The 113,485-nt window shown below is 67.9% G+C and carries 113 protein-coding genes, 1 tRNA gene and 1 riboswitch (1 of these 115 cut by a window edge); of the genes, 61 read left to right on the forward strand and 53 right to left on the reverse strand.

The annotated features are described in order from the left end of the window. The first annotated feature begins 130 nt into the window (after window positions 1-130). A complete protein-coding gene (locus ABZV44_RS07565; protein WP_354833144.1) occupies window positions 131-739 on the forward strand; it encodes a TetR/AcrR family transcriptional regulator in 609 nt (202 codons plus the stop codon). 110 nt (window positions 740-849) lie between these two features. On the opposite strand, the gene ABZV44_RS07570 is transcribed toward ABZV44_RS07565, so the two are convergent. Next, window positions 850-1,677 carry a hypothetical protein gene (locus ABZV44_RS07570; protein ID WP_354833146.1) on the reverse strand — a complete coding sequence of 276 codons (828 nt, stop codon included), beginning with the start codon at window positions 1,675-1,677 and terminating at the stop codon, window positions 850-852. A gap of 144 nt (window positions 1,678-1,821) precedes the next feature. On the opposite strand from ABZV44_RS07570, the gene ABZV44_RS07575 reads away from it, so the two are divergent. Further along, a complete protein-coding gene (locus ABZV44_RS07575) occupies window positions 1,822-2,019 on the forward strand; it encodes a hypothetical protein (protein ID WP_354833148.1) in 198 nt (65 codons plus the stop codon). A 97-nt stretch (window positions 2,020-2,116) separates the two neighbouring features. Here the strand turns inward: ABZV44_RS07575 and ABZV44_RS07580 are convergent, their stop codons facing one another. Continuing rightward, complete coding sequence (locus ABZV44_RS07580; protein ID WP_354833150.1) at window positions 2,117-2,500, reverse strand: DUF1801 domain-containing protein; 384 nt, start codon at window positions 2,498-2,500, stop codon at window positions 2,117-2,119. Between the two features lie 126 nt (window positions 2,501-2,626). Here ABZV44_RS07580 and mfd point away from each other — a divergent pair, with 126 nt between their 5' ends. The 3 genes from mfd to ABZV44_RS07595 all read left to right on the forward strand — a co-directional run bounded on the left by mfd (window position 2,627) and on the right by ABZV44_RS07595 (window position 8,260). Then, on the forward strand, window positions 2,627-6,244 hold the full coding sequence (mfd, locus tag ABZV44_RS07585) for a transcription-repair coupling factor (RefSeq protein ID WP_354833152.1): 3,618 nt from the start codon (window positions 2,627-2,629) through the stop codon (window positions 6,242-6,244). A gap of 214 nt (window positions 6,245-6,458) precedes the next feature. Next, window positions 6,459-7,178 carry a MazG family protein gene (locus tag ABZV44_RS07590; RefSeq protein WP_354834046.1) on the forward strand — a complete coding sequence of 240 codons (720 nt, stop codon included), beginning with the start codon at window positions 6,459-6,461 and terminating at the stop codon, window positions 7,176-7,178. 98 nt (window positions 7,179-7,276) lie between these two features. Further along, the gene (locus tag ABZV44_RS07595) at window positions 7,277-8,260 is read left to right on the forward strand and encodes a hypothetical protein (protein WP_354833153.1); all 984 of its coding nucleotides are present in this window, start codon (window positions 7,277-7,279) and stop codon (window positions 8,258-8,260) included. Window positions 8,261-8,273: 13 nt separating this feature from the next. Here ABZV44_RS07595 and ABZV44_RS07600 read toward each other — a convergent pair whose 3' ends face one another. The 5 genes from ABZV44_RS07600 to ABZV44_RS07620 are packed head-to-tail and all read right to left on the reverse strand — an operon-like array spanning window position 8,274 to window position 10,313. Further along, the gene (locus ABZV44_RS07600; protein WP_354833155.1) at window positions 8,274-8,588 is read right to left on the reverse strand and encodes an antibiotic biosynthesis monooxygenase family protein; all 315 of its coding nucleotides are present in this window, start codon (window positions 8,586-8,588) and stop codon (window positions 8,274-8,276) included. Window positions 8,589-8,590: 2 nt separating this feature from the next. Next, window positions 8,591-8,941: a hypothetical protein gene (locus ABZV44_RS07605; protein WP_354833157.1), complete on the reverse strand. Its 351-nt coding sequence runs from the start codon at window positions 8,939-8,941 to the stop codon at window positions 8,591-8,593. 6 nt (window positions 8,942-8,947) lie between these two features. Then, the gene (locus ABZV44_RS07610; protein WP_354833159.1) at window positions 8,948-9,244 is read right to left on the reverse strand and encodes an MTH1187 family thiamine-binding protein; all 297 of its coding nucleotides are present in this window, start codon (window positions 9,242-9,244) and stop codon (window positions 8,948-8,950) included. Then, window positions 9,241-9,816 (reverse strand): TerD family protein, encoded by a 576-nt coding sequence (locus tag ABZV44_RS07615; protein WP_354833161.1) that lies wholly within the window; start codon window positions 9,814-9,816, stop codon window positions 9,241-9,243. Before ABZV44_RS07615 ends, ABZV44_RS07610 begins: the two co-directional genes overlap by 4 nt. A 17-nt stretch (window positions 9,817-9,833) precedes the next feature. After that, window positions 9,834-10,313 carry a hypothetical protein gene (locus tag ABZV44_RS07620; RefSeq protein ID WP_354833163.1) on the reverse strand — a complete coding sequence of 160 codons (480 nt, stop codon included), beginning with the start codon at window positions 10,311-10,313 and terminating at the stop codon, window positions 9,834-9,836. Between the two features lie 605 nt (window positions 10,314-10,918). On the opposite strand from ABZV44_RS07620, the gene ABZV44_RS07625 reads away from it, so the two are divergent. Next, on the forward strand, window positions 10,919-12,349 hold the full coding sequence (locus tag ABZV44_RS07625) for a stealth family protein (protein ID WP_354834048.1): 1,431 nt from the start codon (window positions 10,919-10,921) through the stop codon (window positions 12,347-12,349). Between the two features lie 90 nt (window positions 12,350-12,439). On the opposite strand, the gene ABZV44_RS07630 is transcribed toward ABZV44_RS07625, so the two are convergent. Continuing rightward, a complete protein-coding gene (locus ABZV44_RS07630) occupies window positions 12,440-13,531 on the reverse strand; it encodes an alpha/beta fold hydrolase (RefSeq protein WP_354833165.1) in 1,092 nt (363 codons plus the stop codon). A gap of 274 nt (window positions 13,532-13,805) precedes the next feature. On the opposite strand from ABZV44_RS07630, the gene ABZV44_RS07635 reads away from it, so the two are divergent. After that, window positions 13,806-14,186 (forward strand): hypothetical protein, encoded by a 381-nt coding sequence (locus tag ABZV44_RS07635; protein ID WP_354833167.1) that lies wholly within the window; start codon window positions 13,806-13,808, stop codon window positions 14,184-14,186. Between the two features lie 440 nt (window positions 14,187-14,626). Here the strand turns inward: ABZV44_RS07635 and ABZV44_RS07640 are convergent, their stop codons facing one another. Then, window positions 14,627-14,860 (reverse strand): hypothetical protein, encoded by a 234-nt coding sequence (locus ABZV44_RS07640; RefSeq protein WP_354833169.1) that lies wholly within the window; start codon window positions 14,858-14,860, stop codon window positions 14,627-14,629. 415 nt (window positions 14,861-15,275) lie between these two features. Here ABZV44_RS07640 and ABZV44_RS07645 point away from each other — a divergent pair, with 415 nt between their 5' ends. Then, on the forward strand, window positions 15,276-16,181 hold the full coding sequence (locus ABZV44_RS07645; protein ID WP_354833171.1) for a helix-turn-helix transcriptional regulator: 906 nt from the start codon (window positions 15,276-15,278) through the stop codon (window positions 16,179-16,181). After that, window positions 16,171-16,521, forward strand: coding sequence for a DUF397 domain-containing protein (locus ABZV44_RS07650; RefSeq protein WP_354833172.1), 351 nt, complete (start codon window positions 16,171-16,173; stop codon window positions 16,519-16,521). Before ABZV44_RS07645 ends, ABZV44_RS07650 begins: the two co-directional genes overlap by 11 nt. A gap of 193 nt (window positions 16,522-16,714) precedes the next feature. Here ABZV44_RS07650 and ABZV44_RS07655 read toward each other — a convergent pair whose 3' ends face one another. Next, the gene (locus ABZV44_RS07655; RefSeq protein ID WP_354833173.1) at window positions 16,715-17,476 is read right to left on the reverse strand and encodes a MerR family transcriptional regulator; all 762 of its coding nucleotides are present in this window, start codon (window positions 17,474-17,476) and stop codon (window positions 16,715-16,717) included. Window positions 17,477-17,539: 63 nt separating this feature from the next. On the opposite strand from ABZV44_RS07655, the gene ABZV44_RS07660 reads away from it, so the two are divergent. Then, window positions 17,540-18,001: a DUF6194 family protein gene (locus ABZV44_RS07660; protein ID WP_354833174.1), complete on the forward strand. Its 462-nt coding sequence runs from the start codon at window positions 17,540-17,542 to the stop codon at window positions 17,999-18,001. 129 nt (window positions 18,002-18,130) lie between these two features. On the opposite strand, the gene ABZV44_RS07665 is transcribed toward ABZV44_RS07660, so the two are convergent. Further along, window positions 18,131-18,778, reverse strand: coding sequence for a TetR/AcrR family transcriptional regulator (locus ABZV44_RS07665; RefSeq protein WP_354833176.1), 648 nt, complete (start codon window positions 18,776-18,778; stop codon window positions 18,131-18,133). An 89-nt stretch (window positions 18,779-18,867) separates the two neighbouring features. Here ABZV44_RS07665 and ABZV44_RS07670 point away from each other — a divergent pair, with 89 nt between their 5' ends. Continuing rightward, the gene (locus tag ABZV44_RS07670) at window positions 18,868-19,254 is read left to right on the forward strand and encodes a cupin domain-containing protein (protein ID WP_354833177.1); all 387 of its coding nucleotides are present in this window, start codon (window positions 18,868-18,870) and stop codon (window positions 19,252-19,254) included. A 47-nt stretch (window positions 19,255-19,301) separates the two neighbouring features. Next, a complete protein-coding gene (locus tag ABZV44_RS07675; RefSeq protein WP_354833178.1) occupies window positions 19,302-20,126 on the forward strand; it encodes an NAD(P)H-binding protein in 825 nt (274 codons plus the stop codon). 635 nt (window positions 20,127-20,761) lie between these two features. Here the strand turns inward: ABZV44_RS07675 and ABZV44_RS07680 are convergent. Next, window positions 20,762-21,148 (reverse strand): carboxymuconolactone decarboxylase family protein, encoded by a 387-nt coding sequence (locus ABZV44_RS07680; RefSeq protein WP_354833179.1) that lies wholly within the window; start codon window positions 21,146-21,148, stop codon window positions 20,762-20,764. Then, window positions 21,145-21,807: a class II aldolase/adducin family protein gene (locus ABZV44_RS07685; RefSeq protein ID WP_354833180.1), complete on the reverse strand. Its 663-nt coding sequence runs from the start codon at window positions 21,805-21,807 to the stop codon at window positions 21,145-21,147. The genes ABZV44_RS07680 and ABZV44_RS07685 overlap by 4 nt, the downstream gene beginning before the upstream one ends. Before the next feature lie 115 nt (window positions 21,808-21,922). Here ABZV44_RS07685 and ABZV44_RS07690 point away from each other — a divergent pair, with 115 nt between their 5' ends. The 3 genes from ABZV44_RS07690 (at window position 21,923) to ABZV44_RS07700 (ending at window position 24,214) form a co-directional block, all read left to right on the forward strand. Beyond that, window positions 21,923-22,312, forward strand: coding sequence for a MerR family transcriptional regulator (locus ABZV44_RS07690; RefSeq protein WP_354833182.1), 390 nt, complete (start codon window positions 21,923-21,925; stop codon window positions 22,310-22,312). Window positions 22,313-22,431: 119 nt separating this feature from the next. Next, the gene (locus ABZV44_RS07695) at window positions 22,432-23,439 is read left to right on the forward strand and encodes a pentapeptide repeat-containing protein (RefSeq protein ID WP_354833184.1); all 1,008 of its coding nucleotides are present in this window, start codon (window positions 22,432-22,434) and stop codon (window positions 23,437-23,439) included. Window positions 23,440-23,590: 151 nt separating this feature from the next. Beyond that, window positions 23,591-24,214, forward strand: a complete 624-nt coding sequence (locus ABZV44_RS07700) for a hypothetical protein (RefSeq protein WP_354833185.1) — start codon at window positions 23,591-23,593, stop codon at window positions 24,212-24,214. A gap of 395 nt (window positions 24,215-24,609) precedes the next feature. On the opposite strand, the gene ABZV44_RS07705 is transcribed toward ABZV44_RS07700, so the two are convergent. The 7 genes from ABZV44_RS07705 to ABZV44_RS07735 form a co-directional block, all read right to left on the reverse strand. Further along, the gene (locus ABZV44_RS07705; RefSeq protein ID WP_354833187.1) at window positions 24,610-26,169 is read right to left on the reverse strand and encodes an amidase; all 1,560 of its coding nucleotides are present in this window, start codon (window positions 26,167-26,169) and stop codon (window positions 24,610-24,612) included. Between the two features lie 434 nt (window positions 26,170-26,603). Further along, window positions 26,604-26,864, reverse strand: a complete 261-nt coding sequence (locus tag ABZV44_RS07710; protein ID WP_354833189.1) for a hypothetical protein — start codon at window positions 26,862-26,864, stop codon at window positions 26,604-26,606. Between the two features lie 361 nt (window positions 26,865-27,225). Continuing rightward, a complete protein-coding gene (locus tag ABZV44_RS07715) occupies window positions 27,226-27,624 on the reverse strand; it encodes a DUF4870 domain-containing protein (protein ID WP_354833190.1) in 399 nt (132 codons plus the stop codon). A 298-nt stretch (window positions 27,625-27,922) separates the two neighbouring features. Then, window positions 27,923-28,360: a VOC family protein gene (locus ABZV44_RS07720; protein ID WP_354833192.1), complete on the reverse strand. Its 438-nt coding sequence runs from the start codon at window positions 28,358-28,360 to the stop codon at window positions 27,923-27,925. A 463-nt stretch (window positions 28,361-28,823) separates the two neighbouring features. Further along, entirely contained in the window at window positions 28,824-29,381 is a 558-nt protein-coding gene (locus ABZV44_RS07725) for a dihydrofolate reductase family protein (protein WP_354833194.1), read from the reverse strand. Window positions 29,382-29,610: 229 nt separating this feature from the next. Continuing rightward, complete coding sequence (locus ABZV44_RS07730) at window positions 29,611-30,474, reverse strand: alpha/beta hydrolase (protein WP_354833196.1); 864 nt, start codon at window positions 30,472-30,474, stop codon at window positions 29,611-29,613. A gap of 183 nt (window positions 30,475-30,657) precedes the next feature. Beyond that, the gene (locus tag ABZV44_RS07735; protein WP_354833198.1) at window positions 30,658-31,404 is read right to left on the reverse strand and encodes a hypothetical protein; all 747 of its coding nucleotides are present in this window, start codon (window positions 31,402-31,404) and stop codon (window positions 30,658-30,660) included. Window positions 31,405-31,614: 210 nt separating this feature from the next. Between ABZV44_RS07735 and ABZV44_RS07740 the strand changes: the two genes are divergently transcribed. Continuing rightward, complete coding sequence (locus ABZV44_RS07740; RefSeq protein WP_354833200.1) at window positions 31,615-31,998, forward strand: VOC family protein; 384 nt, start codon at window positions 31,615-31,617, stop codon at window positions 31,996-31,998. Window positions 31,999-32,070: 72 nt separating this feature from the next. On the opposite strand, the gene ABZV44_RS07745 is transcribed toward ABZV44_RS07740, so the two are convergent. From ABZV44_RS07745 to ABZV44_RS07770, 6 genes are all read right to left on the reverse strand, one after another. Continuing rightward, a complete protein-coding gene (locus tag ABZV44_RS07745; protein ID WP_354833201.1) occupies window positions 32,071-33,036 on the reverse strand; it encodes a phosphodiesterase in 966 nt (321 codons plus the stop codon). A gap of 158 nt (window positions 33,037-33,194) precedes the next feature. Beyond that, window positions 33,195-34,592 (reverse strand): MATE family efflux transporter, encoded by a 1,398-nt coding sequence (locus tag ABZV44_RS07750; RefSeq protein ID WP_354833202.1) that lies wholly within the window; start codon window positions 34,590-34,592, stop codon window positions 33,195-33,197. Next, window positions 34,589-35,971, reverse strand: coding sequence for a pyridoxal-phosphate dependent enzyme (locus ABZV44_RS07755; RefSeq protein WP_354833203.1), 1,383 nt, complete (start codon window positions 35,969-35,971; stop codon window positions 34,589-34,591). Before ABZV44_RS07755 ends, ABZV44_RS07750 begins: the two co-directional genes overlap by 4 nt. 81 nt (window positions 35,972-36,052) lie before the next feature. Next, a complete protein-coding gene (locus ABZV44_RS07760) occupies window positions 36,053-37,411 on the reverse strand; it encodes an alanine racemase (protein WP_354833204.1) in 1,359 nt (452 codons plus the stop codon). A gap of 147 nt (window positions 37,412-37,558) precedes the next feature. Further along, window positions 37,559-38,548 (reverse strand): ornithine cyclodeaminase family protein, encoded by a 990-nt coding sequence (locus ABZV44_RS07765; protein ID WP_354833205.1) that lies wholly within the window; start codon window positions 38,546-38,548, stop codon window positions 37,559-37,561. Beyond that, window positions 38,545-39,621: a TauD/TfdA family dioxygenase gene (locus ABZV44_RS07770; RefSeq protein WP_354833207.1), complete on the reverse strand. Its 1,077-nt coding sequence runs from the start codon at window positions 39,619-39,621 to the stop codon at window positions 38,545-38,547. The genes ABZV44_RS07765 and ABZV44_RS07770 overlap by 4 nt, the downstream gene beginning before the upstream one ends. Before the next feature lie 223 nt (window positions 39,622-39,844). On the opposite strand from ABZV44_RS07770, the gene ABZV44_RS07775 reads away from it, so the two are divergent. From ABZV44_RS07775 to ABZV44_RS07800, 6 genes are all read left to right on the forward strand, one after another. Continuing rightward, entirely contained in the window at window positions 39,845-40,597 is a 753-nt protein-coding gene (locus ABZV44_RS07775) for a lytic murein transglycosylase (protein ID WP_354833208.1), read from the forward strand. Window positions 40,598-40,852: 255 nt separating this feature from the next. Beyond that, complete coding sequence (eno, locus tag ABZV44_RS07780) at window positions 40,853-42,139, forward strand: phosphopyruvate hydratase (RefSeq protein WP_354833209.1); 1,287 nt, start codon at window positions 40,853-40,855, stop codon at window positions 42,137-42,139. 69 nt (window positions 42,140-42,208) lie between these two features. After that, window positions 42,209-42,898 (forward strand): septum formation initiator family protein, encoded by a 690-nt coding sequence (locus tag ABZV44_RS07785; RefSeq protein ID WP_354833211.1) that lies wholly within the window; start codon window positions 42,209-42,211, stop codon window positions 42,896-42,898. Next, window positions 42,895-43,443, forward strand: a complete 549-nt coding sequence (locus ABZV44_RS07790) for a DUF501 domain-containing protein (RefSeq protein ID WP_354833213.1) — start codon at window positions 42,895-42,897, stop codon at window positions 43,441-43,443. Before ABZV44_RS07785 ends, ABZV44_RS07790 begins: the two co-directional genes overlap by 4 nt. Window positions 43,444-43,688: 245 nt before the next feature. Then, entirely contained in the window at window positions 43,689-44,693 is a 1,005-nt protein-coding gene (locus ABZV44_RS07795) for a Ppx/GppA phosphatase family protein (RefSeq protein WP_354833215.1), read from the forward strand. A 134-nt stretch (window positions 44,694-44,827) separates the two neighbouring features. Continuing rightward, on the forward strand, window positions 44,828-46,294 hold the full coding sequence (locus tag ABZV44_RS07800; RefSeq protein ID WP_354833217.1) for a peptide MFS transporter: 1,467 nt from the start codon (window positions 44,828-44,830) through the stop codon (window positions 46,292-46,294). A gap of 9 nt (window positions 46,295-46,303) precedes the next feature. Here ABZV44_RS07800 and ABZV44_RS07805 read toward each other — a convergent pair whose 3' ends face one another. After that, window positions 46,304-46,615, reverse strand: coding sequence for a hypothetical protein (locus ABZV44_RS07805; RefSeq protein WP_354833219.1), 312 nt, complete (start codon window positions 46,613-46,615; stop codon window positions 46,304-46,306). 189 nt (window positions 46,616-46,804) lie between these two features. On the opposite strand from ABZV44_RS07805, the gene ABZV44_RS07810 reads away from it, so the two are divergent. Beyond that, window positions 46,805-47,671: an alpha/beta hydrolase gene (locus ABZV44_RS07810; RefSeq protein ID WP_354833221.1), complete on the forward strand. Its 867-nt coding sequence runs from the start codon at window positions 46,805-46,807 to the stop codon at window positions 47,669-47,671. Window positions 47,672-47,688: 17 nt separating this feature from the next. Here ABZV44_RS07810 and ABZV44_RS07815 read toward each other — a convergent pair whose 3' ends face one another. Beyond that, complete coding sequence (locus ABZV44_RS07815; protein ID WP_354833223.1) at window positions 47,689-50,433, reverse strand: AAA family ATPase; 2,745 nt, start codon at window positions 50,431-50,433, stop codon at window positions 47,689-47,691. 343 nt (window positions 50,434-50,776) lie between these two features. Between ABZV44_RS07815 and ABZV44_RS07820 the strand changes: the two genes are divergently transcribed. The 3 genes from ABZV44_RS07820 (at window position 50,777) to ABZV44_RS07830 (ending at window position 53,792) form a co-directional block, all read left to right on the forward strand. Then, window positions 50,777-52,249 carry an MDR family MFS transporter gene (locus ABZV44_RS07820; RefSeq protein ID WP_354833225.1) on the forward strand — a complete coding sequence of 491 codons (1,473 nt, stop codon included), beginning with the start codon at window positions 50,777-50,779 and terminating at the stop codon, window positions 52,247-52,249. Window positions 52,250-52,398: 149 nt separating this feature from the next. After that, complete coding sequence (locus tag ABZV44_RS07825; RefSeq protein ID WP_354833227.1) at window positions 52,399-52,815, forward strand: nuclear transport factor 2 family protein; 417 nt, start codon at window positions 52,399-52,401, stop codon at window positions 52,813-52,815. Between the two features lie 110 nt (window positions 52,816-52,925). After that, window positions 52,926-53,792 (forward strand): NAD-dependent epimerase/dehydratase family protein, encoded by an 867-nt coding sequence (locus tag ABZV44_RS07830; protein WP_354833229.1) that lies wholly within the window; start codon window positions 52,926-52,928, stop codon window positions 53,790-53,792. Between the two features lie 105 nt (window positions 53,793-53,897). Here the strand turns inward: ABZV44_RS07830 and ABZV44_RS07835 are convergent, their stop codons facing one another. Further along, window positions 53,898-54,266, reverse strand: coding sequence for a nuclear transport factor 2 family protein (locus tag ABZV44_RS07835; RefSeq protein ID WP_354833231.1), 369 nt, complete (start codon window positions 54,264-54,266; stop codon window positions 53,898-53,900). Window positions 54,267-54,505: 239 nt separating this feature from the next. After that, window positions 54,506-54,577: riboswitch (cobalamin riboswitch) on the forward strand. 59 nt (window positions 54,578-54,636) lie between these two features. Between ABZV44_RS07835 and ABZV44_RS07840 the strand changes: the two genes are divergently transcribed. The 3 genes from ABZV44_RS07840 (at window position 54,637) to ABZV44_RS07850 (ending at window position 57,289) form a co-directional block, all read left to right on the forward strand. Next, on the forward strand, window positions 54,637-55,758 hold the full coding sequence (locus ABZV44_RS07840) for a HoxN/HupN/NixA family nickel/cobalt transporter (protein ID WP_354833233.1): 1,122 nt from the start codon (window positions 54,637-54,639) through the stop codon (window positions 55,756-55,758). Between the two features lie 184 nt (window positions 55,759-55,942). Continuing rightward, a complete protein-coding gene (locus ABZV44_RS07845) occupies window positions 55,943-56,515 on the forward strand; it encodes a hypothetical protein (protein WP_354833235.1) in 573 nt (190 codons plus the stop codon). Window positions 56,516-56,743: 228 nt separating this feature from the next. Next, window positions 56,744-57,289 (forward strand): sigma-70 family RNA polymerase sigma factor, encoded by a 546-nt coding sequence (locus tag ABZV44_RS07850; protein ID WP_354833237.1) that lies wholly within the window; start codon window positions 56,744-56,746, stop codon window positions 57,287-57,289. Here the strand turns inward: ABZV44_RS07850 and ABZV44_RS07855 are convergent. Beyond that, a complete protein-coding gene (locus ABZV44_RS07855) occupies window positions 57,273-57,512 on the reverse strand; it encodes a zf-HC2 domain-containing protein (protein ID WP_354833239.1) in 240 nt (79 codons plus the stop codon). The two genes, ABZV44_RS07850 and ABZV44_RS07855, sit on opposite strands and share 17 nt — an antisense overlap. A 117-nt stretch (window positions 57,513-57,629) precedes the next feature. On the opposite strand from ABZV44_RS07855, the gene ABZV44_RS07860 reads away from it, so the two are divergent. After that, entirely contained in the window at window positions 57,630-58,820 is a 1,191-nt protein-coding gene (locus ABZV44_RS07860) for an MFS transporter (protein WP_354833241.1), read from the forward strand. A gap of 38 nt (window positions 58,821-58,858) precedes the next feature. After that, the gene (locus ABZV44_RS07865; protein WP_354833243.1) at window positions 58,859-59,869 is read left to right on the forward strand and encodes a hypothetical protein; all 1,011 of its coding nucleotides are present in this window, start codon (window positions 58,859-58,861) and stop codon (window positions 59,867-59,869) included. Window positions 59,870-59,903: 34 nt separating this feature from the next. On the opposite strand, the gene ABZV44_RS07870 is transcribed toward ABZV44_RS07865, so the two are convergent. The 4 genes from ABZV44_RS07870 to ABZV44_RS07885 all read right to left on the reverse strand — a co-directional run bounded on the left by ABZV44_RS07870 (window position 59,904) and on the right by ABZV44_RS07885 (window position 63,718). Further along, window positions 59,904-60,695 carry an ABC transporter substrate-binding protein gene (locus ABZV44_RS07870; RefSeq protein ID WP_354833245.1) on the reverse strand — a complete coding sequence of 264 codons (792 nt, stop codon included), beginning with the start codon at window positions 60,693-60,695 and terminating at the stop codon, window positions 59,904-59,906. Then, window positions 60,638-61,516 (reverse strand): metal ABC transporter permease, encoded by an 879-nt coding sequence (locus ABZV44_RS07875; RefSeq protein ID WP_354833247.1) that lies wholly within the window; start codon window positions 61,514-61,516, stop codon window positions 60,638-60,640. Before ABZV44_RS07875 ends, ABZV44_RS07870 begins: the two co-directional genes overlap by 58 nt. Then, window positions 61,513-62,172, reverse strand: coding sequence for an ATP-binding cassette domain-containing protein (locus tag ABZV44_RS07880; protein ID WP_354833249.1), 660 nt, complete (start codon window positions 62,170-62,172; stop codon window positions 61,513-61,515). The genes ABZV44_RS07875 and ABZV44_RS07880 overlap by 4 nt, the downstream gene beginning before the upstream one ends. Window positions 62,173-62,503: 331 nt before the next feature. Further along, window positions 62,504-63,718, reverse strand: a complete 1,215-nt coding sequence (locus tag ABZV44_RS07885; RefSeq protein ID WP_354833251.1) for an acyl-CoA dehydrogenase family protein — start codon at window positions 63,716-63,718, stop codon at window positions 62,504-62,506. Between the two features lie 55 nt (window positions 63,719-63,773). Between ABZV44_RS07885 and ABZV44_RS07890 the strand changes: the two genes are divergently transcribed. The 5 genes from ABZV44_RS07890 to ABZV44_RS07910 all read left to right on the forward strand — a co-directional run bounded on the left by ABZV44_RS07890 (window position 63,774) and on the right by ABZV44_RS07910 (window position 68,802). Continuing rightward, complete coding sequence (locus ABZV44_RS07890; protein ID WP_354833253.1) at window positions 63,774-65,441, forward strand: CoA transferase; 1,668 nt, start codon at window positions 63,774-63,776, stop codon at window positions 65,439-65,441. Next, window positions 65,438-67,084, forward strand: a complete 1,647-nt coding sequence (locus ABZV44_RS07895; RefSeq protein ID WP_354833255.1) for a class I adenylate-forming enzyme family protein — start codon at window positions 65,438-65,440, stop codon at window positions 67,082-67,084. The genes ABZV44_RS07890 and ABZV44_RS07895 overlap by 4 nt, the downstream gene beginning before the upstream one ends. 102 nt (window positions 67,085-67,186) lie before the next feature. Beyond that, window positions 67,187-67,861 (forward strand): MspA family porin, encoded by a 675-nt coding sequence (locus ABZV44_RS07900; protein WP_354833256.1) that lies wholly within the window; start codon window positions 67,187-67,189, stop codon window positions 67,859-67,861. A gap of 66 nt (window positions 67,862-67,927) precedes the next feature. Next, window positions 67,928-68,605, forward strand: a complete 678-nt coding sequence (locus ABZV44_RS07905) for an MspA family porin (RefSeq protein WP_354833258.1) — start codon at window positions 67,928-67,930, stop codon at window positions 68,603-68,605. 38 nt (window positions 68,606-68,643) lie between these two features. Continuing rightward, a complete protein-coding gene (locus ABZV44_RS07910; protein ID WP_354833259.1) occupies window positions 68,644-68,802 on the forward strand; it encodes a hypothetical protein in 159 nt (52 codons plus the stop codon). 74 nt (window positions 68,803-68,876) lie between these two features. On the opposite strand, the gene ABZV44_RS07915 is transcribed toward ABZV44_RS07910, so the two are convergent. After that, a complete protein-coding gene (locus tag ABZV44_RS07915; RefSeq protein ID WP_354833261.1) occupies window positions 68,877-69,533 on the reverse strand; it encodes a YcnI family protein in 657 nt (218 codons plus the stop codon). 414 nt (window positions 69,534-69,947) lie between these two features. Between ABZV44_RS07915 and ABZV44_RS07920 the strand changes: the two genes are divergently transcribed. From ABZV44_RS07920 to ABZV44_RS07935, 4 genes are all read left to right on the forward strand, one after another. Continuing rightward, window positions 69,948-70,367 carry a hypothetical protein gene (locus tag ABZV44_RS07920; protein WP_354833263.1) on the forward strand — a complete coding sequence of 140 codons (420 nt, stop codon included), beginning with the start codon at window positions 69,948-69,950 and terminating at the stop codon, window positions 70,365-70,367. A 288-nt stretch (window positions 70,368-70,655) separates the two neighbouring features. Further along, a complete protein-coding gene (locus tag ABZV44_RS07925) occupies window positions 70,656-71,087 on the forward strand; it encodes a copper resistance CopC family protein (RefSeq protein ID WP_354833265.1) in 432 nt (143 codons plus the stop codon). Window positions 71,088-71,150: 63 nt separating this feature from the next. Further along, window positions 71,151-71,858: a hypothetical protein gene (locus ABZV44_RS07930; protein WP_354833267.1), complete on the forward strand. Its 708-nt coding sequence runs from the start codon at window positions 71,151-71,153 to the stop codon at window positions 71,856-71,858. A 77-nt stretch (window positions 71,859-71,935) separates the two neighbouring features. Continuing rightward, window positions 71,936-72,568: a YcnI family protein gene (locus ABZV44_RS07935; RefSeq protein WP_354833269.1), complete on the forward strand. Its 633-nt coding sequence runs from the start codon at window positions 71,936-71,938 to the stop codon at window positions 72,566-72,568. 88 nt (window positions 72,569-72,656) lie between these two features. Here ABZV44_RS07935 and ABZV44_RS07940 read toward each other — a convergent pair whose 3' ends face one another. Both ABZV44_RS07940 and ABZV44_RS07945 read right to left on the reverse strand, forming a co-directional pair. Continuing rightward, window positions 72,657-73,070: a hypothetical protein gene (locus ABZV44_RS07940; RefSeq protein WP_354833271.1), complete on the reverse strand. Its 414-nt coding sequence runs from the start codon at window positions 73,068-73,070 to the stop codon at window positions 72,657-72,659. Window positions 73,071-73,533: 463 nt separating this feature from the next. Beyond that, window positions 73,534-74,535, reverse strand: coding sequence for an AraC family transcriptional regulator (locus ABZV44_RS07945; RefSeq protein WP_354833273.1), 1,002 nt, complete (start codon window positions 74,533-74,535; stop codon window positions 73,534-73,536). A 390-nt stretch (window positions 74,536-74,925) separates the two neighbouring features. Here ABZV44_RS07945 and ABZV44_RS07950 point away from each other — a divergent pair, with 390 nt between their 5' ends. The 8 genes from ABZV44_RS07950 to ABZV44_RS07985 all read left to right on the forward strand — a co-directional run bounded on the left by ABZV44_RS07950 (window position 74,926) and on the right by ABZV44_RS07985 (window position 82,487). Next, window positions 74,926-75,435 carry a hypothetical protein gene (locus ABZV44_RS07950; protein WP_354833275.1) on the forward strand — a complete coding sequence of 170 codons (510 nt, stop codon included), beginning with the start codon at window positions 74,926-74,928 and terminating at the stop codon, window positions 75,433-75,435. Between the two features lie 735 nt (window positions 75,436-76,170). Continuing rightward, window positions 76,171-77,082, forward strand: a complete 912-nt coding sequence (locus ABZV44_RS07955; protein WP_354833277.1) for an NAD-dependent epimerase/dehydratase family protein — start codon at window positions 76,171-76,173, stop codon at window positions 77,080-77,082. A 133-nt stretch (window positions 77,083-77,215) separates the two neighbouring features. Next, window positions 77,216-77,629 (forward strand): secondary thiamine-phosphate synthase enzyme YjbQ, encoded by a 414-nt coding sequence (locus tag ABZV44_RS07960; protein ID WP_354833279.1) that lies wholly within the window; start codon window positions 77,216-77,218, stop codon window positions 77,627-77,629. A 216-nt stretch (window positions 77,630-77,845) separates the two neighbouring features. Continuing rightward, on the forward strand, window positions 77,846-78,676 hold the full coding sequence (locus ABZV44_RS07965) for an SDR family NAD(P)-dependent oxidoreductase (RefSeq protein WP_354834050.1): 831 nt from the start codon (window positions 77,846-77,848) through the stop codon (window positions 78,674-78,676). 168 nt (window positions 78,677-78,844) lie between these two features. After that, on the forward strand, window positions 78,845-80,032 hold the full coding sequence (locus ABZV44_RS07970; protein WP_354833281.1) for an FAD-dependent oxidoreductase: 1,188 nt from the start codon (window positions 78,845-78,847) through the stop codon (window positions 80,030-80,032). Continuing rightward, window positions 80,029-80,937 (forward strand): RNA polymerase sigma factor SigJ, encoded by a 909-nt coding sequence (gene sigJ, locus ABZV44_RS07975; protein ID WP_354833283.1) that lies wholly within the window; start codon window positions 80,029-80,031, stop codon window positions 80,935-80,937. Before ABZV44_RS07970 ends, sigJ begins: the two co-directional genes overlap by 4 nt. 43 nt (window positions 80,938-80,980) lie before the next feature. Beyond that, window positions 80,981-81,520, forward strand: coding sequence for a YceI family protein (locus ABZV44_RS07980; RefSeq protein ID WP_354833285.1), 540 nt, complete (start codon window positions 80,981-80,983; stop codon window positions 81,518-81,520). 16 nt (window positions 81,521-81,536) lie between these two features. Beyond that, a complete protein-coding gene (locus tag ABZV44_RS07985) occupies window positions 81,537-82,487 on the forward strand; it encodes an alpha/beta hydrolase (protein ID WP_354833287.1) in 951 nt (316 codons plus the stop codon). Window positions 82,488-82,903: 416 nt separating this feature from the next. Here the strand turns inward: ABZV44_RS07985 and ABZV44_RS07990 are convergent, their stop codons facing one another. Further along, entirely contained in the window at window positions 82,904-83,374 is a 471-nt protein-coding gene (locus tag ABZV44_RS07990) for a cupin domain-containing protein (protein ID WP_354833289.1), read from the reverse strand. A 76-nt stretch (window positions 83,375-83,450) separates the two neighbouring features. Here ABZV44_RS07990 and ABZV44_RS07995 point away from each other — a divergent pair, with 76 nt between their 5' ends. Beyond that, window positions 83,451-84,032 (forward strand): helix-turn-helix domain-containing protein, encoded by a 582-nt coding sequence (locus ABZV44_RS07995; protein ID WP_354833290.1) that lies wholly within the window; start codon window positions 83,451-83,453, stop codon window positions 84,030-84,032. Window positions 84,033-84,076: 44 nt separating this feature from the next. On the opposite strand, the gene ABZV44_RS08000 is transcribed toward ABZV44_RS07995, so the two are convergent. From ABZV44_RS08000 to ABZV44_RS08015, 4 genes are all read right to left on the reverse strand, one after another. Beyond that, window positions 84,077-84,658 (reverse strand): hypothetical protein, encoded by a 582-nt coding sequence (locus tag ABZV44_RS08000; protein ID WP_354833292.1) that lies wholly within the window; start codon window positions 84,656-84,658, stop codon window positions 84,077-84,079. Then, window positions 84,631-84,843, reverse strand: a complete 213-nt coding sequence (locus ABZV44_RS08005; RefSeq protein ID WP_354833294.1) for a methyltransferase domain-containing protein — start codon at window positions 84,841-84,843, stop codon at window positions 84,631-84,633. Before ABZV44_RS08005 ends, ABZV44_RS08000 begins: the two co-directional genes overlap by 28 nt. Window positions 84,844-84,896: 53 nt before the next feature. Continuing rightward, window positions 84,897-85,337 (reverse strand): hypothetical protein, encoded by a 441-nt coding sequence (locus ABZV44_RS08010; RefSeq protein ID WP_354833296.1) that lies wholly within the window; start codon window positions 85,335-85,337, stop codon window positions 84,897-84,899. 187 nt (window positions 85,338-85,524) lie between these two features. Continuing rightward, window positions 85,525-86,148 carry a DapH/DapD/GlmU-related protein gene (locus ABZV44_RS08015; protein WP_354833298.1) on the reverse strand — a complete coding sequence of 208 codons (624 nt, stop codon included), beginning with the start codon at window positions 86,146-86,148 and terminating at the stop codon, window positions 85,525-85,527. 698 nt (window positions 86,149-86,846) lie between these two features. Between ABZV44_RS08015 and ABZV44_RS08020 the strand changes: the two genes are divergently transcribed. Next, a complete protein-coding gene (locus ABZV44_RS08020; RefSeq protein ID WP_354834052.1) occupies window positions 86,847-87,356 on the forward strand; it encodes a barstar family protein in 510 nt (169 codons plus the stop codon). Window positions 87,357-87,478: 122 nt separating this feature from the next. Further along, entirely contained in the window at window positions 87,479-88,417 is a 939-nt protein-coding gene (locus ABZV44_RS08025) for a hypothetical protein (RefSeq protein WP_354833300.1), read from the forward strand. 111 nt (window positions 88,418-88,528) lie between these two features. Here the strand turns inward: ABZV44_RS08025 and ABZV44_RS08030 are convergent, their stop codons facing one another. The 5 genes from ABZV44_RS08030 to ABZV44_RS08050 all read right to left on the reverse strand — a co-directional run bounded on the left by ABZV44_RS08030 (window position 88,529) and on the right by ABZV44_RS08050 (window position 91,655). Further along, window positions 88,529-88,768: a hypothetical protein gene (locus tag ABZV44_RS08030; RefSeq protein ID WP_354833302.1), complete on the reverse strand. Its 240-nt coding sequence runs from the start codon at window positions 88,766-88,768 to the stop codon at window positions 88,529-88,531. A gap of 164 nt (window positions 88,769-88,932) precedes the next feature. Beyond that, window positions 88,933-89,006: transfer RNA gene (locus tag ABZV44_RS08035), tRNA-Leu, on the reverse strand. Between the two features lie 59 nt (window positions 89,007-89,065). Beyond that, window positions 89,066-89,911 carry a universal stress protein gene (locus ABZV44_RS08040; protein ID WP_354833304.1) on the reverse strand — a complete coding sequence of 282 codons (846 nt, stop codon included), beginning with the start codon at window positions 89,909-89,911 and terminating at the stop codon, window positions 89,066-89,068. 242 nt (window positions 89,912-90,153) lie between these two features. Continuing rightward, window positions 90,154-91,053, reverse strand: coding sequence for an SDR family oxidoreductase (locus tag ABZV44_RS08045; RefSeq protein WP_354833306.1), 900 nt, complete (start codon window positions 91,051-91,053; stop codon window positions 90,154-90,156). Further along, the gene (locus ABZV44_RS08050; RefSeq protein ID WP_354833308.1) at window positions 91,050-91,655 is read right to left on the reverse strand and encodes a TetR/AcrR family transcriptional regulator; all 606 of its coding nucleotides are present in this window, start codon (window positions 91,653-91,655) and stop codon (window positions 91,050-91,052) included. The genes ABZV44_RS08045 and ABZV44_RS08050 overlap by 4 nt, the downstream gene beginning before the upstream one ends. A gap of 94 nt (window positions 91,656-91,749) precedes the next feature. On the opposite strand from ABZV44_RS08050, the gene ABZV44_RS08055 reads away from it, so the two are divergent. Beyond that, on the forward strand, window positions 91,750-92,802 hold the full coding sequence (locus tag ABZV44_RS08055; protein ID WP_354833310.1) for an alpha/beta fold hydrolase: 1,053 nt from the start codon (window positions 91,750-91,752) through the stop codon (window positions 92,800-92,802). 213 nt (window positions 92,803-93,015) lie between these two features. Here ABZV44_RS08055 and ABZV44_RS08060 read toward each other — a convergent pair whose 3' ends face one another. The 3 genes from ABZV44_RS08060 to ABZV44_RS08070 form a co-directional block, all read right to left on the reverse strand. Continuing rightward, entirely contained in the window at window positions 93,016-94,794 is a 1,779-nt protein-coding gene (locus ABZV44_RS08060) for an APC family permease (protein ID WP_354834054.1), read from the reverse strand. A 140-nt stretch (window positions 94,795-94,934) separates the two neighbouring features. Then, window positions 94,935-96,296, reverse strand: a complete 1,362-nt coding sequence (locus ABZV44_RS08065) for an NtaA/DmoA family FMN-dependent monooxygenase (RefSeq protein ID WP_354833312.1) — start codon at window positions 96,294-96,296, stop codon at window positions 94,935-94,937. Continuing rightward, entirely contained in the window at window positions 96,293-97,390 is a 1,098-nt protein-coding gene (locus tag ABZV44_RS08070; RefSeq protein ID WP_354833313.1) for an LLM class flavin-dependent oxidoreductase, read from the reverse strand. Before ABZV44_RS08070 ends, ABZV44_RS08065 begins: the two co-directional genes overlap by 4 nt. Window positions 97,391-97,562: 172 nt before the next feature. On the opposite strand from ABZV44_RS08070, the gene ABZV44_RS08075 reads away from it, so the two are divergent. The 7 genes from ABZV44_RS08075 to ABZV44_RS08105 all read left to right on the forward strand — a co-directional run bounded on the left by ABZV44_RS08075 (window position 97,563) and on the right by ABZV44_RS08105 (window position 107,386). After that, window positions 97,563-98,474, forward strand: coding sequence for a hypothetical protein (locus tag ABZV44_RS08075; protein ID WP_354833315.1), 912 nt, complete (start codon window positions 97,563-97,565; stop codon window positions 98,472-98,474). A 256-nt stretch (window positions 98,475-98,730) separates the two neighbouring features. Then, window positions 98,731-100,791 carry a glycosyltransferase family 39 protein gene (locus ABZV44_RS08080; protein ID WP_354833317.1) on the forward strand — a complete coding sequence of 687 codons (2,061 nt, stop codon included), beginning with the start codon at window positions 98,731-98,733 and terminating at the stop codon, window positions 100,789-100,791. 136 nt (window positions 100,792-100,927) lie between these two features. Next, entirely contained in the window at window positions 100,928-102,115 is a 1,188-nt protein-coding gene (locus tag ABZV44_RS08085; protein ID WP_354833319.1) for a BTAD domain-containing putative transcriptional regulator, read from the forward strand. 148 nt (window positions 102,116-102,263) lie between these two features. After that, a complete protein-coding gene (locus ABZV44_RS08090) occupies window positions 102,264-104,945 on the forward strand; it encodes an alkaline phosphatase family protein (RefSeq protein ID WP_354833321.1) in 2,682 nt (893 codons plus the stop codon). Between the two features lie 77 nt (window positions 104,946-105,022). Continuing rightward, window positions 105,023-106,258 carry a cytochrome P450 gene (locus ABZV44_RS08095; protein ID WP_354833323.1) on the forward strand — a complete coding sequence of 412 codons (1,236 nt, stop codon included), beginning with the start codon at window positions 105,023-105,025 and terminating at the stop codon, window positions 106,256-106,258. 132 nt (window positions 106,259-106,390) lie between these two features. After that, a complete protein-coding gene (locus ABZV44_RS08100) occupies window positions 106,391-106,960 on the forward strand; it encodes a helix-turn-helix domain-containing protein (RefSeq protein ID WP_354833325.1) in 570 nt (189 codons plus the stop codon). A 138-nt stretch (window positions 106,961-107,098) separates the two neighbouring features. Next, window positions 107,099-107,386, forward strand: a complete 288-nt coding sequence (locus ABZV44_RS08105) for a chorismate mutase (protein WP_354833327.1) — start codon at window positions 107,099-107,101, stop codon at window positions 107,384-107,386. A 121-nt stretch (window positions 107,387-107,507) separates the two neighbouring features. Here ABZV44_RS08105 and ABZV44_RS08110 read toward each other — a convergent pair whose 3' ends face one another. Then, window positions 107,508-108,425 carry an alpha/beta hydrolase gene (locus tag ABZV44_RS08110; protein WP_354833329.1) on the reverse strand — a complete coding sequence of 306 codons (918 nt, stop codon included), beginning with the start codon at window positions 108,423-108,425 and terminating at the stop codon, window positions 107,508-107,510. Between the two features lie 4 nt (window positions 108,426-108,429). Then, a complete protein-coding gene (locus tag ABZV44_RS08115) occupies window positions 108,430-109,893 on the reverse strand; it encodes an NAD(P)/FAD-dependent oxidoreductase (RefSeq protein ID WP_354833331.1) in 1,464 nt (487 codons plus the stop codon). A 140-nt stretch (window positions 109,894-110,033) separates the two neighbouring features. Here ABZV44_RS08115 and ABZV44_RS08120 point away from each other — a divergent pair, with 140 nt between their 5' ends. After that, a complete protein-coding gene (locus tag ABZV44_RS08120; protein ID WP_354833333.1) occupies window positions 110,034-111,074 on the forward strand; it encodes an NAD(P)-dependent alcohol dehydrogenase in 1,041 nt (346 codons plus the stop codon). 176 nt (window positions 111,075-111,250) lie between these two features. On the opposite strand, the gene ABZV44_RS08125 is transcribed toward ABZV44_RS08120, so the two are convergent. After that, window positions 111,251-112,123, reverse strand: a complete 873-nt coding sequence (locus tag ABZV44_RS08125) for a hypothetical protein (RefSeq protein ID WP_354833335.1) — start codon at window positions 112,121-112,123, stop codon at window positions 111,251-111,253. A 203-nt stretch (window positions 112,124-112,326) separates the two neighbouring features. Between ABZV44_RS08125 and ABZV44_RS08130 the strand changes: the two genes are divergently transcribed. Further along, window positions 112,327-113,485, forward strand: partial view of an amino acid permease gene (locus ABZV44_RS08130; RefSeq protein ID WP_354834056.1) — the 5' portion only. Its footprint extends 359 nt past the window's final position; 1,159 of the gene's 1,518 nt are visible here — the first part of the coding sequence; the start codon lies at window positions 112,327-112,329; the stop codon falls past the right edge of the window.

Genomic DNA, 113,485 nt, shown 5'->3' on the forward strand with positions numbered 1-113,485 from the left:
GCCCGCGCAACCAACACCTTCGGCAGAACCCACCTCGACCACACCCGAACCACCAAGACCAGCAACAAGATACACGATCATTGAGGAACGCAGCACTAGGCAGGCGCGTGCGGAGATCACTCGCGATTCCGTGCTCGCGGGCGCGGCCGATGTCTTTCTGCGACTGGGCTACGCGAACGCGTCCCTGTCCGAGATCATCGCGCAGTCGAATGTGACCAAGGGCGCGTTGTACTTTCACTTCGGATCCAAGGAAGAACTGGCGCGCGCGGTCGTCGATCAGGGCAACGAGCGACTGGTCAGCGCATGCCAGGGATTCTTCGATCCGCGGGTGCCGGCGCTGGAGGCGTGCATCGGGATCACCTATGTGGTCGCCGACCTCACCATGAACGATCCGATGGTGGGCGCGATGCTCAAACTGACCCACCAGATCGGCGACTATCGCGGCGCGAGCGGCGACAATATCGCCAAGACCTGGGGTGAGACGCACCGTTTGCTCGCCGAACGCGCGATCACCCAGGGGGATCTCAAACCCGACCTGGATCCCGACACCATCGGCATGCTGCTGCAGGAGATGACCAGCGGCGTCCATATCGTCGCGGTCAGCACCGAGTCCATCGATCAGATGGCGACCCGCATGGAGCGGGCCTGGTACTTCCTGCTGCCGAGCATCGTGCCCGAGGAGAAGGTCGCCTACTTCCGCGAATTCGCGGCTCGGCGCCTGCGTCGCTACGTGCAGTGAGACTGAGCGCGGTGCAGTGAGGCTGTGCACTGTGCAGTGCGGTGAGCACCGTGCGGTGCGTGTGAGCACGTAGCGAGCAGTGCTGCGGCGCAGCGGGTTTCGCGAATCGGCTACTTGAGCCCCGCCTGCCACTTGGTGAGCGCCTTGCTGAACAGGCGGTTGGCCTCGTCGGCGTGGTAGTCGTTGACGTTGGCGTTGTAGTCGAAGTACCAGATCTTGCCGCCCGACCGGCAGACATAGTGCAGGCCGCGGGCCTGGCCGCCGCCGGCCGCCGTGGCGTCCATCTGGTAGCCGATGATCTCGTCGCCCACCGCCGGAATGTTCGAGATCTTCGTGTACACGATCTGCATGCCGTCGTAGATCACCGTCGGGCAGTTGTCGGAGGCGTCCTTCTCCTCGTCGAATTCGTTCTTGATCTCGGTGGGGGTGCGGAATGCGACCGTCGTCGTCACCGCGGCCCCGCCGTAGCCGCCCTTCTGGCCGAAGGCGGAGGTGGCCTTCGCCGCCGGTTTGGTCGCGGGCGGGGCGGCCTCCTTCTTCAGCTTCGCGGTGCAGTCCGGAGTCTCACCCGAGACCCGCGCCTCATCGGTGCCGTCGTTGGTCTGCTGCTCCTTCTTGGTGTCCTCGGTCCACCCGATCGGCAGGTCGTCGACCGCCAGCACCATCGCCGCCGGATCGCTCGTGCCCGCTCCGGTTTTGGTGGTGGCGGCCGCGCTCGACGTCTCCGGGGACTGGGCCTGCGTGCCGCCCGAATCATCCGACCGCGTCGTCACCACGGCGATCACCGCACCCACGACCAGCACCGCGACTCCGGCCAGCGCCAGCAGGATCATCCGATTCCTGTTGCGCCCCACCGGTTGTGTGACCACCGGCGATTGTGCGCCGAACTGACCGGGTGCGGCGAAGGGCTGCTGCTGCGCGAATTGTCCTTGCGGCATACCGAACTGGCTCTGCGGCGCGCTGAACCGGCCCTGCGGAGAACCGAACCGTGCCTGCGGGGAACCGAACTGCGCGTGTGGATCGAAGCCCGGTCCCTGCGGCGAACCGAACCCTGGTGGCGGGAACCCCGGCTGCGGAACATCGTGACCCGGTCCCGGGGCGAAGTGCTGGGGCTGCCCGAACTGCCGCTGCGGTTGCCCGAATTGCTGCTGCGACGGGAACTGGCCCTGTGGCGGAAACTGCGTCCGAGCCGGTTGCCCGTGCCACTGCTGGGTGGCTGCCCACTGGCTGTCCGGCTGCGGTGGGTCGCTGTGATGATCCGGTTGCCCGCCGGCGGGTGACGCGGGTGGCGGTGTGGTCATGCTGTCCCCCTGGACCCGGGCGTTCTGGTCACAGCGGGTCGAGCCCCGGACCTCCTCCCCGCGGGGACCATTGTTATCACAGGGCCCCGACACCGCCCGCCCGATTGTTGGCGATGATCTGCCGGAACATGGCGAGAAGGGCTGGAGCATCGAGGGTTTCGCCCTCCGCCACGGCGATCATGCGGGCGGTCTTGTTGTCGTGACCACCGGTGATGATGCCCTCGGGATCGGGCACGATGGCACCGTCGCAGAGGAGGATGTCGACGGCCTTCTTGGTGGCGAGCAGCGCGCAGATATTGCCGTCGAGCACGAAGTAGGGGCGGACCGTGCGTTCGATGGTCTCCTCGACCGCCGGGTCGGCCGCGTGCACCAGGTCGCGGACCTGGCCGCGGATGGCCTGTTGCCGGCCGGGCAGAGCGTCGATGTAGGCGTCCACCCGCGGATCACTCGCACGGGACATTCCGCCATCCGAGCACGGCCGGGGCGCCCGGGTGCCAAGAAGCGTCTGCGTGCTGAAGCTGTCACAGCGGGTGACTAGACTCAGTTGGCTGTCTGAAACGCTGATCTGCGCCGAGGAGTCTGCCCCATGACCACCCAACGTCCACCTCTGGCGGGATTGGCTGCGGTGGCCGGTGCCGATGCCGCGCTGGAGCAGGTCGCGAGCCTGATCGGCCGGGAGTCGGCGATGCTGGTCGCGCCGTCGGCGGTACGGCCGTTCGTGGCGTCGACCATTGCCGGGCACCGCCCGCTGCTGGTGGTGACGGCCACCGGGCGGGAGGCCGACGATCTGGCCGTCGAGCTGACGGAGATGCTGGGCGACACGGTCGCGTTGTTCCCGTCCTGGGAGACGCTGCCGCACGAGCGGCTCTCGCCGGGCGCGGACACCGTGGGCCGGCGGCTGCAGGTGCTGCGCCGGCTGGCGCATCCGGAGGACCCGGGGTTCGCGGGTCCGCTGCGGGTGGTGGTCACCACGGTGCGCTCGCTCATGCAGCCGATGGCGGCGGGGCTCGGGGAGATCGAACCCATCGTGCTGCGCCGCGGCGCCGAGTTCGATTTCGACCAATTGCTCACGCGGCTGGTGGAATTCGCCTACGAGCGGGTCGACATGGTCGGCAAGCGCGGCGAGTTCGCGGTGCGCGGCGGCATTCTGGACGTCTTCCCGCCGACCGCGGATCATCCGGTGCGCGTGGAGTTCTGGGGCGACGAGGTCTCCGAGGTGCGCGCCTTCTCGGTGCAGGACCAGCGCTCGATTCACGAGGTGCCGATCGACCTGGTGGTCGCGCCGCCGTGCCGGGAACTGCTGCTCACCGACGCCCTGCGGGAACGCGCCGCGCAGGTGGCCGCCGAGAATCCGGCCGATGCCGCGCTGGTGGAGATGCTGGAGAAGATCTCCCAGGGCGTCCCGGTGGAGGGCATGGAGGCACTGCTGCCGGTGCTGCAGCCCGGTGAGCTGCAACTGCTGGTGGATGTGCTGCCCGCGGAAACCCATGTGCTGCTGTGCGATCCGGAGAAGGTCCGCACCCGCGCCGCCGACCTGGTGCGCACCGGGCAGGAGTTCCTGGAGGCGTCGTGGACGGCGGCATCCTTCGGCGGGGCCGCCCCGCTGGGCGCGCACGGCCTGGATCTGGCCGCCTCGGGTTACCGGGGTCTGGATGTGGTGCACGCCGATGCCGAGCGGCGCGGCCTGCCCTGGTGGACGCTGAGCCCGCTGGCCGCCGACGATCCGCGGGAGATCGCGCTGCCGGTGCTGGCCGCCGCCTCGGCGCGCGGTTCGGAGGAGCTGGTCGCCACCATCTTCGCCTCGCTGCGCGCGCATGTCGCGACCGGTGGCCGCGCGGTCATCGTGGTGGCCGGACACGGTACGGCGCAACGCATTCTGGAACGGCTCGCCGATGCCGAGGTGCCCGCGGCGGCGTTGGAGGCCGGTGCCGAGCCGGTGCGCGGACTGGTCGGCGTGTTGTGCGGGTCGCTGCACGACGGCGTCGTGTTCGACGACGCCAAGCTGGTGGTGATCGCGGAGTCCGATCTCACCGGCAACCGGGTCACCGCGCCCGGCGAGGGCAAGAAGCTGCCCGCGCGGCGGCGCAACCAGGTCGATCCGCTGGCGCTGACCGCCGGCGACATGGTGGTGCACGACCAGCACGGCATCGGCCGCTTCGTGGAGATGATCGAGCGGACCGTCGGCGGCGCGCGCCGCGAGTACCTGGTCATCGAGTACGCGCCCAGTAAGCGCGGCCAGCCGGGGGACCGGTTGTTCGTGCCGATGGACTCGCTGGATCAGCTGTCGCGCTATGTCGGCGGCGAGATGCCGTCGCTGTCCAAACTGGGCGGTTCCGACTGGGCCAATACGAAGCGCAAGGCGCGCAAGGCGGTTCGTGAGATCGCCACCGAGCTGGTGCAGCTCTATGCCGCCCGGCAGGCCGCGCCCGGCCACGCCTTCGGCGTGGACACGCCGTGGCAGCAGGAGATGGAGGACGCCTTCGCGTTCACCGAGACCGTCGATCAGCTCTCGGCCATCGCCGAGGTGAAGTCCGATATGGAGAAGGCGGTCCCGATGGACCGCGTCATCTGCGGTGACGTCGGCTACGGCAAGACCGAGATCGCGGTGCGCGCTGCCTTCAAGGCGGTGCAGGACGGCAAGCAGGTGGCCGTGCTGGTACCGACCACGCTGCTGGCGCAACAGCATCTGCAGACCTTCACCGAGCGGATGGCCGGTTTCCCGGTGGTGGTGAAGGGCCTGTCCCGCTTCACCGATGCGGCCGAATCGCGGGAAATCCTGGAGGGCATGACCACCAAGGATGTCGACATCGTGGTGGGCACCCATCGTCTGCTGCAGACCGGAGTGCGCTGGAAGGACCTGGGCCTGGTCGTCATCGACGAGGAGCAGCGGTTCGGCGTCGAGCACAAGGAGCACATCAAGGCGCTGCGCACCCACGTGGACGTCCTGACCATGTCCGCCACGCCGATTCCGCGCACGCTGGAGATGTCCCTCGCCGGTATTCGCGAGATGTCGACCATCCTCACTCCGCCGGAGGAGCGGCATCCGGTGCTCACCTACGTGGGCGCCTACAACGACAAGCAGGTGGCCGCGGCCATCCGCCGTGAGCTGCTGCGCGACGGCCAGGTGTTCTACGTGCACAACCGGGTCTCGTCGATCGACAAGGCGGCCAAGCGGATTCGCGACCTGGTGCCGGAGGCGCGAGTGGTGGTCGCGCACGGGCAGATGAACGAGGACATGCTCGAGAAGACCGTGCAGGGCTTCTGGGAGCGGGAATTCGATGTGCTGGTGTGCACCACCATCATCGAGACCGGTCTGGACATCTCCAATGCCAATACCCTGATCGTGGAACGCGCCGACGCCCTGGGTCTTTCGCAGCTGCACCAGCTGCGCGGGCGGGTCGGCCGCTCGCGGGAACGCGGCTACGCCTACTTCCTGTACCCGCCGGAGAAGCCGCTCACCGAGACCGCCTACGACCGGCTCGCGACCATCTCGCAGAACTCGGATCTGGGCGCGGGCATGGCGGTGGCCATGAAGGACCTCGAGATTCGCGGCGCGGGCAATGTGCTGGGCGCCGAGCAGTCCGGGCATGTCGCGGGCGTCGGCTTCGACCTGTACGTCCGCCTGGTCGGCGAGGCGGTGGAGGCCTACCGGGCCGCCGCCGACGGCCGCCCGATCTCGGTGGACGAGGAGGTCAAGGAGGTCCGCATCGACCTGCCGGTGGACGCCCACATTCCGCCCGACTACATCGCCTCCGACCGCCTGCGCCTGGAGGCGTACCGCAAACTCGCCGCCGCCCAGGACGATTCGGCGCTCTCGGCCGTGGTCGAGGAACTGGTGGACCGCTACGGCCCGCTCCCCGTGGAGGTCGGCCGTCTGGTCTCGGTCGCCAAGCTGCGACTGCTGGCCCGCGAGTACGCCATCGCCGAGATCGGTGTCACCGGAACCACTCTGAAGGTGTCGCCGCTGCAGCTCCCGGATTCCAAGCAGCTGCGGCTGAAGCGGCTGTACCCCAACGCCACCTACCGCCCGGCGACCGGCATCGTCCAGCTGCCGCTGCCGCGCGTCGAGGACAGCGTCGGTGCCGCCCGCGTCCGTGACGTGCAGGTGCTCCAGTTCGTCGCCGACCTGCTGCTCGCCCTGGACGGAAAGGCCCCGGGCGCAGTGGATGTCAAGGTCGCAACCGAGGTGCTGGCTCCCCGATGAGTTGTCCGACGAACGCAATCCCGCCACGGGCGGCCGTAGGGCGGGCCGTCTCGCCGACGGCTTCGTGCGTCCGGTTCGCGGCTGCGGTGGCGTGATGAGTACCGGGAACGGCGCGGGAGCGGAGTCGGCCCGGCGGGGCGAGTCTGTCCAGCGGAGCTCGGAACAGCCCAGCGCGGGAGGCGGTTTCGTGCGTGGCGAGGCGGCGCGCGAGGCGATGGTGGCCGAATCCGCGGCGGATACCGCGCGCATGATCGCGGCGCTGGGCGAGGCGGTCGAGGTGATGGACCGGCTGTGGAACTTCGGCGGGTGGGAGGTGACGCAGACGCACGATTCGCTGCGGCCGTACCTGCTGGAGGAGACATACGAACTCCTGGACGCCATTCAGGCCGAAGACGCGGAGACCATCAAGGAGGAGCTGGGGGATCTGCTGCTGCAGGTGCTGTTCCACTCCCGGATCGCCGAGGCCGCTGGGGAATTCACCGTCGCCGACGTGGCCGCGGCGCTGGTGTCCAAGCTGGTGCACCGCAGTCCGCATCTGATCGGTGAATACGGTTCCGGGGAATACGGCATCGATCCGGCCGCGGCGGTCGCCGACAAGATCGCGGCGCAGGAAAAGGCTTGGGAGGAGCGCAAATCCGCCGAGAAGGCGCGGCGCTCCTGCCTGGACGGCATTGCCATGGCGCAGCCCGCGCTGGCGCTGGCGGAGAAGGTTCGCTCGCGAGGTATCAAGGCGGGTTTACCCGAGGAGCTGATTCCCGGCGCTCTGCGTGTCGTGGAGCTCGGCGGGCCGGACAGTGCCGAAGAGCGGTTGCGCAAGGCCACTCTCGCGTTCGCCACCGACATCCGCGCCGCCGAGGATGCTGCCGAAATCGATCGGGGCGAGCGACGCGCGCTGGCCGCCGCGGACTGGCATCGGTACTGGCCGCGCGGCTGAACGGGATCCGACGTCGCGGACGGATCGGGCGTCGCGGTCGCGATGCCGGGCGATAACGGCGGTGTTGCCTTCGGCTCGTTTCGGCTAGCGTCAGAGGGGTGCATGCTTCGGGGCGCGAATCGATAACCGAGTACTACCCGCCACGAACGGGTGCGATCATCGCGCTGGTCTTCTTCCTATTGATGACCGCGCTACCCGGTTTCGTGGTGTTCGACGGCAATCAGCAGCTGGTCATGCGTGTGCTCGGCGGATTGGCCATGGCGTTGTTCGGTTTCGGGGTGTACGCCATGCTCGAGGATCTGCTTCGCCCGCAGCCGACCCTGCTGATCACCGACCAGGGCTTCACCTATCGCGGGTTTCCGCATGTGGCGTGGGCGGAGGTGGAGCGGGTGCGGCTGGGCATCGGGCGGCTGCGCAAGGGCGGTCGCGCGGAGATGTTCGCCGAGGTGGTGCTGCGCGATCCGGCCGAATTCCGTGACCGCGTACAGGCACTCGGCGATGTGACCATGCGCCGCCATCCGGACCGCCGGCTGTTCATCGTGGCCGAGCGGCTGCCGGTGCCGGTGCCGATGGTGGTGGACGTGATGCGGGAGCATCAGCCCGGTCTGTCGGTACGTGCCGTCGAGGACGCGCCGGCCGACGCGCCGCCGGTCGCGCCCCGCTCACCCGATCGCGACATGGTGGAGAGCGCGCTCGTGAGTGCCCTCACCGAAGCGCTCCCCGTCGACTGGAATCTCGCGGTCCTGTGGTTCTCCCGGGTCGGCGACGACGGCCACGCCGGTATCCAGCTGGAACTGACCGACCCCGACGCCGATCACACCGACGAGCTCCGGCCCTCCGAGGAGATCCTCACTCTTCTCAACCGGCTCAAGGAAGTCTGCTACGACCAGATGACCGGCACCTGGCTCAGCGGCCAGGTCGTCCTCCGCGCCGCCTCCACCAAGGCCGAATTCACCCTGTCCTTCAAGGAAATCCCCGACTGGCTCCCCATCCCCGAACCCGACGAATGCCGCCGCGAACTCGCCACCTACCCCCGCGCCGGCGACGAAATCCCCACCTGGCTCCGCCAACGCATCTCCTGACCGCGCGGACCGCTCAGGGCCGGACGTTCTCGACTACGTCGGTGATCACCGAATAGGTGCTCAATACATTGCTCTCGATCGGCGCGTGGTCGGGCCAGTCGTGTGCCGCCCGAAACGCATCCGACTGCAGATACCCGATATACGCGGCCTCATCGGCGAATTCGAGCATCGACACATAGCCGCGCCCGACCTCCCGGGCGCGCATCAGCCGCGCCCCCACCAGCCCCGGCACCGCCGACAGCGTCCCCCGCATGCTCGCCCCGAAGTTCCGTTCGAACACCTCCCGATCCGCGTCCGCCACGAACAACTCATTGACGACGACAAACATGACTACTCCTCGAGATTCAGCGCGCGACCGATGAATCGCACGGTGGTGGACAGCACCCGATCGAAACCATCCCCCGCGTCGATCCGATCGATGGCCCGTCCCAACGCCCCATCGACCAGCTCCGCGATCAACTCCGGTTCCGGATCTCCTCGCTCAGCGAGCGCCTGCCGCAGCGGTTCGGCGATCTCATGATGCGTACGCGAAATCCGCTCCCGTGCACTCTCATCCGTGAGCCCGGCCCCGCCGAGGACCGCGATTCGATGCGCCCCCGCCCCCGCCAACTCCACCGTGGCCCGCACATAGGCGATGACGCGCGCATCCGCCCCTTCAGCGGCCGCGACGGCCTCGCCCACGATCCTCTATTCCTCGGCGAGGTACCGCTCGACGGTTTCGACCTTGGCTTTCATGGCGTCGGTGACGCCCGGGCGGATGTCGGCTTTGAGGACGAGGCTGCAGCGTGGGGCGACTGCCATGACGGCGTCGGTGGCCTGTTTGACGACGGCCATGACCTCGTCCCATTCACCCTCGATGGTGGTGAACATGGCATTGGTCTCGTTGGGGAGGCCGCTGGCGCGGACGATCCGGACCGCTTCGGCGACGGCGCGGCCGACGTTCTCGCCGACGCCGAGCGGGGTCACGGAGAAGGCGATGATCAAACGTTCACGCCGTAGTCGCGGGCGATGCCGGCCAGGCCGGAGGCGTAGCCCTGGCCGATGGCGCGGAACTTCCACTCGGGGCCGTGGCGGTAGAGCTCGCCGAAGACCATGGCGGTTTCGGTGGACGCGTCCTCGGTGAGGTCGAAGCGCGCCAGTTCGGAACTGGTCACGGCGTCGATCACGCGGATGTAGGCGTTGCGGACCTGGCCGAAGGACTGGCGGCGGACGTCGGCCTCGTGGATGGAGACCGGGAAGAAGATATTGGTGATGGTCGGCGGCATGGCGGCCAGATCGACATTGATCACCTCGTCGTCACCGTCGCCCGCGCCGGTGAGGTTGTCGCCGGTGTGCTCGATGGTGCCCTCGGGGGAGCGCAGGTTGTTGTAGAAGATGAAGTGCGCGTCGGAGAGCACGCGCTGGTTGGATCCGCAGGCCAGTGCGCTGGCGTCCAGGTCGTAATCGGCGCCGGTGGTGGTGCGCACGTCCCAGCCCAGCGCCACCGCGACCTTGGTCAGGTTGGGAGCCTGTTTGGACAGCGAAACGTTTCCGCCCTTGGCCAAGCTGACAGACACACGGACTCCTTCGATACTCAGTTGCGGTCGGCCGCCATCGCTTTGAGCGTCGCGACTCGTTTCTCCAGATAGCGTAGTTCGCTGTCGTCGAGGACGGTGCGCTGAATTCCCGTGGCGACCGCAAATGCTGATTGCCGATGGTCGTCGATCACCTCGACTGTCAATTCCACCGCCACATAGTCGTCCGCGTCCGGCATGGGATCGGCGATCACCTTGGCGGTGCCGCGGGCGCACAGCGCCACATCGCCGCCGCCCAGAATCAGCAGCGCGATATCGGGGCGTTCCCGCAGCCGCGCGAGCGAGCCCCGATCGAACTTGAGGCTGAGCAGGATTCGGCGGTCACCGGCGCGCACCGGCCAGGAGACCGGGATGGCGTGCGGTGCCGGATCGGTGGTGACGAGGACCGCGATGGTGTCCTGCGGCCATTCGGGGAGGGCGTCCAGTTCGGGGTGGTCGGTCGGATGTGCTGTCGTCTCGGTGTCGTCCGGTTCCGTCACTGTCGAGGGCTCCTGACGTTCCCGCGCTTCGGCTACCATCCGCGTCACCTCACCATCGGCTCCGCACAGCGGGCTGGACTGTGCTGCCGCAAGTGTATGCCGTTGCCGCGCTGGCCCGCTGGCGTCCGATCGGGGCCCGCGGCATGCCGGTTCCGCGAGGTTCGTCCGTTACGACTGTGAAAACACCGCCGGACCTGCGTGGAAACAGATTGACGAGAAGCGGTAACGGTTGCATCATTCGTAACAGTCCCTCGACTGAACGAGGTCATGCGAGTAACCGGCCGATGACCGCCCGGTGAATATCGTCCGCCCATCCGGGTGTCGACGAACGCAGCAGCTTTTCCCAACCGGCGCGGCAGACGCCATGTGAACGAGTGAGGTGAGTGCGAATGGGATTCCGGCCGTATCAGCGACGACCGTGGAATACACCTCGCACCGCCCTGTCCGCTCCGTTCTTCTGACTGCCCAACAGGTTTGACGACGCTGCCGGTACCGGGCCCGCCCGGCGTCCGGTCGCGCCGGTCCGGGGCTGCAGATGTGAGGTGAACAGCGCGAAGAGAGCGGAGATGGTGATGGCGGATCTGGGTTCGGGGCAGCAGCCGGAAATGGTGGAGATGGTGGGGCGCGCGACCGCGACGAATCTGGTGGTATCGGATGCGGTCATCGGCGATCTGCGTTACCTGCGTGGCGAACTGGCCGCCGCGGACGTGCCGTTCGTGCTGGTGCGCGATGCCGACCATCGGCTGGTACTGGCCGTGGACAGCGGTCACCGGTCGGCTCTGAGACGGGTGCTGGGTGCCGCGATGGTCGCGGGCTTCTCCTGCAACGAGAAGCCGCACAATGTCTTCCGTCTCGGCCGCGACCTGGACCCGGCCCATCATGTGGAGCTGGAGCTGTGGGAGTACCACGGCGACACCGTCGAGTGCCCGCGCCCGAATGCGCTGACCCGCATGGTCTTCGACGTCGCCGACGTGGAACCCGCCACCGTGCTGCTCTATGACGCCAGTTGGCCCACCCTGGCGGGGATGTTCACCCCCATCCCGACCGATGTCGGCTTCGATATCGACCTGGTCTTCTCGTGGGTGGACGGCACCGACCCCGAATTCCGCGCCCGCCGTGCCGGAATGATGGCGCAGGTGGTGGTCGGCGAGGGCGACGAGGCGGACGCCCGCATCCGCCAGATCGACGAGCTGCGCTACGCCCTGCGCTCGGTGCACAAGAACGCGCCGTGGATCCGCCGCATCTTCATCGCCACCGATTCCCGGATTCCGGACTGGCTGGCCGACGACCCGAAGGTTACCATTGTCCGTGCGGTGGACCACTTCTCGGACCTCAGCGGCCTGCCGGTGTTCAATTCCCATGCGATCGAATGCCAACTGCAGCACATCGAGGGCTTGTCGGAGCACTTCCTCTACTCCAACGACGACATGTTCTTCGCCCGGCCCGTGCGCCCGTCCATGTTCTTCACTCCCGCGGGCATCAGCCGCTATATCGAAGCGGGCACCCGAATCGGCCCGGGCGCCAATAACGAACGCCGCAGCGGTTTCGAGAACGCGGCCCGCGTCAACCGCGCCCTGCTGACCGAGCGTTTCGGCCACGTCATCACCCGCCACCTCGAGCACACGCCGGTGCCCTTGCGCCGCAGTGTGCTCCTGGAAATGGAGGAGGTGTTCGCCGAGGATTTCGCGCGTACCCGAGCCAGCCGCTTCCGCGCCGCCACCGATATCTCGGTGACGAATTCCCTGTACCACTACTACGCCCTGCTCACGGGCCGCGCGGTCCCGCAGGAGGCCGCCAAGATGCGCTATGTGGACACCACCTTGTACACGGGCCTGGCGCTGCTCGATGGCCTGGCCAAACGCCGCAACGTAGATTTCTTCTGCCTCAATGACGGCAGTTTCCCGGAGGTCCCGGAGGCCGAACGGGTCCGCGCCGTCTCGGAATTCCTGGAAACGTACTTCCCGGATCCGGCCCCCTGGGAAAAGCCGGATGCCACCGTCGGCACCATGACGGCCTTCGAGTCCGGCGCGGCCTGACCTTTCCGGGCAACTGTCAACTGTCCGGTGGGCGCTGCTGGTCCGGGCCCGGGTTCGGCGCGCACCCACGCGGCGAACCCGGGCGGTCGCTCAGAGTGCGTACGGATTGAAGGTGCAGACCAGGTTCGGATGGCCGGCCGGGTCCAGGGCGTGTAGGGCGATGGACGCGGCCCGTGGGGAGTACATCATCGACAGGTGGTCGGACAGGTCGATACCGCAGTTGTCCTGCAGGGTCACGTTGTTCACCGTCGCGCCGGGTCCGGCGGTCAGGAACGTGGCGTTGTACGGCGTCGAGATCTCGTCGTGGGTGGTGGCGACGCTGGTGTAGTGCACGCCGGGGACGGTGTCGCCGGTGGCGTCGAGGGTCGAGTAGAAGCTGGATCCGGCGACCTGCTCGATCAGGCCCTGACCGACCAGCAGCTGGCTGAATCCCAGTGCGTTGAAACCCATGTCCGTCAGATGGCGGCCCAGAGTGGCGATGCCGTCGAGGGTGGTGCCGTGGTAGGTGGCCCCGAAGGTGATCAACTGGTCGACCTTCCCGGCGCCGCCGTCGAACTTCAGATATTGGTCGGCGACCGTGCCGCCCTGGGAGTGCCCGATGATGTCGACCTGGTGTGCGCCGGTCGACGTGAGCACCTTGTCGATGAAGGTGGCGACCTCCTTGGCCGAATCCTCCATGGGCGCAATGCCATTGACGCCCGGCACCAGCGCGCCGAGACCACCCTGCTGCAGCAGACCCTCCTGGCCGAAGTTCAGCGCGTACACGCAGAATCCGGCCGCTTTGATCTTGGGCGACAGGTAGGCGAAGCCGTCATAGGCGTTCATCCAGGATCCGTGCAGCAGCACCACCGGCTCGGGGTGTGCCGCACTGGGTTTGCAGTTCCAGTCGTTGGCGCCGCCGGGCGCCATGTTCTCGTTGGCGAGTGAGAAGGTGAACGCGGCCACCGCGTCGGTCATTTCGGGACCGTTGCCGGTCGGAATGGTGGAGTGCGGCGCACTGGAGATGCCGGTGTCCGCGAGTGCCTTGCCGGCGGTGGTCACGCCGGTGTTGATGGCGTCGACGAGATCCTGGATCGTGGGCTGGGTAGCGGCCTGGGCGTTCACGCTGTGCGTACCGGCCATCACGGCCGCGCCCATGATCGCGGCGGCGATGCGCACGCGCATCCGCTTGCTCGTGGTCATCTGGATGTCCTTCCTGCAGGTGCCGGGCTTCACTGCCCGAACCTGGATGCCGAAGGTAGAGCCGCGGCCGCGTCCGTTCGTCCCGGTTGCAGGGGGATTCCACGTTCCAACAACGGCGCGAGTAGGTCGGTGTGAGGACCTCCAACCCCGAGAGGGGTGTGTCCTCGCTCCATACGAGCCCGCTACCGCGAGGGCGCCGCTGAGCGATGGCGCTGATATGCGCCAATAGTGTTCGGTTGGAATCTGATTGGTGCCGCCGCCCACTCTCGGCAGCATGAGAAAGAAATTCCTCGCCGCCACCGTCCTCGCCGCCGCCTCGACCGCAACCATCCTCGGCGCCGGCCCCGCCTCCGCGGACGACGTGCACCAGGTCTACTTCGCCTACGGCACCGACAACGGCTACGTCAGCGGCCACCTGACCGGCTTCAGCCACGACACCTACGAGGTCGACGCCCGCGGCGGCCAGGTCATGGTGGTCGACGCCACCCCCTACTGGTCGGACGCCACGGTCACCATCACCGGCCCCACCGGAACCCTGTCCTACCAGCGCCAGTGGACCTCGGTCACCCTGCCGGTCAACGGTTCCTACCGGCTCACGGTGTCCTCGCCCAGCCACAGCACCGTCGACTACGGCCTCAGCGTCAAGATCGACTGAATACCCACACCATGATCCTGTGGAGCGCGCTGTCAGCGCGCTCCACATTGGCGTGTGATCACCTCGGAACGAAGCGCGCATCCGGGGAGCGGGGGAGCCATGGTCGACGACCTTCTCCCGGTCGGACTCGCGGCCTCGGGGCAGCGCACGGCGAGTGGGCTGCGGGTACCGGATGGCCTTCGAGCCCAGTGCGGCCGCCGGCACCCCGAGTCAGGCTGTGCGCACCGATTTCGTCACTCGCGACAAGCGGTTGAGCTTCTCGAAATATCGTGCGGCATCATCACTTCCGGACGTCAGGTGGGTCGGGTCGAAGCGCTCGCCATTGCAGAGAGTGACTCGCCCGGCCGATGTGATCGTGGTGATGATGCAGTCCGCGTCGTCCCTTCCGGTCATCCGGAACCGCACGGGCGCACCTACTTTCACCCAATCGGGCAGTCTGATCATGGTCGCCGCCCCTCCTGCGCACGCTCGTCGCGCAGCCGCACGAGGTGTCGGCGCAGCGCACAGCCGGCCTTCTCGCACGCCTCACTATGGGCGCGCAACAGGGCTTCGATCTCGCGATCGGAGAACACCGTGCCGCGCGAGGGCTCGGCGTGCCATGCGGGGTGGTCGCGCAGAGCGGCCGCCCGGTCGGACGAGGGTGGATCAGCGGGCGCGATATAGGGATTGGTCATCATCGACTCCGAGTCGTCTGACGGGAAGAGGGCACGTCGTCACCACGCGCGGTGTCTGCCACGCACGCGGTGGCGGTTATGTAGCGGCACGCGGGCGAATCTGCCCGCAACCAGCGCCGCGTGACCTGGTGCAGCCGCACGGGCATCGCCGAATCCCCACCGTGCGACAGCCAGAAGTGCGGTTCCCGTAGCAGTAATCAGAAGTAAAAACCAAATGTCCCAAACCATTACGGCAGCCCCTCACTGAGTCGGACGGTCGTAGCCATGAGCTGACGATGCTCCCGGTGGCGACACAGGGCCCGACTCGCCGCCGTATTTCCGAAATCAACGCGAAGCCGCAGCTCACTTCTCATGAGAGGCATAGTCTTCCTCTCAAAACGAGAGGAACGCGTCGGCCGGATGAGAGGACGGACGGATGGCGGACCACGAGCCCGAGGACACCGGCACCACATTGCCGCGTCGGCAGCTCGGTCGGCTATTGCGAGATGCGCGCACAGCGACGGGCATGAACCTGGACGAGGCCGCGGCGCTGGTGCAATGGAGTCGGCCCACACTGAGCCGCCTCGAGCGAGGTGAGACCGGAAGAGTGCGGGTCAACGATGTCCTGGCCCTCTGCGAAGCCTACGGATTGAGCGAGGCGAATACCGCTGTCGCACAGGGCCTCGCCGAGCAGGTACCGGCGAAATCGTGGTGGTACGCCTATGGCGACCTCATCCCGGCATGGGCCAACCTCTACGTCGGATTAGAGTCCGGCGCAACGGCTTTGACGATCTTCCAACCACTGATCATGCATGGCTTGCTACAGACCGCGGATTACGCCCGGGCCGTCGACCGGGCCTTCTTCCTCGACGACACCGACGACGAACTGGAACGCAGGGTGCAGATCCGCGTGCAGCGGCAGCACCTCCTCACTCGTTCGCGACGCCCGACCGAGGTATCAGTAGTCCTGCACGAGAACGTATTACGCACCGTGGTCGGGGACAATCGTGTAATGGCGGCACAGTGCCGACACGTGGCTGACATGAGTACGCATGACAACATCGATATCCGAGTGATGCCGTTCCGAGCGGGACTGCCCCTCGGGGCTGCGCTGCCACCGTTCACGATCATGGATTTCGGTGGATCCGTACGCGGCAACAACGTCACGGAACCTCCGCAGGTCTACTGCGAGGGCTACGCCGGTAGCGCCTATCTCGAGAAGCGCACCGATGTGCTGAGGTTCCGCCAGGCATTCGACAAGCTTCAGCAGGCGAGCCTGGACACCCGCCCGAGCCGCGACTTTCTGCGAGAGATAGCAAGGAGACACGAGAGTGAACGCTGACTCGACCGTCGTTCAATGGTTCAAATCCAGCTACAGCCAGGGCGGCTCGGACTGCGTAGAGGTCGCACATCGCACAGAACACGTTCTCCTCCGAGACAGCAAGTACGCAGGCCCGTCGCACGATCAACCAGTGCTCGCGATTGCTCCCGAACTCTGGCCCGCCTTGCTGGATCTCGTGCTGAGTGGCAACTCCGGCCGAATCGGCGACCAACTCTCTGTCACCGTCTCCGCCGCGGGCGGTGCCACGCTCACCAACCCCCACGGCACCGCCCTCGACTACACCCCCGCCGAATGGTCCGCCTTCACCAAGGGCGTGGCCAACGCCGAATTCAATCGCTGACAATACTTTTCGTTGATATGCCCGCCGTCGGATGCGCTCTGATCACCGGACCGCTCGTCGGTTCGTATCGCGGCGGCAGCCGAAGTGGTCCATTTTAGGTGCGGCGAAATCCTTGCTGCACAGCGTAACCAGGAGTTGCTTGGCCGTACCGAACAGTGCGGTATACGGCAGAGCGCGAAAATACCTTCTTCCGTCAGTCCGGAATCGGCATTCCTTCAGGAGAAGTCGATCTTCCCTCATCGGCCGCCGCCGAAATGGCCGTACTGAGTGCCGCCGTGCCCTCGAACAGCGCCCGGGATCGGTTCTCGATGCTCTTGTCCCGCGCGGCCAGCCCGGCCATCACCGCGTCCCACCGCCGCGCACCCCGGAACTGCGGCATCAACTCCTGCAACTGCGGAATCCGGTACCCCGCGGCCCGTAACTGATGCACGATCCGCGCATCCCGCACCTCGGCCGGCGCATATCTGCGTGCACCCCGGCTGTCGCCACGTCCGGGCACAACCAGCCCCATCGCGTCCCAGTGCCGCAGCGTGGAGGCCCGCACTCCCAGTGCCTCCGCCAACTCGGTCACGCCCATCTCGTCCGAGGGACGCGTATCCGTGATGGGTTCTTCGGCGATCAACCTGGCTGCGGCCCCAGCGATTTCGAGTTCCCGCCGCTCGCCGTCGAGCCGCCCGTGCACCGCATCCAGTAACGCGAGCATCTCGGTGCCGGCTCCGGCCTGCGCGGCCCGCAGGATCTGCTTGGCCGCCCCCGGCCCCGCGCCCGCCGCGAGACTCCGGTACGCCCGTACCGACCACAGATGGGCTTCGCCATACATCCGGTAGCCAGCGTCCGTGCGGATCGCCGGCGGCAGCACACCCTCGTTCTCCAGGTTGCGAACCTGCTGCACCGAGCACCCCGCAAGCCGCGCCACATCCACCGTCCGCAATCGGCCCGAGTTGCGACTTGGCAACTCCCCACCTCCCTATATCCAGGGAAAAGTCCACACAAGCACTTCAATGTAACGCTGTAACTCATGACCATCGACGACCTGGCCGCATACATCGAATCCTTCGGCGGCGTCCTCACCCTCCACCCGGCCCCCGGTGACGGCACCCCCGAAATCGCCTGGGGCGACTACTTCTTCTACTACGCCCCCGACGGCATCACCCCCACCACAGTCCAGCCCTTCGCCACCCTCATCACGAAGGACTACCCCGACGACACCACCTCCCAGCTCGACCGCCCCGACACGTTCCGCCTGAACATCAACACATCGCGGGACGAGTTCATCGAGTGGACAGGTCACACTCCCCGCGAATCAGGCTCCCTCGACCCGAGCGCCACCGACACCCTGATCCCCCACCCGATCTACGCCTCAGCCGCCTGGCTAGCCGTCGTCAACCCCGGCCCCCGAACCGAGGCCCCCATCCGGAACCTGCTCCGAAACGCCCACGCTCGAGCCCGCGCTCGCTACGAACGCCGCACCGAATCCTGACAAATGCATGGCACACTCCTGCGGCGGCGGACGAGCCACCTCGGCAGCCACTCCGGGGCCATCGCGTGCGACTGGAAGTAATCCATCGGCGTTGTAGGGGCTGACCGACCAGAACCCCTCCACCTGAGTTCAGGGCCTGGTGAGCAGACCGTCGACGAGAGCGCGCAGGCCATGTTCGTAGGTGTCCATTTCGGTGAGCTTCGCCCAGCGGTCGGCGACCGCGGCCAGCCTTGGCAGTTCGGCGGAATCGATGTTGGCGAAGGTCTGTTCGCGGAATGTCGCTCGGGTGTCGGTGGCGCGGCGTCGTGTTGCCGAGGCCCGCGCGAGGATCTCGCCGATTGTGTAGTACCAGATCGTGCGGTACGCGTGTACCGCGTTGTCGGCGGTGAGGCCGCTGGTCATCGCGGCGTCGATGATGGTTTCCGGATACCACAGGGCTGCCGGTGAGAACAGGTCGTCTGCGGTCAGCACCTCGACGATCCACGGCACCCGCGCGAGGGTGTCGTGCATGGCGAGCGCGGCGACGATCAGCTGTTCTCGCGGGTTGTCGGGGAGGTCGGGTCGTTGCATGCCCGTGGCGGCTTCGTCCAGGAGCAGCAGCAACAACTCATCCTTGTCGCGCACGTGGTGGTAGACCGCCATCGGCGTGACGCTCAGTTCGGTCGCGAGTCGCCGCATCGTCAGTGCTTCCACGCCGTGAGTCTCGATGAGTTCGCGTGCGATGGCCACAATCTGTGCTCGCGACAGGCGCGGCGGACGTCCGGTACGGCTTCCCACCGAACCATCTTGGCATGAGCTCTCGACAGCGAGACCGATGTTGGTCTAGTTTTTATACACGTACAAAAACACTCTCCGGAGGAACCCTCATGCAACTGACCCCTATCGATCTGTTCGCCTGCGGCGTGCGCATGCTTCCCGACGGGCAGGTGTTCGGCGAACAGCGCCGGATGAGTGGCGATATCGACGGCTGGACGCTGGCCACCTTCCACCTCGAGTCCGACGCCGACGCACATGGTGATCACTGGGAGATCCACCCGGCTGGAGCTGAACTCGTCGCAGTGCTCTCCGGTGGGATTCGCATGTATTTGCGGCCGGAAAGGCCTGGAGACGAAGAGGATTCGTTGTCTGTGGGGCCGGGGCAGGCGTACGTCGTGCCGCAAAACCGGTGGCACCGCATTGAACTGGAAGGACCTACCGACCTGATGTCCGTGACGCTGCGCCGCGGTACACGTCTGGAACGACGCGACCTGTGACAACCCCTGCAGTACAACAGATTCCGAAATAGACGGGAGCGAAACAGATGTACCTCGTCACCGGCGCCACCGGCAATGTCGGCAGGCAGGTTGTCGAGCGACTGCTCACTGCCGGCGTCACAGTTCGCGCTACCAGCCGCAACCCCGTTGCCGCCGCACTGCCCGCCGGAGTGGAAGTCATTGCCTCGCAAACGGACTCGCATGCCCTGGCGGGAGTGACCGCGATATTCCTCAACCCGGCCGCGGTGCACGACACCGTGGATGCACTGCTTCGGCAGGCCACGGCGGCCGGGGTGCGCCGAATCGTCTTGCTGTCCTCGTCGTCGGTGCTCGACGAGCATCCCGGCAACCACACCGGCATCGCCCACCGTGACCTCGAACAACGCATCGAACGCACCGGACTGGAATGGACCTTCTTGCGGGCCGGGATGTTCGCGGCCAACACCCGGCAGTGGGCCGGGCAAATCCGTGCCGGCGAGGTGGTTCGCGCCGCCTACGCCGATGCCCTGATCGCCCCGATCCACGAACGCGACCTCGCCGCCGCCATCGTGCGGGCACTGCTGTCCGACGACCTGCTCTCCACCGCGCCGGTCCTGACCGGCCCGGAACTGGTGACGCAGGCAGAGCAGGCGAAACTGATCGGTGAGGCCATCGGCAAGCCCATCCGATTCGAACGGGTCGACCCGTCCGACGCGCGAGACCATATGGCTGCCCAAGGGATTCCCTCGAGCATCGCCGACTCCCTGCTGCGCTACTACGAACGGGCCATCTCGCACCCGATCGAACCCACACCGATCTCGACCGACCTCGTCGGCGAACCGCCTCGCAGCTACCGGCAATGGGTCCTCGACCACACCGCTGACTTCCGCTGACCCGGGCCGGTAGCCGAAGAGCGAATCACCAACCACGCTGGGTCGCACCTCGAAACGTCAGCCACCGCTCACCGTTCATCGGCAGAGGCGGATGTTTCTGGGCCACAATCGGTCTCGCCGCTGACCGCCCCGCGCTGGCCGGTCCGCGAAACGAGGGGCCCCAACTTCCATGGGCTCACCCGATTCCGACCGATTCCCCGATCGAGTAGATCTCGGTCCATCGAGGTCTTCCCGCCAGCTCTGCGTGCGTCGTAGCAGACACGGCCGGTAGTGGGGTGGCGCAGTTGGATCACAGCCATGAGGGAGCCGCACCGGTCACGCTGGCGGGCAACCGAATTGGAGAGCATCCCACCAGCACCTGGACCAGACCCTGGCCAGGACCCAGCCCTACCATCATTCTCCAAGCAGCCGAGTTTCGGACGACCGGTGCAATCCCGCACAATCTGCTGTAGAACAGCTCGCGCCAATTCCTCAGCTGTAGTGCGCGTTTGGAACGGTTGGGTTGGCCGTTCATTCGCACATGGCAGCGTGCTCTTCTGCCGCATACCGCAGGAGCTGATGTGGGCGAAACCCCGGAGGGTCCGGGGCGAGGCCGGACCCTCCGTAGTGACCGGGTGGCTGAAGGGCTGCGTTTTTCAGTCAGGTGGTCCGATGAGTTCGGCGATGATTTCGATGCCGAGGGCGTAGGCGGGCACGCCGGCGGTCAGGACAGCGGTTTCGGCCACGCCGATCAGGTCGCCGGTGGTCGCGCCGGCGTGGAGTGCGCCGCGGGCGTGGATCCGGGCAGGGTCGGATCGGCCCAGGGCCAGCAGTTGACCGAAGTGGACGAGCTGCTGCACGCGTGGTCCCAGCGCATTATCGGTCAGCACGATGTGCCGCAGCGCCATGACCGCTTCTTCGGTGTCGAGCCGATCGTGTTGTTCTGCCAGGCGCAGGCGATCTTCGGCGCCGCGGGGGATGGTGCCGAGGGTCGAACGGTAGCGGTCGCGGATCGCTTCGGCGCGGGATGCGGTGTCGCTCATGACACCCGGGCCATCGACGCGCGGACGGCCTCGAGGGCGCCCGCGGGGAAGTCCACGGCCCCGCCGATCGCCTGCGCGGCGATTTCCGCTTCGGCACTTTCCTCGATCGCGTACACGAGCTCGGCGGCCGACGCGGGGTCCGTGCCGAAGACCATCAGGCCGTGGTTGGCCAGCAGCACGGCCCGCGTGGTCGGGCGTTCGTCGAGGACCTGCGCGATGCTGCGGACCGACACGTCCGACCCGCGCGGTCCCCATGCGACGATCGGCACGTCCTCGGCCTGGCCGAAACGCAGCATCGGCTCGGTGCGGCACGGCAGCGGCCGATTGGCCACGGCGAACGCGGTCGAGGCGGGGGAGTGCGTATGGATGACCGCCCCCACCTCGGGGCGCTTGCGATAGACGATGCCGTGCATGGTGATGATCTCGGCGCTGGCGGACCGCAGCTTCCCCTCGAGGACCCGACCGTCCTGGTGGACGATCGCCACCTGGTCGGGGCGCAGATCGCGGACGAAGCCCGGGGTCATGGCGAAGCGTTCGCTATCCACCCGCGCGCTGAGGTTGGCGTGCCCGGAGTGCGACATCACGCCGGCCACGAAGAGCTGCGCGGCGGTCTCGGCGATCTGTTGGGCTTGTGGTGTCGTCGCCGGTGTTCCCGTCATGATCTGACCTTTCGGATTCGGTTGTCGGCGGCCGGTTGCCGCCGGTGACGACTACCGTGCGCCTTAAACTTGGGTTTAAGTCAAGCGTCGAGTCAGACGAGGAGGAACGGCCGTGATGACCATCGGCCAGCTCGCCGCGAGCACCGGAGTCCCGGCCTCGGCGATCCGGTATTGGGAGCGGCACGGGCTCTTGCCGGAACCCGAACGGCGGGGTGGGCAGCGCCGCTATCCGGCCGACGCCGCGGACCGGATCGTGCTGTTGCGCAAATGCCAAACAGCCGGTCTCAGCCTGGACGAGATTCGCGAGTTCCAGCAGGACCGGCCGCAGCGCAAGGCGATGCTGACCGCCAAGCTCGTCGAGATCGAGCGCCGCATCATCGACCTTCAGCATGCCCACGAACTCCTGGCCCACGCCGTCCAATGCAGCAAGCCCGACATCGTGACATGCGCGACGTTCCGCGCGCAGATGGCGACCTGGCAGTCACCACCCAACGACCCGACCTAGCCCGACGTGCTACGCCACCGTGAGTCGAGTCAGTGTGCAAGTTGGGAGCCCTGCGTCGACGCTGGTCGCGTACGGCGTGGTGTCGTTCGCCATCTGCTGTCCGGCGTCATGATGCCGCGGTGACCTCGAGTAAGCCGACGCCGCCGGAGGCGCCGAAAGCATCGGGAGACCAGCGGCCGCATCGGACCGCAGCCGGTGCTGCGCGCGGCTGGGCCAACAAGGACTTGTGGACCGCGATGGCGGCCATCGCCACCGCGTTGGCGGCCGTTGGAGCGCTGGTGTTCACGGGTCTGAATCTGCGTGAGACACGGCACCAGTACGGTCTGTCCCAGCAAGTGGAAGTAACCGACCGTTTCGGTAAGTCCGTCGAGCATCTGGGATCCGACCAGCAGACCATACGAGTAGGCGGAGTCTACGCGCTGGAGCGCATTGCGCGAGATTCCGCGGCCGACTCGCAAACGGTGGTCGATGTACTCAGCGCGTTTCTGCGGGCGGGAGAATTAACCCATTGCCCGGACTTCAAGCCGCCGGCAGATACCGCTCCGATCGCGGAGCCGCCACCGGCCGACCTGTGGGCTGCCGCAGCGGCTATCAGTCACACGTACACGCTGTTCCAGGACCACCAGCTCGATCTCCGGAAGACCTGCCTGGTCATGGTCGATCTGTCCGGCAAGCGTTTCAGCCATACGGTCTTCATGAATGCGTGGTTGACATGGTCCAAGCTCTGCGCGGCCAAACTGGATGACACCGACTTGCAGGGCGCGCGAGTGGATTTTGCAAACCTGCAGGGTGCAGATCTTTCCGGCGCCAACCTTGGGTTTGCGAACCTGTCCCACTCGAGGTTGGACGGCGTGAACTTATCGACGCCGAACGGCAGAGGCGCGAACCTGTCGCATGCAACGCTGCACGACACGTCGTTACGGGGCGCGAACCTCTCGGGCGCCGACCTCTTTATGGCGGACCTCAGTTTCGCTCATCTGGAAGGAGCGAACCTTGCGAATGCCGATCTCCACCAACTCTCGAGCACCGACCATCTGACCTACGACGACAAGACGGTGTGGCCCAAGGGGTACACACCCCCACCCAGCGACTCCAGTCCCGTGATCCAGTCCAGCCAACAGTGCTGATTTCCTCGAGGGCTCGAGGAAGCGAGTCGTCAAGGTAGTTCCACACAGGCTCGGACGCCACATAATCGGCAGAGGAGTGCGTTTCTTGCTTCGGTCCGAGCGTTGCAACCCGACCTCGCGCGCTGATCAACTGCGCGACAGAATGTCGTCCATGTATTTCCGGGGCCGTCTTCCGTTCCGTGGCCGGATCATCTGGCTCACGCCCGAACAGGGCGGTCGCTCGTCGGGCCCACCAACCACACCGGTCGATCAGGACTATGCCTCAACGGCATTCGTGCCGCCGCGCACCGTGCGCAATGGGTTGGCATCGTTCGTCCTGCGGGTGGACGATCGTACGGCGTGGAACTCGCCCGCCAACGCAGGATGGTTGATAGTCGAGAACACGGGCGTGTACAGGATCCAGGTCGGCTCGGTCGTTGTCGTCACCGAAGGATCGCGTGCGGTCGGTCACTTTCACGTGGATGAAGTGCTCGACGCTGAAGTCGCAATGGCTGCAGCAGATGAGCTGATCCTGGAAGTGGAGCCGCTCACCTACTACTCCTACAACGACGAGGCGGCGTTCTTCGAATGGCTCGATAAGCTTCCCTGCGTCACCTCATATCGAGGTCGAGGCAGGGCGCTGTTGATCGCCGTCAACGTCGCCGCGGTCGACGATGAAGCCTTCCGCGACCTCCTCGCCCTGTACCAGCGCTACGGATTCAACCGCGACCCGTTGCGCGGACTAGCTCCCGAACGCTTCACGGCATTGTTCGAAAAGGCAGCTCCGACCGATTAGATGAATCCTGCTGCGACATACGGAATTCGGCAGGATAGTGCGTTCCGTCAGCCTCGAATCGGCACGGCCGGTCGATCTTCCGTCGCGGCGCGCCGGCCAGTTCGGCCAGCGTGGTCCGCGGCAACAGCGGATACTCCCACAGGCACGAACAACCACGATGACCCTGGTCTGTCTACCTTCGGACGCCTGTGCCCGCAGGATCATTCGCCAGGTGCTGCTTCGCCGCCGTCTGCCACCTCATCGGTTCGCTCAGCGTGCCTCGCGGCAATACCGTGTGTTGCCGCGAACGGCCGTGGCAATGGCGGAGGTTGACCTCTGCAACCGTTCCCGGGTCGTCGTGGTCGGTTGCGATTTTCTGCGGGCGCTTCGTCCTGGGTGGACACCCGGTAGTGCGCCTATTTCGGTGCGTGGAAGCCGCCGATCTTCTGCTCGAGCAGTTCGGCCAGTCGCAGCGGGGTGCGGTCCTCGAACATCGGACCGATGAGCTGCACTCCCACCGGCAGACCCTCGGGTGACCGGCCCGCTGGTATGGCGGTGGCGGGCAGTCCGGGCATGGTGGCCACACCGGCCCAGACGAGCTGGTCGAAGTACGGGTACTCGACGCCGTCGATGTCGATGTGCCGGTTCTCCAGACCTCCGTTGTGGTCGTGCGGGAAGGCGGGAGTGGGCGTGATGGGACATACGACGGCATCGAATTCGGCGAAGAGCTGCCGCCAGCCGTGGCGGTGGCGTTCGCGACGGTTGTTCGCCTCGACCCAGTCGCGATGGCTGAGCACCATGCCGCGCAGCCGCGCCGCATCGAGACTCCGGTCGTCCGCGCTCAGCGCGGCGGCGTGGGTCTGCACCTGTTCGTACACGTCGACGGAAAGACTTGCGGCGGCGTTCGACAGCATCAGCTGCATGTAGAGCGTCGCCGCTTCGGTCGGATCGGGCAGCAGCGGACTGTGCCGTTCGACGCGGGCGCCCTCGTCGACGAGCGCCTCGGCGACCCGGTTCACGCCCGTGCGCACCGCCGATCCGGTCGGAATGAGCGGATGGTCCTCGATGATCAGGACGCGGAAGTCCGCCAGTCGCTCGTGGCGCGCGGGCGGCAGCGCGACGTCGTAGGCGACGCCGTGGGTCAGCGGGTCCGGTCCGGCCATCACGTCGAGCAGCAGCGTGAGGTCGCGAGCGGTGCGCGCCATCGGACCGACGACGGCGAGATCGAGATCGACCGGCAAGGCCGGCGCGGGCGGCGCGACCATACCGCGGTTCGCTACCAGACCGAGTGTCGGCTTGTGTGCGTAGACGCCGCAGAAATGCGCGGGGGTGCGTAGCGAGCCGGCGAGGTCGGAGCCGATGGACAGCGCGCCGAATCCGGACGCCAGGGCCGCCGCCGATCCGCCGGAGGATCCACCCGACGTGCGGCCGTGATCCCACGGATTGTTGGTGGTGCCGTAGATCTCGTTGAAGCTCTGGATATCTCGCAGCATCAACGGCACATTGGTCTTACCGAGCAGCACCGCGCCGGCCGCCCTCAACCGCGACACCTGTACCGAGTCCTCGGCCGGTACGTAGTTCGCGTGCTGCGGCATGCCCCAAGTAGTGGGCAGCCCGGCGATGTCGTAGGACTCCTTGACCGTCACCGGAATACCCAGCAGCGGCCGGTCCTCGCCACGGGCGCGGGCCTGGTCGGCATCGCGCGCGGCGGCCCGCGCACGGTCGAAATCCGGCACACAGATCGCGTTGATCACCTTGTCGTCCCGCTCGATACGCGCGATCGCCTCATCGGTCAGTTCCACCGAGGTCACTTCACCAGCATGCAAGGCAGCCGCGAGTTCTTCCGCCGACTGAAAACTCCAATCCATGAATCCGACGTTATTGGCCTGCCGCAGAAGACATAAAATGCCGCTTCGCGCAACGGGAAGGTCGAACGGGCCACCTTTACCGGCAATGTCACGCACTCGATCCGTCATCAGAGGCGGCCCCACAGCAGGTCATGGTGTTGGCAGTGGGTTAGTGCCATTGGCGCAGGCCATGAAATGCAGTTTCGCACAACGGGATAGATATCTCAGTACTCGCCAGGTTTCTCTCGGGGCCTGAAAGGCTAGTCGCCCGACTGCTGGCCATGGCGGCGCGCGGCGAGTTCGGTGCCGGCCCGGAAGTTCAGGAACCGTCATCGGGACACCCTCGCGTCCTTCGCGAGGCTGCGAACCGACATGTACCCGGAGTGCTTCATCAGCATCGGTATGTCCGGACCTCGGCAGTAGCGGACGTTCTGCACCGCACCAGGTTCCGGTGAGTACCAGGCCGTCCATCTCGGCCTGCTCGGACCACGCCTGTGGCAAGCGGGGGAGCTGCGGGCAGATCGAACGAAACCGAGGTTGGACGGCCCTTACACGAGACCGGATCAGAGGCAGGTGGCGGCGCTGTTGCACGGCCGATCGGCACTGCCGGTAAGGAGATTGAGGAGGTTGATCACGGCACTGCCGCTGTCCGGTGTGTAGATCGGCTGGGCGACAGCCGGCTGGTCTGCGGGCGAGGCGAGTTCCAGGGGAACCCCGTCGACCGACGTGGGAGAGGCGGCGGCGACCGCGGAGCCCGCCGCGATCGCGGCGGCGGCAACCGTGGCTACCAGGCCGGTACGGAGAGCAGAGCGAACAGTAGTCATCGTGTGGAGACCCATCTCTTGGAATGGAAAAGCACTCGCAACCATTCCAAGATCGCTGTCCCGCAGACAGCCACGGGTTCCGGTGCCCCGATCAGCAGGGGCACGACGTGCTTCGAATTCATGGCGCTTCAGCACGCGCGCCCAATGGACGATGGCCGAGTCCCGATCCGGAACCGGGCGGGGAAGGTCTCGAGGAACCCAGGTAAATGCCCTCAACTCGGCAGCTCCGGACGTTCCGCGCGGACGCCAACGGCCCGAGATAGCCTCGGGCCGTTGATCTTCGGACTGTCGCATCTGGCCGCCGTGCACAGCCGACAGCATTATCGATTACGAAATTCAGCTGGGGACTTCGAATACGCCGCTACTTGACCGAGCCGGCCAACTGATCGGCATACGGGGCAATGAATTTCCCGACGATGGGAAGCTCCGCGCGGACGCCGCCGGTGTTGTTCGCCTGGACCATGGCCATGATCCAGACGACGACCGCGAAGACCGCGACCGCGAGCCCGGCGAGGCTGAAGATGATCCCCACGACTCCGAGGAGCGAGCCGACGATACTCAGGATGATATTGACCACCGAGACCGCTCCGAAGAAGACGATCGATTGCGAGGCATGAAATTTCACGTCGGGATCGTTCTTTCCCAAGAATAGGAAGATGATTCCGGTGAGCCACCCCAGCGCGTACGACAGGATCGCGCTGGTCTTTTTGTCCAAGCCGGCGGACTGCGGGTGGTTCGCGGGAGGTTGAGAAGATGTCATGGGGTAAGTAGACGCCGCGCGCGCCACCTACCGATCCCAACTTTCAGCACGAACCCACAGGTCGCGGACCAGCCGACGACCGCCCAAGTAGCCGGACGCGCTCGCCGATGACGTCAGGGTTCACTGTTCCTAGCCAACCATTTGATCTTCCGACACCAGCGCCGGCCGATGAGATCAGCGCGGTATGTGGCATGTTCACGCATGGTGAAGGGCCGACATCATCTCTGCCAGTTGATCTTCGGGGTGGTTCGAGTCACTGTCGGCACTCGATCGGGAGCCTTGCGGTGAAGAGTGTTGTTCAGTGGAGTTCCTCGACCAGCCCGATGATGATGCCGTCGGGGCCGCGGACGTAGCAGTACCGGTAGATGTCGTCGTATTGGGCTACCGTGCCGACGAATTCGGCGCCATGGCGGCGCAGGCGGTCGAGGACGTCGTCGACGTCGTCGACGACGAACGTCAGACGAGGGATGCCCGGGGTGTTCACCGGCGCCTTCGGCGCAGTGCTGGTGGTCGCCGGCGAGTGGAACGTCGAAAGCTCGACCCGGCCATGGCCATCCGGAGTCCGCACGACGGCGATGTCGGCTGAGACGCCCTCCAGTCCGAGGAGGTCGTCGGCCCATCGGCCACCGACTGTTGCTTCGCCCTCCAGTTCCAAGCCCAGCTCGACGAAGAACGCGATAGCAGCCGCGAGATCCTCGACCACAATGCCGACGTGATCCATCCGGTGGATCGACATGATGTTCTCCTTGGGTTCGTTCCCGCCGGTGAGTGAGTGTGAAGGTGACCGCCGTGCGCTGATCTCACTCACCATCACATCATCGGCAGTTGCGGACGTTCCGCCGGCCTCGGATCAGCACGGCCCCTTGATCTTCCGATGCCCCGCGCTGGCCGGTTCGGTTCGCGCGGTCAGCGGCTATTTGAAAGCGCGCTGCTGTGCGGGCATGAACGGCCAACCCAACCGTTCTAAACGTGCACTACAGCTGAGGAATTGGGGCGAAATCGCTGTTCTACAGCGGATTGTGCGGGATTGCACCGGTCGCCCGAGATGGGCCGCCGAGAAGTCGTCCTAACCTTGCCCGTGGCCGTCATCGCCGTCGCCATGTCCACACCGGCGCGACTTCGCCCGAGAACTGAACGGGACCGGGGCGGGCAGGCGCCTGCTCCCGGTGCGACCGTGACTGTGCCTCAATTGCTGTGTCCTACTTGTCGGCTGGCGCGTACACCAGTTCGAGGATTCCGGACGGGAAGGCCGTGCTTTTCACCAAGCGCAGGTTCACGGGCTGATCCAGCTCGGGGAACAGTGGCGCGCCCTTGCCCGTGGCGGCGGGCAGCACCCACAGCCGGTACTCGTCGACCACGCCGAGCTTGATCAGGGAGTGCATGAACTCGGTGCCGCCGACGGCGACGAGGTCCTTGCCGGGCTCGGCCTTGAGCTTGGCGATCTCCTCGGTCGTGTCACCGCCGGCGATCCGGGTCTCGGGCCAGTCATCGGCGGATTTCAGGGTGCGGGAGAACACGATCTTGGGGATCTCGTTCATGGCCTTGGCGGACGGGTGGTCGGAGGCGGGCCAGTATCCGGCCATGATCTTGTAGCTGTTGCGGCCCATGACAAAGGCCCCAGCCTCCCACAACTGGTTGACGAAGTACTGCTCCTGCTCGGGGTCGTCGATGCTCATCATGACGTCCCGGATTCCGTTGTCCGCGTCAGCGCTTTTACCGTCGAGCGAGACGTAAAAACCCAGAATCAACTTCCGCATGCCAGTGCCTCCATGTGCTGTCGGTATGTCCAGAGATATCGACGACGGATCCACCCGATATTCATCGGTGCAGCCAAGATTGTGTACACGCCCGTGCGAACGCCCCGAACTCGGCAGAAGGGGATGTCCTGGGCCGCAGCCGGTCTCGCTGCCGGCCCTGCCCTCGCTGGCCGATTCCAACAGCGCGGGAAGCGATTCCGCCGGCTTCGGATGCCTTCCAGCCGGGCGGCTACAGGGCGAGCATGGCGGCAGCGACCTGGTCGGCCGCGGCGAGGCGCAGGGCGGTGCCCATGTCGTCGAGGACGAGCAGTCGCGCCCCGGGGATCTCGGCGGCGAGGACCTCGCCGTTGCCGACCGGGAAGAACGGATCGGCGCCACCGTGCACCACGAGCGTGGGCATGTCGAGCTCGCCGAGCCGCTCCCGCCAGCGCGGGGCGCAGTCGATCCGGGAGAACACCATTCCGAGCTGGTTCGCCTGATGCACCGCGGGATCGCTCGACGCCGTCCGGTCCCAGATTCGGGCCGCCGTCGCCTGCGCTTCCTCCGGATCGTTGCCCAGCGGCTCGGCCCCCGAGGCGGCGAACGCCGCGACAGCGTCCCGGTCGGTCCAGTCCGGCAGCGGGCGAGAGAACAGCGCGCCCATGACCCCGAGGTCGTGTTCCGGCAGGTCCTCGTCGGCCGGGCCCGGCGCCACCGGCCGAGTACCGACGAGGGTCAGTGCGGAGAACATGTCCGGATGGTCCAGCGCGGCGACCTGAGCAACCATCCCACCAACGCCGACTCCACCGAGATGGGCGGTCCCGGCACCGAGCACCTCGACCAGCGCGGCCGCGTCGGCGACGAGATCCCGCAGGTCGTAGGCCGGATTCTCCGGGTCGAGGGCCGTCGACGCGCCGGAGTCGCGCAGGTCGTAGCGGACCACGCGTCGCCCGCCAGACGCGAGCCGCTCGCACAGCGCGTCGGGCCACGACAGCATCGTTGTGCCGCCGACCAGCAGGATCAGCGGATCATCCTCGCGACCGAAACTCTCGATGCCGAGATCCACACCGTTAGCCCGCACCGACGCCATGCCACCTCGAAACGATCTCGTCATGCCTGGACTCCTGTCTGTCGGTATATCCAGAGGTATCGACGACGCATTCACCCGAAAGTCATCGGTGCAGCCGAAATCGTGTCAACCACTGCGGAAGCCCTGAAATCGGCAGTGCAGGATGTTGTGGCTGCGCTGGCCAGAGTGCTTCTCGGGCAGCGTGTTTGCCGTTCGGTGTGGTGCGGGTCAGTTCTGCGGGGCGGGCTGAGGCTGTGGATCGGCCCACTTGGAGGTGCCCGGGGCGGCCTGCCAGGTGTTCAGCAGGTCGATGCCCGCGGCGATCAATGTCGGGCCACCGGCCACCAGGCCACCGATGATTCCGCCTGCCGGGACCCCGGCAACACCGCCGGGAATGCAGCCGATCGCGATGCTGGCGACGCAACCGACAACGAAACCGATTATCCCGCCGACCAATGCGCCGACTTGACCGGCGACCGACAGCTTGCTGCTGAATTCGTTCAACGCTCGCTGGTCCTCTGTGGGAGAGGCAATCGGCTCGAGCGCGAGCTGCTGGTTTGAGATCTGCACTCCTTCCGGCCTTGTCGGCGTGATCTCCAGAACGGTGTCATCGTTCTTCGTGACCGCTTTGACCGGAACCCGAACGTCCCCGATTCGGTAGTCGAGCGGCATCGACAGTACCGTCGCACCGCTATCGTCCTTGATGTTGGCCACCTGGGTCTTCGGAGCGTCGGACATCGTGCCGTCCTGCTCGCTCAGCGCGAACCTCGCGCCCCGCAGCGTGGCGACGACGGTCTTGTCGACCACTTTGAGTGAGTACTTGATCCCCGGATCGGCCGGGGCGGCAGGCTCGGCGTGCACGGTCCCCAGGTCGGCGGTCAGTGCGCCGGCAGCCAGTACGGCAGCCACGGCGATGCTGCGGAATTTCATCGATGTCCCAATCCGTCGTCGGGTTGCCCGCACAACCGTCGCCATGTGAGACATCTTGTCTCCCAATAGAATTCCGCCACGATCAGTGGCAGGAGCGGTGCGGTCAACGGCAATCCTGACCAGGCTAGAACGGGTGGTAGCCGGAAGGGGGCGCCGATGATCCCCGATAGAGCACGCGATGATCATTCAGTGATGCGGTGACCGTGTTCTGCTGACCTTGCACCCTGGCTCACGGTGGCATGCGAGACTCTCCGCATGGCCAAGGCTTCTGCTCTTCCGCCAGGGTTTCATTCAGTGACACCACGCATGGTGGTCGATGACCAACTTGCCGCGGTCGAGTTCCTGCGGACGGTATTCGAAGCAGTGGGCGACGTCGAGCCGAATCGACCTACCGAGGTCCGTATCGGCGACTCGCTGGTCATGGTGTCGGCATCTGGCGAACGCGAGGTGTTTCCAGCCTTTCTGTACGTCTATGTCGATGACGTCGCCGCCACATATCAGCGGGCGCTGACCGCGGGTGCAGTCAGCGTGGAGGCACCGCTCGACACGCCGTATGGTGATCGCCGAGCCATGGTGCGCGACCCGTTCGGCAACGTCTATCAGATCGCGAGCCGGAGCGGGACCACCGCGTCAGGTTGAGCCCAGCGGCCGCGGATGGTCAGCGGCCGAAGCGATTCCGGCGATAGGCGGCACCGAAATCTCCCTGAACGGTCAGAGGACTGTTTCGCCGGATTCGGGGGCCTCGGTCCGGCGGCGGAGGACGTGTGGGATGCGGGCCGCCGGTGGGATGACGATGCCGGCGTCGGCGAGCCTGGTCGCTGCTTGTTCGGGGTCGGCGGGGTTGCCGACGGTGGGGCCGTGGCCGATGGGGACTACCGAGTGGACGATGGTGTCGGGGTAGATGTGGACGTAGTTGAAGGCTTGGGCGCCGTCGCGGCCGCGTTGGCCGCCCTCGGCGGCGGCCATGTCCTGGCTGTAGCAGGTGGCCGAAGCTACCGAGACCGGGATGCCGGCGAAGGTGGCGGTGCTCGAAAGGTGCAGGTGCCCAGCCAGAATGGCGCGGACGTCGGTGCCGTCGAGGACGTCGGCGAGGCGGCGCTGGTCGCGTAGTTCGACCAGGACGGCCAGGTCCTGGACGCAGGGGATGGGCGGGTGGTGCATGGCGAGGATGGTGCCGAAGGGGGCGGGTTCGGCGAGAACCTCACGCAGCCAGGCCAATTGGTCGTCGGTGATCTCGCCCCAATGGTGGCCGGGAACAGTGGTGTCGAGGGCGATGACTCGCAGCCCGTCGAACATGTGGACCGCGTCGAACGGTGCGCCGGAAGCCGCGTCGTTCGAAGGCACCGCGTCGAGGAGCTCCTCGCGCAGGGCCGCGCGGTCGTCGTGGTTGCCGGCGACCCACACCACGGGTGCGCCGATCCGTTCGGCCCACGGCTCCACCAGATCCCGCAGCTTGCGGTACGCGCCGGGCTCGCCCTGATCGGCGAGATCGCCGGTGAAGACGATGGCGGTCGGCGCGATGCGGCTGGCCTCGGCCTGCCCGAGCAGTGTGGTCAGCCGCGCCTCGGCGTCGACCGCACCGTAGAGCTCGGTGTCAGCGGCGATCAGATGGGTGTCGCTGAAATGGAACAGGACATGATCTGCCCTCGGATACTCGGCGACTCGCGAGATGTGCACGGACATCCTCCCCGGCGTTGGTGGTGTGCGCCCTAGGCTTGCCGACCCTGTCGACTGCACTTGCCGAATTCGTCGCCAGAATAGCGAAGCCCGTTTCTTTCAGGTTGCCCGCGCCCAGTGACGGCATGCTTGCGGGAAGGTGAGATTTGGGTGTCGGGCTAATGCCGGAGGCTACCGGCCAGCACCCGCGGATTCGCCTGCTCCTGTGCATGCAGCAGGGTGAAGAAGCGACGCAGCATCAGGGCAGCGGTGGTGGCCAGACCGGCGGTCAGCCCCGACCACACGCCCGCCGCCCCCAGGTGAGCGGGGAACGCGAGCAGCAGCGCCGTGGGCAATCCCACACCCCAGTACCCGACGAGGGAGAGCCGGAACCCCGCCTTGGTGTCCTTGAGCCCGCGCAGCAGCCCGACCCCGATGTTCTGGGCGGCGTCGAAGAACTGCAGCACGATGGCGATCAGCAGCAGCGTGTGCGCCAGTGCCACCGTGGCCGAATCACTGTCGGCCAGGAACGGCCGCAGCACCCGGTCCGGCGCCAGCACATACGCGACCCCCGTGACCCCGGCGACCACTGCCACGCATCGCAGCGCCAGCCACGCCACCGACCGTGCGTGCGCGAACTCGTCCCGCGCCACCGTCTTGCTCACCAGGATCGATGCCCCGTGCGAGAGCCCGATCGCCACCTGGAACACGATGTACACGATCTGATAGACGACATTGTGCGCCGCCAGCGCCGCCGCCCCCAGACTCCCCATCACCAGCGCCAGCACCGAGAACATGCCCGCCTCCGACCCGTAGGTCAGCGCGATCGGCGTCCCCAGCCGCAACTCCTCCCACACCGTCGCCGCATGCACCGGCCATACCCGAACCGGAAGTGTCGCACCGAGTTTCGAATCCCGCCGCACCATCGCCCAGAACACCCCGAAGGTGATCAGGAAGACCAGCGAGGTCGCCACGCCGACCCCGGTCAGCCCCAGCGCGGGCAGCCCGGCCCAGCCGTGCATGAACGTCAGCGCCAGCACCAGATTCAGCACCACCGACCCCAGTGTCACCAGCAGCAGGGCCTGCGGCCGCTGCATCCCGACGGTGTACTGCCGCAACACCTGAAACCACAGGCACGGCACCAACCCCGGCGCCAGCGCGACCATCATCGGCCGCGCCTCCGCGAGCACCTGTGCATCCTGCCCCAGCCATCGCAGCACCCACCCGAGCCCGATGAGCAGTGCGCCGCCGAGCAATCCGGCGACGGTCGCGATCAGGAAGCTCGACCGCACCACCTCCCGAACCTCCGCCTCGGCTCCCCGCCCCTGCTTCTCGGCCCGGCTCACCACCGTCGCCACCTGATTACCCGTTCCGGTAATCAACCCCACACACATGGTCCGAATCTGGTTGAACAACACCAGCGCCAGCCCACCCGCGGCCACCTCCCGCACGCCGAGCGTCCCCATCAACGCAATATTCGTGGTGGACACCGCAACCTGAGCCAGCTGGGTCAAAGCGATGGGCGTGGCAAGCGAAGTCAGCGCCCGCCCATCGGATTGCCGGAGCGCCCCGATCATTTCGTGGCAGCCCCGTCCGCGTCGGTGGGCGCCGGATCGGGCACCAGAATGGTGTGGGTGGCCCGCTGCCCGGACGCCGAGCCCCGCATGGCCGCGAGCAGCTGATCGACCATCGCGCGCTGGTCGACCAGTCGCTGCCGGTGCTTCTCGAGGGCCAGGTGGACGTCGTTGTCATTGCCGCTGGCCAGCAGCTCGCCGATTTCGTGCGGCGGCATGTCGACCTGGCGCAGCAGGTGAATCAGGTTGGCCTGCGGCACCTTCGCGTCGGCGTAGTCCTCCAGCTTCGCGCCGGTGAGTCCCTTCTCGACGGCGAAATTGTCCGGCAACGCACGATGGAGGTGACGACGCACGGTGAGTTCGCCGGGGTCCGGACGGCTGGGCGGTGTGTAGGTCTTCAGCAGCTCCACGACCTTGGTCTCGCGCTCCAGATCGATCAGGTCTCGGTCGCTCATCCAGGTGGCGTCGAAAACGGTGTCCAGGTATTTCTCCCCGTCATCATTGATGATGACGACCACGGTGGAGAAGTCCGGGTACTGCTCGAGCCGGGTCAGGGCCGCGTACACCGAACTACCGGAGGAACCGCCGATCAGCAGCCCCGCGGTGGCGGCCAGCGCCCGGGCGGTGGCGAACGCGTCGACATCGGAGACCTTGACCCGATCGCGTTCCTCGATCAGGTGCAGATCCTGGTCCACATGGATGCCGGGGGTGGCGCCGAGCGGCGTTCCGGTGCCCGACTGCCAATAGTCGTGGGCCGGACCGCCGAAGGCGATCGACCCCTCGGGCTCCACGCCGACCAACCGTGGCGCGCATCCGTGGTCGCGCAGCCCGCGAGCCGTACCGAACAGCGAGCCCCCGGTGCCCACCGCGCCGACCAGAATGTCGATCCGCTCGAGGTCCTCGAGCAGTTCCTCGGCCAGCGCGTGGTACCCGACGCCATTGGCGAGGTTGTCGTGCTGAGCGGGAAAGTAGGCGCCGGGCCCCTCCTCGTGCGCCATCTGCGCCGCGCGTTCTTCCCGCGCCGAGGTCGAGAGGCCGTCGTCGCCCTCGTCGGAGACGAATTCGAGCTCGGTTCCCATCGCGCGCATGGCATTCAACTTCGCCGGGCACGCGTGGTGGTCGACGACGGCCGTGAACCGATACCCGCGTTCCCGGGACACCACGGCCAATCCCAAACCCGTATTCCCGGAGGTCGATTCGATGATATGGCCGCCCGGGCGCAGCAGCCCGCGCTGTTCCGCGTCCAGCACCATGGCCCGGGTCATTCGAATTTTGGCGGTGCCCGTCGGGTTCATGGTTTCGAGCTTCAGCAGCAGCCGGGTCCCGGTCTCGGGGCTGACGGCCAGCTCGAATAGCGGTGTCCGTCCGATGAGCTCGGACACTCGCCTGACAATAACCGGCATCGAGTACTTCTCCTCGGGAAAGTCGATGGAGCGTGTAGCGGGCGGTGAGCGCGAAACCGTTCAGATCGGGAAACCGTCGGTGTCGAAGGTCCAATCGAATTGTCGTCCATCCGGCGAGCTTCGCAAAACTATCTTCGGCGGTATGGGCAAGTCGTGGAATGACGACTCATTGCTGTCCATCTGATAACCGGCCGTATTCGGGTAGATGAGCAGATCGCCCGTGGTCGCCGGGCGGGGGAGTGGGATACGACGCCAGCTCAGCATGTCTTCTTCGAGGCAGGAGGATCCGCCGACGCAGGTCGGGGTGGGGTTTCCCGCACTTCGCGGCCACAGGACGGGATCGGGCAGATATTCACTGTCGAACCATTGTTCGGAAAGGCTGAGGCTGGTGCCGTTCGCGGTGACGATGAGGTACGGGACTTCGTGTGCGGTCCTGACTTTCACGCCCTGGATTCCGAATACGGTGCTACCTGCACTGTCGAGCAGGGCTCGCCCGGGTTCGATTGCCAGTCGAATTCCGTGTCGGCGCAAAAGCTTTGCCAGATCCTGATGTTCCAGAACGGCCGCCAGCATCGCTGGGCCGGGAACCGGGCAGTGGTAGGGATAATAGGAGCCCGGGGCGCGGTCGCGGTGGAACCACCGCGGATTGACGCCGCCGAGGAAGGCTTCCCACGCCCGCGCGGGGACGTAATCGACGCCGAACCCGCCGCCGATGGAGATCGTGGTGATGGGATGGCCGAGAGCCCGGGCATTGCAGCAGCGCTCGATCAGCGCCAGGGCCAGTGCGGCGCGCGGTGCGACTTCATAGCCACTGAGGTGAAAACTGAAGCCTTCCAGCCGAATCGAGCTCGTGTCGACGAAGGCCAGCGCGAGGTCGACTTCGTCGGACGTCATTCCGAGGCGGCTGTCCGAACCCGGCGGCAGGACCCGCAGGAGAACCCGGCTGGTGATGCCGATTGCGCGCAGGCGTACGAGCTCATCGAGATCGTCGACGGCGATCAGGGCCCCGGCCCGGGTGGCCAGCTCCAGGAGCTGGTTCGATTTCGCGGGGCCGGTCACCATCAGGTCGCATCCCCGGATGCCTCCGGTCATGGCCGCCTTCAGTTCGCCGACGCTGGCGACATCGATGCCGGAACCGGCTTCGGCGCAGGCGCGGACGACACACGCTGCCTTATTGGCCTTCTTCCCGTAGTAGATCGCGCCCATGACATCGGCGCTGGTGAAGACCCGTTGGAAGGCTTGAATATTCGCGACGATCCGGTCCGGATACATGACATGGAACGGTCCACCGATCGTTTCGGCCATCTCCCGCAGCAGCTTCGTGTCGGCGAGTAGCTGCTCCTCCCAGTCGGGGCGGTGGGCCGGCATCGGCGCGGCCGTGATGTCGGCTATGCCGGGGGGAACGATCACGGTCTCCACGGAGGCGGACATTTTTCCTCTCGGGTGTGGTGGATGGCCATCGGCCATCCCCGCAGTGGATCCCCGACCCCGGTCCGGGGCTGGTGGCAGCGATTGCCGTGAATCCATCGGATCAAGACGGCTATTCAGTCCCAGGGCGATACTGATTCAGTCCCAGAGCGACACTTCGGTGCCCCGCCCCTCGGCGATGGCGCGGTTGGCCAGCGCGTGCGCGACGGCGATATCGGTGAGCACCAGTCCGCTGTTGTAAACGAAAACTCGTTCGTCGTCGGTTGTCCGGCCCGCCGCCCGGCGGTCGAGAATCTGGGGTAGCTCGGCGTCGACCCTGCGTAGTCGACCGTCGGGACCCGCCATATCGGTTCCGGTCAAAGCCATTTGTTCAGCGCTGGTGGCGATTACGCGATCGGCCTCGACGAGGGTGGAGGGCGCCAGGCCATAGCCGACCAGTACCGCGGTCGCCCCGGGTGCCAGATCCTTGGCCTCGATCGCCACCTGAGTGCCGGGCCCGGCGGTGGCGAGAATGATGTCCGCTTCGCGCGCCGCCGCATACGGGTCGCTCACGATATCGAGTTCGGCGTGCGGATGATGATGCAGCAGTTGCTGATTCACCGCTTCCAATCCTTCCGGGTGGGTGCCGTAGAGCATGAGTCGGTTCAGCTGCGGATTCGCCGCCAGTAGATGGGGTAGCGCATTGCGGCCCTGGGTGCCGGTGCCGATCAGCAGGACGCTGCGCGCTCCCGGCCGGGCGCATTCGCGTACCAGCAGCGCCGAGACCGCGGGTGTGCGCAGGGCGCCGACGCGGGCGCAGTCCATCAGCGCGATCGGGTTCCCGGTGGCATCGTCGTAGAGCGAGATCGTCGTGAAATACCGCTTGTTCGACCTGTCGTGGTGCGGGTCGAATTTGTAGCTGGTCTTCATGGCCACCACCCGGCGCCGCCCGTCGCGTCCCAGCATGGCGTAGGCCACCGACCATCCGTCGGGATGGGCGACGCTGAGTTTGCGGGGGTTGTCCGAATCGCCGCCCGCCAGTGCGAGGTACGCGTCTTCGACGGCCCGCACCACCTCGGCCGGGGAGATCGGGACATCGGCCAGGTCGCTGCGGCTGAGTACGCGGAGCGGGGTGGGGCGGCAGTTCACGTGTTCTGTCCTCGGGTCGTGCGGAACGGTGCCACCACACGCTGACCGTAGCCGTCCTCCCCGGCCTCGGCGTCGCGGCGGCGTTGGGGCAGGCGAATATTGACCCGCTTGAGCCAGCGGTCGGTGCCGTCGTAGCGGGGGGTGAACGGCACCCGCCCGTGCACCACCACGTCATTGTCCACCAGGAGTAGTTCTCCGGGCGCCAAAGCCGCGGTCAGGCACACTCTTTCGAGTTCGCTGCTCAAATGCCGGTAGGCGCCGCGGAATTCGCCGTCGGCACGGTCGAGCGGGGTGTACGCCGGGTCGAAACGCAGTGTAGTCCCGGCCGCGTCGTCGCCGAGGGTGGCGATCGGCGGCGCCGGGGCGTCGCCGAAGGCGCTGCCATAGGAGACGTCCGGCAGGATCGGCAGTCGCGCCGTGCTCAGGATCTTCCGCTGTGCCGCATCGAGTTCCGCGTTCCGGATCGAGGACACGGTGGTCGCGATCCGATCCGGATTGCGCAGGCAGCCGAGCATGAGCAGGTTGGCCCGGTCCGGGTGGAAGGCGTCCTCGGTGTGCGGGCTGAGCAGCGCGGTGCTGCTGGCGCCCGACTGCTCGTGTTCGTGGCCGGGCGTGGGCACGATGTTGTTCACCAGCCGTCCCGCCTGCTGGCCCTCCCAGCCGAAGGGTTCACCGGCGCACCGTGCGAGCAGCAGCATGGCGATATCGAGCTGGAAGGAACCGGACCGCGGTGTCCGGGTTCCGGCCAGTTCGGTCGCCTGCTGCCAGTTGTACGGCGTCGGGCCGAATTCCTCGTCGTCGACGGGAAGCCGGCTGATGATCGCCACGCCCGCCGCGGTGGTGGGCGGCCGCATGGCCTCGTGCACGGCGTCGGGCAGCCGTCCGTACTTGGCGTCGATGTGGCGCAGCAGGACCGGGTGCGAGAGGGTGGTCGCGATCTCCGGGCAGCGCCCGACTGTGACGGCGATCTCAGCAGCGACGTGGCGCACTGCCCGGGCTGCGGATTCGGGCAGGTCGCGTCGTTCGAGCTGAGCTGGGTGGAGCTGACTACGTTCGGGGAGAACGCTTTTCACCAACGGGAGGGCCTTCCTGGCTGGGCGGTGGCATGGTGATCTTGGCTCGGCGAAAGACGCTATTACCCCCGCAGAATTTTGGCAAGCCTTACCTAAGGGCGTGTCGCGGAAATAGCGGATGGGTATGGGATTCCCGTGCGGCGGCCGGTCGAACACGATCGTTACCGGCGACCCGGGCGAACCGTGTTCACGGTGTTCGCCTCCACGCCGATCCATCTGGATGATGAATGGGGTGCGTATCCGAATGGCCGGCCTGCGGGCCCCGCTGACCCGCGCCGGCCTGCTGGGCACGGCCGCCGCGCTGGTATTGCTGACCGGTTGCGGGACAAGCAATCTCACGCCCGTCCCCGACGACATGCCGCCGGGGGCGGGCGCACCGCTGCCGCCGATCGACCTGGATGCGCCGGGGCGCACCGCGATTCAGCTGCGGGACTGGGCGGAGGAGCAGCACGGGCCGACCGGCATTCCGGTGCTGGCCCTGGAGGCCTACGGATACGCGGCGGAGGTGATGGCGCGGTCGAAGCCGGAATGCGGGATCGGCTGGACCACGCTGGCGGGCATCGCGAGCGTGGAGAGCCAGCACGGCACGCACCGCGGATCGCACATCGCCGATGACGGGACGGTGTCGCCGCCCATTCGCGGGCTGCCACTGGATGGTTCGCCCGGGCGCGCGCGAATTCCGGATGTGAGCTCCACCGAGGCGAATCCGGTGTACGTCCGGGCGATGGGTCCGTTCCAGTTCATTCCGGAGACCTGGCAGCGCTGGGGTGTGGACGCCAACGGCGACGGCAAGATCGATCCGGACAATATCGACGATGCGGCCCTCACCGCCGCGCGCTACCTCTGCGCCATGGGCGGCGACCTCACCGGCGCACCCGGCTGGCAGCAGGCGCTGCTCACCTACAACCAATCCACCACTTATATGAACACCGTCCGCTACCGCGCCGCCGCCTACAGCGTGGGCCGCAGTGTCTGATTTGCCCTCCGCTTCGCTCCGGGCGGGTTCGCGGCGCTGGAAGTCTCGTTCTTCCCTCCTTCGCTCCCCCGCTACGTCAGTCCAGAACGAGACGCGCCGCGAACCTGGTGTGTGGCCGTAGTAGTCGGGGAGTGTGTATATCTTGCGGGCGCGCCGATGGGGGGATGCGGCGGCGCGATCCCGGCACAGTAGGCTCGTCAGCGCACGGGTTCGCCGTGCGACCTGCCGAGTCAGCAGCCGAAGGAGTGTCGTTTCGTGGCCATCATCGAACAGGTCGGAGCTCGCGAGATCCTGGATTCGCGTGGCAACCCCACTGTCGAGGTCGAGATCGCTCTCGACGACGGCACCCTCACCCGCGCGGCTGTGCCCTCCGGCGCGTCCACCGGTGAGCACGAGGCCGTCGAGCTGCGTGACGGTGGCGACCGCTACCAGGGCAAGGGCGTGCAGAAGGCCGTCGAGGGCGTCCTCGACGAGATCGCCCCGGCCGTGATCGGTCTCGACGCCGTCGAGCAGCGCACCGTCGACCAGACCCTGCTGGATCTGGACGGCACCCCGGACAAGTCGCGTCTGGGCGCCAACGCCCTGCTGGGTGTTTCGCTCGCGGTGGCCCGCGCGGCCGCCGAGTCCTCGGGCCTGGAGCTGTTCCGCTACGTCGGCGGCCCGAACGCCCACGTCCTGCCGGTGCCGATGATGAACATCCTCAACGGTGGCGCGCACGCCGACTCCGGCGTCGACGTCCAGGAGTTCATGATCGCCCCGATCGGCGCGGCCACCTTCAAGGAGTCGCTGCGCTGGGGCGCGGAGGTCTACCACACGCTGAAGTCGGTGCTCAAGTCCCAGGGCCTGTCGACCGGTCTGGGCGACGAGGGCGGTTTCGCGCCGTCGGTCGCGAATACCCGTGCCGCCCTTGACCTGATCGCCTCGGCGATCGAGAAGGCCGGTTTCAAGCTGGGCAGCGAGATCGCGCTCGCGCTCGACGTGGCCGCCACCGAGTTCTACACCACCGGTGAGGGCTACAAGTTCGAGGGCAAGCTGCACACCGCTGCCGAGATGGCCCAGTTCTACGCCGGCCTGCTCGGCAACTACCCGATCGTCTCGATCGAGGACCCGCTGTCCGAGGACGACTGGGACGGCTGGGTCTCCCTGACCGACCAGATCGGCGACAAGGTGCAGCTCGTCGGCGACGACCTGTTCGTCACCAACCCGGATCGCCTGGAAGAGGGCATCGCCAAGGGCGCGGCCAACGCACTCCTGGTGAAGGTCAACCAGATCGGCACCCTGACCGAGACCCTGGACGCGGTCGAGCTGGCCCACCGCAACGGCTACAAGACCATGATGAGCCACCGGTCCGGCGAGACCGAGGACACCACCATCGCCGACCTGGCGGTGGCGGTCGGCTCCGGCCAGATCAAGACCGGCGCCCCGGCCCGTTCGGAGCGTGTCGCCAAGTACAACCAGCTGCTGCGTATCGAGGACGCCCTGGGCGACTCGGCGCGCTACGCCGGTGACGCCGCCTTCCCGCGATTCGCGTTCGAAGGCTGAATAATCGGTAGCTCGAGCCCCGACCCGGACCCCGAGAGTTGGGACTACTACTGAATTTCGAGGTGTGAGATGACGGAGCGACGGGCGCGCGGAACTAGTCCAGCAGGACGAAGTGACCGGCGCCCGTCGCGCTCCGCTCGCGCCAAGAGCGGCTCGGCCGGGAAGCGGAACGAATCCGCCGCCCCGAAATCCGGTGCCGCCGCGAAATCTTCGAGCTCGAGCAGTAGCCGCACGACCTCCGGGAAGCCGGCTCCCAAGCGTCGCACCGCCCCCAGGACGGCCGCGAAAGCCGAACGGCACGAACGCAAGATCCTCGGCCTGTCCACCGGTCGCGCGGTGCTGCTGGCCGCCGTGCTGGCGGGGCTCGCGCTCACCCTGGCGGTGCCGCTACGCACCTACTTCGCGCAGCGCTCGGACGCCGCCGACCTGGCCGCACAGCATCGCCAGCTGGAGGAGGAGGTCGTGAGCCTGCGCGATCGCCGTGCGCAGCAACAGGATCCGAACTACATCAAGGCCGAGGCCCGGGACCGCCTGCGGCTGGTGATGCCGGGGGACACGCCCTACATCGTGCAGATACCCGAGATCGAGCAGCCGGCCATCCCGACCCAGCCCGCCAAACCCCGGGAGCCCGACCCCTGGTACACGCAGCTGTGGCACAGCGTTTCCTCGCCGCAGCCCGTCGCCGCCCCGGCTCCCACCCCGCCACCCGCACCGGCGCCCCCGCCGCGCGCCCCCACCGAGGAAGGACAACCCAGGTGACCGCAGCCGAGAACGTCCCCGGCGAGCGCGATCTCGCGATCGTCGCCGAGCAACTGGGCCGGGCTCCGCGCGGCGTGCTCGCCATCGCCTACCGCACTCCGGACGGCCTGCCCGCGGTGGTCAAGACCGCGCCCAAGCTCCCGGACGGCACCCCCTTCCCGACCCTGTACTACCTGACGGACCCGCGCCTGACCGCCGAGGCGAGCCGTCTGGAGACCACCGGGCTGATGCGCGACATGTCCGAACGCCTCACCCGCGACCCGGAACTCGCCGCCGCCTACCGCGCCGCGTACGACAGCTACCTGTCCGAGCGCAATGCCATCGAGGACCTCGGCACCGACTTCGCGGGCGGCGGCATGCCCGACCGGGTCAAGTGCCTGCACGTTCTCATCGCCCACTCCCTGGCCAAGGGCCCGGGCCTCAACCCCCTCGGCGACGAGGCCGTCGCCCTGGCCGCCGACCACGGCCTGCGCGGCACCGCCATTCCGGCCGACTGGCCGAAATACGAGGAGTACCACACCGATTCGGCGACCGCCGGCGAATGAGCCGGCCGCGCCCGGATGAACAACCGGCCGGCACCGGTCCGGCGGGCGCGCGCCGATGCGGAGCAGGGCGCGAGCCCAGCCGCTCTCGCGAGGTTCGATCGACCCCGCCGGCAGCGGATGGGTAGGCTGCCGAGGGCGTGGAGTCGGCCGCCGGGTGCCGGGCCGGAGTCGGCCGCGCCGCCGCGCGGGCGGGGCGGCCTGCTCGGCGAGATGTGTTCAGAACCAGTCGAATTCAGAGGTCAGGGATGAGCAACGCAGAGTTCGCGCGGAGTGCGGCCCCCGGTGCGGAAGCGCACGAGCGGATCGCGGGCGTCGACTGTGGGACCAACTCGATCCGGCTCTTGATCGCCGATGTCGCGCGCGACGCCGACGGTAAGCCGCATCTGACCGATGTGCATCGGGAGATGCGGATCGTGCGACTGGGCCAGGGCGTGGACGCCACCGGTGCGCTGAATCCCGAAGCGATCGAACGCACCCGGGTGGCGCTGGGCGACTATGTCGACCTCATGCTGAAGCACGGTGTGACGCGGGTGCGGATGGTGGCCACCTCCGCCACGCGCGATGCCGCCAACCGCGAGGACTTCTTCACCATGACCGGCGTCGAGCTGGGCCGGGTGGTGCCGGGGGCCCAGGCCGAGGTCATCAGCGGCGACGAGGAGGCGCGGCTGTCCTTCGCCGGTGCCGTCGGCGAACTGTCCAGCGCCGCAGGACCTTTCGTAGTGGTGGATCTCGGCGGCGGGTCGACCGAGGTGGTGCTGGGCGACGCGTCCGGCGTGCACGCGGCGTACTCGGCCGATATCGGCTGCGTGCGCATCACCGAGCGCTGCCTGCACGGCAATCCGCCCACCCGCGAGGAGGTCGCCTCGGCGCGCTTCTTCGCCTCGGAGCGGCTGGCGCAGGCGTTCGGTGTGGTGCCGGTGGAGCGTGCGCACACCTGGGTGGGTGTGGCCGGGACCATGACCACGATCGCCGCGGTGTCACTGGATCTGCCCGAATACGATTCGGACCGTGTGCATCTCACCCGCCTGCCGCTGGCCGACCTGCGCAAGGTGTGCGATCGGCTGATCGGCATGAACCACGACGAGCGGGCCGCGCTCGGGCCCATGCATCCGGGCCGGGTGGACGTGATCGGTGGTGGCGCGGTAATAGCCGAAGTGCTTGCCGATGAGCTGGCGCGGCGTGCCGGGATTCGCGAGCTGATTGTCAGCGAACATGACATCCTGGATGGCATCGCACTGTCCATTGCCTGATCAGGTCACTTATCAAGTGGCCGCAGGATATCTGCCCCTCACCCCCGCGCATCCTGAACATTCCCTTGGCAATTGTGACGCAGGTTAACATCTGAGGTTGCTGTCGGATTGCCTTTTATGGGAGGGTCGCCGGTATGTCAGGAGTAGCTCACGACGCGAAACCGGCCACTGAACGGACCCTGTTCGGCCACCCCATCGGTATCGCGAATCTGTTCGGCGTCGAATTGTGGGAACGGTTCTCGTTCTACGGAATGCTCACGATTCTCGGCTACTACCTGTACTACACCGCCACCGACGGCGGCCTCGGCATGGCCAAGTCCACCGCCACCGGCATCGTCGGCGCCTACGGCGGTCTGGTCTATCTGTCGACCGTGCTCGGCGCGTGGATCGCGGACCGGCTGCTCGGCTCGGAGCGCACCGTCTTCTACGGCGGCGTCGTCGTCATGGCCGGCCACATCGCGCTGGCCATCCTCCCCGGCCTGACCGGTGTCGGCGTCGGCCTGGTGCTGGTCGCGCTGGGATCGGGTGGCTTGAAAGCGAATGCCTCCTCGTTGCTGGGCACCCTCTACGACAAGGACGATCCGCGCGCGGACGGCGGCTTCACCCTGTTCTATCTGGGTATCAACCTGGGCGCCTTCGCCGGTCCGCTGATCACCGGCCTGCTGCAGGATCATGTCGGCTTCCACTACGGTTTCGGCGCCGCCGCCATCGGTATGGCGATCGGCCTCACCCAGTACGTCATCTTCCGCAAGAACCTGGGCGAGCACGGCCGCGATGTGCCGAACCCGTTGCCGCGCACCGCGATTCCCAAGGTTGTGACGGCCTTCGCCGCGATCCTCGTGGTGGTCGCCTTCGCCTGGGCCACCAGGCTGGTGACCCTGTCCAACCTGCCCGACACCACCACCTTCGTGATCGTCGTGGCCTCGATCGCCTACTTCGCCATCATGCTCACCAGCGAAAAGGTGACCCCGATCGAGCGCACCCGGGTGCGCGCCTACATGCCGCTGTTCATCGCGAACGCGGTGTTCTGGTCGCTGTTCCAGCAGATCTTCACCGTGCTGGCGGTGTACTCCGACGAGCGCATGAACTGGTCCATCTTCGGCTGGACCGCGCCGTCGAGCTGGATCGGTTCCATGGAGCCGGTGTGGATCATCGCGCTGTCGCCGCTGTTCGCGATCATGTGGACCCGCCTGGGCATGCGCTCCCCGAGCACCCCGCGCAAGTTCTCGCTGGGCGTGATCGGGATGGGCGCGGCCTTCCTGCTGTTCACCCTGTTCGCGGGCAGCCACGGCAAGTCGGTGTCGTTCGTGATCGTGTTCTTCATCCTGGGCGCGTTCGCGGTCTCGGAGCTCATGCTCTCGCCGATCGGTCTGTCGGTCACGACGAAGTTGGCCCCCAACGCTTTTCGCGCTCAGATGATGGCCCTGTACTTCTTCTCGGTCGGCATCGGCACCTCGATGTCGGGCGTGCTGTCCAAGTTCTACGACCCGTCCCACGAACTGGTGTACTTCGGCATCACCGGCCTGGTGGCCATGGCCGTCGGCGCGATGGTCTGGGCCGTCGCGCCCTGGATCAGCCGCCACATGGAGGGCGTGCACTAACTCCCGTCGTCACATGCCCGGCATGGCCAGGAATTCGTAGATGTCGATGGTGCCGCCCCATTCGGTGTGCGGGTGGCCCTTCAGCACCTCCTGAAGGGCTTCGCTGGAGTCGGCCTGCAGGATGGAGAAGCCGCCGATCCCGCCGTCGGCATTGAGGGATCCGGGTCCCAGCGGCGACCCGAGATCGACGATCGCCGACCCCGCCCGACCGGCCCAGTCCATCCAGGCCTTCATGCCCGCCGCCTGGGCTTCGGCGGTGGTCTGGGCCATCCGCTCGCGAGCGGACTGATCCGACTTGTAGATCACCAGGAATTTGGTCATTGGTGACTCCTGACTGTATCCCGGTCGAATCCGGCTGACCGGGCCCTTTCCGACTGGTTCGCCAATCGTATGCCGACGCTCCGGCGATGGTGGGGAATGGGTGGCCGAACGCATCCGTCGACGCGTGACGGGAGACCGGTCTCGAGTACTTAAGTACGACAGATTCCCGGTCACGCGGATCTTCATAACGTGGTGTTCATCAAGTTCGAACCAGCGATCCGAGCCAAAGGGATTCCCATGTTCTTCACCACCCCCACCGACGGCACCACGCTCGCCTACGAGGACTACGGCACCGGACCGGCCATCGTGTTCGTCGCCGGGGCCATGCTCGCTTCCGATATGTGGGAATACCAGATCCCCTTCTTCGCCGACCTCGGCTACCGCTGCATCTCGCTGGACCGCCGCGGCCACGGTCGCTCCGACCGGCCGCGCGGCGGCTACGACCTCGACACCACCGTCGACGACCTGGCGGCCCTGCTCGACCACCTGGACCTGACCGAGGCCACCCTGGTCGGGCATTCCACCGGCGGCGTGGAGATCGCCCGCTACCTGGCCCGGCACGGCGAATCCCGGGTGGCGCGAGTGGCTTTCGTCAGCTCGATGCTGCCGTTCCTGAAGCTCACCGACGACAACCCGGGCGGGGCTCCGGTGGCGGTGCTCGAGGACATGCTGCACCGCATCCGCGCCGACCGGCCCAAGTGGCTGGCCCGGCAGTCGCAGCTGTACTTCGCCGAGCAGTTCGGCACCGAGGTGTCGCCCGAGCAGTCGGACCTCACCTACCGGCAGTGCCTGTCGACCGCGCCGTGGGCGACGCTGAAGATCCAGGAGGCGGTCTTCCACGCCGACAGCCGGGAAGCGGTGCGCGGCATCACTGTTCCGGCGCTGATCGTGCACGGCGACGCCGACTTCTCGGCGCCGATCGACATGACCGGCCGCCGCACCGCCGAGCTGCTGCCCGGTGCGACCTACCGCGAGTACCCGGCCGCCGGGCACGGGCTCTATGTCACCCATGCCGAGCAGCTCAACAACGACCTGCTCGAGTTCATCAAGGCATGACCCGGCGGGCACGATGATCAATGAAGTTGTGCGGCAATATCCTTCAGCTCGCCCCGCGAGGTGACGCCGAGCTTCGGGTACGCCTTGTAGAGGTGGTAGCCGACGGTGCGGTGGCTAAGGAACAGCTGCGCGGCGATGTCGCGGTTGGACAGGCCCTGCGCGGCGAGGCGGACGATCTGCAATTCCTGCGGGGTCAGGCCGGTCGCGGTACGGCGCGACGGACCCGGATCGGAATCCGGTGCGCCGGCCGCGGTGAGCTCGTGGCGGGCGCGCCTGGCCCACCGGTCCAGTTCCAGCCGTTCGAAGACCTCGAGGGCTGCGTGCAATCGGGTGCGCGCCTCGGCCTTGCGGCGGGCGCGGCGCAGCCATTCGCCGTAAAGCAGAGCGGTACGGGCGAATTCGATGGGACGGGCCTCACGGTCGTGCAGCTCGAGCGCCTTCGCGTACAGGTCTTCGGCATTCTCGTCGTCCAGCAGCGCGCGGCAGCGCAGCACCAGGGCATCGGCCCAGCCCTGTCCCACCGACTCCGCCCAGCCGGCGAAGTTCGTGAAGGGCGCCGCGGCGCGCTCCGGGGCCCCGATTCGCACGGCGGCCTCGACCAGATCCGGCACCGCCCGGGTGGCGCAAATATGGTGATCGAACGGCGATTTCGTCAAACGCTCGAAGCGCGACAGCGCCGATTCCGCTCGCCCGGCCCCGAGGTCGAGTAGTCCCAGCGACCAGTGCGCCCACGGTGCGCCCGGCGCGATCGCTCCCGGCGTATCCCCGGTGAGGCCGAGCTCGGCCTGCGCCCGGCACTCGTCCTCATCGCCGCGCAGTGCGTCCAGATGCGCCAGCACACTGCTGAGTTGGCGCACCCACTGCTGCTGACCGGTGTCGCGGGCGAGGTCGCGGGCCTCGACCGTCGCGGTGCGCGCATCGCGCAGGCGGCCGGTGAAGATATCGGCCTCGGAGGCAAAGAACAGGACGGTCGGCAGCCGCCCTGCGGCACCGGCGGCACGATGCTTACCCTCCAGGGACACGGCCAGATCGAAGGCGGGCCCGTCCTGGCCGCGCGCGAGCGCGATGCCGCAGAGGATCGACAGCACCTGGTCGGAAACCTCTCCCCGGGAACGGATTTCGCCGAGAATGTCCGTCAGCGCCAGGGGCCGGCCCGGGCCACGCTCGAACAGCCGGCCGATGAACCGCGTCACCGGGGTCACCGGCAGCGCATCCGGCAACCGCAGGTCCGCAAGGTGGTCGAGGACCTCCCGCAAATCGGCCTCGCCCAGATACCACCCGGTGTGTATGGCTTGCACCAGCATGTCCGCCGCCTGTGCGGGTTCGGTGGCCGCGATACTGGTCGCCGCGTCGATCAGCAGCCGGTGCGCGTCCGGAAACTTGCCCTGCCAGAAGAGGGACAGCGCCCGCACCTGGGAAAGACTGGCGCGCAACGATTCCGAGCTCACCTCGTGGGACGTGCGCCGGGCCAGCTCGGCCGCCCGCTCCAGATCCCCCGACTCCAGCGCCGCCTGGGCGGCCAGCGTCTGACGTCGCCTCCGATCCTCCGGCCGATCGCTGAGCCGGGCCGCCCGATCGTAGGCGGCGGCCGCCGCCTTGTGCCCGCCACGTTCGCGCGCGCGAACAGCGCTGCGCTCCAAAGCATCCGCCACCTCGGCATCGGGACCGAGGGCGGCCGCCGCGCGATGCCAGGCCCGCCGATCCGCCTGCTCGGGCGCATCCAGCGCCTCGGCCAGGGCGCGGTGCACCGCCAATCGCTGTCCCAGCGGGGCACGTTGGTACACCGCCGCGCGAATCAGCGGGTGGCGGAACATGATCGACAGGTCGGCTCCGGTCCCGCGCTGCAACAGTCCGGCTGCCTCGGCGGGCGCGAGATCATCGATGCCCGCTCCCAGGCTCGCCGCCGCACGCAGCACGACGGCGGGCTCAGTGGATTCATCGGTGGCCAGCACCGTGAGCAGGGTCTGGGTCGGCTCCGGCAGCCGACTGATCCGGCCGTGGAAGGCCAGCCGCAGCCGATCGGTCAGGGGCAGCGCGCCCGTAGCGAGATCCGGCGTCGATTCGGCGGCCATCGCCAGCGGCAGCTCGCGCAGGGCCAGCGGATTGCCGCGCGCCTCGGCCAGCAGCCGGTAGCGCACGGCCGGGGTGAGCGCATGCTCATCCAGCAGGGCCGCCGCCGCCTCGTGGGACAGACCGGTCAATCGCTGCTCCGGCAGTCCCGCCGCCTCGAACGATCCCTCGCCCTCACGGACGCCGAACAGCATGGCCACGCCCTCGGCCTGCAGCCGCCGGGCCGCGAACAGCAGCGCGTCCTGCGAGGCCCGGTCCAGCCACTGCGCGTCGTCGACCACGACCAGCAGCCCGGCGCCGTCGGCATAATCCGTGAGCAGCGACAACACCGCCAGACCGGTGAGCATGGGCTCGCGCCCGCCGGGGCCGAGGCCGAGTGCGCCCGCCAGCGCCGCCCGCTGCGGTTCCGGCAGGCCGGGCAGCCGGTCCAGGGCGGGGCGCAGCAGCAATTGCAGTCCGGCGAACGGCAATTCGGCCTCGACCTCGACGCCGGTGCCGCGCAGCACCCGCACGGCGTCCGCCCGCGCGGCGGCGTATCCGAGCAGTGCCGTCTTGCCGATCCCGGGTTCACCGCGCAGCACCAGCGCCGCGCTGTGCCCGTCGCGCGCACCCTCGATCAGGGTGTCGAGCGCCCGCTGTTCGCGCTCGCGTCCACGCAGCTGCGGAATGTGTTCGGCCACGGTCGTTCTCACACCCTCCCGCCCCGCACCGCACCATCGCGGCGGGGCATCCCCTCCATCATGGCGGGTTCCGGATCCGGGACCGATCCGAGCTCCCGTGCCCTCAAACGTGACCTGCCTCACTCGGCAAGTTTGCCGAGTTCGATAAGTGCTGGTGACAGCACACTTTCAGCATGCTATGGGTCTGCGGTTCACCCGATAATCGGATGAATTCTGTCGGACCCCGCCGGAATACTGACCGGAGACCGATGAGTTGAGCGATCTGTCCCCGTCTGCATGGATATGGCCCCCCGGACGGCACTGTCGCCGATTCCACGTCATCCCCTCGAATACGAACACCCCCGGAGGTTTTCCGATGCCCGATCTATCCGCTAGCTCGACCAAGCAGCGGACGCCAACGGTCATCCGGTTGCTGGTGCTCGCGACCTTCACGGTGATCTTGAACGAGACCATCATGATCAATGCGATTCCGCGGCTCATGACGGATCTTCACGTGACCGAGCGGTCCGCGCAGTGGGTGTCCACGGCGTTCATGCTCACCATGGCGGCGGTCATTCCGGTGACCGGCTGGTTCCTGCAGCGCGTCAGCACCCGGCGCGCGTACTCCCTCGCGATGGGTGTCTTCCTCCTCGGTACCGCGGTGGCCGCGATCGCGCCGTCGTTCGCGGTGCTGCTGATCGGCCGGGTCGTCCAGGCCGGCGGCACCGCGGTCATGATGCCGCTGCTCATGACCACCCTGATGACGGTCGTCCCCGAGCACGACCGCGGCCGCGTGATGGGCAATGTCACCCTGGCCATCTCGGTCGCCCCGGCCATGGGCCCGGTCATCTCCGGCCTGGTGCTCCAGATCGGTTCGTGGCGCTGGCTGTTCGCGCTGGTGCTGCCCATCGCCGCGGCGGTGACCTGGTTCGGGCTGCGCAAGCTGGAGAACGTCGGTGAGCCGCAAGCGGGTTCGATCGACTGGTTCAGCGTGGCGTTCGCGGCCCTCGGCTTCGGCGGGCTGGTGTACGGCCTGAGCAAGTTCGGTGCGGGCAGCGCGCTCACTCCGGCGCTGATCGTCGCCGGCGGTGTGGCCCTGGTCGCCATCTTCGTCTTCCGTCAGGTGTACCTGCAGCGCAACGGCAGCCCGCTGATGGATCTGCGAATCCTGTTGGCCGGCGCCTACGCCAAGGCATTGGTCCTGATGGCCGTGGCCTTCCTGGCCATGATGGGCTCGATGATCCTGCTGCCGCTGTACCTGCAGAACCTGCGCGGCCTGAGCCCACTGCAGACCGGTCTGCTGGTCATGCCCGGCGGTCTGGCCATGGGCCTGCTCGGTCCGACCGTGGGCCGGCTGTTCGACCGGTTCGGCGGCCGGGTCCTGGTGATTCCGGGCGCGATCGGCATCACCGCCGCCCTCGTCGGCTTCACGCAGCTCTCGCTGACCACGCCGTATCCCGCGCTGGTGGCGCTGCACATCCTGCTGATGGTATCGCTGGCCGCCGCCTTCACGCCGGTGTTCACGCTGGGTCTGGGCGCGCTGCCGATGCACCTGTACTCGCACGGCAGCTCCATGCTGGGCACGTTGCAGCAGGTGGCCGCCGCCTTCGGTACCGCGCTGGTGGTGACGGTCATGACGTCGCGGGCCACCCATCTGACCGATGGCGGCGCCAACCCGCTCGACGCTCACCTGTCCGGCATGCGGCTGGCGTTCGCGGTCTCCGCGGCGCTGGCGCTGATCGTCATCGTGATGGCGGTGCTGCTGCCCAATCGCGCCGAATCGCCGGAGCCGGTCGAGGATTCGCCCGAGGCCCTGGACGCGTCCGGCGTCGCACTGGTCAAGGACTGACTCTCCGAGCGTGAAAGCGCCCGTGGCCCGACGCCACGGGCGCTTTCCCGTATCGAGGGTCCGGCAGCCTGTATAGATAAGCGTTCTTTATCGCTGAGTGTGTGAGCTGCCCCTTGGTCGGGCTCGGGAATTCCAGTGAACTGAATGGCATGAGCAGCACAGACGAGACCCGGACGGTGATCGAGAACTACATTCGCGCCCTGCAGGGCGGCGAGGCGGTCGAGCGGCGCGGCGAGTTCTTCGCGCCCGATGCCACCTGGACGCTGGCCGGGGACCTGCCGACCTCGGGCACCTGGGTCGGACCGGATCAGATCTTCCACGGCTTCCTGCCCGCCATGCTGGCGCGCTTCGACACCACCAAACCCATGAGGCAGGAGGTGCGTGGCGTGATCGCCGATGGGGACCGCGCCGTGGCAGAGTGGACCACCCGCGCGACCACCGCGGCGGGCGCGGAGTATGTCAACGATGTCGTCATCGCCTTCCGCGTCGTCGACGGCCGAATCGCGGAAGCCCGGGAATATTTCGACACCGCGTACGCGAATCGCGTGCTGTTCGCCGGTAATTGACGTGCTGTTCGCTGGCAATCGAGAACGTACCCACTGACAGCGGAATACCAGTGCGGCCGACGAGGCTGTCGTGAAAACGGCCGGCGTGGCCGAGATGGAGGAGAAGATTCATGCGAGTACTGATCATCGGGGCCGGCGGCTACCTGGGTTCCGCGGTCGCCGAACGCTTTACCGGACTGGGCCACGAGGTGGTGGCACTGGTACGGCCGGGTAAGGACGGCGAGGCCGGATTCGAGACGCGCACCGGCGATCTCGCCGATCCGGCATCCCTCACCGCCGCCGTCACTCCCGATATCGACGCCGTGGTCAACCTCGCCACCCCCAGTGGAGACGCGGACGTGGACGCCGCCGCCATCGCCGCCCTCACCGACCCGCTGCGCGGCACCGGCAAGCCCTTCGTCTACACCAGCGGCGTCTGGGTCCTCGGCGCGACCGATGGCGCCGACGAATCCGCGGCCACCAACGCCATTCCCATCGTCGGCTACCGCCCGGTCATCGAACGCCAGGTCCTCGCCCTCGCCGATGCGGGCGTTCGCGCCGCGGTCATCCGCCCCGGCATCGTGCACGGCCGCAATGGCGGAATCCCCGCTCTCCTGGTCGATCTCGCCCGCAAGCACAACGCCCCGGTCGTCGTCGCCGACTCCAGTGTCGTGTGGCCCACCGTTCATGTGGACGACCTGGCCGACCTCTTCGTGAAGGTCGTCGAATCGGCTCCGGCGGGCACCATCTGGCACGCGATCACCGAGCCCGCCGTCTCGGTGCTCGACCTCGCCACCGCTGCGGCCCAGGCCGCCGGCGTCTCGGGCGACCCGGTGATCTGGCCTCTCGCGGAAGCCGAAGCCGCCCTCGGCGCTCCTTTCGCCGAAGCCTTGGCCCTCAGCCAATCCGTCACCGGTCACGCCGCCCGCGCCGACCTGGGCTGGAACCCCCAGGGCCCCAGCGCAACAGCCGACCTGAGCGCCGGTTCCTACCGCTGATCAAAGGCAGGCGCGGTGGCCGCCCGCATCGAGCGGCCACCCGGCCTCGCTGGAGTTCCGGCAATCGCCGACCGCCGCGTCTCCGAACTGCTTGCGGCGCAACGATCAAGCCCCGGCGGGGACTTTGTCGAGGAAGCCGTAGACGCGTTCGATGCGTCCGTCCTCGGCGAGGGCGGCGACGTCGAAGCCGACGACCAGGGGCTCCGCGCCCGGGGTGCCGAGGTGCCAGGTGAAGCGGGCGATGTGGTGGTTCGCGTCCACCGGAGCACCGAGGCTGAATTCCATTCCGGCGAACTGAGCCTGGACGGCGGCGATGGTGGCATCCAACCCGGCGTGCCCGCGGACCGAGCACAGCGGGTCGGTGTATTCGGCGTCGTCGGTGAACAGTTCGGCGACCAGGGCCGCGCGGGCCGAGGCGTCAGTGGTGTTCCAGGCGGTGAGGTAGCGCTGGACGAGTTCGTTGATGTCGCTCATGTCGGTTCTCCTTGCTGGTGTGAACTTGATGAGCACAACGTTATGAAGAATGCCGGACCTGGGAATCTGTCGTACTTAAGTACTCATGACCGGTCTCCCCGCACCACGGTTGCCCGCTCGTCCGGAGACGGTCCATCACGAATCCGATGTCATTCGGGCGCGGGATCGTCCGTGCCCGCTGCCCGGCGGGGTCGTTGGCGCTGCTCTGTATAGTCGGGCGAACATTTTGTGATGATGGTGGGAACCCGGTGGGAATCCGGGACGGTCGCGCCACTGTGTCCGGGCCGCTGCGGCGGTACGGGAGTCAGACCTCACATCGCCACAGCCCTACGTGCGGGGACGCGGGTTCCCCGAGAAGGTCTCTGCGCGCATGTCTGTCGATCCTGCTTCGAATTCCGCTGTCCCCGTGCGCCGTCGGTTGCGGCATGTCCTGCACGACTGGTCGCGACGGGACTGGATCGAGGCGGGGGTGCTGCTCGGGGTGGTCGCGGCCATCCATGTGGTGGCGTTCGGGCTGTTGTTCGGGGCGGTGGCGCCGCACAGCTATCAGCTCGGCTCGCAGGTGTTCGGGGTCGGATTGGGTTTCACCGCCTACGCCTTCGGCCTGCGGCACGCGTTCGACGCGGACCACATCGCGGCGATCGACAATACGACCCGGAAGCTGATGGCCGATGGGCAGCGGCCCAAGTCGGTGGGGTTCTGGTTCGCCATGGGGCACGCGACGATCGTGTTCGTGCTGGCGGCGCTGGTGGTGGCCGGGGCGCGGGTGGTCGGCGAGCTGGTCGACGACGACTCGCCGACCCGCAAGACCCTGGGCGTCGTCTCGACGGTGGCGTCCGGATCGTTCCTGTATCTGATCGGGTTGCTCAATGTGGTTGCGCTGATCGGGATCTGGCGGGTGTTCCAGCGCAGCCGGCACGGCGAGTTCGATGCCGAGGAGCTGGAGGCCGCCCTGCAGGCCCGGGGTGCGCTGGCCCGGCTGCTGGGCCCGGTCATGCGGGCGGTGCGCCGGCCGGCGCAGGTGTATCCGGTGGGCGTGCTGTTCGGGCTGGGCTTCGACACCGCGACCGAGGTCGCGTTGCTGGCCCTCGCCGGTTCCGGGGCCGCGGCCGGGCTGCCCTGGTACGCGATCGTGGTGCTGCCGCTGCTGTTCGCCGCGGGCATGAGCCTGATGGACACCCTTGACGGACTGTTCATGAACGTGGCTTACGACTGGGCCTTCTCCGAACCGATCCGCAAGATCTACTACAACCTCACCATCACCGCCCTGTCGATCGCGGTGGCGCTGGTCGTCGGCTCCATCGAACTGATCACCGTCCTCCACGACGACGCCGATTTCGTCAACCCGATCACCGACTGGATCGCCGGAATCAATCTGAACAATGTCGGATTCGGCATTGTCGGCCTGTTCGTGCTGGCCTGGATCATCGCCGTCGCCTACTGGCGCTGGGCCAAGGTCGAGCAGCGCTGGTCCTCGGCCCCGTCGGAGTGAATCCGGCCTGCCGGCCGCGGTGATCGCACCGCGATGGTGAACCCGGGCGGGACCTGTGCCGTCGTATCGACGTGTGCCCGATCCCGGCACTGCAATCATGGGATGACATGAGGCTCGAGAAGCCCTCTGGCACAGGCGTTCGCGTGGTGATGCGACGATGGACCGTGCCATGACCGACCCACTCGTGACCCCGGTGTCGCGTGCCGTGCGGGCGGCGATTTTCGCCGTGATCGCCGTCGCGGTGTCGGCCGCTGGGCACGGTCATGTGGTCGGGCACGGGCTGTCGTTCTCGGCGCTGGTAGTGGCGTGCGCCGGGACCGCCGCGGTGGCATGGGCTTTCGCCGATCGGCAGTGGGGTGTGCTGCCCATCGTCGGTGGTTTGGCGGGCATGCAGTTGGTGCTGCATCTGTGGTTCGGGCTCGCGCCCATGTCGGGCGGCCACATGAACCACGTTGCGGGGATGAGCGGCGCCGCGAGCGCCGGGTCGAGCACGCCTGCGATGATCGCGGCGCATTGCGTGGCCGCGATGTTCTGCGGCATCTGGCTGTGGCGCGGCGAACGGGCTTTGTTCGCACTGCTGCGCGCGCTGTACGCGCGCTTTTTCGTGCCGCTGCTGCTCGTCTATCTCCATACGAGTGTGCCCGCCGGCCTGTCGTCCGGGCGGGTGGTGGAACACCGGGTTCCGAAGCCGTCGGAAACCCTGCTGCGGCATGTGCTGGCTCGTCGCGGCCCGCCCGTGTGTGCATTCCAGGTCTGAACAGTTCACTGCCGGTGGCGAATTCGCCTGCCGGTGACTGATCGACCGCCCCCTTCGCGGTGTGCCGCTGATCGTGCGGCGACCGATTCCGATCGACGTCTCATTGCTGTGGCGTCTGCAATCGAAGGCTTGGCAATGCACCTAATCCCTTCCGCGCCAGCGTCTGCGCGCGGCCTCGTCCGGGCGAACCCGGTCCCGAACAGTCCCGCGGTCTCGGCGGATGATCAGTTGACCGCGCTCGCGCTGGCCGCCGGTCGTGGCGACCGCGGCGCCCTCGAAGAATTCATTCGCGGGACCCAGCGCGACATCTGGCGTTTCACCGCGCATCTGACCGATGTGCAATCCGCCGACGACCTCACACAGGAGACCTACCTCCGTGCGTTGCGCAGCCTGCCCGGTTTCGCCGGCAGGTCCTCGGCGCGAACCTGGTTGCTGTCCATCGCCCGGCGCACCGTCGTGGACCGGATCCGAAGCGCCGCGGTGCGCCCGAAGAAGGCCACCGGCGACTGGCAGACCGCGATCGATGAACGCTGCGAGCGTGACAGTTCCGACTTCCCCGAAATGCTCGCCATCGCCGATCTTTTGCGCGGCCTGCCCGACGACCGCCGGGAGGCGTTCGTGCTCACCCAGATGCTCGGGCTGTCCTATGCGGAGGCGGCCCAGGCCGTCGGCTGTCCGGTCGGGACCGTCCGGTCCCGGGTGGCCCGTGCCCGGGAATCGCTCGTCCTGGCGTGGCAGGAGCCCGACCGGCCCATCGTCACGAAACCGAGCTGAGCGGCGAGTTCGGCGGCAGTTGTCGCAGGATGTCGGCTGTGAGGTCGGGAACCGGGGAGCCGGGGTGCGCTGTCAGCGTCCGCTGCAGCGATTCCGCGCGCCGGTACCAGGAACGGCAGTCGGCGCAGGCGTCCAGGTGCCGATCGGTCGATTCGGCCGCGATGGGCTCCTGTTCGCCGTCGATTCGCGCGGACAGCGTTTCGCGGATCGTTTCGCACCTCATGGCTCAATGGTCGCGCAGGCCCGGCGGGAAGTTCCCGGCGGGCCGCACCGGGCCGCGGGTCCCGGGCGAATCCGCGGGAACCGGGGCCGCCGTTCGTTCGACTTGTCGGATGTGAGTATGCGCGCGGAAACACCGGCGGTCACGGCCATCCGCAGCTCGGTGCTGACGGTGCTGCTGACCACGGCGATGGCCCTGTCCATGCTGCCGCTGTTCCTGCTGGGCGCGCTGGGTCCCCGGCTGGTCGGCGAATTCGGCATTGCCACCGGGCAACTGGGGTTGCTGGTGGCGGCCGGGTTCGGGGTGGCGGCGGTACTGTCGCCGGTGGTCGGTCCGATGGTGGCGGCACTGGGGGCCCGGCGTTGCCTGATCGGACTGTTCGCGCTGTCCGCGCTGGCCCTCGCCCTGTTCGCGGCGGCACCGGGCTACGACGGGCTGGTGGCGGCGATCACGGTGTCCGGGCTTGGGCAGGCCCTGGCCAACCCGGCGACGAATCAATTGATCGCAAACCGTGTTCCGGCCGCCATGCGCGGTGCTGTGGCGGGATGGAAGCAGTCGGGCGTGCAGTTCGGCGCGTTTCTCGCGGGGTTGCCCCTGGCGGCGATCGCGGGCGCGGTGAGCTGGCGTGCGGCCGTGGCCACGGCGGCGGCGATCGCGGCGCTGGCGGCAGCGGCGGCGCTCGCGGTGGCGAAAGATCCACAGCCGCCGCGCTTTCCGCCACTGGTGGTGGCGCGCCCGCACGGCGCGGCAGGCTGGATGTGCGGCTACTCGGTACTGCTCGGAACCGGAATCTCGGCGATCAACACCTATATCGCGCTGTACGCCGCCAAGCAGCTGGGGCTGTCGGCGGGCGCGGCGAGCGCCCTGGTCGCCGTGCTCGGCGTCGCCGGAATCGCCGGGCGAGTGGGCTGGACCCGATGGTCGTCCCGATTGCCGACCCCGGCGATGCTGCTGGGGCCCTTGGCCTGCGGCGCGGCGGTCGCGGCGCTGGGAATTCTCGCCGGGACCTGGTGGAGCGGGTGGGTGTGGCTGGGCGCGCTCGGCATCGGCTGCTGTGCGGTCTCGGCGAATGCAGTCTCGATGATGACCGTCATCGCGACGGCCGCGCCCGAGCATGTGGGCCGTGACTCGGCGGTGGTGTCGGCGGGGTTCTTCGCCGGATTCGTCATCGGTCCACCGGTTTTCGGTGCGCTCGTGGACACCTCGGACGGCCGCTACGGACCCGCGTGGACCCTGGTGTCGTGGGCGTTCCTGGCGGCGGCAGCGGTGGCGTGGTGGTGGCGTGCGCGGATCGAGGCTGATGCGCGATGACTTCGGAGACGGATCGAACTGGCCGGGCACTTCCGGGCATGCGCGCAGCCGCTGCGCTGGGGTCGATCCTCGACAGCATCGCGGTGACCGAAGCGGCTGTGCGAGATCGATTTCCGTTGTACGCCGAGCCGGGCACAGGGGAGTGGACGACGACCCGCCGCGGCTCCTGGGTGGCCGGGTTCTGGGTCGGGCAATTGTCGCTGCGGGCGCGATTGACACGGGATGCGCGGCACCGGGAGGTGTCGGAGGAGTGGACGCGTCGGCTGTCCCCCGCCGCCGCAGCGGACACGGTCACCCGCGGGCTAACCCTGTGGTACGGGGCTGCTGCCGGGCACCGGCTCGGGGTCTCGGAATCGGGCCATCAACTCGTATGTCAGGGCGCGGAACAACTCGCAACGACCTTCGACGCCGAGGCCGGAATTCTGCCCTGGGGAACGGCTTTCAACGATCCGGCCGAACCGGTCATCGCCCGCGTGGACGGCCTCGCCGGCACGATCCCGCTGCTCGCGTGGACCGGTGCCGGAGCCGTCGCGGAGCGTCACCTCGCAACTCACCTGCAGGTCTGCTCGGGTCCGGCGGAGTTGATCCCGGCCCTGTCGTTCGCACACGGTCGCTGGGAGCCGCGCGCCGAGCCCGCCGCCGGATGGTCGCGGGGTGAGGCGTGGCTGCTGCTGGCGCTCGCCGATGCGGGACTCTGGCTCGATGCCGAATACTCCCGGCGGGCAGTCGAATTGCTGAGCGAATGGCCATGGCCGCCGGTGACTGTCCCGGCGGCCGTGCGCGGTGAACCACTGGTTCTCGACACGTCGGCCGCCTCGATCATGGCGGTGGCGCTGTGCAAACTCGGGTGCGCCGATCGCGCCAGCGAGTTGGTCGAGGTCCTTGTCGGCGAACATCTTTCGACCGGTGAGTCGCCCGGGCGACTGGTGAACGGCTGCTACGACCTGTCGCGCGGTCTGGCAACCCGCCACGAATTGGTCTGGGGCGACTTCTTTCTCATGCTGGCGTTGGCGATCCTGTCCGGCGAGGTCGATCCAGCCGAACTGTGATCGCCCCGCCGGACACGCCGCCCGGCCCGGCCGCTCAGCCGTGCATCGCCGCGGTGAGCTTGGTGGCGGCGTCCCGGTAGACCGAGAGCAGATCCTGGTCCTGCGTGGGGTAATTGGTGAGATCGATCTGCTTGGCGGACGAGCCGGGCAGCACCTGACCGGTGCTCATCTGCTCATTGCCCAGCACATACTGCGGATTCTTGGCGGAGAGGTCCGCGACCTGGCCCGGGGTGATCGGCGCCGGACCGTAGGTGCCGAGCACCTGCGCGCCGGACAGCTGGGCGGCGAAGCCCATGAACGCCTGCTGCACCACCTTCGGCGGCTGCCCACCCGGCCAGGCGGTCTTGACGTCGATGGCGAGCTTGCCGTACTCGGTCTCGAAATCGACGATCCACTTGTCGGCGGTGGTGCGGGTGCCGAACAGGTCGCCCAGGCGGCGCACCTCGGATTCCATGGTGTCCTTGGCATTGTCGAGATTTACCTCGACCAGCTTGGCTTTGGAACCGGCCGCGTCCTTGATCTTGCCCGCGAAGCCTTCGAACTGCGCGTACAGCACGAAGTCGGCCCTGGCGACCGTGGCCAGATCCGAGGGCTTGGGATCGTAATCGGGGGCGTGCTTGATAGCGGCGGGCACGATGACCGTCACGTCGGAGGCCCCGGCGGCCTTGGCGAACGCCGCCTCCCATGAACTCGCGGCCACCACATGCGGGCCGTTGTGGTCATGGTCGCTGCTCGCAGAACAGCCGGTGGCAACGGCCGCACCGGTGATCAGTGCAACGGCACCGATCGCGATGCGCGCGAGCCGGTTTCGTCGGATGAGGGCCATCCTCGTCTTCTCCCATCGGGTATCACATGAACTACGAGGGCGACCGCCCCCGCCAAGAGCACCAGGACCGGACCGGGCGGCAGGTCCAGCGCCACCGCGAGCGTGAAGCCCGCGATATTCACCACCACGCCCACCACGACCGCGGTGATCGCCATGGTGGTCAGCGAATTCGCCAGCCGCCGTGCGGCCAGGGCGGGCAGCAGGGTCAGTGCATCCACCAGCAGCGCGCCGGTGAGCCGGATGCCGGCGGCGACCGCGACCGCGACCAGCACCAACAGGATCAGGGTGAGCCGGTCCACCCGTACCCCCGAGCAGGCGGCCAGTTCCCGGTCGTGCAGCAGCAGTCCGATCTGGCGGCGGCGCAGCGCGAACAGCAGCGGCACCACCGCGGCGAGCACCCCGAGCAGCACCACATCGGGCGTGCGGGTGGCCAGGATGGATCCCCAGAGCAGCTCGAACGCGCCATTGGCGTTGACGCCCGAGATCGACAGCACCAGCAGCGCGCCCGCGATGGACAGGCTCATCAAAAGGCCCATGGCCCCGGACAATCCGGTGCGGCTGCGGGCCAGCGGCGTCAGCGCCGCTCCCGATCCGCCGCAGCCCACCAGGGCGCAGAGCATGGGGTCCAGCCCGGTCAGCATGCCGACCGCGATGCCGAGCAGCGCCACGTGCATCATGGCGAACCGGACCGGCATGATGTCCAGCCCGATGATGACCACGCCCACGATCGGCAGTCCGACCGCGCCCAGCACCAGCGCGAACAGCCCGCGTTGCACGGGAGCCAACTGCCACACGTCCATGAAATTCGCCGCACTGTTCACGCGATCTCCTCATGCCGGGCGGGGATTTCGCGCAACCGGCCGTCGGCCATCTCGAGCACCCGATCACAGCGGTCGGCCAGTGCCCGATCATGGGTGACCACCAGCACCGTCACCGGCAGCGCCACCAGCAATTCGGCCGCTTCGGCCTGGCCGGCGAAATCGAGTGCGGCCGTGGGCTCGTCCGCCAGCAGCAGTCGTGCGCCCGCGGCGACGCAGCCGAACGCCCGGGCCAGATACATGCGCTGCAACTGACCGCCCGACAGCGTGTCCATCGGCCGGTCCGCGACCTCCGCCACGCCGAGCCGCTCCCCGGCCTCCAGCGCCGCGCCGAGATCGCCACTGCTGATGAGTAATTCGCGCGCCAGCAGTGGAAACCGGCCGGCGGACTGCCGCTGCGGAATCCACGCCGCGACCTTCCGCCGGCGATCCCAATCCCGTGCCGACCGCGCCCGATCCCCGTCCACGGCAATGACACCCGACGACACCGGGTGCAGCCCCAGCAGCGCACGCAGCAGTGTCGTCTTCCCGGACCCGTTGGTACCGGTGAGCGCGACTCGCTCACCGGGTTCGACCACCAGATCGACCTCTCGCACGACCGGCCGCCGGTCGTGCGCACAGCACACCCCGGTCAGCTCCACCCTCGATCCCGCTCGCACCCTCAGCTCCCGCTCGTCGTCGATCCACAAGTCGTGCCGCGAATCGATTCGGTTCCCGGGATTTCGAGGTCGCCGTCCGCCGCTGCCCGCCTCTCGCGGACGAACCGGGCCAGGCCGACGTGGCTCGATCGGTGATCCAACCCTCGGCTCGGGACAACGGGTTGCGATGGATTCAGCCTGAATCAGCTGGGGCAGAGGCGACTTCGTCGTATGAACGGCTCTCGTGCCAGCGGACGAGTGTCACGAGCCGACGATCGCCGTAGCTGCCGGTTGGCGGCGTTCGGCGACCGCTGACCCGCCGCCCGGGTGGCCAGGTGGGGCGGGGCGGGCGTCAGTTGGCGGGCGGTCGACCCTGGCCGGAGTAGTCGCGCAGGAGGCGGCGGCCGGTGGCGGTGATGTGGAATTCGTCGGGGCCGTCGAGGATGCGGGCGGCGCGGGCGGTGCGCAGCAGGCGGGGGAGACCCGTTGCGGCGGTGAGACCCTCGGCGCCGTAGACCTGGATGGCGGCATCAACGGCGGTGCCGAGGGCGCGGGCGGCGGCGGTCTTGGCCAGGCCGACCTCGATCTGAGCGGGGGCGTCGGCGGCCACCGGGCGGGCGGCCTCGGCGGCGAGCAGCCGTGCCGAGCGGAGTTGTAGTTCGGACTCGAACAGCAGCTGCTGTATCAGTTGCCGATCGGCGAGCACGCCGTCGCCGAGCCGGCGTTCGCTCGCGCGGCGGGCGAGTTGTTCCACGGCGCGCTGGGCCTGGCCGATCCAGCGCAGCGCGCGCAGGGTGCGCCCGAGCGCGAGCCGTTCGGCCGCCAGCTTCATCCCCGCGCCGACCGTGCCCAGCAGGTGCGTGCCGGGCACGCGGACCCGGTCGAATTCGATCTCGTGCTGGCCGCCCGCACCGAGCACGTCGACCTCGCGGATCACCCGGAACCGCGCGGCGGTGGTCGGTACGGCCAGGATCGAGAGCGCTTGCCGGGTGGGCAGATCCACGCCGGTGCGGGCGACGACGAGTACCCAGTCGGCGCGGGCGGCGGCCGTGATGAACCATTTGCGGCCGGTCACGATCCATTCACCGGAACCGTCGCGGACGGCGGTGGTGCGCAGTCCGCTCGGGTCGGATCCGGCCACCCCGGGCTCGGTCATGGCATACGCCGCCTTGGCGCTTCCGGCCACCAGCTCCGGGAGCAGGCTCGCGCGCAGCTCTGGATGCGCGTGCGCGCCCAGCATGCGGACGGTGAGCAGGGCCGAGGAGCCGAGCGCCTCGGGCCCGTGATCGCTGCGGCCCTCCAGCTCCGCGAGCGCGAGGTAGTCCGCCAGCGGGACGCCTCCACCGCCGTACTCCCGTGGCAGGGGCAGCGCCCAGAGTCCGGCGGCAATGGCTTGCTCGCGCAGTGTGGCCCAGGCCGCGGCGTCATCGGCGTCGAGCGCCTCCTCGAGTGGAATGACCTGGGAGTCAACGAATTCCCGGATCCGGCTCGGCAGGGTCGCGGACGGGGCGGACACAGGGGGTGATTCGGGCGACATGTCCCGATCGAACCATTTGTCGGAACTCATTCGCTCTTCCGGCCGACTCGTTGACTGCACACCCGAATCCGGCGGAAGGCGCGCAATGTCGCACACACACGCAACCATCCCGGCGGTCGCCCCCTTGCTCGCGGGCGCGACCGCGACCGTCAGCGGGTCCGGCGCGGCGGCCGAGGTGCTGCGCATCCATCTCGACGCGCTCGGCGCGGCCGTCACCGTCGGCGATCTGCCCCGCGGTGTGGCGGCGACGGCGCACCTGGCTCTCCCGGACGGCACCCGGCGTGCCTTGACGGTGGATTGGGCGGGTCCGGTCACCGAACCGGCGCTCACGAATGAGACTGCTGTGCAGGCGATCTGCGGTGTCATGCACGTGAACGGCCGCCGCGCAGGCCGCCCCCGGGGGTTGTCGGTCGACTACTGCGAGACCGCCGCCGGAGCCCTCGCCGGCACCGCGTTGCTGGCCAGTCTGCTGACCGCGCCCGGCGGCTTCGCCCGGGTCGAGACCAGCGTCGCCGAGGCCGCCCTGCTGTCGATCTCCCAGTACCTGGCCGCGGCCGGCGCCGACGATCCCGAAGCCGTGGATCTCGCCCCGGGTGGCCCGCCGTTCACCAGCGCCGACGGCATCCGATTCGAAATCGAGTCGCTGCAGCCGGAGCCATGGGGTGCGTTCTGGACCGAGCTGGGCGCGGAACCCAGTGCCTGGCGAAAGGGCTGGCGCCCCTTCCAATTCCGCTACGCCACGGCGACCGCGCCGCTCGCCGGGAACCTGCACGACACCACCCGGGCGCACACCTTCGACCAGATCCGGATAGCTGCCGCGCACTCCGGGGTCCAGGTGTGCCGCCTATACAGCGCGGCGGAGTCCGGTACGCCGTCCCCCCGGTCGCTGCCCGCGCCGTGGACGGTGCTGCCGGTCCCGAATTCGCCGCTCGCCCAGCCGGATCGATGTCGCGGCATCCTCGAAACTCCGCTGAGCGGCCTCGTAGTCCTGGAAGCGGGCCGCCGGGTGCAAGCGCCGCTGGCCGCGCACCTGCTGCGCCTGCTCGGAGCCGACGTGACCCGCATCGAACCGCCGGGCGGTGACCCGCTGCGTGAGATGCCGCCGTGCAGCGGCGATCTGTCGTCGCGCTGGCTGGCCCTCAACCGGCGCAAACGGGCGGCCGAATTCGACATCAAATCCACCTCCGACCGGAAGCGCCTGCGGGCTCTGGCCGCTGAATCCGATGTCTTCCTGCACAATTGGGCGCCCGGCAAGGCCGAGGTGCTGGAGCTCTCGGCCACCGACATGCCACCCGGCGTCGTTCACGTCTACACCTCCGGCTGGTCCGGTCTCGACCTCGGCGACCTGCCGCCCGGCACCGACTTCATGGTTCAGGCCCGCACCGGCCTCGCGGAACTGGTCGGCCCGCCGTGTGCGCCGCCTGCGCCCTCGCTGATGACCCTGCTCGATGTGCTGGGCGGCATCCTCGGAGCGGAGGCCGCCGTCGCCGGACTGCTGCTGCGGCAGCGCGACCGCACCGGTGCCGCGGTCGAGAGCAGCCTGCTGAGCGCCTCGAATACGCTGCGCCGCTGCGGTGTCCGTCCGCAGACGGCGGATCGGCAGCCGATTCCCGACGGGGACGGCTGGACGACCGGGGCCGTGGCGGTGGCCACCGATCTGGGTGACCTGCTCACCGATGCGCGCTTCGCCGCGGTGATCGGCCGCGACGAATTCGGCTGCCCGGCCCTGAACACCCCGTGGCGAATCTCGTGAGCGGCACCGAAAGTGCGGTCGCGCACTGGTATTCGGACCTGGTGCCCGCCGAGCTCCGGAATTCCTGGGCGCGAGCCGGGTACTACCCCGGCCGTGACATCTACACGCTCTACGCTGCGCGGTGCGCACAGCATCCGGACAAGCCCGCTGTGATCGACGCCGACGGCGCCGTCACCTACGGCGAACTCGATGAACAGGCCCGGCGGCTGGCGGCCGGGCTGTCCGGGCTCGGCGTGACCGCCGGAGACGTGGTCGCCGTGCAGCTTCCGAACGGCCGCCTGGCCTGTGCCGCGGACCTGGCCATCGCTGCGCTGGGGGCGGTCGCGCTGCCGTTCCCGGTGGGACGCGGCGGCCGGGAAGCGGCGAGCCTGCTGCGACGCTCCGAAGCCGTCGCCGTCATCACCCTGGCCGAACACAATGGCTTCCCCTGCGCCGCACGCATCCGCGAAATGGCGGCCGAGCTGCCCGCACTCCGCGCGGTCGTCGCCGTCGGGCGGCACGTCGCGCGCGGCTGCGTGCCTGTGCACGCCCTGCTCGCCACGGACGCGTGCGAATTCCGTGCCCGGACCGCGGATCCCGACGGCCCGGCCCGGATTCTGGTCACTTCCGGTTCGGAAGCCGAACCGAAAATGGTGCTCTACTCGCACAATGCGCTGGCGGGCGGGCGCGGGGCCATGCTGGCCGCGCTGCACGAGGACCCGGCCGCCATGCGCAATATGTTCCTGGTTCCGCTCGCCTCGGCGTTCGGATCCAGCGGTACGTCGGTCACCCTGGCCACCCTGGGGGCGACGCTGGTGTTGCAGCCCAGGTTCGAGGCCGCCGCGACGCTCGCCATGATCGAAAGGGCCGCTCCCACACATCTGCTCGGCGTGCCGACCATGCTGCGGATGCTGCTCGATGATCCGGCCATCGCCACCGCCGACCTGTCGAGCCTGCGGGCGGTGGTGGTCGGTGGCTCCGCCCTCGACACGCCGACCGCCGTGCGCGGTCGCGAGGTGCTGGGCTGCCCGGTGATCAACCTCTACGGATCCGCCGACGGCGTCTCCTGCCACACCGCCCTCGACGATCCGCCCGAACATGCCACCACGGCGGGCCGTCCCGATCCGGCCGTCGCCGAAATCCGGGTCGTGGACCGGGAATTCACCAGCCTGCCACCCGGATCGGTAGGGGAGATCGTGTCCCGCGGGCCGATGTCGCCGATGTGCTACGTCGACGACGCCGAACTGGATCGCACGCTGCGCACCCCCGACGGCTGGACCCGGACCGGGGACCTCGGCGTCCTCGATCCGGACGGATACCTGACGATCGTGGGCCGCAGCAAGGACGTCGTCATCCGGGGCGGGCTCAATATCAGCCCGGCCGAGGTGGAATCGCTACTCCTCACTCATCCGGCCATCACCGATGTGGCGTGTGTGGCGGTGCCGGATCCGCTGTACGGGGAACGGTTGTGCGCCTGCGTCGCTGCCACAGTCGCGCTCACCCTGCGCGATCTCACCGAGCATCTCGCCGAGCACGGCCTGGAACCGCGCAAGTTCCCCGAGCGCCTGCTCGCATTGCCCGCGCTGCCACTGGGCCCGGCGGGGAAGGTCGACCGCCGCGCCCTGCGCCGGATGGTGGAATCCAACGAAAACCCTTCTGCCTGAAATAAATTCGGTGATCCACCTCACGTGGCGGCCGGGAACCGGAGGCGGTCGCATCCGACTAACTGTCCGGAAACGCAAGCCAGAGTTGATGAAGGACCATTCGTGAGGGAAATCCAGAATTCCGCCGTGCGTCGCGGTGCCCGTGTCGCGGGCGCCGGGGCAGCGGCGGCCGTGGCCATCGGCCTGCTCTCCACCGGCGCGGCCAATGCCGACACCTTCGTGCCCCTGCCGGACGGGCAGAAGGCCGCGCCGGGCGTCACGGTCACCCGCACCGGCGAACACGCCGTGGTCTCACCGTCTTTGGCTGCCAATGGTGCGGGCCGGGTGGTCTGGGTTTCCGGCATCGCGACCGCCGATGTCACCGATACGCCGGACGGCACCGTCGGCCCCGACAACGGCCCGGTGAACCAGGCCGGCTCCAACAACTCCTCCACACACGGCGCCTCGCAGATCAGCACCGGCTACATCGTCGGCTGCCAGGTGAGCATTGGGGAGGATGCCGTCTCGGCCGGGATCTCGGGCTCGCTCAGCCTCAACGGCGGCAGCCTCGGCGGGTCCATCGGCGTGAATCTCGGCCCCGGCCAAGTGCACTTCGTGCAGATCGACTACAAGGACATTCTGAAGGCGGGCACCTACTCGGTGGAGTACCGGGACGCCGAAATCCAGATCCAGGGCTGCGCGGGCTACGCCCAGGCGCGGGCCTACACCGTGGTCGAGATCATCGGCGACCACTACTCCAAGACCACCCTCTACGGGCAGCCGTTCAGCATCGGCTGACGCCGCGGCCGACATCGCCAATTCACCTCTCGCATCAGCGAATTCGATACCCAGAGGGAAACCATCATGCAGTTCCGTAAGACCGCGGCCCGGCTGGCCGGAATCGGCGCGGCCGCCACCGTCGCCCTGGGCCTGTCCGCCGCCGGGGCGGCTCACGCCGACACCTTCGTGCCGCTGCCCGGCGGTCACCTGACCCAGACCCTGTCCGACGGCACCGTCATCGATGTCACGCTGACCGGCGAATCCGCCACCATCAGCCCGTCGATGGGCGCGACACCGGTGCACCGCAACGCTTGGGCATCCGGCGCCGTCTCGGTGCAGCTGTCCGGAACCACCGCCAAGGGCGGCCGCATCGACCCCGGATATGTCGTCGGCTGCCAGGTCGCCATCGACGGCGGTGGCGTGAACGGCGGCCCGAGTGTCGGGGCCAGCTGGGACAACCAGGGCAATGTCACCCCGCAGGCGGGCGTCAACGGCGGCGGTAACCTGAGCCTCGGCCCGGGTCAGGCGCAGGCCTTCCACCTGCTGGATCTGGAACAGCCCGACGACTTCGGCCGCGAGACCCACCGCTGGCGCAATGACTTCCACGGTCCGAACGGCGGCGTCAGCTGGTCCGATGAGACCATCGGCCTGTCGGGCTGCGGCGGCTACGCCCAGGCGCGCTCGTTCGTGAACGTCGAAGTGGAGACCGATAACGTCAAGACCTGGGTCACGCTCTGGGGACAGCCCTTCAGCCTCGGGTAACCGAGCGGACCCGGGGGACTGCCAGAGAGGAATCGGTGATGAGTACACGGTTCGGCGTCATACCCAGGATCGCCGTATTCCTGCTCGTGCTCGCGGTCGTGTTCGGTGCGGCCTGGGCGGTCGGCACGTGGGCTGCTCCAGGCCAGTCCGGACCGCCGGCTCCGACGACGACGGTCCGTCACGGCCACAGCCATTGAGAAGACACGCGGCCGACGGGTACCTGCCCGGGTAGGGCATACCGGTCGGCCGCGGTGCGGGGTCGGGTGATGCGTCAGGACTTGCGGCGGGCGAATCCGAGTCCGAGGGCGCCGAGCAGGCCCAGTGCGCCCAGCACGATGCCGATGCTGCCGAGCCAGCGGGCCGTCGTGTCCTTCTCCGACTGGGACTGCGGCATCGCGGTCTTGATATCGCCGTGACCGGCCGTCCCGGACTGCTTCGGAGCCAATTGCAGTACCGGAGCCGGATTCTCGGGCTCGGAGCCACCCGACGAGGTCTGGTCCCACTTCACGACCTGACCATCCGCATAGGTCTGGGTGGCAGGCATGGTGATCGAATCGGTATCGGGCAGGCCGTCGGCCAGCACGGCGAAGGACCCGAACTGTCCGGGGCCGATGCCGCCGCCCGCGTCCGCGGTCCAGGTGACGCCGGTGACCTTGTGATCGGCGTCGCGCGAGACCTCCGCGCGCCAGCCCGGCGTTGCCTGGGTGTTCACCTCCGTCAACGCCGGGAATTGCACGGTCAGCGCGGTGGTCGGGCTGCCGGTGGCCGACTCGTTCGGCACCCGGAACGTCAATACGGCCGAACCGCCCCGGGCGGCATCGGGCCCGGAGACGCTGACATGGGCACCCGCGGGTGCGGCCGCGATCACGACGGCCGCGGCCGCGGCGACGCCGGTGAACCCGGCTCGATACATCCATGAATTCTTCATCGAAACGGTCACTCCTTCGTCTGAACGGGATCGGAGACAACCTCGTGTTCTCCGTAGACTATGCCACCTGTTCAGAGCCGATATCTATAACTCGCTGAGCGATGTCGAAGCGGCTCGGTTCGGTCGCCCGAATCTCTTCCGTTCAGAAGAGAATTGGCCTTGTAGTCGAGTTGATTTCGAGGCGCGGAAGGGATTTCGAGAATTCCGGGGGAGCGGTTATAGTCTTCGCGGATCCATTCCGCTCTGGCTTGTCTGTGAAGGTTGTCGACAATGGTTGTGCTCGCCTGCGCCGGCGCTCCGTCGCGTGACCGAATACGTGGCAGCCTGGCCGGAATTCTGTGTGGCCTATTGGCTGTAGCGGCCCACGGCTTCGAGGGTACCCTGCCGCATTCGGCGGCACTGACACTCCTTCTGGTGGTCAGCGGTGCCGTCGGCGCCGCGGTCGGCTCTCCCGCCGGGCGCGGGCGGGTCCGGCTCGTCGCGGCGCTCGGAGCAGGGCAGTTCCTCGCGCACAATGCGCTGATGATGGCGACCGTCGCGGATCATTCCCACGCCACCGTCGAAGGGTCCGGCGTCGCCGGATGGACGATGCTGGCCGCGCATGCCGTGGCAACCGTGCTCGCCGCATTGCTGATCGCCGCGGTGGAGGGTGTCTACGCCGCGGTGTCGCGCACCGTCTGGTCGCTGCTCGCCCACTTCGAATCGCTTGCGCCGGCTGATGATCGGCTGGTCCGCACGCCTGACGCGCACGTCCGGCCGCCCGGTGCGCTGCTGCTCGGCGCCATCTCCCGGCGTGGCCCGCCGACCTCTTCCGCCCTCGCGACCGCGCTCTGATCCGGGTAGGCCCGGGTACGCGTGCGTCCGAGGCTGCCCTTGTGCCCGTCGCGGATACGTAGCCCGCGCCGGAAGGATATCGGTGCGTCCATTTTCGGTCCGGCTCACGGCTGCGTAATTCGCGCCGTGAGAAATTCTCCCGTGGCCGTATGTAATTGACTTCTGTGCACCGATATCGAAATCGCGCGCGGTGTCGATCGTTTTATCGACCATTGGCAATTCGTGCTGCGCGCATGACGGATTCGTGCTGCCGTCGACCGTTCCGGTCGGCGTGTGGAAGGGAATGCTTTGTCGAGCAACAAATTCACGTGGCCCGGTCGCGGGCTGCCCCGGCTGCGGCCCGCGTTCACGGTGCTGGCTGCCGCGTTGATCGGCGCGACGGTGCTGGGCACCGGAGTGGCCGACGCGCACTCGCACATCACGCACGCCGAGCCCGCCGACGGTGCGGTGCTGCAGGCGGGTCCGCCGCAGGTGAGCGTCACCTTCAATGAGAAGGTGGACGATCCGGAATTGGCGGTCAGCGGTCCGGACGGCAACACCTGGTCGGTCGGCGATGTGCACGTCGACGGTCGCACGCTCAGCGTCGATCTGGCTCCGCTGGGCCCGGCCGGGGTTTACACCACCCACTTCACCGTGACGTCCAAGGACGGTCACCGCATCGAGGGGCAGCGCACGTTCACGCTGGCCCAGCCCGGTGACGGCACCGCACCGCAGCAGTAGTTCCCCTCCTCCCCACAGCTTTTCGTCTCGCGGACCGGAGTTCGCGAGGAAGGACATCCCCTGATGAAGACCCTGAACAAGTTCACCGCCACCGCCGCGCTCGCCGTCGCCGCGCTCGCCATCACCACCGGCACCGCCGCCGCCGCCGACGCCCCCGCGACCCAGGAACGGCCGGGCAGCACCGTCAGCACCGACATCGCCCCTGGCATCCACTACACCGCCAATGTGGTGGACCACTCCGTGGTGCTGCGGACCGACGCCGGCCGGATCAATGTGCGCGGCACCCAGTTCGAGATCCTCGACGCCGACGGCAAGCTGGCCTTCGGTATGCCGCTGACCTACCAGTTGGACAAGAAGGACTGGCCGATCGCCGCGCAGGTCGACGCGGACGGCAAGACCATCACCCTCACCCCGAGCGCCGACCCCGCGCAGGCCACCCCCGCCGCCGAGGTCGCCCTGAAGCCGGTCTTCTCCCAGGACGACTTCAACGACGCCCTCGGTGTGGCAGGCACGCAGATCGGCCTGGCCACCGCGATCGGTGGCATGCTCGGCGCGGCCATCGGGCTCGTCGGTGGCTGCATCGCCGGTGCGATCGTCGGCACCGAGCTGATGCCGCCGGTGTTCTTGGTCGGCGCGCCCGGCGGCTGCATCGCGGGCGCGGGCGTGGGCGCCGGTCTCGGCACCGCCATCGGCACCCTCGCCATCGGCGCGCCGGTGACCGTGGTCAGCCTGATCCAGATGTACAACACCCTCACCAACAGCCAGAATTGATCCGCGTCCCGGGTGTCCCGCGTCGCCGGGGCGCCCGGGCACGGCGAATTCGGCTCCCTCCGAACGGATTTCCCGCCATGGCCCTCTCCTCCGTTTCCCGGACCGCCATCACGGCCGCGATCAGCGCCGCTGCCCTGCTCACCGGCGCGGGCGTCGCCTCCGCGCACGTTACCGTGTCCGCCCCCGACGCCGTCCAGTCCGGCGACGCGGTCCTCACCTTCCGCGTCCCCAACGAGTCCGGCACCAATAGCCAGACCACCGCACTGACCGTTCAGTTCCCGTCCCTGCTGTCGGTCGACGCGCAGCCGATTCCGGGGTGGAAGTCGGTCGTCATCAAGGACGCCGGCGGCAAGGTCACCGCCGTCACCTGGACCGCCGATCCCGGCGCGGGCATCGCACCCGGCCAGTTCCAGCAGTTCCAGGTCCTCGCCGACGACCTGCCCGACCAGGACCACCTCACCTTCCCGGCCACCCAGACCTACGCCGACGGCGAGGTCGTGAAATGGGATCAGGCCGATAACCCGGACGGCACCGAACCCGAACGCCCGCTCCCCACACTGGATCTCGCGCCGAAGGGCTCCGGCCACAAGCCGGCCACCGCGGCGACCGCCGACCACGACACCACCGCCCGCTGGCTCGGCGGCATCGGAATCGCCCTGGCCGCAGGAGCACTCGGCGGCGCCGCCTTCGCGACCCGCCGCCACGCCTGACAACCCCGCCTGTCACCGGTCGTGCCCGTGTCCATCACCGAACACGGGCATGACCTCAGCCAACGGTGAAGTCCCGCCCGAGGTTTCGTCAGCCGAGGTGATCGAAGCGGCGCTTCGTGGTGGTGACAGGGGAATTCAGGGTCAGGTCGAGTACGGTGACCGTCACGTCGGTGATGGATCCGGATTGGAATTTGGGCGACTCGCCGAACAGTTGAACGGGATTCACTGTGACGATTGTCTGCTGGGGCTGGCCGATGCAGTTCACCGGGGCGAGGGAGCTGCCGTTGACTCCTGAGCCGAGGTAGGGCGTGGCTCGGACCGTCACCGACAGTTCCGCGCCGAGACCGGAGGTGCACTGGTACGTAACGCCGATCACGGCATTGCCGTTGGTTTCTCGGGCGGTATCGACGGTGAGCGTGGCGGTCGCGTCCGCGGTGCCGGTGGCCAGCACGGTGGTGACGGCGAGCGCGCCGAGTGCGGTGACGAGGGAGCGTGCGTGCACGGTGTTTCCTTGCTGTCCGGACGGCTACCACACGAAGCACCGACGACGCGGCAACCAGCCGATCCGCCGGCCCGCATGCCGATTTCAATACCGTTGGCCTGCACAAATTTTCGGACTCCAGCGGTGCCTCGGGAGTGAGGATAGCGGATAGCAAACCAACCGTGACGAACTTTTGGGACATTCACCGGAAATAACTGGTCGCCCGACCGACACTGCGCCCCGCCGGTCAGCCGCGCTGGCGACATCCGATTTCAGAAATCGACGATCACGTCGCCCGCGTCTGGCGGAGTCGTCCTGGCTCAGAGGGTATTCCGGTCACTGACCGGCCCGGGCAGTATTCGGTGATCGACAGAGCGGTCGCCCCCGCCAACTCTGGCAATCAAGATCGGGGAGCTCTCAGTGAGGGAAACCGGGCATGCTTCCACGGTGAGAGCTCCCTGATCTTGATGGTCTGCCGGGAGGTTCAGGGCCCCGCGGTGGCGGGTGGCAACCCGCTAGCCCGGGGGACTTTGTGTTCGGCGCGCCATTGGCCGGGGGTCAGGCCGTAGCGTTGACGGAAGCGGCGGGTGAAGTGGGTGGGGTCGCGGAATCCGCTGGCGTGGGCGATGGCGGCGATGGAGCATTGATGTGCGGCGGGGGCGGAGAGCAGGTGGCGGGCGTGGTCGAGGCGGGCGGCGATGAGGCGTTGTTCGAGGCTGATCCCGGCCTCGGCGCACAAGCGGTAGAGGCGGCGCACCGAAATGTGGTGTGCCGCTGCGATGGTCGGCACGTGCAGGTCGGGGTCGGTGGCGCGGCGGCGGGTGAAGTCCAGGATCTGACGCATCAGCAGGTGGGCGGGGACCGCGGTGCCGTCGCAGGGGCCGTGCTCGGCGGCCGAGATCAGCACTGCGCGAATCAGTTCGATGCACGCATGGCCGAGTTGCTCGGCGGCGGGATCGCCGGTGAGACCATCGGCATGGTCGATCATGGACGCCAGTTGCGTGGTGAGGAGTGAGTGCAGGGGACTGGTGTGCAGGTGTCCGGTCGCGGCGGCGATGGTGTCGCCGGGTAGGTCGAGGTCGTCGGCGTCGAGGAACATCCCGATCGGGGAATCCTGCCCGGACCAATCGAATCGGAGTGGCCGCGAGTAGTCGAACACCTCGCACGCCCCCGGCCGCGCCACGTATCGGCGGTGCTCGTGTTCGCGGCGACCGGTACGCGACGGCAGCAGTGACACCGTGAGCATCGAAGTCGGGGAGGCACGCACATGCGCGGCGCTGCGGGTGGTCGACATGCCCGGCATATTCGCCCGCAGCAGGGCCACGGGCCCGACCTGCCACGTCTCCAGCCGCGCCGACACCGCATCCTGCCCGGGCGTGAGTTCGAGTTTCCGATCCGCCCGAATTGTTGTTTGCTCGAGCGTTGCTATGAGGGCGGGGAGGCGATTTCTCGGCGGCAGGGTGGCCGTGTCGAACACCACGCTCATCAGTCAGCTCCCACCCCGTTCCGTGCGCAATTCCGCGCCCCGCCACCATCGAGGTGCGCGCCGTCGGGCACCCGTGAGCCGGAAGCTTAAACACGTGAATGGCTAATCGTCGGCACCTCCTGAATCTCGGATATTCCTCCCATCACGCCGAAAACCGGCAGGCAAACGGGGCATTGTCGGCTCACGGTGCCGTCCCACCGGCTCTCGCTGCCAATTCCGGACGCTCCGCCTGCTCGGCGCATATCGGGCGCTCTGAAGCGGGTCCGGCCACGAATACGTGGGGTGGCGTGCTCGTGTCTTCCGACCGGGCACGCCACCTTCTGTGAATTCTCCCTGTGCACAGCATGATTCGACCTTCCGCTTTGCCTTCCGTGAAAGGACCCCAGCGTCATGTCCGCCCGCGCAGTCCTCGTGATCGTGGCCCACGTCCTGTTCGCCGCTGCGGCCACACCCGCCGCCGCCGCACCGCTCCGGTCGGGCGGGTACCGGATCTTCCTCGAGGCCCAGCCCGCCTACACACTGCGGCCCGTCGTCACCGCGGCCGACATCGCCGATGTGCGAACGAGTGCGGACGAGGGCGCGGACACCAACCGGTGGGAGCCGGTCCTGATCGGGTACCGGCCCGCCGGGCCGGTGTTCCAGCTCCTCAACTCCTCGACCAGGCTGTGCCTGCAACCCGTTCGGCTCGACTCGCTGACCTACTCCGTCGGCCAGAACGTGTGCGGCGTCGCCGACACCGGCCTGTGGTACGTGAGCGAGACCAACGGCAACCGTCGCGTCAGCCTCGCCTCCGACCCCAGCCGAACCCTGTACGGCGACACCACCTCCACCACACCCGTCGCACTGCTCGGGACCATCGGCGACGAGCCACGCGCCCGCTGGATCTTCCGCCACCTCTGACCCGGCGGCCCGCCAGCGGGGGTTGTACCCCGACCGGCGCAACGGTGCGATGGCGGCCGGGCCGTGCCGCGCGACCCCACCGACGCCCGGCGCGAACCATAGCGCCACAGCCGAAACCCCCACTGCAAGGGGCATTCCCGGTGCCGACCGGCGCGAGTATCCAGGCTAGGGCCGCCCACCCGGCGCACGGGCGAACCCGGGAACGCCAGTCGGCGGCTGCCCACGCCGGACCCTCGGCTCTGACTGCCACGCCACGCCGCACCGGACGGCCGCCGCCGGCATCGGAATGGCAGGGGTCCGTCCGCGAGCGGCGCAGTGAGCCGGAACAACTGCCACAGAACAGCTTTCATCGTCGCCGAATACTGGTCGTCAAGGACCTCATGGCGTGATCGGAGAGTGCGTTCACCGGTAGTCCCGCTACGGCCGGCAGCTGGGTCCCCTGCAGGTGGGTTGTTCGGTGGCGACCGGCCGCAGCGGGTGGCCCGGGAAAGGCGGCTCATTGCGTTCCCGCAGCCCGCTACGAGGCTGCCAATGTCGGTAGCCGTTGCCAACAGCTGTGCCTGCACCACCATCGGCCCACGCTGTCACCGACCGTTCCTGCTGTTCTGACCGCCGCACTCCCACTCGACGGCGGCATCACCGAAGCCTTCACCGTCCCGGAATAGCACTCCACCCGATCATGCTGTGGCCGTGCGACATCGCGGCCTGTCGCTTCCGTGATGACATGATGGCCGTGTGCGCGTACTTGTCACCGGAGCGAATGGTTACCTCGGTCGTGCTGTGGTCGAAGCCCTTCACTCTGTGGGGCACGAGCCCGTCGCGATGGTTCGCGCTCATGGGTCGGCGATTCCGGGCGCAGCCGATGTTCGGGTGGCTGATTTGCTCGACGACAGGGCGGTTCGCGACGCGGTAGACGGAGTAGACGCGATCTGTCACCTCGCCGGGTTGACCCGAGCCCGCGAGTCGGTCGACGAACCATTGCGCTATTTCCGCGTGAATACCACCGGAACGCTCTCGGTGCTCGAAGCCATGGTCGACGCGGGGGTCCGCGGGATCGTTTTTGCTTCGACCGGGGCCATCTATGGCACGCCGGATGTGCAGCCGATGACCGAGGACATCGGTGATGCGCCGCCTCACCCATACGCCGGCAGCAAGCTTGCCGCCGAGCTGGCCATCGAGGCCGTCGCCAGTAGCAAGGCACTGGCGGCAGTCATTGTTCGACTGTCGAATATCGCGGGCGGTGCGGACGGGGATTCGAGTCGGCTGATACCGCGTGCGCTGACCGCTGCATCCGGGCATTCGGCGTTGATCGTCAACGGTGACGGCACCGCCGTTCGTGATTACCTCCACGTCATGGATGCGGCCCGGGCCTTCGTGGCATGTATCGAGCACCTCCCGCCCGTTGGCACCGCTACCCGCTACAACATCGGCAGTGGACGGGGTACGAGTGTGCTCGACGTGGTTGCCGCGGTGGAACGGGTAACCGGCCGACCTGTTGCGCTCCAGCATCGTTCGGCGGCAGCGGAACCTGCGGTATTGATCAACGACCCGACCAAGGCGATGACCGAAATCAGCTGGAAGCCAACATATTCCGATATCGATGACATCGTTCGCGATGAATCGCGAGCGCTTCTGGAAGAATCCTGAACTCCGCCGGTGAGCGAAAAGCCCGGCTTTGACGGCGACATCAAGTCACTTCGGGCGGAGGGGGCCACGCCTTCACCTGGGTGTCGGGGACGCCTATCTCATGAGACGGCACAGCTGGAGGACGATGGTGCCCATGGAGAGCAGACTGATCGAGGTGGAGACGGGCCGTCGCGAGGTTGTCCACGACCTCACATCGCAGTGTGCAGCTTTTCTGCGTGAAACGGCGACGGAATCCGACGGGTTACTTCATGTATTCGTGCCGCACGCAACCGCGGGCATCGCACTGATCGAACTCGGCGCGGGCAGCGACGATGACCTGCTCGCCGCTCTGCAGGACCTGCTGCCCGCCGACGATCGCTGGCGGCACGCACACGGCTCACGCGGACACGGACGCTCACATGTCATGCCCGCGCTGATTGCGCCCTACGCCGGCATTCCGGTGTTGCGCGGCGAAATGGCGCTGGGGACTTGGCAATCGGTCGCCATCGTGGATCTCAATGTCGACAACCCGGTGCGGCACGTGCGGTTGTCGTTCCTGGCCGGCTGAAACGAAGCACCATTCGGCCGTAAGACCACGCATGGCGCTGTCGCGGGCGCTCTGCGTGGTGCTACTTCTGAGCTGACAGGGTGTCCCGGGTCACATCGCTGTTCTGTTACAGGGACGGGGCCGTCGGTGTCTTGTGTTCGTTCGGTGCGCAGCACGGAACATCAGCGGTGCGAACGCCCGCACCGCCGTGATTGCTCCTGCAGAAGAACGGAAATCATCATGAGCAAGGTCTGGTTTGTCACCGGCTCCTCCCGTGGGCTGGGCCGCAACTTCGTCGAGGCCGCCCTGTCCCGCGGCGACAAGGTCGCCGCGACCGCACGAAACGCCGAACACCTTGCCGGATTGGCCGCCACCTACGGTGACGCGGTGCTTCCGCTACAGCTGGACGTGACCGATAGGTCGGCGGTGTTCGCGACCGTGGAGCGCGCCGGAGAACACTTCGGTCGTCTCGACGTCATCGTGAACAATGCGGGTTACGGCGTACTGGGTGCTGTGGAGGAGCTGAGCGAGCAACAGTTGCGAGATCAGTTGGAGACCAACCTGTTCGGTGCGGTCTGGGTTGTTCAGGCGGTGCTGCCGCAGCTGCGCGAGCAGGGTGGCGGGCACATTGTTCAGATCTCCTCGGTCGGCGGCGTGGCCGCGTGGCCGCTCGGTGGCGCCTACCATGCGTCGAAATGGGCGCTGGAAGGTCTCAGCGAGTCTCTCGCGCAGGAGGTTGCGGGCTTCGGCATCAAGGTGACCGTGGTCGAACCGAGCTCGTACGCGACCGAGGGGGCGGCCGGCGCCGTCCACGCCGAGATCGACCCACAGTATGCCGATCTCCGTGCGGCTTTCGCCGCCTACGCGCAGACGCTCGACCAGGGTGACCCGGCCGCTGCGGGGCGGGCGCTGCTCGAGATCGTCGACAGCGACAACCCACCGCTGCGGGTGTTCTTCGGGGCGCAGGGCAACGAGATCGTTCCGCAGGTCTACGCCGACCGGCTGGCGACCTGGGCCGACTGGCACAAGATCGCGATCGAGGCGCAAGGTCACACGCCCGCAGCCTGATTCGTCGACCTGCCCGCGGAAAGGCAACGCCCCCAGCCGAATCGAGAGCGCTTCTCGAGTTGGGAGGGGGCGTTGCCATTCGTGACCATCGTGAATCACGACCGTGCCTGGCGTGGTGACCTGCATCACGTGTTGTTATGTCGAGGTGGCGGGCGGTGTCCCGAGGACATGAGTGAGCACAACAGCAGCTGTACGAAGGTCGTGGTGATCGGTGGCGGCTACGCCGGAACCGTGGCGGCCAACCGTCTGCGGCAGCGCGACGACGTCGAGATCACCGTGGTCAACTCTCGTCCGCGGTTCGTCGAGCGCCTGCGGTTGCATCAGTTCGTGGCCGGAACAGGTGAGGTCGCGATCGACTACGACACGCTGCTCGGTGCGGGCGTGCGGTTGGTGGTCGACGACGCCATTCGAATCGATAGGGCCGCACGGACCGTGGAGTTGGCATCCGGCCGCGCGTTGGACTACGACTACGTCGTCTACGCGGTCGGCAGTACTGCGGCGGTGCCCGCCTCCGTGCCCGGAGCAGTCGAATTCGCCTACCCCATAGCGGAATTGGAGCACGCGGAGCGGCTGCGCGCCGCTATCGCGGGGTTGTCGGCGGCGGCGATCACCGTCGTCGGTGCGGGGCTGACCGGGGTCGAGACGGCGGCCGAGCTCGCCGAACAGGGCCATCGGATCACGCTGGTCTGCGGCGATAGATTGGCCCCGACGTTCTCCGAGCGAGGGCGGCGGTTGGTGGCCACATGGATGGCCAGGAATGGGGTCGAGGTGCTCGAGCGGACGCGGGTGGCCCAGGTCCTGCCGGATGGGGTCGTATTGGCCGACGGCAGGGTGGTACCCGGTACGGCTACCATCTGGACCGCCGGATTCGGTGTTCCGGACCTGGCTGCACGCAGCGGCCTGCCCACCGACGCACTCGGTCGGCTCCTCACCGACGAGACGCTGACCAGCGTCGACGACGACCGGATCGTTGCGGCCGGTGACGCCGCCGCGCCGTCCGGAGTGCCACTGCGGATGAGCTGCCAGGCCGCCGGGCCGCTCGGCGCCACCGCCGCGGACACCGTACTGGCCGGCATCAGCGGAGCTCGGCCCGCAGTGCTGGACCTGGCGTTCCTGGGTTCCAATGTCAGCCTCGGCCGCCGGGCCGGCATCGTGCAGTTCGCCCGCAAGGACGACACCGCGGTGAACGCATACCTCGGCGGCCGTATCGGCGCGCCGATCAAGGAGACGGCCACCAAATGGACGGTGTCGGGAATCCGATGGGAAGCACGCAAGCCCGGCATATTGTTCTGGGCCAAGGGCGGCAGGCGGCTCGAACATCCGGTGAGCGGTGTCGAAGTGGTGACGAACCCGTGAGCACCACCGACGAGCATGCCGAGCGATTCACCCTGTTGCGGCCGCTGCTGTTCACGATCGCCTACGAAATCCTCGGCTCGGTAACAGAATCCGATGATGTGCTGCAGGACAGCTATCTGCGGTGGGCGCGGGTGGATCTCGCGACGGTACGGGACACCAAATCGTTTCTGGCGCAATTGGTGACCCGGCAGGCGCTGAACACGCGGCGGGCCGGCATCCGGCGTCGCGAGGACTATGTCGGCCCATGGCTGCCCGAGCCGTTGCTGGTGACCGAACAGGACGCCGCGACCGATGTCGTGCTGGCCGAATCGGTCTCGATGGGGATGCTGGTGTTGCTGGAAACGCTGAGCCCTGACGAACGAGCGGTGTTCGTCCTGCGCGAGGTGTTCGGCTTCGACTACGACGACATCGCCGCGGCGGTAGGCAAATCCATCGCCGCGGTGCGGCAGATGTCCTACCGGGCCCGCCGGTATGTGCAGGCGCGGCGCAACCGGTTCGGGCCCGTCGACGTCGCGCGCACCGCCGAGCTCACCGAACTGTTCATGACGGCGGCGACGACCGGTGACATGGAGGGCCTGCTGTCGATGCTCGCACCGGATGTCACCTGGACCACCGACAGCGGCGGCAAGGCCACTGCGGTGAGTCAGGTGATGACGGGCGCATCGCAGGTGGCCACGACGCTCATGGCCCTGTTCGGCTCGATGCTGCGCAGACCGGACATCCGGATCGAGCCGGTGACCTGCAACAGCGAGCCCGCGGTGGCCATCTACACCGGCGACCGCCTCGAAGCGGTCCTCTTCCTCGAGCTGGCCGGCGACAGGATCGTCAACGGTTACGGTATCCGCAACCCGGACAAGCTCGCCGCCCTCTCGATCGCGCGCACGATCGCCCGCCGCCCGCTGTAGCGAGCCGTCGCAGCAAACCATTTGTCCTCAGGAGTGAAACATCTTGTCAACCAACAAACTCAGCGAGCTGACCGGTGACTACGTCCTCGATCCAGCCCACACCCGGATCGGCTTCATCGCCCGGCACACAATGGCCACCAAGGTGCGTGGGAACTTCCGAACGTTCGACGGCAACGCGCACCTCGACTTCGACGCACCACCGAGGTCGAGCGGTCGGCTCACGATCCAGGCGAAAAGCATCGACACCGGCAATCGGCAGCGCGACGATCTGGTGGGCAGGAAATTCCTCGGCGTCGACGACCACCCGACGATCACTTTCGTCCTGACCGGGGTGGAACAGTCCGGCGAGGCGAATGTCGAGGTCACCGGTGACTTGACCATGCGTGGCATCACCCGGCCGATCACCATGGAATTCGAGCTGACCGGCGCTCAGACCGAACCGCGCGGCGCCCTCCGGATCGACTTCACCGGCAGCGTCACGATCGACCGCAAGGACTGGGGAGTGCACTGGAAGGCGGCCGCAGGCATGGTCAGCCCGAGGGTGGTGCTGCAGTTCGATGTTGCCGTAATCCGGAAGTCCTGAGCGGAAAGAGAATCGAGTGGACATCGACTCGAATTCGCACCGCCGGCGCCGGTGGTTGGGCGCGCTGTCAACGATGATCGCCCTGTTGCACCTCAACGTGGCGATGCCATTTGCGGTATCCAGTGCGGACAGCCATGCGGATTTGCCGGTTCTCGACGGTGGCCGGTTCGTCGAGACCGCGGTGGCCCGCTTTCATTTCCTGGAGGCGGGTCAGGGGCCGCCCATCGTTCTGCTGCCGGGTGGCACGCTGTGGTCCTACACCTATCGCGACATCATCGGCGCGCTGGCGACCGGCCACACTGTCTATGCGGTCGACCTGCCGGGTTCGGGGTTCACCACGCTGCACGACGCGGATTTCGGATATGACGTGCGGGCCATGACAGAGGCTCTGCGGCAGTTCATGTCGGCGGTCGGAATTGCCCGTGCGTCCGTACTGGCACATTCCCTGAGCGGTTCGGTCGCCGTGGATTTCGCCGCGCGATATCCCTCGCAGGTGGATCAGCTGGTGCTCATCTCACCGCTTGTTCTGGATACCGAGCTCAATGTGAACATGCAGCTGATGCGCACGCCCGTCCTGGGCGAACTGGCTACGCGTGTGATGACCGAGGACATCTACGTGGCGGGACTGCGCGATGCGTATGCGCGCCCCGAGGAACTGACCAGGGACCTGGCGGACACCTATTGGATCCCGCAGAGCCACGACGAGAACCGCACGGCGATGTGGAAGCAGCCGCGCAATCTCGATCTGTCCCAGGTGCAATGGGAAGCAAGCACGATCAGAGCACGCACCCTGATCCTCTGGGGAGAACAGGATCGCGTCATAAACCCATCGCAGGCACCGCAACTCGCACACCTGATCCCCACATCGACGTTGCGAATGCTCGCAGGCGCGGGCCACAACGCCCATGAGGACGATCCCGTCGCGGTCGCCACGGAACTGACCGGATTCCTCAGCTCGGCTTGTTGAGGGCGTCCAGCCGGACCTGGGCAAGCAGTCGGCGCTGCCGGCACCGTGCTTTGATCCCGAACCATCAATCGGTCTTATTCGTCCGATTTCCGCGAGGGCTGATGATGCTGTAAATCGGTCCCTACCAGTGGATTTCAGCAGTGGTGACGTTTGGTTTGACCAGGCTTGGCTCTACTGCAGACGATGCGTGGCCACGAAAGCCCTGGCACGCAAGGGCTTTCGTGGCGGCATTGTTACTTCTGAGCTGAAAGGCTACTCAGGAGACCACCGATCACCGGAATGGACCCCTGTCCCACCGGTCGACTCCGGTGTTATTGCCCGCCGCGCGCAGCGTATCGCGAGTGACTGACATCTATTTCAGATGTGATATCGCCCGAATCGGGGCATGCGAGACGGAGGTGCAGGCGCGGCGGTTTCTATGCCACCGTGGGTTCCTCGTACCGGATTTGGTGCCTGGCGGCGATCGGGTTGATCTTGACCGGGTCGAGGGCGCCGGCGGTGAGCACGGCCGGCCCCGCCTCGATCAGATCCTCCAGATAGCACTCCCAGCCGCCCGGTGACGAGATCTGGATGAGGCGGGGCGGGGGTGTGGAGGCGCGGCGCAAAGCGTGTGGAATGCCGTGGGGGAGTAGGACAAACATTCCGGCGGTGGCGTGCTCGACGCGGTCGTCGAATTCCACCTCGAGTGTGCCGTCGAGCACGTAGATGCATTCGTCGGCCACGTGATGGGTGTGGCGGGGGATATCGCGGGCGAGGGTGACTTCCAGGAGCGAGAAGCGGCCTTCGGTATCGGCGGTGGTGGCCTTCACGGCGAACGCAGGCGGCAGCGGCAGGCGGCCGGGGCGGGCCGCGCCGGCGTCGAGCAGCAGAAATCGATTGTGGGACATGGTGGTACCCTTCGACTCAAGAAAAACGGAACCGGAATCCGGATCCGTTTCGAGTGTAGGTCGGAAGGGGACCCGAGTGTCAAGCCCATCGTCGCCGTCGCGCAAGCCGCGTGCGGACGCCTCACGCAATCGTGACCGCATCCTGGAAGCCGCACGAAACCTGTTCGCGGAGCGGGGAAGCCAGGTCCAACTGCCGGAGGTGGCGCGGGCTGCGGGTGTCGGGATCGGCACCGTGTACCGGCACTTCCCGGCCCAGGCCGACCTGATCGAAGCCGCGGCCGCGCAACGCTTCGCCGAGATCGAGGAGTACGCGCGCACCGAATGTCTGGACCACGCCGAGCCCGGCCGGGCAGTGCTGGATTATCTGACCCATGTCGGCGAAACCCTGGCGGCCGACAGCGGATTGTCCGCCGCCATCGAAGCCGCCCGTCAATCGCGCGGTAGTGAACCGCGCGGCGCGGCACGGGAACAGCTCGCCGAGATCATCGGCGCGCTCATCGAATCCGACCGGGCCGCTGGAACGGTGCGTCCGGACTTGACCGTCGCCGATGTCTACATGGTCGTCGGCGCACTGTCCGCCACCATTCGCTCCGGCAGCGGCGACTGGCGCCGCTTGCTCACCCTGCTGTCCGACGGGCTGCTGATCAAGGCTGTATAGTGAATATTGTTGTGCTGCAAAACTTCTCGACGGGCCTAACAGAATCAGTGTGTCGTTGTCGCGAATCTTGTTGGACTCAGGTCGCTTCCGACGCAGCAGCGCCTGGTTGTTGGCCGACCATAGCTGGTATCTCCCGTCGGGTCGGGAACGAGTTCCCGCCGGCGTCGAGGAACCACAGCGATCCGTGCTGCCGCAGCCCCTTTCAGCCCCCGCCGGATCAGCTCGAAGTAGCACTTCTTTGACCGCAATCGGCGTCCCGCTGAGTGCGTATCGGGGGATGCAAGCGGGTGTGTCCGAGAGCGATTCACCAGCGGTTTCGTAGTGCCCCCGGACGGGCTCGAACCGTCACTTGGCGGATAAGGTGGCACTTCTCGACTGTTGGTGGGGTTGGTCGAAGCTGACGGTGCGCGAATCATGCTCTGTAGCAGCAGATTCGGGCGTTTGTCTGCTTGATCGCATTGCTGTGATTGAAGGTCGCTGCGGGCCGGTCGGGCGGCCGGGACGCCCGCTTTAGGAGAGCCGTCAGCACCCTGATTGTCAGAGTTTCCTGACGTTGGTGCGGGTTTGTCGGTCGAGAAGTTGATCACGCAGTTGGAGATCACCACGTCGATACTGTTGTCGGGCAAAGGAACCGCCTCGATCGTCCCTTCACGAGCTCGACATTGCTCACGCTGGCCTTGGCCGCGTTCTCCCGGGCCAGGGCAAGCATCTCGTCGGTCATATCGACGCCGAACGCCTTACCGGTCTCTCCGACCCGGCGCACGGACAGCAGCACGTCGATGCCGCCGCCGGAGCAGGGTCTCCAGCGCACGTAGATGGTCGAGATCCTGCTGCTGGAGCGCCCACCGCGCGAGCCGCTCCGGATCAGCCCGCGGAACCCGAAGGCGCGGGTACGGCGTCGGGCCCGGTCTCGGCGTGCAGGTATTCGACGCCAACCGGGAAGGTCTGCTCCCGGGTGCCCGGATCCTCGACCCGCCTGTGGTGCCAGCCGTCTTTGTCCATGGTCGACTCGGTGTGGTATCCGCCCGGCTTGTTGTAGCTCGGGCAGTCGGTTTTCACCCGCTCGGTCAGACCGCGGCCGATGCGGCTGCGGGTCTCGTGGACGCCGCCGCCGATCGAGCAGGTCACCCGCGCGGTCACGAAATACACGTCGTCGGTGCTGTTGTGGCAGTAGAAGTCGTCCCCGCACGTAAGCCCCGGGGCCACGTCCCTGGCGTTCCAGGCGCTGGCCTGCGGGGCGAGCACCCCGAGTCCGGCCGAGATCAGGGCGGCGACGCCCAGGCCGACCGTCATCCGTTGCGCCATGCGTATGTCAACTCTCCTTTATCAGCCTGACCCGACACCCACTGTAGCGGCGCATAATTCACGACGGCAGCCCCCGATTTTCAGGGGCGGTCTCCGAGAGTGATTTCGCGCGAACTCAATCCGATCAGCGCGCCACGCGGCAAAATTAGTGCGTTCAGCGGCAAGGTGAAACCGCCGCTGCCTCGCGCTACCAATCTCGGCGCACAGCGGCCTTGGGCCCAGCCACCATGCTCCTCGCTGGCACGTCATCAGCCACGACTGCACCTGCGGCGACCACCGCGTCACGCCCGATGCTGACCCCGGGCAAGATCATCGCCCCTGCACCGATCCATACATTCTCCGCCACATCGATCGGGGCACCGGTGAGGAATCGGCGCCGTTCCTCCGGGTCTACCGGGTGGCCCATGGTGATGAAAGTGGCTTTCGGGCCGATCATCACGCCCCGGCCCAACCGGATACCGGCGTAGTCCAGGAAGGTACACCCCTGATTGATGAACACGCGCTCGGCCAAGTCGAGGTGAAGTCCATGGTCGGTGTAAAAGGGTGGGTAAATCGTGACTCCGGTTGGGAGAGGGCGGCCCAGGATCTGTTCGAGCAGGGCTGTCTTTCCGGTCTCGTCGTCGAAGGGCAGGATGTTGAGCCGGGAGGTCAACTCCGTGACCTGCACAACCCGCTCGTGCATCGCTTTGAACTCGGCACCGAGAACCCGTTCGCCCTGGGCAAGGAGCTCGGAATCGTGGATCAGCATGAAATTATCGCTCGCCATCCCGCCATACTTGCGCATCTGACTGGCGAATGGATGCTCGCTCATCGGCAGAAGCGGACGTTCCGCCGGCGTCGGATCCGCACGGCCAGTTGATCTTCCGATGCCCGGCGTTAGACGGTTCGGTCAGCGCGGTATGCGGCAGAAGCGCGCGTTTCGGGAGAGCTTCTGGCTATGCCGCCGATGTGAGAGCTCATAGGATAAGCGGCTCGTGAAAGGGGGTGGAGATGTCAGTCCGTCAGTGCGGTGGCTTGGGAATGTGCACCCTGACAGGGGATGAAGACGACGACCATTGGGGTGACGTCCACGACGTCCGAGGACTTTTCACATTGCGGGCCGAGGAGGACCGCCGTGAGGTCGACTTGCTGGGTTGTGCCCCACAGGGCAGCCTGCGAAAGTGCCTGGACTCCCGATCTGTAGGCGGAGTCCAGGTCGGCAGCGCTTGGCTCGACGTTCTCGACCGCGACGGTGCATCGATGGGCTCCTATTTCGTTGACAGGATGACGATTACCGCGGCTCGTCCGTCGAGCCTCGGAGCAGGTTTGGTCGATCTCGTTGTCACCCTGTGGTGCAATAACGCGAAGTATGGTGGTGAGTGGGTCTGGAATCTCATCCGCGACGGCCGGCTGAACCGTCGGGATATCTGGCGCGGGCTCGACGCAGAAGACAGGACGGCATTGCTGGCCGTGGCGCTGTGGACGAGTGCGCACCAGCGGCGAGGCAGGCTGGATCATGCCGCAGGCCACGTGTTCACATTGGATGGACAGGCTGTCACTGACATCGACAGCTTCTACTGTGCTCTCGGAGAGGCGATCAACGGCCCTGGGGGCTATTTCGGTTGGAACCTCGATGCTTTGGTGGACTGTCTGCGCGGAGGCTGGGGTGCTACAAGCCCGTTCACGCTGAAATGGCTGCACTCCGATGAGGCGCAGGACCACCTGGCGGCAGACCAGCAGGTGGCCGGCGGGCAAACCCCGTTCGAATTGCTTTTTGGAGATCTTGCAGGAGAAGGGCATCGAGGTCATCTTGCATTGGGTCTCTACCTCGAATGCACTGAATTCGGCAGTAGCGGACGTTCTGCACCGCAACGGGTTCCGGCCGCTGGCGCTCCGCGCTGGCCGGTTCGGTCAGCGCGGAATGCGGCATGGGCGAATATTCACTCGTGCTCGTGTTCGTGTGCCCGAGGAAGAAGGCGGCGCAGGCAACAACCTGCCCGAACCGCCCAATGCGCTGCTCTCCGCGCCGAACGTCACTGACTCCCCTGCGCCGGAGTCGCTTCCGGGAAATGTGGTGCCGCTGTTTGGTCGAAGGTCGGCGGGGTAGTCATGTCCATATTTCAGTAGCAGGCTGTCGGTGCCCGTTGATAGCCTCGTGAGCTGTGGAACAGCGGGAATACCGAACCCCCCTCGTTGCCGAGATGGAGCGACGGAAGGCGCTGATCGAAGTGCTCCCAGGCGCACGCCTCAAAGCGGATCTTGATGCGATGAACCGGTGTTCGTACATCATCGGTGCGAACGGCAAAGAGCTCGCGGATCACGTCGGACAGTTCGTCTCGTCGCGGCAGCACGTGAACGACGTATCGGACACGTACGTCAACGAGCTGGTGCGCTTGCTTCACAACTACCTTGCGTCCGTCACGTCTCTGATCGACGCCCAACGAGTGGTGATGCGCCACCGCTGGCCATCGAAAAACAAGGACGAGAAGTCGGAGTTCGAGAGAAAGGACTACGCGGACCAGCTTCGAGCCACTTTCGCCACGGGCGAAGCTGAGTTCATGGTCAAGCTGCGGAACTACTGCACGCATTACTCTGTGCCGCTTCCAGCCCTCGGCACGACTATCAAGTGGGAGAACGGCGGTCCAGTTATTCACGTCAACACGCTGCAGTTGGACCGTGACAAACTGCTGCGTTGGGACAGCTGGGGTGCCGCGGCGAAGGCATACCTCGAACGTCAGGACGCCCACTTTGACCTGGCTCCGATCATCGAGAGCTACATGAAGTCGGTCCGGAAGTTCTACGAGTGGTTCTGGACCGAGATTGATACGCGGAGCGAAGCTCAGAAAGACGAGTTACGCGCGAGGGCAACAGAATTGCAGCTCTGGCACGATGAGAACAACGTTCGGCCCGATTGGCTCACAGCAGGGCAAGAACAGCCAGCGAATTGGAACCGGGTCGGCCGCCGTGTGATGCGACATCTACGCGCGCAGAAGCGAATCGAAAGGTACGCGCACGGCACTCGAGGATTTTCCGTATCCACCGTCAATTCCGACGGTGAGATCGTCTTTATAAGAGATGACTGGTCACCCCTACCTAATTAGCTTGCTGACAACGCTCTGTATTCAGATTCCCGGCTGTGGCGGAAAAATATGTCCTCAAACTTGGACGCCGATCCAGGAGGCGAACCCCGTGAGGCTGTTGGTCTGCCTGCGCTACACCGCCGCGATGCCGTAGACGGTTTCCCGGACCGAGGGATGTAACCGGGTCTGCTGCGAGGCAACACGCCTCGCCCGATTCAGCGCGTTCAGCGCTTGGTCCGGCTTACCGATCATCAGCCACGCGCGGCTCACGTCCTGCCAGTGGTGCCCCGCACGCGGCGGCGCGATCTCCCTGAGGAGTACGAGGGCCGAGCCTTCGCGCGCAGCCTTCGCGCGCAGCCTTGTCGGGGTCACCCGCCTCCAATGCCACTGCCACAGAATGAATCCCAACGTTCGCCGGACCAAACAATGTGCCGTCTGCGGAGATGTAACCGTGCCGGGATGGCATCGGGGTGGCACGGCAGGCTGTACCGACCTGCCACACCCGTTCCACACTGCGCTGACCAGCACTTTTTCAGTGCCCCCGATCGGGTTCGAACCGATACTTGGCGGATTTTAAGTCCGCTGCCTCTGCCAATTGGGCTACGGGGGCGTCTGGGTCAGACTACCGAGCCGTACGGTCGTGCTGGTAGCAGGTATTTGGGGGGCGGGTCAGGGGGTGGGGGCGATCATGATGGGGGTTTGGACGGAGAGCAGGAGGGATTGGCTGGTGGAGCCGAAGACCTTGCTGACGAAGCCGCCTCGGCCTCGGGTGCCCACCACCAGAAGCTGGGTGCTGGAGGAGAGTTCGAGGAGGGAGCGTTCGGGGCTGTCGTGGGAGGTTTCGCGGTCTATGCGGACGTTCGGGTAGCGCTCCTGCCAGCCGGCCAGGCTCTCGGCGAGGACGTAGTCGTCGAGGGCGTCCATTTCGGGGTCGTCGGAGGCTCCTTCGGCGTGCAGGGCGATGACGGCCACGCCGCGGACCGAGGCTTCGTCGAGGGCCGCCGCGATGGCGGGCTCGCTGATCTTGGTGCCGTCGACGCCGACCAGGATGGGTCGGGTGAGCAGATCGGGGGGGAGGGGGACGCCGTCTCGGACCACGACGAACGGGCAGTGGGAGCGGCGGGCGAGAACCGAGCTGACCGAGCCGAGCAGGGCGCGGCGCAGGGTGCCGCCGCCGCGGGCGCCGGCCACGACCATCCGGGCGTCGCGGGTGCGTTCGAGGAGGGTGGGGACCACGGCGCCGGTGCTCAATTCGGTGGTGACCGTGAGGCCGGGGGAGATCTTGGCGGCTTCCTCGGCGGCGGTTTCCAGTAGCCAGTTGCCGTGTTCCTCCAGGCGGGAGTAGTCCTCGCTGGTGATCGCGGTGCCCAGGCCCAGACCCTGATCAGGGGTGATCTCGAGGACGCGCAGCAGGTGCAGGGGCGCGTGGTGCAGGGCGGCGGTGTGGGCCGCCCAGGCGACGGCCGAACCGGCCGATTCGTCCACGGCGACGATGACGGCTTCCCCTGTCGACATGCTGAGTCCTCTCCCATCGTGAATCACGCGGTGCGGCTGCGGGATAGCTGAGCGGTCGCCATCGACCCTACGCCGACGCGGGCCCGCCGCGGCCGAGCGGCACCGCGATCCGGGTCACGGGAATTCCGGTCAGGTCCCGGACCGGCGGCGGAACACACCCGCGGCCCAGCCGAGGGGTGTACGGGGACTCGGCGGGGCCGCGGGGCCGGGCTGCGAGCAGCCCATGCAGGCATCCTGGTACCTCAACCCACGTTGAGGTCAAGGCCCGGGGGCGGACCGCCGGCTCGGCGGAAGTGCGTGAGGTTTTCGGCGAGGAAGTCATCCAGGGTGCGCGGCGCACGCCCCAGTATGTGGGCCACCACGCCCGTGGGCCGCTCGAGCCGGGTCCGGGCCAGGAGCTGGATCTCTGTCACGTGGGCGGCCAGCCAATCGGGCAGATGCGCCTGCCGAATCAGGTTGTCGCGCAGTGCCTCCGGCGGTACATCGACATAGCGGATCGGACGGCCGAGCAAGCGGGACAGCCGCGCCGCGATCTCCGGATAGCCGAAGACCTCCGCGCCGGTGAGCGTGTGTACCTGCCCCCGGAGTTCGGGCCGGGTCAGCACGGCGGCCGCGACATCCCCGATGTCACGGCAGTCGACCCAGTTGCAGGCCGTGTCGCCCATCGCTCCGACGATGACGCCTTCCGCCAACCCGGGAGCCAGCGTCCGCAGCTTCTGCATGAAGGCGTACGGCCGCAGAATCGTATGCGCGACACCGGACCCGCGCAGCTGCTCCTCGATGGCCCAGTGCCAGCGCGAGATCGCGACGGGGGAGTCCGGTTCGGCGGCGGGCGCGGACAGCTTCACGATGTGTTCCACACCGCTGCTCACCGCCAGATCGATGGCGCGCGTCTCGAACTCGACCTGCCGCGGGCCGTTCACCATGGTGAGGAACAGCTGCGACGCGCCGTCGAACCCCGCGCGCAGCGATTCCGGGTCGGCGGCATCGGCGGCCGCGAACTCCACGCCGCGCACCTCGCCGAGCCGATCTCGCAATCGGGCGGGGTCCCGGCTCAGGGCACGGCACGGCACCCCGAGTTCTCGGAGCCCTTGCAGCGCAGCGCCGCCGGTCTCCCCGGACGCTCCCATCACCACGATCATTCCGATGTCCTTTCGCCTGCCGAAACCAGCCCGGTCAGCACGAGGTCGACGACCCGCTCGGCGTAGTCGCCGGACAGTGGCTCCCGGGTGAGCAGTTTGCGGAAATGAATTGGCGCCGTCAGTATTTCGAGCACCAGCCAGGGGTCCGGAGCCGTCTCCAGCTCGCCGCGTCCGACGGCGCGATCGAGCATCACGCGTGCGCCGTCCAGGCGAACCCGCCAGAATTCCGCGCGGGATTCCGAGAGTTCCGGGTTGTCGCTCGCACTCGCCATGGCCCGCCCGAGCATCGTGCCGAGTGGCGAATCGACGATCGCCACCATGGATCGGTTGAATGCGATCAGGTCCGTGCGCAGTGATCCGGTATCCGGCACGGGCAGGTTCTCCGCGCTGTGCTCGAGCATCGCGTCGAAGATCAGCCGCTCGCGGGTCTTCCAGCGCCGGTAGATCGAGCTCTCGTGCACGCCCGCCCGGGTGGCGACCGCGCCGATGCTCAGCTGGTCGAATCCATTGTCGGCCAGCACTTCCAAGGTCGCGTCCAGCACGGCCTGCCGGACGCGTGCGGAGCGGCCGCCGGTCCGGCGGCGAACTTCGGAATCGGTCACCCGGCAATATTAACGCAAGGAATCTTGCGTTAGATTCGGCCTAGGTCTACCGTCCTAAACGCAACCATCTTTGCGTTAGCGGCAGGAGGATCGAATGGCATTCCACTGGCAGATCGACCCGCAGGACCTTTTCGTCGAGCGATACCCGCAGATGGTGGGTACCGGCCTGCCGCAGGCCGACGTCGACACCACGCGGGCGGCCATCACGGACATGTGGCTCGACGGACCGGGCGGCTGGGTGCACGAATGGTCCACCCTGGCCGGGGGATACGCGTCCACCGGACGGCACCGGCTCGCGGCGCTGGCCTACGGCTGGGCCAAGTTCCCGACCCTGGCCGACGAGTCCAAATGCGCGGCGCTGTCCGAGCAGGTTGATCAATATCTGCTCGCCGCTCCGGATTTCGGCCTCGATTTCACCCGGCTGACCGTCGAGGCTCCCTATCGCGGCGTGCGGATCGACGTCCCGGTGCACCTGCTGACCCCGCCCGGCTGGTCGGCCGCCGACCCCGTTCTGCTGGCCTCCGGCGGCGTCGACTCCTGGAAGATCGACCTGCACTCGCTGTTCGCCGACATGGCCGTGCGTACCGGAATGCGCGTGCTGGCCTTCGACATTCCGGGTACCGGCGAGACACCCGTGCCCATGTCCGCCGACAGCGGCTACGGCGTGGTCCGCGCGATCATCGACCGCGCCCGCACGCTCGGCAATGGCCGGGTCGCGCATCTGGGCATCTCCATGGGCGGCTGGTTCTCCGCCCGCTCCGGCCTGGCCGCCGAGGTGGACGCCGCGATCGTGCTGGGCGGCCCGATCGAGCGTGCCTTCGACCCGGACCGCACCTGGGCCTACGGCATGCGCGGGATCATCGGCAATGCACTGGGTTTCGACACCGAGCCCACCGATGCCGAACTCGCGCAGCGCATGTCCCCGTTCACGCTGCGGCAGTGGCTGGATCGGGACTGGAACGCGCCCATGCTCGTGCTCAACGGCGCGGATGACGTGCACATCCCCGCCGCCGACACCCTGGTCTTCGAGGGCCGCCGCGACACCGCGGTGCACCTGCTCCCGGACACCGGGCACTGTGCGATCACCAAATTGCCGGAGGCGACCCGGATCATGGTCGATTGGCTGGTCTCGACCGCCCCTTGGTGACCAGGCGGGCGGCTCAGGGCCGCCCGGCACCCTCCGGCCACACCACCGTCACGGGCATGTCGCGTCCGCCGGCGGTCGCCACCACATCGGCCGTGCCGCACGGTGAACCCGGAGAACACCTACGCCCGCTGTGCCACGGGCCAGCTCCCGGAACGCTAGGAGGCGTAGCGGGTCTCGGGCATAGCGGACGATTCGCCCCCTGCACGGCCGTGATCAATCCACCCGCACGGCGAGGGTCGCCACCACGGCATCGGTGCGGGCGCGGAGCGCGGCGGTGAGCACCGGCCCGCGCGGATTGTGCAGCAGCCGATGCCACCAGCGGCGCGTCTCGACCTGCGTGAGCAGCACCGTCACCTGGTGGCCCTTGGCCGTCTGCTTGCGCACGTATCCGACCAGCGTGGCCACCAGGCTGCGGTTCGGAGCGGGCAGCACCATGAGCGGCACGCCAGGATCCCACTTCTTCCATTGCGCTCCAAGATGTTTCGCCGAGTCCGGTTCGATGGCCACGGCTACCGCCACCACCTCGCCGTCCAGTCGCAGCGCGGTGGTCAGGGCCTGTTCGGTGAGCGCGCTGACGGCCACCACCGGCACCACGATGAGGCTGGTCTTCGTGCCGGGCGCCGGCGCGGGCGGAATCCGGCCCAGCCCCAGCATCTTCGCGACCTGCGCGTAGTAGTTCTCGGTGCGCGCGAACAGCAGCACCAGGGCGGGGATGATGATCAACAGCAGCCACGCGCCCTCACGGAACTTCTCCAGCATCAGCACCACCCCGGCGACAGCGGTGAGCACCGCGCCGAAACCATTGAGCAGCGCGCGCGGCAGCCAGCCCGGCCCGCGCACTTCGCGCCAGTGCCGCACCAGACCGGTCTGGCTGATGGTGAATCCGATGAACACGCCGATCGCGAACACCGGCAGCAGCCGATGCGTGTCCGCCTTCACGATGAGCAGCACGATCGCCGCCAGGATCGCCAGCGCGGCCACGCCGTAGCGGAACACCGGCCGCTCCGACCGCATGGCGAAGGCATGCGCCACCCGGTGGTCCTTGGCCAGCAGCGAGAGCAGCACCGGCAGCCCGCCGAAACTGGTGTTGGCGGCCAGCACCAGCACCACGGTCACCGCGATATTGGTCAGATAGAACATCCAGCCGGTGCCGAACGCGGCCGCCGAGAGCTGCGCCAGAATCGTCACGTCCCCGCGCGGCACCATGTCGTACTGCCGGATGAGCATCGACAGCCCGATCAGCATGATCCCCAGCAGCGCGCCCAGCGCCATCTCGGTGTGCTGGGCGCGTTTCACCGCGGGCGTGCGGAAGGCGGGCACCGCATTGGCGATGGCCTCGACACCGGTCAGCGCCGAGCAGCCGGCCGAGAACGCCTTGAGCAGCAACACGATTCCCACCGACTCGACCGGCTCCACCGGACCCAGGTCGGTGCCGATGATCGCGACGGGATCGTGGTGCAGGAAGCCGCCGGCGATGACCGCGAAGATGGCCAGTATGAACACGATGGTCGGCCCCATCAGCACCTTGGCCGATTCCGCGATGCCGATCAGGTTCAGCACCGTCAGCACCACCAGCCCGAGCAGCGTCACCAGCAGCAGATGATCGGCCAGGGCGGGGAAGGCACTGGCCAGGCTGGCCGCGCCCGCCGCCAGGCTGACCGCCACGGTCAGCACGTAGTCGACGACCAGGCTGGCCGCCGCCAGCAGCGCGGCCCCGCGCCCGAGATCCTTCTTGGCCACCGCGTACGCGCCGCCGCCATCCGGGTGCACCGCGATGACCTGCCGATACGACAGCACCAGCACGAGCAGCAGCGCCGTGATGGCCAGCGACACCGGAAGCGTCCACGACACCGCCCCGATCCCGGCCGGAATCAGCGCCAGCACAATGGCTTCCGGGCCGTAGGCCACACTCGACAGGGCGTCCAGCGACAGCGCCGCCAGCCCGCCCAGCGCGGTCAGCCGGTAGGCGTCCCCGCGCTGATCGCGGCGCATCCGCCGGTCGACGGTCAGCGGATGCCGCTTCGGAGTCTCGAGTGTCTCGACCACGGCCCTCATTGAACGCGGCCGCCGCCCGCACCTCGCGGTATGACACCGCTTTCCGGCGTATTTTTGCGCGGAGCGGTGAGCAGGCGTCAGCGCCGGGTGAGAGGCGGGCGCAGGCCCAGGTGTTCGCGCAGGGTGACGCCGGTGTAGGCGGTCCGATACGAACCGCGTTCCTGGAGTTCGGGGATCAGCAGGTCCACGATCTCGTCCAGACCAGCCGGAACCCGCCACGGGGTGATGTTGAAGCCGTGGCTCGCGCCGTGCCGCACCCAGCGGGTGAGCTCATCGGCGACCTGCCCCGGCGTGCCCGCGAAACCGAAACGGGCCGTGGTCTCGACGGCCACCTGCCGCAGTGTCAGCCCCTTCGACTCGGCCAGCGCCCGCCACTGCGCCACGATCGCCGCGCGGTCCTGCCCGTCCCGCTGCGCGCCGCGGGTGGACGAAATCACCGACGGCGCCGGATCTTCCGCGGGCAGCGGGCCGTCCGGATCCAGGTGCGACAGATCCCGTCCCCACACCTGCCCCGCCAGCGAGAGCGCCGTCGCGCCGGTGATCTGCTGCTCCAGCACCCAGCGCCGCTTCTCCTCGACCTCGGCGGCGGTCTCGGCCAGCACGATCTGGGTGCCGGGCAGAATCCGGATATCGTCGGCGGGCCGCCCCGCCGCGACGAGCCGGGCACGAATATCGTTCGCGAATTCCAGGGCCGGATCGAAATCGGTGCCGAAGGGGGAGAAGATGACCTCCGCCTGCGCGGCCGCGAAATCGCGACCGGCGGGGGAGACGCCCGCCTGGAAGATCACCGGATGACCTTGCGGACTCCGCGGCACCGTCGGGGTGATCGCGACCTTGAATTGCGCGCTGTCGCGTTCGACCACGCGCACCGCGCCGGGGTGCAGCCAGCTCTCGTGGTCGCGGGTCGCGGCAATGGCATTGCCGGACCAGGCATCCCAGATCTCCCGTGCCAGGCTCAGGAATTCGGCGGCGCGCTCGTAGCGCTGGGTGTGATCCAGGAATCCGCCGCGCCGGAAATTCTCACCGGTCCAGGCATTGTCGGTGGTCACCACATTCCACCCCGCGCGCCCGCCCGACAGCACATCCAGGCTCGCCAGCCGGCGCGCCAGATCGGCGGGCTCGTTGTAGGTGGCATTCTGCGTGGCCACCAGGCCGATTCGCGTGGTGATTCCCGCCAGCGCCGCCAATTGCGTGATGGCGTCGGGCCGTCCGGCGATATCGGTGTCGAGCAGCTGCCCGTCCTGTTCGCGCAGGCGCAGGCCCTCACCCAGGAAGAAGGCGTCGAACAGGCCGCGCTCGGCGGTGGTGGCGACCCGGCGGAAGGTCTCGAAGTCGATCTGCGAACCGCTGCTCGGATCCGCCCAGATGGTGTGGTGGTTGACGCCCTGGAAGAAGACCCCGAAATGCACCTGGGCGTCGGGGAAGGGGACCTCGGTCATCGGGCGAGCTCCTTGACGTAGCGGTTGGCGGGGCGGGCCAGGCCCAGATTCGCGCGCAGCGTCGAACCGGGGACCGGGCGATGAGCGAGACCCGCGCGCAGCAGGGCGGGGAGGACGTAGCGGGCGAGGACGGGAAGGTCCTCGTCGACGACGGCCGGGTGCAGGCGGACGCCGTCGGCGATCGGGGCCAGCTCGGTGAGCCGGGCGGTCAGCTCGGCGTGCGAGCCCGAAAAGGACAGTCGCCCAGTGGATCCGGGGTCGCCGTGACCGTCCAGATCCGTGCGGCGTTCCGCGGCGGTCGCGGTCGGCGTGTCCAGGGTGACCTCGATATCCACGAGTACGCGCGAAACCCCTCCCGCTCGGGCGTTCTCGATCGCCTCGTGAATCTCGGGCAGCGTGGTTCCGCTCACCAGTGCCACGTCGATGCCCTCGGTTCCCGCTGCGCCGTAACCGAATACGACGACCTGTCCCTGTGGCGGCCGGGGCACGATGGCCGGGCCCTTCACCGAAAATGTTTCGCCGATGAAATCGATGTAGTGCAGCTTGTCGCGGTCCAGGAACTTCCCGGCCGCGTAGTCGCGGACGACCGCGTCGTCCTCCCACGAATCCCACAGTCGCCGTGCGACTTCGACGGCATCGACGCGCTCGCGCCGGATCTCGGCCGGGGTCGCGCGGGCGGTGGCGCCCCAGGCCCGCGCCGCACCCGGCTCGTCGACGGCCAGCCAGCCGGCCCGGCCGCGCGCGGCATAGTCCAGCGAGGCCAGCTGCGACGACAGGTGGAACGGCTCCGCGTAGGTCGCCGCCGACACCGGGACCAGGCCGAGGGTGCTGGTGGTGGCCGCGACGAAGGCCGCGCGGGTGGTGGCATCGAGCCGCCCGCCCGGACCGGGCCCGGGGTTCAGGGCATCGTCGAAGGTCGCGAACGTGAAGCCCGCGTTCTCCGCCGCCTGGACCCGGGTGCGCACGGTCTGTGGATGCAATAGACGGTCTGGTTCGTGTCCGGCTCGATGCCACGCGGCGGGGTGGTGACCCTCCCCGTCGAGTTCGATTCCCAACGCGAACAGGCCCGTTCGGTACTCGCTCTCGCTCGCCATGGGTTGGACGATTGTCGAACCGTGCTCCTCCGGCCATGGTTGCCGTCACGGTGATCCGAACCCGCGCTGATTCGGCGGTGATCCAGTTCACAACAGCATCTCTTGCACATACCCCTGGGGGGTATTAACTTGATCTTTTGTAAGGCACCGAAGCAGTTGAGAGGGAAGAGAAATGACCACCCAGGCGCACACCGGACACCACGACCACGCGGCTCACGGCGACCACGCCGCGCATGCGCACCACGCGGCCCCGGTCGACCACACTGCTCATGCCCACCATGCCGATCACGCGGCCCATGCCGGGCACGGCGAACACGCGGCTCATGCGGCCCACGAGGCGCACGGCGCTCACGGTGGCCACGACGACGGCGGCCTGCCGGGCGGACTCCAGATCACCCAGGACGGTTACACCCTCGACCTGGCCGAAAAGGTCGTAGCCGCAGGCGAAATCGAGTTCCGGTTCCGCATCCTGGGCCCGGACGGCCTGCCCGTCAACGACTTCGACGCCATCCACGACAAGGAACTGCACCTGATCGTCGTGCAGCGCGAGCTGACCGGCTTCTGGCACGTGCACCCGGAGCGACAGGCCGACGGCACCTGGACCGTCCGGCTGAACCTGCCCGAGGCGGGCGCCTACCGCGCCTTCACCGACATCGCGCCGCGCGCTCTCGGCAAGACCATCACGCTGGGAGCCGATTTCGCCATCGCGGGCGACTACCGGCCCGGCACCGCGCCGGAACCGCAGCGCACCATCACCGTCGACGGCTACGAGGTCACCCTGGACGGCGATCTGGTTCCCGGCGAGGGCCGCCTGCTCACCCTCACCGTGCGCAAGGACGGTGCGCCCGTCACCGATCTGCAGCCCTACCTGGCGGCCTACGGCCATCTGGTGATCCTGCGCGCCGGCGATCTGGCCTACGTCCATGTGCACCCGAACGGTGAGCCCGGCGACGGCGTCACCGCGCCCGGCCCCGACATCACCTTCCACACCGCCGTTCCCGGCCGCGGCACCTACCGGCTGTTCCTCGATTTCAAGCACGCGGACAAGGTCCGCACCGCCGCCTTCACCCTGCCCACCGTCTGACCCACCGGCCCGGATCGGAGCAGCCATGTGCGACCGCCGATGTCCCCGGAGCGCGACAACCGAACAACGCGGTCCGCAGCGCGGACGACACGCGGAAGGGCATCCGGATGGCTGCCCTTCCTGCTGTCTGCCCAGGTAGAGGCGCCCTCGTGGTCTCTCACAGGGAACTCCCAGCCGACCTGAAGCTCGGTTCGAAACCCGCCGCCTAGGCTCCGCGAGGTCAATCGGAATCTGGGAACACAGGAAGGCGGGTGGCATGTCGACCATCACCAGCGTCGCGGGCGATGCGGCCTCCTCCGGAGGCGGCGACGCCGCCATCGGGGAGGGCAACGCAGCCTTGTCGGAGGGTAGGCGCGCGTCGCGGTGGGCGACGCTGCTCACCTCGCCCGGGCAGCCGCGCTGGGAGCGACCGGCCACCCTGGCGCTGCTGATCGCCACGGCCGTCGTCTACCTGTGGGGCCTCGGCGGCGCGGGCTGGGGTAACGGCTACTACGCCGCCGCCGTGGAGTCCGGCACCCAGAGCTGGAAGGCCCTGCTGTTCGCGTCCCTGGACCCGCAGAACTCCATCACCGTCGACAAGCCGCCCGCAGCCATGTGGGTGATGGGCCTGTCCGGCCGCATCTTCGGCTTCAACTCCTGGTCCATGTTCGCGCCGCAGGCCCTCATGGGCGTGGCCGCGGTCGCGCTGCTCATCGCCGCGGTGCGGCGCTGGGCCGGCCCGGCGGCCGGCCTCATCGCCGGCGCGGCGCTCGCGGTGACCCCGGTGGCGGCCATGATGTTCCGCTTCAACAATCCCGACGCCCTCATGCTCCTGCTGCTGGTGGCCGCCGCGTACTGCACGGTGCGGGCCATCGACGCGCGCGGCGAACGCTTCTGGTCCGGCAGCACCGGCTGGCTGATCGGCGCGGGCGTCCTCATGGGCTTCGGCTTCCTCGCCAAGATGATGCAGGCCTTCCTGGTGCTGCCCGGCCTCGCGCTGGTGGTGCTGGTGGCCGGCGCGGGCGGATGGCGCACGCGCATCACGCAATTGGCGTCCGCGGGCGTGGCCCTGGTGCTGTCCGCGGGCTGGTATGTGGCGCTGGTCGAACTGTGGCCCGCCGGATCCCGGCCCTACATCGGCGGTTCCACCAGCAACAGCCTCTGGGAACTGGCCGTCGACTACAACGGCCTCGGCCGGGTGCTGGGGAACAAGAACGGCGGCGGCCACCGGCCCACGCCGCCCCCGATGCCCACACCGGACCCGGCCCAGCATGCCGACCCGTCCCAGATGCACGGCGGCTTCGGCGGTTTCGGTTCGCAGCCCGGTCTCACCCGCCTGTTCAGCGGTGAGCTCGCCACCGAATTCTCGTGGCTGCTGCCCGCCGCGCTGATCTCGCTGATCGCCGGACTGTGGCTGGCCCGCCGGCTGCCGCGCACCGATCGCGTGCGCGCCGGCCTGCTGCTGTGGGGTGGCTGGCTGCTGGTCACCGGGGCCGTGCTCAGCTACATGAGCCGCAGCTTCCACTCGTACTACGCCATGGAACTGGTGCCGGCGATGGCCGCGCTGATCGGCATCGGCGCGACCCAATTGTGGCGGCGCCGTACGCATCTCGCGGCCCGCGGCACCCTCGCGGTTATGTCGCTCGCCGCCGGCGGGTGGTCGTTCGTGCTGCTGCACCGCACCCCCGAATGGCTGCCGTGGCTGCGCTGGACCCTGGTGGCGCTCTCGGTGGTCGCCGCGGCCGCGTTGCTGGTCGCCCCGAAGCTGCCGCGCTTCGCACTCGCCATCGGCGTATTCGCCCTGCTCGCCGGGCTGCTCGGTCCCACCGTCTATACCCTCGAGACCGTCGCCCAGGTGCACAATGGCGGCAGCCCGACCGCCGGTCCGCCCCGCAGCGAACACGGTGGCGGCCCCGGCCAGCGCGGCGGCGTGGCCGACCCGCAGATCGCCGGCCTCATCGCGGGCAGTGACACCCGTTGGGCCGCAGCCGCTATCGGCGCTCAGGACGTCAGCTCGCTCGAATTGAGCACGGGCAAGGCGCTGCTCGCGGTCGGTGGCTTCAGCGGTCGCGACGATTCACCGACGCTGGCCCAGTTCCAGCAGTACGTCGCCGACCACCAGATCGGCTACCTGCTGGTGCGTCAGCGCGAAGAATCCGGACAGGACAACAACTCTCGGGGTGGCCGGCCGAATGCCGGTCAGCCGAGCAACCCGCAGTCCGGCCTGGGCAATTCGGAGTCGGATCAGTCCACCTCCGCCCAGATCACCGCCTGGGTGAAGGCGAACTACCCGGTCACCATGATGGGCAATGTGGAGGTCTACAACCTCAACCCCTGACCGGGGACAGCATCCACGGGCATGCACTGGTGCGGGCACCAGTGCATGCCCGTCGTATTCGCGCCCGGGTGGAACGAATTCGGGCCGGGGACCGACCAGTTCGGTGAGAGGAATTCGGTGGATGCGAGGGGCAGCCGTGGATAGCTACAGTGACGGGCGACAGCTGGGGCCGGGTGGGAGGTCGGCGATGGGCGAGGTGCGCGCGCGGGTGGGGGTGCTCGGCCCGGTGCAGCTGACCATCGACGGGGTGGCCCAGCCGCTGGGCGGGCCCAAACAGCGCGCCGTGCTCGCCTACCTGGCGATCAACGCCAACCGTCCGGTATCCGTCGAGGCCCTGGCCAGCGCCGTCTGGGAGGACAATCCGCCGCCCGACGTACGCGTCAGCCTGCACGCCATCATCTCCAATCTGCGCAAGCCGCTGCGCGACGGCGGCATCGACGCCCGGAACATGCTGCAGCACATGGGCACCGGCTACCGCATCGTGCTCGCGGACCCGGCCTGCGATGTCTTCCGCTTCCGCGCCCGCCGCGAGAACGGCCTGCGCGCCCTCGCCGCCGGACGGTTCGCCGCCGCCGCCGACGCCCTCTCCGACGCGCTCGCCCAGTGGCGCGGACCGGTCCTGTCCGATCTGCGCGGACTCGGCTTCGCCGACGCCTACGCCGTCGCCCTCGACGACGAGCGCATCGGCGTCATCGAGGCCCGCGCCGAGGCCGATATCGCCCAGGGCCGCGCCGAGGGCGTGGTCTCCGAACTGGCCCTGCTGGTGCGCGATCATCCCCTGCGGGAATCGCTCTGGGAGCAGCTGATCACCGCGCTCTACCTGACCGGCAGGCAGTCCGACGCGCTCGAGGCGGCCCGCCGGCTGCGCGGCATCCTCGCCGAGGAACTCGGCATCGATCCGGGCCATCGCATCCGGGAGCTGGAATCACGCATCCTGCGCCAGGATCAGCTCAGTGTGCCGGCGGTCGCGGCGGCCTCGGCCACCCGCGCCACCACCATCGTGGACCGCAGCTGGCACGAGCCGCAGGCGCTGCTGCGCGACCGCTCCGGGAACGTCTTCCCGGTGACCGGCTCCACGACCCGCATCGGCCGCCTGTCCGACAATGACATCGCGCTCGCCGACGGCCGGGTCAGCCGCCACCACGCGCTGCTCATCGACAACGGGCACACCTGGGTGATCAAGGACCTGCACTCCTCCAACGGCGTCTATGTCGATGGCGCACGGGTTGCCGACAGCGGATTATTGTCCGATGGAGCGGTGTTGCGCATCGGCGATACCGAACTGGTCTTCCTGCTGGTTCGCGACGAGGACAACGCCGGCTGAACAGCAGTGAATGACACATGACAGATCCGCGACGTCCGGAGCCAATGATTAACTGACCCTTCATTACTGATCCCCCTCACCGCCACGAACCCCCAAGCTCGGTCGGCGATCCTCAACGGTAGCCGTTCCTATGCTCACAGGGGTTGCCATGGATCGGAGGCGTTTTCTGAAGCACGCCGCGCAGCTGGGTGGTGCGGCCGGAGCCATGTCGATGCTCCCGCCGAGCCTGGTGCAGGCCTGGGCCGAACCGGCCCCGCCCGGCGGCTGGGACCGGATCGAACACGTGGTCATCCTCATGCAGGAGAACCGCTCCTTCGACCACTACTACGGCTCCATGGCCGGCGTGCGCGGCTACGCCGATCTCAATGCGCTACAACTGTCCACCGGACGCTCGGTTTTCCACCAGCCCGACGGCGGCCGGGTGGTGCTGCCATACCCCACCACGCTCCAGAACATCGACGGCACCGATCATGGAACCCGCACCGGCCATGACGCTTTCGCCTTCGGCCGGCACGACGGCTGGATCCCCGCCAAGGGCGAAGGCACCATGGTCGGCTACGACCGCGACAGCCTGGGCTTCTACTACCAGCTCGCCGAGGCGTTCACCCTGTGCGACGGCTACCACTGCTCGGTGAACGGGCCCACCGACCCCAATCGCATGTACCTGTTCACCGGCACCGTGGAAAACCCGCTGGCCCTGGACAATTTCGCGGAGTCCCTGCAGGTCTCGCTGTTCGCCGACGATCTGAAACTGCGCTGGATGCGCAGCCTGCCGGTCGCCGGGATCGTGGACGCCGTACTGGGGATGGTGCACGGACTGACCAGCGCCCTCCCGCACTCGGTCGCCGAATCGCTGGCCGGGCTGGTGGCGCCGCGGACCGGCAATCTGTTCCTCTACGACGCGCTGCTCGGCCCCGACGCCGGACGCTACGTCAACGACATCATCTTCGGCCTGCCCTGGACCACCTACGCCGAACGACTCCAGGAGCGCGGCATCGGCTGGCGCGTCTACCAGGAGTGGGACAACTACACCGACAATGCGCTCGAGTTCTTCCTGCCCTTCCGTGAGGCCGCGCGGGCGGCGCTGAAGTACACCAATGGCGGGCGCGGGGTCGCCTTCGAGAACTTCTTCCGCTATTACACGGACCTGCAACGGGATCCGAGCCTCGAACCCGCCTACGCCGCCGACCTGAAGCGGGGCCTGGACGAGCTGTCGGCGGGGCAGCGGGCGCTGGTGGAGCAGGGGCTGCTGCGGGCGCGCACCGGCACGCTCGTGGAATCCTTCCGCACCGACGTGGCGACCGGACGGCTGCCCACGGTGTCCTGGATCGTTGCGCCCTACGTCGACTGCGAGCATCCGGTCATGGGCCCGCGCAATGGGCAGGCCATGGTGCGCGGGGTGCTGGAGGCGCTCGCCGAACACCCGGACGTCTGGAACAAGACGGTATTCATCCTCAACTACGACGAGAACGACGGGTACTTCGACCACATCCCGCCGCCGGCGCCACCGGAGGGCGCGCCCGGTGAATACTTCGGCCGCCACAATGCCGGCCTGGGCGCGCGGACACCCGCGATCATCGTGTCGCCGTGGAGCAAACAGGCCGTCTGCTCCGAATTGTTCGACCACACCTCGGTGCTGAAGTTCCTGGAGCGGGTCACCGGTGTCGCCGAACCCAATATCAGCCCGTGGCGGCGGGAGGTGTGCGGCGACCTGTCCTCGCTGTTCGACTTCGGCGCGCGCCGCACCCTCATCCTGCCCACCGCCGCCCCGCGCGCCGAGCAGACGATGTCCGGTGTCGCGCAACCACTTCCGTTCGTGCAGCGCCTGCCGAAGCAGCAGAGCGGCAGCAAGGCGCGGGTGCCGCTGCCGTACCGGATGCAGGCCCGGTGCGCGCCCAACGGGCAGGCCGGGATCACCCTCACCATCGACAACGGCGGCACCGGCACCGTGCACTGCCGGGTGCATCCGAATGCCTTCGCCGCGGACTTCACGCCGACCCGCTTCGATATCCCCGGCGGCAGCACTGTCGCACAGGACTTTCCGGCGGTGAACGGTCGCTACGACTATTCGGTGTACGGCCCCGACGGCTTCCAGCGCCGCTTCGCCGGCGATCTCACCGGTCCGTGCGGCGCGCTGCGGGTCACCGCCACCGCGGCCGCCTCCGGCCGGCGCAAGCTCTCCTGGGTATTCGAAAACGGCGGGACGCAACGGGTTTCGGTCGCGGTGATCTCCAATGCCTACCGTCACGACGGGCCCTGGACTATCGATATCGCGGCAGGCGGGACCGAACGGCGCGAGATGTCCTGTGACACCGATGCCGAGGGAGCGGGCTGGTACGACTTCTCGGTGACGGCCGCCGCTGATGCCGGATTTTGGTGCCGGACAAGAGGATTCGTCGAGACCGGAGCCGCCGGAAGGACCGCCGACGACGCGGCGCCCTTCGACCGGCTGCTGCTCGACCGGTCCCTCTACGCGCCCGGCCGGGACCTGGTCGTCAGCTACGGCCTCGCGGGTGCGGTGGCCGGGCATCGCCTCGCCGTCTACGCCGATCCCGGTGGCCTGGCCGCCACGGTGCCCGCCACGCCCGCGCTGCGCACTCTCACGCTGGGGAACGGGGTGACGCGGGATCAGGTGGTCCTGCCGGTCATCGCCCAGCCTGGCGCGGCAGATGCGGCGGTCGCTCCGGTAGCGGGACTGCGGCAGGTCGGCGCGGTCCCGGCCGACGCGGCCCCGCGGTCCGGTCCATTGCCGACGGGCTCCTACCTGCTACATCACCTGGATGATGCGGGCCGGCCGCTGGCCCATCCGGTGCGCTTCCGGGTGCTCTGATTCCGGCTGCCTGGTACATCGGGACAGTTATGCAACAGGTTCTAGACATATCGCGAGTTTTGTCTTACCTTCGGTTCATGAGTTCAACGGCGTCTCATGCGGTGCGATTCGAACTGCGCTCCGGCGAAACCTGGCGCGACCCGTATCCCATGTATTCCCAGCTGCGCGACCACGATCCGGTCCACCGGGCCGTCCCGGAGGGCCGCGAATCCGACGACTTCTACGTCCTGTCCCGGCACGCGGACGTGTACGCGGCCGCGCGCGACCCCGAGACCTACTCCTCGGCCTCCGGCCTGACCGTCGACTACGTCGACCTGCTGGCCGCCGGATTCGGCGCCGCCAAGCCGTTCGTCTTCATGGACCCGCCCGACCACACCGACTTCCGCCGCCGGGTATCACCGGGATTCACACCCCGGCAGGTGAATTCGGTCGAACCCGAGGTGCGCGCCTTCGTCGTCGAGCGCATCGAGGGCCTGCGGGCCGCGGGCTCCGGCGATATCGTCAAGGACCTGTTCAAGCCCCTGCCCACCATGGTGGTGGCGCACTATCTCGGTGTGCCGGAACAGGATCGGGGCAAGTTCGACGCGTGGACCGAGAACATCGTCGGCGGCGCGGTCGAGGGTGCGGGACTGGCCGCGGGCGACCAGAACGCCTTCACCGCGGTCGGTGAAATGGTCGGCTACTTCAGCGAACTCATCGACCGGCGGCGTAAGGAACCCGGCGATGACACCATCTCGCACCTGCTGGCCTCCGGGCTCGGCGCGGATGGCGACAACGAGGGCCTGCTGGCCATGCTCGGCTTCGCCTTCACCATGATCACCGGCGGCAATGACACCACCACCGGAAACCTCGGCGGTGCGGTGCAACTGCTCACCGCCTTCCCCGACCAGCGCCGCCTGCTGGTGGAGAATCCGGCGCTCATCCCCGACGCCGTCGAGGAATTCCTGCGCATGACCTCCCCGGTCCAGGGCCTGGCTCGGACCGCCACCCGCGATGTGGAGCTGCACGGCGTCACCATCCCCGCGGGCCGCCGCGTGCTGCTGCTCTACGGGTCGGCCAACCGCGACGAACGCGAATTCGGGCCCACCGCCGCCGAACTCGACGTGCGCCGCAATCCCAAGCGCATCATGACCTTCAGCCACGGCCACCACCACTGCCTCGGCGCGGCCGCCGCCCGCATGGTGGCACGGGTCGCTCTGGAGGAACTGCTGGCCCGCTGCCCCGACTTCACCGTCGATCTCGATACCGTGCAGTGGGCGCACGGCAACTATGTGCGCTGGCCGATCTCCGTCCCGTTCCGGGCGACGGCCTGACCGACTCCAGGCCGGCCAGCACCCAAGGTCGGCCCGATCGCACCATTCGCGCACCGCGCGGGCAGAGTGTGCACGAGTGGGTCCGGTGGCGGCTGCCCCGCCGCCGGACCCGCGAGCAGCGAAGGGACATCCATGAGCCGAGACTGGCTGGCCGACGACCGCGCCGACCTGGCCGCCGAGCGCATCCTCGATGCCGCCGCGCGCCTGTTCGCCGAGCGCGGCGTCACCGCGGTCGGCATGGGCGATATCGCCAAGGCGGCCGGATGCTCCCGCGCGACCCTCTACCGGTACTTCGAAAACCGGCAGGCCGTCCGCCTGGCCTTCGTGCACCGCGCCACCCGCCGCATTGCCGGGGGCGTGTTCGAACAGGTTGCCACGATCGAGGATCCGGGCGAGAAGGTGGTCACCGCCATGCTCGGCGCGATCCACGCGGTCCGGGCCGACCCCATGCTCATCGCCTGGTTCCGCCCCGGCGAATCCGGCGCGGCCGGGCGCATCAGCCAGGACTCCGACGTCATCGAATCCATTGCGGCGGGCCTGTTCACGCCCACCGCCCTCACCGACCCCGAACGCAGCCGGCTGGCCCGCTGGCTGACCCGCATCATCGTCTCCTTCCTCGCCGCCCCCGGCCGTGACGACGCCGAGGAGCGCGCCATGCTGGAGGAGTTCGTGGTGCCGGTCGTCAGCCGCGCCTTCGTCTGATCCGCAGGGCCGCCGAACCGGACAGTCGGACGCCGCCGGCCTGTGACCGCAGTGCGGTGGTGCGGTCCGGCCCCGAACCAGCCGGTCACGCGCGCGGTCGGCGGCACTGCTCCGGGGCGTTCGATAGGCTGCCTGCTCATGTCCGCTCCACGTTCGCTGGCCGAAGTCCGCACGCGCATCGACGTTCTCGACGGTGACCTGATCCGGCTGCTGGCCGAGCGACAGGAGTTGGTGCGCGCGGCCGCCACCTTCAAGGCCGACGAGCAGGCCGTGCGTGCGCCCGATCGTGTTGAGCGGGTCGTCTCGCTGGCACGCGAGCGCGCCGCCGCCGCAGGGCTGGAGCCCGCTGTGGCAGAAGCGGTCTGGCGGGCCATGATCGGCACGTTCATCGCATTCGAGCTGGACGAGCACAGCGCACGCCGGTGAGCTCGATGCGCCTGTGGCTCCCGGCCCATCACCGTGACGGTGGGCGGACGGGGCCCGAAGGTGGTGCGGCGGGCCACGATCGGGAGTTCACCGGCCGGGCGGACCCGGTGGCGCGATCGGATCAGTGGCCTGCCCGATGTCCGACGTGGTGGCCGTAGAGGCGGTCGGACAGCGCGGAGGCGAGATCGGTCACGGCTTCCCGTGCCACGCGCATGGGCATGGCGTGGAAGACGTGCCAGAGATTGCGGTACTCGCGGTGCCGCAGGGGCGCAGCCGATTTCGCTGCAATGGCGGCGAAGCGGCGGGCGTCGCCGGCCAGCAGATCGTCGCCCGCCGAATGCATGATGATGGGCGGCAGGCCGGTGATGTCGCGGTAGAGCGGCGACCGGGCGCGGCGCTCGTCCTCGGGGACGCCCGGCAGGTAGGCGTCCATGAACTGCGTCATGAGCGGCGGGTTCAGCAGCGGCTCCCGGCTCGGATCGCACTGGAAGGCCGAGGAATTCGCGGTCAAGTCCAGCACTGGGCAGATGAGCCCGAGGATCGCGGGTTGCGGCCAGTGCTTCTCGCGCAGCCGCAGGGCCAGATCCAGCGCCAGGCCGCCGCCGGCCGAATCACCGACCACCGCAATGCGTTCGGCCGGGATGCCCGCCGCGAGCAGGGCTCGATAGGCGGCGACGGTGTCGTCGATGGCGGCCGGGTACGGGTGCTCGGGGGCCAGCCGGTAGTCCAGGGCGTGCACGGTCGTCCCCATGGCCGCGGCCAGCGCGCCGGTGAGGGTGCGGACCATGCGCGGCATGCCGATCACATAGCCGCTGCCGTGTAGGTACAGCACTGCGGCATCGGCGGGCGCCGAACGGGGAGTGAGGGTTTCGACCGGTATGCCGCCGAGTCGACTGGTCTCGACGGCGATACCGCGCGGCGCCCGGGCGAAGGTGGTGCCCGCGCCGGCCCGGGCGCGGACCCGGGACCAGTCGGGGGCGGGGCCGAACCACCAGTGGCCCACCAGGCGGGAGAGCAAGCGCCAGAACGCTATTTCCACGATGTCACTTCCGACTCTCGACACGCTGATTCAAGTCGTAGTCGACCGGATCCGGAGCGCTGCGGATCAGCTTCTCGTAGCGCCCCGGGGTCCACGGCCACAGCTCGGGCAGCCCGTCCTTGCCGAGGTACCAGCTGGTGCAGCCGGTGGTCCACACCGTGCTCGGGGCGGCGGCCCGCATCCGCGCGTTGTAGCGGTCGGTGGCGGCACGGGTGGGGGCGACGGTCGCGAATTCACCTGCCTGCCACCGCCGCAGCCAGCCGACGATCCGGGCGGACTGCGCCTCGGCGACCGCGGTCAGCGGATGATTGGCGAAAGGGCTGTGCGGGCCGACGAGCATGAACAGATTCGGGAAGTCCGGCATCATGACACCCTCGAAGGCGCGCGGGCCCTGCTCCCAGGCCTGATCCAGGGTGCGGCCGTCCAGTCCGGTGATGGCCATCGGGCGCATGAAAGCGTGCGAGTCGAAACCCGTTGCCAGGACCAGGATGTCGAGCTCGTATAGACGACCGTCCGTGGTCACCACGCCGCGCTTCTCGACGTGATCGATGCCCTCTGTCACCAGCGTGACATCGGGGCGCTGCACCGCCTGGTAGAAGCGGTCGGACACCACCAGCCGCTTGCACATGGCCTGATAGTCGGGCGTCAGTTTGCGCCGCAGTTCAGGATCCTTGACCGATCGCAGGTTTCGCTCCACCACCCACTGGATGAACCGGCGCACCCGGCCGGGATGCACCAGGCCCTGCGAGAACACGGCGAAGGCGGCGCGATTGAACCAGTAGGGGAGTGCGCCCAGTGCGGGGATCAGCGAGTAGAGCCGCTTCGACACCCGCGTGTAAGGCCGGTTCACCGTCGGCAGGATCCACTGCGGAGTGCGCTGGAACAGCACTACTTCCGGCACCGTGCCCGCCAGCGCGCTCACCAGCTGGGTGCCGGTGGAGCCGGTGCCGATCACGCCCACCCGCTTGCCGGTCAGCTCGACATCGTGCCGCCAGCGCGCGGAATGCATGACCGGGCCCTCGAATTCGTCCAAGCCGGGGATATCCGGCCGGCTCGGGTGGTGCAGGAAACCCGTTGCGCACAGCACGAAGTCGACGCGCCGGGTCACGCCGTCGGAGGTGGTGAGCTGCCAGCCGTCGCCGTCGAACACCGCGCCGGTCACCTCGGTCCCGAAGCGGGTGCGGCGATGCAGTCCGTGCTCGCGCGCCACTCCGGCCAGATAGTCCTTGATCTCCGGCCCCGCCGAATACAGGTGTGACCATGCGGGATTCATGGCGAACCGGAACTGGTAGTACCGCGAGGGCACATCGCACACCAGGCCCGGATAGCTGTTGTCGCGCCACGTGCCGCCGTACTCGTCGGCCTTCTCGTAGAGGGTGAAGTCGGTGAATCCTGCCCGCTGCAGAGCCACGGCCATGCAGATCCCGGAGATTCCGGCGCCCACGATGGCGATCCGCGGTGTGTTCATGGGACGCGAGCCTAGACAGCTGTCCGACATGGTGGGAAGACTTTCGAGTAAATCAGTAGACATTCCGTCATTCGCTAGACACAGTGTAAAGCCACTGCTACCGTGTGCGCCAGATCACAAGTTCGAGACAAGGAAGCACGATGCGCGCACTCCAGTGGACCGGCCCGGAAAAGGTGCAGATCAACGACATTCCGGTCCCGGACATCAGACCAACCGACCTGCTGGTGAAGGTCGGCGCCGCGGGCGTCTGCCACTCCGACCTGACCCTGGTCAACTTCCCGATCCAGCTGCGCGAGGATCCGCTCACCCTCGGCCACGAGATCGCCGGCACCATCGAGGCCATCGGTTCGGACGTGAAGGGGCGCGAGATCGGCGAACGCGGCGTCGTCTACCTGTTCTGGACCTGCGGCGTCTGCCGGGAGTGCGTGAGCGGCAACGAGAACGTCTGTCTCGCGGCGGGTCGCGTCGCCATGCCGCCCTGCCCCGGACTCACCATCGAGGGCGGGATGTCGGAGTACGTGCGGATTCCGGCGAGCTCGTTCGTGCCCATCGGCGACCTGGACTTCCTGCAGGCCGCGCCGGTCGCCGACGCCGCACTCACCGCCTACCACGCCATTCGCGGTGCGCGCGAAGCACTCCGGCCCGGCGGCACCGCGGTCGCCATCGGCATCGGCGGGCTCGGGCACGTGGCGGTGCAGATCCTGCACGCCATCTCCGGCGTGCGGGTCATCGCCGTGGACCAGGCGCAGGAGAAGCTGGACCTGGCCGCCGACTGCGGTGCGGAACTCGGCATCCTCTCCGGCGGCGACACCGCCCAGCAGATCCTCGACCTCACCGGCGGGCGCGGCGCGGACGCCGTCTTCGACTTCGTCGGCGTGGACTCCACCGCCAAGCTGGCGTGCGAGACCGTCGCCCCCAACGGCGCCTACCGCATGGTCGGAATCGGCGGCGGCGCACCGGAAATCACCGCCGGACCGGCCGGCGGCCCCGGCTGGCCGTGGGGCGCGACCGTGCGGAAATCGCTGGGCGGCACCCGCAGCGACCTGCACGCCTGCGTGGCCCTCGCCCAGGCGGGCAAGCTGCACATGGAGGTCGAGCGCTTCGACCTCGCCGAGGGGCCGGAAGCCTTCCGCCGCCTGGACGCGGGCCAGATCCGGGGGCGCGCGGTCCTGGTGCCCTGACCGATTCGCGAATGAGCCCGAGACAGGCCGGACGAATCAGCCTGCGGCGGGCTCTATCTCGCCGAGGAACTTCGCGACGCGCGCCGCGATCTCGTCCGGGAACTCGCCGTTGATGGCGTGCGGGGCATCCGGCCACACCTCGAATTATCCGCCGGGCGCCAGCTCCCGGCGGTATCTCATTGCAACCCCGCGATGCGGCGCTCCAGCCAGCGGCGGGATTCGGCGTCGCGAGCGTGGACGAGGACCTTGCGGCGGGCGGCGGGGGAGAGCGCGGATAGCAGGCGGGCCAGGCGTTTTCGGGTATCCCAGCTGATCAGGTAACGGACCGCGTCGGCGATGGCGGCGTCGTCGGCCAGGTCGACGGCGCGGGCGAAATCGGTGTGGTTCTCCAGATCCAGGAACTGCGCCGGAATGCGTTCGTACGGAGGGTAACCCGAGTAGGCGCCGGTGCCCGCGGCGTACCAGGCGCACAGGCGCAGGATTCGATCCACCGCATCCGGGTACGCCGCCGACAGCAGGGCCCGGGCCGCTGCCACCTGGGGTCCGGTCAGACCGCCGCCGGAGGTGGACGTGTCGAGAAAGATGTCCGTGTAGGGCGTGAGTGGTGCGGGGATCTCGGCCACCCAGAGCCGGGCGGTGCGGTCGATTTCGGCTTGGCGCTGCTCGGCCACGCGGTATTCGCGCAGGGGAACGGCGATGCCGCGCACGGCCAGCCATTCCAGCGAGCGGACGCCGTCGGCCAGCAGCGCGTCCCGGGGCCAGCCGTCCCAGCGGATCGAATAGCCGTGATGCAGGGTCACCGTGGTGAGCGGACGCTCGTCGGTGTCGAAGAACTCCAGCACCACATCGCCCCAGCACATGCACACGAAACCGGACAGGTCGGCGACGCGCAGGGCGTCCCGCAGCGCTCGCACGGCAATCGGGTCCCGTTCCTCCAGCAGGGTCGGCGCGTCCCCGGGCATCTCCCTGACCCGGACGCCGTGCGCATGCGCCAGCACCCGATCCAGCGCGACCGGATCCCCACCCGCGGACGTTCCCCCGAAAGCCATACCGAAACACTAATACGCCCAGCGGTCCCCGGCGTGGTGTTGCGGCGGCACGCGGGTGCCTTCTCGGTGACCAGCCTGTTGCTGAACTGGTACGTACCAGCTGATGATACGGTGCCGTGTGACGCCGACAACTCGCCTGATGGTGACCGACCGGTGAGAACTGCATTGTTGCCGAGAAGCCAGATTTAGGAGAGACAGTGGCGATATCGGACTCCTCGCGAGACGCTGCCGGTCCCGCTGCCCAACGCACCACCGGACTGTTCCGCACCAAGAGCGTCGAACAGTCGATCCGGGACACCGACGATCCCGATGCCAAACTTCGCAAGGACCTGACCTCGTGGGACCTCACGGTCTTCGGCGTCGCGGTCGTGGTCGGCGCCGGTATCTTCACCCTCACCGCGCGTACCGCGGGCAACATGGCCGGACCCGCGGTCTCGCTGGCCTTCGTCTTCGCGGCCGTCGCCTGTGGCCTGGCCGCACTCTGCTACGCCGAATTCGCCTCGACCGTCCCCGTCGCGGGCAGCGCGTACACCTTCTCCTACGCCACCTTCGGTGAGCTGGTCGCCTGGATCATCGGCTGGGACCTCATCCTGGAATTCGCGCTCGGCACCTCCGTGGTCGCCAAGGGCTGGTCGCAGTACCTGGGCACGGTCATGGGCGGGCATCAGCCCATCTGGCACTTCGGGTCGGTCAAGTTCGACTGGGGCGCGGTCGTACTGATCGCCGTGCTCGGCGTGCTGCTCGCCCTCGGCACCAAACTGTCCTCGCGGGTTTCCGCGGTCGCGGTCGCCATCAAGCTGGCCGTCATCGCGCTGGTGGTCGTGGTCGGCGCCACCTACTTCAAGGCCTCGAACCTGAAGCCCTTCATCCCCGCCTCGGTCCCCAACGCGGACTCCGGCAGCGCGAGCAAGCTGCAGCAGACCCTGTTCCAGCTGGTCACCGGCGGCGGCAACAGCCACTACGGCTGGTACGGCCTGCTGGCCGCGGCCTCCATCGTGTTCTTCGCCTTCATCGGCTTCGACGTGGTCGCCACCGCCGCCGAGGAGACCAGGGATCCGCAGCGCAATGTGCCGCGCGGCATCCTGGGCTCGCTGGCCATCGTGACCGTGCTGTACGTGGCGGTCTCGCTGGTGCTCACCGGCATGGTGTCCTACAAGGACCTGCAGGGCAACGACGCCACCCTCGCGACGGCATTCGCCCTGCACGGTGTCACCTGGGCCAAGAACATCATCTCCATCGGCGCGCTGGCCGGTCTGACCACGGTCGTCATGGTGCTGTTCCTGGGTCAGACCCGCGTGCTGTTCGCCATGTCCCGCGACGGCCTGATGCCGCGCCGGCTCGCGCACACCGGCACCAAGGGCA

This window comes from Nocardia sp. NPDC004860 (genome assembly GCF_040609015.1).
Taxonomy (GTDB): Bacteria; Actinomycetota; Actinomycetes; order Mycobacteriales; family Mycobacteriaceae; genus Nocardia.

Coding starts and splice junctions, on each gene's coding strand:
- ABZV44_RS07570 (WP_354833146.1), bottom strand. CDS start 1,677: ATGCCGCAAGGACAATTCGCGCAGCAGCAGCCCTTCGCCGCACCCGGT.
- ABZV44_RS07580 (WP_354833150.1), bottom strand. CDS start 2,500: ATGTCCCGTGCGAGTGATCCGCGGGTGGACGCCTACATCGACGCTCTG.
- mfd (WP_354833152.1), top strand. CDS start 2,627: ATGACCACCCAACGTCCACCTCTGGCGGGATTGGCTGCGGTGGCCGGT.
- ABZV44_RS07590 (WP_354834046.1), top strand. CDS start 6,459: ATGGTGGCCGAATCCGCGGCGGATACCGCGCGCATGATCGCGGCGCTG.
- ABZV44_RS07600 (WP_354833155.1), bottom strand. CDS start 8,588: ATGTTTGTCGTCGTCAATGAGTTGTTCGTGGCGGACGCGGATCGGGAG.
- ABZV44_RS07625 (WP_354834048.1), top strand. CDS start 10,919: ATGGTGGAGATGGTGGGGCGCGCGACCGCGACGAATCTGGTGGTATCG.
- ABZV44_RS07630 (WP_354833165.1), bottom strand. CDS start 13,531: ATGACCACGAGCAAGCGGATGCGCGTGCGCATCGCCGCCGCGATCATG.
- ABZV44_RS07635 (WP_354833167.1), top strand. CDS start 13,806: ATGAGAAAGAAATTCCTCGCCGCCACCGTCCTCGCCGCCGCCTCGACC.
- ABZV44_RS07640 (WP_354833169.1), bottom strand. CDS start 14,860: ATGACCAATCCCTATATCGCGCCCGCTGATCCACCCTCGTCCGACCGG.
- ABZV44_RS07645 (WP_354833171.1), top strand. CDS start 15,276: ATGGCGGACCACGAGCCCGAGGACACCGGCACCACATTGCCGCGTCGG.
- ABZV44_RS07660 (WP_354833174.1), top strand. CDS start 17,540: ATGACCATCGACGACCTGGCCGCATACATCGAATCCTTCGGCGGCGTC.
- ABZV44_RS07670 (WP_354833177.1), top strand. CDS start 18,868: ATGCAACTGACCCCTATCGATCTGTTCGCCTGCGGCGTGCGCATGCTT.
- ABZV44_RS07675 (WP_354833178.1), top strand. CDS start 19,302: ATGTACCTCGTCACCGGCGCCACCGGCAATGTCGGCAGGCAGGTTGTC.
- ABZV44_RS07680 (WP_354833179.1), bottom strand. CDS start 21,148: ATGAGCGACACCGCATCCCGCGCCGAAGCGATCCGCGACCGCTACCGT.
- ABZV44_RS07685 (WP_354833180.1), bottom strand. CDS start 21,807: ATGACGGGAACACCGGCGACGACACCACAAGCCCAACAGATCGCCGAG.
- ABZV44_RS07690 (WP_354833182.1), top strand. CDS start 21,923: ATGACCATCGGCCAGCTCGCCGCGAGCACCGGAGTCCCGGCCTCGGCG.
- ABZV44_RS07700 (WP_354833185.1), top strand. CDS start 23,591: ATGTATTTCCGGGGCCGTCTTCCGTTCCGTGGCCGGATCATCTGGCTC.
- ABZV44_RS07705 (WP_354833187.1), bottom strand. CDS start 26,169: ATGACGGATCGAGTGCGTGACATTGCCGGTAAAGGTGGCCCGTTCGAC.
- ABZV44_RS07710 (WP_354833189.1), bottom strand. CDS start 26,864: ATGACTACTGTTCGCTCTGCTCTCCGTACCGGCCTGGTAGCCACGGTT.
- ABZV44_RS07715 (WP_354833190.1), bottom strand. CDS start 27,624: ATGACATCTTCTCAACCTCCCGCGAACCACCCGCAGTCCGCCGGCTTG.
- ABZV44_RS07720 (WP_354833192.1), bottom strand. CDS start 28,360: ATGTCGATCCACCGGATGGATCACGTCGGCATTGTGGTCGAGGATCTC.
- ABZV44_RS07725 (WP_354833194.1), bottom strand. CDS start 29,381: ATGCGGAAGTTGATTCTGGGTTTTTACGTCTCGCTCGACGGTAAAAGC.
- ABZV44_RS07730 (WP_354833196.1), bottom strand. CDS start 30,474: ATGACGAGATCGTTTCGAGGTGGCATGGCGTCGGTGCGGGCTAACGGT.
- ABZV44_RS07735 (WP_354833198.1), bottom strand. CDS start 31,404: ATGGCGACGGTTGTGCGGGCAACCCGACGACGGATTGGGACATCGATG.
- ABZV44_RS07740 (WP_354833200.1), top strand. CDS start 31,615: ATGGCCAAGGCTTCTGCTCTTCCGCCAGGGTTTCATTCAGTGACACCA.
- ABZV44_RS07750 (WP_354833202.1), bottom strand. CDS start 34,592: ATGATCGGGGCGCTCCGGCAATCCGATGGGCGGGCGCTGACTTCGCTT.
- ABZV44_RS07775 (WP_354833208.1), top strand. CDS start 39,845: ATGAATGGGGTGCGTATCCGAATGGCCGGCCTGCGGGCCCCGCTGACC.
- ABZV44_RS07785 (WP_354833211.1), top strand. CDS start 42,209: ATGACGGAGCGACGGGCGCGCGGAACTAGTCCAGCAGGACGAAGTGAC.
- ABZV44_RS07795 (WP_354833215.1), top strand. CDS start 43,689: ATGAGCAACGCAGAGTTCGCGCGGAGTGCGGCCCCCGGTGCGGAAGCG.
- ABZV44_RS07800 (WP_354833217.1), top strand. CDS start 44,828: ATGTCAGGAGTAGCTCACGACGCGAAACCGGCCACTGAACGGACCCTG.
- ABZV44_RS07805 (WP_354833219.1), bottom strand. CDS start 46,615: ATGACCAAATTCCTGGTGATCTACAAGTCGGATCAGTCCGCTCGCGAG.
- ABZV44_RS07820 (WP_354833225.1), top strand. CDS start 50,777: ATGCCCGATCTATCCGCTAGCTCGACCAAGCAGCGGACGCCAACGGTC.
- ABZV44_RS07825 (WP_354833227.1), top strand. CDS start 52,399: ATGAGCAGCACAGACGAGACCCGGACGGTGATCGAGAACTACATTCGC.
- ABZV44_RS07830 (WP_354833229.1), top strand. CDS start 52,926: ATGCGAGTACTGATCATCGGGGCCGGCGGCTACCTGGGTTCCGCGGTC.
- ABZV44_RS07835 (WP_354833231.1), bottom strand. CDS start 54,266: ATGAGCGACATCAACGAACTCGTCCAGCGCTACCTCACCGCCTGGAAC.
- ABZV44_RS07840 (WP_354833233.1), top strand. CDS start 54,637: ATGTCTGTCGATCCTGCTTCGAATTCCGCTGTCCCCGTGCGCCGTCGG.
- ABZV44_RS07855 (WP_354833239.1), bottom strand. CDS start 57,512: ATGAGGTGCGAAACGATCCGCGAAACGCTGTCCGCGCGAATCGACGGC.
- ABZV44_RS07860 (WP_354833241.1), top strand. CDS start 57,630: ATGCGCGCGGAAACACCGGCGGTCACGGCCATCCGCAGCTCGGTGCTG.
- ABZV44_RS07865 (WP_354833243.1), top strand. CDS start 58,859: ATGCGCGCAGCCGCTGCGCTGGGGTCGATCCTCGACAGCATCGCGGTG.
- ABZV44_RS07870 (WP_354833245.1), bottom strand. CDS start 60,695: ATGGCCCTCATCCGACGAAACCGGCTCGCGCGCATCGCGATCGGTGCC.
- ABZV44_RS07885 (WP_354833251.1), bottom strand. CDS start 63,718: ATGAGTTCCGACAAATGGTTCGATCGGGACATGTCGCCCGAATCACCC.
- ABZV44_RS07890 (WP_354833253.1), top strand. CDS start 63,774: ATGTCGCACACACACGCAACCATCCCGGCGGTCGCCCCCTTGCTCGCG.
- ABZV44_RS07905 (WP_354833258.1), top strand. CDS start 67,928: ATGCAGTTCCGTAAGACCGCGGCCCGGCTGGCCGGAATCGGCGCGGCC.
- ABZV44_RS07910 (WP_354833259.1), top strand. CDS start 68,644: ATGAGTACACGGTTCGGCGTCATACCCAGGATCGCCGTATTCCTGCTC.
- ABZV44_RS07915 (WP_354833261.1), bottom strand. CDS start 69,533: ATGAAGAATTCATGGATGTATCGAGCCGGGTTCACCGGCGTCGCCGCG.
- ABZV44_RS07930 (WP_354833267.1), top strand. CDS start 71,151: ATGAAGACCCTGAACAAGTTCACCGCCACCGCCGCGCTCGCCGTCGCC.
- ABZV44_RS07935 (WP_354833269.1), top strand. CDS start 71,936: ATGGCCCTCTCCTCCGTTTCCCGGACCGCCATCACGGCCGCGATCAGC.
- ABZV44_RS07945 (WP_354833273.1), bottom strand. CDS start 74,535: ATGAGCGTGGTGTTCGACACGGCCACCCTGCCGCCGAGAAATCGCCTC.
- ABZV44_RS07950 (WP_354833275.1), top strand. CDS start 74,926: ATGTCCGCCCGCGCAGTCCTCGTGATCGTGGCCCACGTCCTGTTCGCC.
- ABZV44_RS07960 (WP_354833279.1), top strand. CDS start 77,216: ATGGAGAGCAGACTGATCGAGGTGGAGACGGGCCGTCGCGAGGTTGTC.
- ABZV44_RS07970 (WP_354833281.1), top strand. CDS start 78,845: ATGAGTGAGCACAACAGCAGCTGTACGAAGGTCGTGGTGATCGGTGGC.
- ABZV44_RS07990 (WP_354833289.1), bottom strand. CDS start 83,374: ATGTCCCACAATCGATTTCTGCTGCTCGACGCCGGCGCGGCCCGCCCC.
- ABZV44_RS08010 (WP_354833296.1), bottom strand. CDS start 85,337: ATGGCGCAACGGATGACGGTCGGCCTGGGCGTCGCCGCCCTGATCTCG.
- ABZV44_RS08015 (WP_354833298.1), bottom strand. CDS start 86,148: ATGAGCGAGCATCCATTCGCCAGTCAGATGCGCAAGTATGGCGGGATG.
- ABZV44_RS08040 (WP_354833304.1), bottom strand. CDS start 89,911: ATGTCGACAGGGGAAGCCGTCATCGTCGCCGTGGACGAATCGGCCGGT.
- ABZV44_RS08045 (WP_354833306.1), bottom strand. CDS start 91,053: ATGATCGTGGTGATGGGAGCGTCCGGGGAGACCGGCGGCGCTGCGCTG.
- ABZV44_RS08055 (WP_354833310.1), top strand. CDS start 91,750: ATGGCATTCCACTGGCAGATCGACCCGCAGGACCTTTTCGTCGAGCGA.
- ABZV44_RS08060 (WP_354834054.1), bottom strand. CDS start 94,794: ATGCGCCGCGATCAGCGCGGGGACGCCTACCGGCTGACCGCGCTGGGC.
- ABZV44_RS08065 (WP_354833312.1), bottom strand. CDS start 96,296: ATGACCGAGGTCCCCTTCCCCGACGCCCAGGTGCATTTCGGGGTCTTC.
- ABZV44_RS08070 (WP_354833313.1), bottom strand. CDS start 97,390: ATGGCGAGCGAGAGCGAGTACCGAACGGGCCTGTTCGCGTTGGGAATC.
- ABZV44_RS08075 (WP_354833315.1), top strand. CDS start 97,563: ATGACCACCCAGGCGCACACCGGACACCACGACCACGCGGCTCACGGC.
- ABZV44_RS08080 (WP_354833317.1), top strand. CDS start 98,731: ATGTCGACCATCACCAGCGTCGCGGGCGATGCGGCCTCCTCCGGAGGC.
- ABZV44_RS08090 (WP_354833321.1), top strand. CDS start 102,264: ATGGATCGGAGGCGTTTTCTGAAGCACGCCGCGCAGCTGGGTGGTGCG.
- ABZV44_RS08095 (WP_354833323.1), top strand. CDS start 105,023: ATGAGTTCAACGGCGTCTCATGCGGTGCGATTCGAACTGCGCTCCGGC.
- ABZV44_RS08100 (WP_354833325.1), top strand. CDS start 106,391: ATGAGCCGAGACTGGCTGGCCGACGACCGCGCCGACCTGGCCGCCGAG.
- ABZV44_RS08105 (WP_354833327.1), top strand. CDS start 107,099: ATGTCCGCTCCACGTTCGCTGGCCGAAGTCCGCACGCGCATCGACGTT.
- ABZV44_RS08115 (WP_354833331.1), bottom strand. CDS start 109,893: ATGAACACACCGCGGATCGCCATCGTGGGCGCCGGAATCTCCGGGATC.
- ABZV44_RS08120 (WP_354833333.1), top strand. CDS start 110,034: ATGCGCGCACTCCAGTGGACCGGCCCGGAAAAGGTGCAGATCAACGAC.
- ABZV44_RS08125 (WP_354833335.1), bottom strand. CDS start 112,123: ATGGCTTTCGGGGGAACGTCCGCGGGTGGGGATCCGGTCGCGCTGGAT.